Annotated in this window: 109 protein-coding genes, 1 tRNA gene and 2 pseudogenes (2 of these 112 cut by a window edge); 48 read left to right on the top strand and 64 right to left on the bottom strand. The window is 65.7% G+C overall.

Annotated features, from left to right (window positions below; all coding sequences use genetic code 11):
- Positions 1–1,500, bottom strand: the 5' portion of a protein-coding gene (locus NP511_RS03215; protein ID WP_049964379.1) for a hypothetical protein. 639 nt of this gene lie to the left of the window's left edge; 1,500 of the gene's 2,139 nt are visible here — the first part of the coding sequence; its start codon is at positions 1,498–1,500; its stop codon lies beyond the left edge, outside the window.
- A gap of 163 nt (positions 1,501–1,663) precedes the next feature.
- Here NP511_RS03215 and glyA point away from each other — a divergent pair, with 163 nt between their 5' ends.
- From glyA to NP511_RS03200, 3 genes are all read left to right on the top strand, one after another.
- Positions 1,664–2,911: a serine hydroxymethyltransferase gene (gene glyA, locus NP511_RS03210; protein WP_049964378.1), complete on the top strand. Its 1,248-nt coding sequence runs from the start codon at positions 1,664–1,666 to the stop codon at positions 2,909–2,911.
- A gap of 198 nt (positions 2,912–3,109) precedes the next feature.
- The gene (locus tag NP511_RS03205) at positions 3,110–3,922 is read left to right on the top strand and encodes an alpha/beta fold hydrolase (RefSeq protein ID WP_049905564.1); all 813 of its coding nucleotides are present in this window, start codon (positions 3,110–3,112) and stop codon (positions 3,920–3,922) included.
- Between the two features lie 96 nt (positions 3,923–4,018).
- The gene (locus NP511_RS03200) at positions 4,019–4,912 is read left to right on the top strand and encodes a bifunctional methylenetetrahydrofolate dehydrogenase/methenyltetrahydrofolate cyclohydrolase (protein ID WP_049964377.1); all 894 of its coding nucleotides are present in this window, start codon (positions 4,019–4,021) and stop codon (positions 4,910–4,912) included.
- Between the two features lie 66 nt (positions 4,913–4,978).
- On the opposite strand, the gene NP511_RS03195 is transcribed toward NP511_RS03200, so the two are convergent.
- The 3 genes from NP511_RS03195 to NP511_RS03185 form a co-directional block, all read right to left on the bottom strand.
- Positions 4,979–5,344, bottom strand: coding sequence for a PqqD family protein (locus NP511_RS03195; protein WP_049964376.1), 366 nt, complete (start codon positions 5,342–5,344; stop codon positions 4,979–4,981).
- Positions 5,345–5,378: 34 nt separating this feature from the next.
- Complete coding sequence (locus NP511_RS03190; protein ID WP_049964374.1) at positions 5,379–7,361, bottom strand: OPT family oligopeptide transporter; 1,983 nt, start codon at positions 7,359–7,361, stop codon at positions 5,379–5,381.
- A 350-nt stretch (positions 7,362–7,711) separates the two neighbouring features.
- Positions 7,712–8,422, bottom strand: coding sequence for a DUF7117 family protein (locus NP511_RS03185; RefSeq protein ID WP_049964373.1), 711 nt, complete (start codon positions 8,420–8,422; stop codon positions 7,712–7,714).
- A 244-nt stretch (positions 8,423–8,666) separates the two neighbouring features.
- Between NP511_RS03185 and NP511_RS03180 the strand changes: the two genes are divergently transcribed.
- From NP511_RS03180 to NP511_RS03155, 6 genes are all read left to right on the top strand, one after another.
- The gene (locus NP511_RS03180; protein WP_049964372.1) at positions 8,667–9,320 is read left to right on the top strand and encodes a hypothetical protein; all 654 of its coding nucleotides are present in this window, start codon (positions 8,667–8,669) and stop codon (positions 9,318–9,320) included.
- A gap of 89 nt (positions 9,321–9,409) precedes the next feature.
- The gene (locus NP511_RS03175; RefSeq protein ID WP_006181694.1) at positions 9,410–9,556 is read left to right on the top strand and encodes a hypothetical protein; all 147 of its coding nucleotides are present in this window, start codon (positions 9,410–9,412) and stop codon (positions 9,554–9,556) included.
- Between the two features lie 474 nt (positions 9,557–10,030).
- A complete protein-coding gene (locus NP511_RS03170) occupies positions 10,031–10,306 on the top strand; it encodes a PadR family transcriptional regulator (protein WP_006181693.1) in 276 nt (91 codons plus the stop codon).
- 119 nt (positions 10,307–10,425) lie between these two features.
- Complete coding sequence (locus tag NP511_RS03165) at positions 10,426–11,724, top strand: MgtC/SapB family protein (RefSeq protein WP_049964371.1); 1,299 nt, start codon at positions 10,426–10,428, stop codon at positions 11,722–11,724.
- 279 nt (positions 11,725–12,003) lie between these two features.
- Positions 12,004–12,252 carry an AbrB/MazE/SpoVT family DNA-binding domain-containing protein gene (locus NP511_RS03160; RefSeq protein WP_006648871.1) on the top strand — a complete coding sequence of 83 codons (249 nt, stop codon included), beginning with the start codon at positions 12,004–12,006 and terminating at the stop codon, positions 12,250–12,252.
- The gene (locus NP511_RS03155; RefSeq protein ID WP_049964370.1) at positions 12,252–12,680 is read left to right on the top strand and encodes a type II toxin-antitoxin system VapC family toxin; all 429 of its coding nucleotides are present in this window, start codon (positions 12,252–12,254) and stop codon (positions 12,678–12,680) included. Before NP511_RS03160 ends, NP511_RS03155 begins: the two co-directional genes overlap by 1 nt.
- Before the next feature lie 28 nt (positions 12,681–12,708).
- Here the strand turns inward: NP511_RS03155 and purD are convergent, their stop codons facing one another.
- From purD to NP511_RS03135, 4 genes are all read right to left on the bottom strand, one after another.
- Positions 12,709–14,001, bottom strand: a complete 1,293-nt coding sequence (gene purD / locus NP511_RS03150; RefSeq protein ID WP_049964369.1) for a phosphoribosylamine--glycine ligase — start codon at positions 13,999–14,001, stop codon at positions 12,709–12,711.
- Positions 14,002–14,127: 126 nt separating this feature from the next.
- Complete coding sequence (locus tag NP511_RS03145; protein ID WP_233274298.1) at positions 14,128–14,895, bottom strand: hypothetical protein; 768 nt, start codon at positions 14,893–14,895, stop codon at positions 14,128–14,130.
- 136 nt (positions 14,896–15,031) lie between these two features.
- Entirely contained in the window at positions 15,032–15,643 is a 612-nt protein-coding gene (locus NP511_RS03140) for a DUF2238 domain-containing protein (protein ID WP_049964367.1), read from the bottom strand.
- Positions 15,640–16,221 (bottom strand): hypothetical protein, encoded by a 582-nt coding sequence (locus NP511_RS03135; protein WP_006648867.1) that lies wholly within the window; start codon positions 16,219–16,221, stop codon positions 15,640–15,642. The genes NP511_RS03140 and NP511_RS03135 overlap by 4 nt, the downstream gene beginning before the upstream one ends.
- 321 nt (positions 16,222–16,542) lie before the next feature.
- Between NP511_RS03135 and NP511_RS03130 the strand changes: the two genes are divergently transcribed.
- The 7 genes from NP511_RS03130 to NP511_RS03100 all read left to right on the top strand — a co-directional run bounded on the left by NP511_RS03130 (position 16,543) and on the right by NP511_RS03100 (position 26,496).
- Positions 16,543–17,043, top strand: coding sequence for a hypothetical protein (locus NP511_RS03130; protein ID WP_049964365.1), 501 nt, complete (start codon positions 16,543–16,545; stop codon positions 17,041–17,043).
- 165 nt (positions 17,044–17,208) lie between these two features.
- Positions 17,209–18,225 carry a thymidylate synthase gene (thyA, locus tag NP511_RS03125; RefSeq protein ID WP_049964364.1) on the top strand — a complete coding sequence of 339 codons (1,017 nt, stop codon included), beginning with the start codon at positions 17,209–17,211 and terminating at the stop codon, positions 18,223–18,225.
- Positions 18,222–18,782 carry a dihydrofolate reductase gene (locus NP511_RS03120; protein WP_049964362.1) on the top strand — a complete coding sequence of 187 codons (561 nt, stop codon included), beginning with the start codon at positions 18,222–18,224 and terminating at the stop codon, positions 18,780–18,782. The genes thyA and NP511_RS03120 overlap by 4 nt, the downstream gene beginning before the upstream one ends.
- Before the next feature lie 705 nt (positions 18,783–19,487).
- The gene (locus tag NP511_RS03115; protein WP_211249078.1) at positions 19,488–20,054 is read left to right on the top strand and encodes a twin-arginine translocation signal domain-containing protein; all 567 of its coding nucleotides are present in this window, start codon (positions 19,488–19,490) and stop codon (positions 20,052–20,054) included.
- Between the two features lie 453 nt (positions 20,055–20,507).
- Positions 20,508–23,270 carry an aconitate hydratase AcnA gene (gene acnA, locus NP511_RS03110; RefSeq protein WP_049964359.1) on the top strand — a complete coding sequence of 921 codons (2,763 nt, stop codon included), beginning with the start codon at positions 20,508–20,510 and terminating at the stop codon, positions 23,268–23,270.
- Positions 23,271–23,457: 187 nt separating this feature from the next.
- Complete coding sequence (locus NP511_RS03105; RefSeq protein ID WP_049964358.1) at positions 23,458–24,084, top strand: CHRD domain-containing protein; 627 nt, start codon at positions 23,458–23,460, stop codon at positions 24,082–24,084.
- Positions 24,085–24,300: 216 nt separating this feature from the next.
- On the top strand, positions 24,301–26,496 hold the full coding sequence (locus tag NP511_RS03100) for a thioredoxin domain-containing protein (RefSeq protein WP_049964357.1): 2,196 nt from the start codon (positions 24,301–24,303) through the stop codon (positions 26,494–26,496).
- Between the two features lie 31 nt (positions 26,497–26,527).
- On the opposite strand, the gene NP511_RS03095 is transcribed toward NP511_RS03100, so the two are convergent.
- The 3 genes from NP511_RS03095 to NP511_RS03085 form a co-directional block, all read right to left on the bottom strand.
- The gene (locus NP511_RS03095; protein WP_049964356.1) at positions 26,528–27,862 is read right to left on the bottom strand and encodes a metallophosphoesterase; all 1,335 of its coding nucleotides are present in this window, start codon (positions 27,860–27,862) and stop codon (positions 26,528–26,530) included.
- A gap of 128 nt (positions 27,863–27,990) precedes the next feature.
- Positions 27,991–28,365 carry a TlpA family protein disulfide reductase gene (locus NP511_RS03090; protein WP_049964355.1) on the bottom strand — a complete coding sequence of 125 codons (375 nt, stop codon included), beginning with the start codon at positions 28,363–28,365 and terminating at the stop codon, positions 27,991–27,993.
- A 418-nt stretch (positions 28,366–28,783) separates the two neighbouring features.
- Positions 28,784–30,304, bottom strand: a complete 1,521-nt coding sequence (locus tag NP511_RS03085; protein WP_049964354.1) for an aldehyde dehydrogenase family protein — start codon at positions 30,302–30,304, stop codon at positions 28,784–28,786.
- 567 nt (positions 30,305–30,871) lie between these two features.
- On the opposite strand from NP511_RS03085, the gene NP511_RS03080 reads away from it, so the two are divergent.
- From NP511_RS03080 to NP511_RS03065, 4 genes are all read left to right on the top strand, one after another.
- Positions 30,872–32,596: a Na+/H+ antiporter NhaC family protein gene (locus NP511_RS03080; protein ID WP_049964353.1), complete on the top strand. Its 1,725-nt coding sequence runs from the start codon at positions 30,872–30,874 to the stop codon at positions 32,594–32,596.
- 146 nt (positions 32,597–32,742) lie between these two features.
- The gene (locus NP511_RS03075; protein ID WP_049964352.1) at positions 32,743–34,128 is read left to right on the top strand and encodes an aspartate aminotransferase family protein; all 1,386 of its coding nucleotides are present in this window, start codon (positions 32,743–32,745) and stop codon (positions 34,126–34,128) included.
- 89 nt (positions 34,129–34,217) lie between these two features.
- The gene (locus NP511_RS03070) at positions 34,218–35,198 is read left to right on the top strand and encodes a PLP-dependent cysteine synthase family protein (RefSeq protein ID WP_006648853.1); all 981 of its coding nucleotides are present in this window, start codon (positions 34,218–34,220) and stop codon (positions 35,196–35,198) included.
- A gap of 131 nt (positions 35,199–35,329) precedes the next feature.
- The gene (locus NP511_RS03065) at positions 35,330–36,112 is read left to right on the top strand and encodes a hypothetical protein (protein WP_233274297.1); all 783 of its coding nucleotides are present in this window, start codon (positions 35,330–35,332) and stop codon (positions 36,110–36,112) included.
- Positions 36,113–36,136: 24 nt separating this feature from the next.
- Here NP511_RS03065 and NP511_RS03060 read toward each other — a convergent pair whose 3' ends face one another.
- The 6 genes from NP511_RS03060 to cyaB all read right to left on the bottom strand — a co-directional run bounded on the left by NP511_RS03060 (position 36,137) and on the right by cyaB (position 42,366).
- Complete coding sequence (locus tag NP511_RS03060) at positions 36,137–36,727, bottom strand: DUF5804 family protein (protein WP_049964350.1); 591 nt, start codon at positions 36,725–36,727, stop codon at positions 36,137–36,139.
- 181 nt (positions 36,728–36,908) lie between these two features.
- Entirely contained in the window at positions 36,909–38,087 is a 1,179-nt protein-coding gene (locus NP511_RS03055) for a tRNA sulfurtransferase (RefSeq protein ID WP_049964349.1), read from the bottom strand.
- Between the two features lie 83 nt (positions 38,088–38,170).
- Positions 38,171–39,424, bottom strand: a complete 1,254-nt coding sequence (locus NP511_RS03050) for an MFS transporter (RefSeq protein WP_049905557.1) — start codon at positions 39,422–39,424, stop codon at positions 38,171–38,173.
- A gap of 127 nt (positions 39,425–39,551) precedes the next feature.
- Positions 39,552–40,421, bottom strand: a complete 870-nt coding sequence (locus tag NP511_RS03045) for a hypothetical protein (protein WP_049964348.1) — start codon at positions 40,419–40,421, stop codon at positions 39,552–39,554.
- 94 nt (positions 40,422–40,515) lie between these two features.
- Complete coding sequence (locus tag NP511_RS03040) at positions 40,516–41,721, bottom strand: methionine adenosyltransferase (RefSeq protein WP_049964347.1); 1,206 nt, start codon at positions 41,719–41,721, stop codon at positions 40,516–40,518.
- A gap of 102 nt (positions 41,722–41,823) precedes the next feature.
- Entirely contained in the window at positions 41,824–42,366 is a 543-nt protein-coding gene (gene cyaB / locus NP511_RS03035) for a class IV adenylate cyclase (RefSeq protein WP_006648846.1), read from the bottom strand.
- An 88-nt stretch (positions 42,367–42,454) separates the two neighbouring features.
- Here cyaB and NP511_RS03030 point away from each other — a divergent pair, with 88 nt between their 5' ends.
- Positions 42,455–43,411 carry an FKBP-type peptidyl-prolyl cis-trans isomerase gene (locus tag NP511_RS03030; RefSeq protein ID WP_049964346.1) on the top strand — a complete coding sequence of 319 codons (957 nt, stop codon included), beginning with the start codon at positions 42,455–42,457 and terminating at the stop codon, positions 43,409–43,411.
- A 181-nt stretch (positions 43,412–43,592) separates the two neighbouring features.
- Here NP511_RS03030 and NP511_RS03025 read toward each other — a convergent pair whose 3' ends face one another.
- The 3 genes and pseudogenes from NP511_RS03025 to NP511_RS03020 all read right to left on the bottom strand — a co-directional run bounded on the left by NP511_RS03025 (position 43,593) and on the right by NP511_RS03020 (position 45,053).
- Positions 43,593–44,219, bottom strand: coding sequence for an RAD55 family ATPase (locus NP511_RS03025; protein WP_049964345.1), 627 nt, complete (start codon positions 44,217–44,219; stop codon positions 43,593–43,595).
- 202 nt (positions 44,220–44,421) lie between these two features.
- A pseudogene (locus tag NP511_RS22935) lies at positions 44,422–44,496 on the bottom strand (IS6 family transposase); the annotation flags it as partial.
- Positions 44,497–44,702: 206 nt separating this feature from the next.
- The gene (locus NP511_RS03020) at positions 44,703–45,053 is read right to left on the bottom strand and encodes a hypothetical protein (protein WP_233274296.1); all 351 of its coding nucleotides are present in this window, start codon (positions 45,051–45,053) and stop codon (positions 44,703–44,705) included.
- Positions 45,054–45,297: 244 nt separating this feature from the next.
- Between NP511_RS03020 and NP511_RS03015 the strand changes: the two genes are divergently transcribed.
- Positions 45,298–45,492, top strand: coding sequence for a hypothetical protein (locus NP511_RS03015; protein ID WP_049964343.1), 195 nt, complete (start codon positions 45,298–45,300; stop codon positions 45,490–45,492).
- 372 nt (positions 45,493–45,864) lie between these two features.
- Here the strand turns inward: NP511_RS03015 and NP511_RS03010 are convergent, their stop codons facing one another.
- The gene (locus NP511_RS03010) at positions 45,865–47,049 is read right to left on the bottom strand and encodes a hypothetical protein (RefSeq protein ID WP_144240363.1); all 1,185 of its coding nucleotides are present in this window, start codon (positions 47,047–47,049) and stop codon (positions 45,865–45,867) included.
- Between the two features lie 412 nt (positions 47,050–47,461).
- On the opposite strand from NP511_RS03010, the gene pyrB reads away from it, so the two are divergent.
- The 4 genes from pyrB to NP511_RS02990 all read left to right on the top strand — a co-directional run bounded on the left by pyrB (position 47,462) and on the right by NP511_RS02990 (position 51,545).
- Positions 47,462–48,406, top strand: coding sequence for an aspartate carbamoyltransferase (gene pyrB, locus NP511_RS03005; protein WP_049964341.1), 945 nt, complete (start codon positions 47,462–47,464; stop codon positions 48,404–48,406).
- Positions 48,399–48,887, top strand: coding sequence for an aspartate carbamoyltransferase regulatory subunit (gene pyrI / locus NP511_RS03000; RefSeq protein ID WP_006648842.1), 489 nt, complete (start codon positions 48,399–48,401; stop codon positions 48,885–48,887). The genes pyrB and pyrI overlap by 8 nt, the downstream gene beginning before the upstream one ends.
- A 245-nt stretch (positions 48,888–49,132) precedes the next feature.
- Complete coding sequence (locus NP511_RS02995; protein WP_049964340.1) at positions 49,133–49,975, top strand: hypothetical protein; 843 nt, start codon at positions 49,133–49,135, stop codon at positions 49,973–49,975.
- Between the two features lie 292 nt (positions 49,976–50,267).
- Positions 50,268–51,545: a hypothetical protein gene (locus NP511_RS02990; RefSeq protein WP_233274295.1), complete on the top strand. Its 1,278-nt coding sequence runs from the start codon at positions 50,268–50,270 to the stop codon at positions 51,543–51,545.
- Positions 51,546–51,720: 175 nt separating this feature from the next.
- Here NP511_RS02990 and NP511_RS02985 read toward each other — a convergent pair whose 3' ends face one another.
- The 18 genes from NP511_RS02985 to NP511_RS02900 all read right to left on the bottom strand — a co-directional run bounded on the left by NP511_RS02985 (position 51,721) and on the right by NP511_RS02900 (position 72,513).
- Positions 51,721–52,263, bottom strand: coding sequence for a hypothetical protein (locus NP511_RS02985; protein WP_049964338.1), 543 nt, complete (start codon positions 52,261–52,263; stop codon positions 51,721–51,723).
- A 101-nt stretch (positions 52,264–52,364) separates the two neighbouring features.
- Positions 52,365–53,126, bottom strand: coding sequence for an enoyl-CoA hydratase/isomerase family protein (locus NP511_RS02980; protein WP_049964337.1), 762 nt, complete (start codon positions 53,124–53,126; stop codon positions 52,365–52,367).
- A 174-nt stretch (positions 53,127–53,300) separates the two neighbouring features.
- Positions 53,301–53,969, bottom strand: coding sequence for a helix-turn-helix domain-containing protein (locus NP511_RS02975; protein ID WP_049964336.1), 669 nt, complete (start codon positions 53,967–53,969; stop codon positions 53,301–53,303).
- Positions 53,970–54,102: 133 nt separating this feature from the next.
- On the bottom strand, positions 54,103–55,005 hold the full coding sequence (locus NP511_RS02970; protein WP_211249083.1) for an ABC transporter permease: 903 nt from the start codon (positions 55,003–55,005) through the stop codon (positions 54,103–54,105).
- A 26-nt stretch (positions 55,006–55,031) separates the two neighbouring features.
- Complete coding sequence (locus tag NP511_RS02965; protein ID WP_049964334.1) at positions 55,032–55,982, bottom strand: extracellular solute-binding protein; 951 nt, start codon at positions 55,980–55,982, stop codon at positions 55,032–55,034.
- A gap of 163 nt (positions 55,983–56,145) precedes the next feature.
- Positions 56,146–56,697, bottom strand: a complete 552-nt coding sequence (mobB, locus tag NP511_RS02960) for a molybdopterin-guanine dinucleotide biosynthesis protein B (RefSeq protein WP_049964333.1) — start codon at positions 56,695–56,697, stop codon at positions 56,146–56,148.
- 66 nt (positions 56,698–56,763) lie between these two features.
- Positions 56,764–58,038, bottom strand: a complete 1,275-nt coding sequence (locus NP511_RS02955; protein WP_049964332.1) for a P-loop NTPase — start codon at positions 58,036–58,038, stop codon at positions 56,764–56,766.
- A gap of 1 nt (position 58,039) precedes the next feature.
- A complete protein-coding gene (locus tag NP511_RS02950) occupies positions 58,040–58,690 on the bottom strand; it encodes a hypothetical protein (RefSeq protein WP_049964331.1) in 651 nt (216 codons plus the stop codon).
- Complete coding sequence (locus NP511_RS02945) at positions 58,687–59,571, bottom strand: HEAT repeat domain-containing protein (RefSeq protein ID WP_049964330.1); 885 nt, start codon at positions 59,569–59,571, stop codon at positions 58,687–58,689. Before NP511_RS02945 ends, NP511_RS02950 begins: the two co-directional genes overlap by 4 nt.
- Positions 59,568–60,599: an ethylbenzene dehydrogenase-related protein gene (locus NP511_RS02940; RefSeq protein ID WP_049964329.1), complete on the bottom strand. Its 1,032-nt coding sequence runs from the start codon at positions 60,597–60,599 to the stop codon at positions 59,568–59,570. Before NP511_RS02940 ends, NP511_RS02945 begins: the two co-directional genes overlap by 4 nt.
- A complete protein-coding gene (locus tag NP511_RS02935) occupies positions 60,596–61,297 on the bottom strand; it encodes a TorD/DmsD family molecular chaperone (RefSeq protein WP_049964328.1) in 702 nt (233 codons plus the stop codon). Before NP511_RS02935 ends, NP511_RS02940 begins: the two co-directional genes overlap by 4 nt.
- Before the next feature lie 4 nt (positions 61,298–61,301).
- Complete coding sequence (locus tag NP511_RS02930) at positions 61,302–62,483, bottom strand: 4Fe-4S dicluster domain-containing protein (protein ID WP_006648828.1); 1,182 nt, start codon at positions 62,481–62,483, stop codon at positions 61,302–61,304.
- Positions 62,483–65,644 (bottom strand): molybdopterin-containing oxidoreductase family protein, encoded by a 3,162-nt coding sequence (locus tag NP511_RS02925; protein ID WP_049964327.1) that lies wholly within the window; start codon positions 65,642–65,644, stop codon positions 62,483–62,485. The genes NP511_RS02930 and NP511_RS02925 overlap by 1 nt, the downstream gene beginning before the upstream one ends.
- Positions 65,645–65,873: 229 nt before the next feature.
- Complete coding sequence (hemA, locus tag NP511_RS02920) at positions 65,874–67,169, bottom strand: glutamyl-tRNA reductase (protein WP_049964326.1); 1,296 nt, start codon at positions 67,167–67,169, stop codon at positions 65,874–65,876.
- A 4-nt stretch (positions 67,170–67,173) separates the two neighbouring features.
- Positions 67,174–68,394, bottom strand: a complete 1,221-nt coding sequence (locus tag NP511_RS02915; protein WP_006181646.1) for a radical SAM/SPASM domain-containing protein — start codon at positions 68,392–68,394, stop codon at positions 67,174–67,176.
- Positions 68,391–69,521: a YncE family protein gene (locus NP511_RS02910; RefSeq protein WP_049964325.1), complete on the bottom strand. Its 1,131-nt coding sequence runs from the start codon at positions 69,519–69,521 to the stop codon at positions 68,391–68,393. Before NP511_RS02910 ends, NP511_RS02915 begins: the two co-directional genes overlap by 4 nt.
- The gene (locus NP511_RS02905) at positions 69,518–70,660 is read right to left on the bottom strand and encodes a beta-propeller fold lactonase family protein (RefSeq protein WP_049964324.1); all 1,143 of its coding nucleotides are present in this window, start codon (positions 70,658–70,660) and stop codon (positions 69,518–69,520) included. The genes NP511_RS02910 and NP511_RS02905 overlap by 4 nt, the downstream gene beginning before the upstream one ends.
- Before the next feature lie 26 nt (positions 70,661–70,686).
- Positions 70,687–72,513 carry a cytochrome D1 domain-containing protein gene (locus NP511_RS02900; RefSeq protein ID WP_049964323.1) on the bottom strand — a complete coding sequence of 609 codons (1,827 nt, stop codon included), beginning with the start codon at positions 72,511–72,513 and terminating at the stop codon, positions 70,687–70,689.
- Positions 72,514–72,764: 251 nt separating this feature from the next.
- Here NP511_RS02900 and NP511_RS02895 point away from each other — a divergent pair, with 251 nt between their 5' ends.
- Positions 72,765–73,190 (top strand): hypothetical protein, encoded by a 426-nt coding sequence (locus NP511_RS02895; RefSeq protein WP_211249077.1) that lies wholly within the window; start codon positions 72,765–72,767, stop codon positions 73,188–73,190.
- A 12-nt stretch (positions 73,191–73,202) separates the two neighbouring features.
- Here NP511_RS02895 and NP511_RS02890 read toward each other — a convergent pair whose 3' ends face one another.
- Entirely contained in the window at positions 73,203–73,868 is a 666-nt protein-coding gene (locus NP511_RS02890; protein WP_049964322.1) for an MBL fold metallo-hydrolase, read from the bottom strand.
- Between the two features lie 102 nt (positions 73,869–73,970).
- Between NP511_RS02890 and NP511_RS02885 the strand changes: the two genes are divergently transcribed.
- Positions 73,971–74,459, top strand: a complete 489-nt coding sequence (locus tag NP511_RS02885) for a DUF411 domain-containing protein (protein ID WP_049964321.1) — start codon at positions 73,971–73,973, stop codon at positions 74,457–74,459.
- Positions 74,460–74,626: 167 nt separating this feature from the next.
- Here the strand turns inward: NP511_RS02885 and NP511_RS02880 are convergent.
- Positions 74,627–74,700: transfer RNA gene (locus NP511_RS02880), tRNA-Lys, on the bottom strand.
- Positions 74,701–74,858: 158 nt separating this feature from the next.
- On the opposite strand from NP511_RS02880, the gene NP511_RS02875 reads away from it, so the two are divergent.
- Positions 74,859–76,313, top strand: coding sequence for a DHH family phosphoesterase (locus NP511_RS02875; RefSeq protein ID WP_006648818.1), 1,455 nt, complete (start codon positions 74,859–74,861; stop codon positions 76,311–76,313).
- A 21-nt stretch (positions 76,314–76,334) separates the two neighbouring features.
- Here NP511_RS02875 and NP511_RS02870 read toward each other — a convergent pair whose 3' ends face one another.
- From NP511_RS02870 to NP511_RS02855, 4 genes are all read right to left on the bottom strand, one after another.
- Positions 76,335–76,628, bottom strand: a complete 294-nt coding sequence (locus NP511_RS02870; protein WP_006181638.1) for a PRC-barrel domain-containing protein — start codon at positions 76,626–76,628, stop codon at positions 76,335–76,337.
- 499 nt (positions 76,629–77,127) lie between these two features.
- Complete coding sequence (locus NP511_RS02865) at positions 77,128–78,273, bottom strand: phosphotransacetylase family protein (RefSeq protein ID WP_049964319.1); 1,146 nt, start codon at positions 78,271–78,273, stop codon at positions 77,128–77,130.
- Positions 78,270–80,381, bottom strand: coding sequence for an acetate--CoA ligase family protein (locus tag NP511_RS02860; RefSeq protein WP_049964318.1), 2,112 nt, complete (start codon positions 80,379–80,381; stop codon positions 78,270–78,272). The genes NP511_RS02865 and NP511_RS02860 overlap by 4 nt, the downstream gene beginning before the upstream one ends.
- Before the next feature lie 26 nt (positions 80,382–80,407).
- Complete coding sequence (locus tag NP511_RS02855; protein ID WP_233274294.1) at positions 80,408–80,758, bottom strand: hypothetical protein; 351 nt, start codon at positions 80,756–80,758, stop codon at positions 80,408–80,410.
- 188 nt (positions 80,759–80,946) lie between these two features.
- On the opposite strand from NP511_RS02855, the gene NP511_RS02850 reads away from it, so the two are divergent.
- On the top strand, positions 80,947–81,393 hold the full coding sequence (locus NP511_RS02850) for a hypothetical protein (RefSeq protein ID WP_049964317.1): 447 nt from the start codon (positions 80,947–80,949) through the stop codon (positions 81,391–81,393).
- A gap of 6 nt (positions 81,394–81,399) precedes the next feature.
- On the opposite strand, the gene NP511_RS02845 is transcribed toward NP511_RS02850, so the two are convergent.
- From NP511_RS02845 to NP511_RS02820, 6 genes are all read right to left on the bottom strand, one after another.
- Positions 81,400–82,419: a metal ABC transporter permease gene (locus NP511_RS02845; protein ID WP_049964316.1), complete on the bottom strand. Its 1,020-nt coding sequence runs from the start codon at positions 82,417–82,419 to the stop codon at positions 81,400–81,402.
- Positions 82,420–82,421: 2 nt separating this feature from the next.
- On the bottom strand, positions 82,422–83,159 hold the full coding sequence (locus tag NP511_RS02840) for a metal ABC transporter ATP-binding protein (RefSeq protein WP_049964315.1): 738 nt from the start codon (positions 83,157–83,159) through the stop codon (positions 82,422–82,424).
- Complete coding sequence (locus tag NP511_RS02835) at positions 83,156–84,184, bottom strand: metal ABC transporter substrate-binding protein (protein ID WP_049964314.1); 1,029 nt, start codon at positions 84,182–84,184, stop codon at positions 83,156–83,158. Before NP511_RS02835 ends, NP511_RS02840 begins: the two co-directional genes overlap by 4 nt.
- Positions 84,185–84,437: 253 nt before the next feature.
- Positions 84,438–84,860: a DUF7988 family protein gene (locus tag NP511_RS02830; protein ID WP_049964313.1), complete on the bottom strand. Its 423-nt coding sequence runs from the start codon at positions 84,858–84,860 to the stop codon at positions 84,438–84,440.
- Positions 84,861–85,168: 308 nt separating this feature from the next.
- Positions 85,169–86,332 (bottom strand): YhjD/YihY/BrkB family envelope integrity protein, encoded by a 1,164-nt coding sequence (locus tag NP511_RS02825; RefSeq protein WP_049964312.1) that lies wholly within the window; start codon positions 86,330–86,332, stop codon positions 85,169–85,171.
- Between the two features lie 60 nt (positions 86,333–86,392).
- Entirely contained in the window at positions 86,393–87,352 is a 960-nt protein-coding gene (locus NP511_RS02820) for a carbohydrate kinase family protein (protein WP_049964311.1), read from the bottom strand.
- Positions 87,353–87,470: 118 nt separating this feature from the next.
- Between NP511_RS02820 and NP511_RS02815 the strand changes: the two genes are divergently transcribed.
- Positions 87,471–88,631 (top strand): hypothetical protein, encoded by a 1,161-nt coding sequence (locus NP511_RS02815; RefSeq protein WP_049964310.1) that lies wholly within the window; start codon positions 87,471–87,473, stop codon positions 88,629–88,631.
- A 50-nt stretch (positions 88,632–88,681) separates the two neighbouring features.
- Here NP511_RS02815 and NP511_RS02810 read toward each other — a convergent pair whose 3' ends face one another.
- Positions 88,682–90,151, bottom strand: a complete 1,470-nt coding sequence (locus NP511_RS02810) for an aldehyde dehydrogenase family protein (protein ID WP_006648805.1) — start codon at positions 90,149–90,151, stop codon at positions 88,682–88,684.
- Between the two features lie 204 nt (positions 90,152–90,355).
- On the opposite strand from NP511_RS02810, the gene dpsA reads away from it, so the two are divergent.
- The gene (gene dpsA, locus NP511_RS02805; protein WP_006181623.1) at positions 90,356–90,901 is read left to right on the top strand and encodes a DNA starvation/stationary phase protection protein DpsA; all 546 of its coding nucleotides are present in this window, start codon (positions 90,356–90,358) and stop codon (positions 90,899–90,901) included.
- Positions 90,902–91,016: 115 nt separating this feature from the next.
- Here dpsA and NP511_RS02800 read toward each other — a convergent pair whose 3' ends face one another.
- Entirely contained in the window at positions 91,017–91,184 is a 168-nt protein-coding gene (locus NP511_RS02800) for a hypothetical protein (protein WP_006181622.1), read from the bottom strand.
- Positions 91,185–91,381: 197 nt separating this feature from the next.
- Between NP511_RS02800 and NP511_RS02795 the strand changes: the two genes are divergently transcribed.
- The 4 genes and pseudogenes from NP511_RS02795 (at position 91,382) to NP511_RS02785 (ending at position 92,878) form a co-directional block, all read left to right on the top strand.
- Positions 91,382–91,705, top strand: a complete 324-nt coding sequence (locus NP511_RS02795) for a hypothetical protein (RefSeq protein WP_049964309.1) — start codon at positions 91,382–91,384, stop codon at positions 91,703–91,705.
- A 59-nt stretch (positions 91,706–91,764) separates the two neighbouring features.
- Positions 91,765–92,280: a macro domain-containing protein gene (locus NP511_RS02790; RefSeq protein WP_049964308.1), complete on the top strand. Its 516-nt coding sequence runs from the start codon at positions 91,765–91,767 to the stop codon at positions 92,278–92,280.
- Positions 92,281–92,456: 176 nt separating this feature from the next.
- Positions 92,457–92,585: pseudogene (locus NP511_RS22880) on the top strand (universal stress protein); the annotation flags it as partial.
- A gap of 68 nt (positions 92,586–92,653) precedes the next feature.
- Positions 92,654–92,878, top strand: a complete 225-nt coding sequence (locus NP511_RS02785) for a universal stress protein (protein ID WP_233274293.1) — start codon at positions 92,654–92,656, stop codon at positions 92,876–92,878.
- Between the two features lie 98 nt (positions 92,879–92,976).
- Here NP511_RS02785 and purM read toward each other — a convergent pair whose 3' ends face one another.
- From purM to NP511_RS02770, 3 genes are all read right to left on the bottom strand, one after another.
- On the bottom strand, positions 92,977–93,969 hold the full coding sequence (purM, locus tag NP511_RS02780; RefSeq protein ID WP_049964307.1) for a phosphoribosylformylglycinamidine cyclo-ligase: 993 nt from the start codon (positions 93,967–93,969) through the stop codon (positions 92,977–92,979).
- 62 nt (positions 93,970–94,031) lie between these two features.
- The gene (locus NP511_RS02775) at positions 94,032–94,661 is read right to left on the bottom strand and encodes a zinc metalloprotease (RefSeq protein WP_006648800.1); all 630 of its coding nucleotides are present in this window, start codon (positions 94,659–94,661) and stop codon (positions 94,032–94,034) included.
- Positions 94,658–96,430, bottom strand: coding sequence for a TraB/GumN family protein (locus NP511_RS02770; protein WP_049964306.1), 1,773 nt, complete (start codon positions 96,428–96,430; stop codon positions 94,658–94,660). The genes NP511_RS02775 and NP511_RS02770 overlap by 4 nt, the downstream gene beginning before the upstream one ends.
- Positions 96,431–96,587: 157 nt before the next feature.
- Between NP511_RS02770 and NP511_RS02765 the strand changes: the two genes are divergently transcribed.
- Positions 96,588–97,037 (top strand): acyl-CoA thioesterase, encoded by a 450-nt coding sequence (locus NP511_RS02765; RefSeq protein WP_006648798.1) that lies wholly within the window; start codon positions 96,588–96,590, stop codon positions 97,035–97,037.
- Between the two features lie 133 nt (positions 97,038–97,170).
- On the opposite strand, the gene NP511_RS02760 is transcribed toward NP511_RS02765, so the two are convergent.
- The 3 genes from NP511_RS02760 to NP511_RS02750 all read right to left on the bottom strand — a co-directional run bounded on the left by NP511_RS02760 (position 97,171) and on the right by NP511_RS02750 (position 98,759).
- The gene (locus tag NP511_RS02760; protein WP_049905552.1) at positions 97,171–97,398 is read right to left on the bottom strand and encodes a hypothetical protein; all 228 of its coding nucleotides are present in this window, start codon (positions 97,396–97,398) and stop codon (positions 97,171–97,173) included.
- 126 nt (positions 97,399–97,524) lie between these two features.
- Positions 97,525–98,310, bottom strand: a complete 786-nt coding sequence (locus tag NP511_RS02755) for an HAD-IIA family hydrolase (RefSeq protein WP_049964305.1) — start codon at positions 98,308–98,310, stop codon at positions 97,525–97,527.
- A gap of 44 nt (positions 98,311–98,354) precedes the next feature.
- Entirely contained in the window at positions 98,355–98,759 is a 405-nt protein-coding gene (locus NP511_RS02750; protein ID WP_049964304.1) for an SHOCT domain-containing protein, read from the bottom strand.
- Positions 98,760–99,056: 297 nt separating this feature from the next.
- On the opposite strand from NP511_RS02750, the gene NP511_RS02745 reads away from it, so the two are divergent.
- Both NP511_RS02745 and NP511_RS02740 read left to right on the top strand, forming a co-directional pair.
- Complete coding sequence (locus NP511_RS02745) at positions 99,057–99,506, top strand: DUF7992 family protein (protein WP_006648792.1); 450 nt, start codon at positions 99,057–99,059, stop codon at positions 99,504–99,506.
- Positions 99,507–99,599: 93 nt separating this feature from the next.
- The gene (locus tag NP511_RS02740; RefSeq protein WP_049964303.1) at positions 99,600–100,067 is read left to right on the top strand and encodes a DUF7992 family protein; all 468 of its coding nucleotides are present in this window, start codon (positions 99,600–99,602) and stop codon (positions 100,065–100,067) included.
- Positions 100,068–100,142: 75 nt separating this feature from the next.
- Here the strand turns inward: NP511_RS02740 and NP511_RS02735 are convergent, their stop codons facing one another.
- Positions 100,143–100,280, bottom strand: coding sequence for a rubrerythrin-like domain-containing protein (locus NP511_RS02735; RefSeq protein ID WP_136396849.1), 138 nt, complete (start codon positions 100,278–100,280; stop codon positions 100,143–100,145).
- Between the two features lie 386 nt (positions 100,281–100,666).
- Positions 100,667–100,849, bottom strand: a complete 183-nt coding sequence (locus tag NP511_RS02730; RefSeq protein WP_006181606.1) for a DUF7501 family protein — start codon at positions 100,847–100,849, stop codon at positions 100,667–100,669.
- A 202-nt stretch (positions 100,850–101,051) separates the two neighbouring features.
- On the opposite strand from NP511_RS02730, the gene NP511_RS02725 reads away from it, so the two are divergent.
- Positions 101,052–101,180 carry a rubrerythrin-like domain-containing protein gene (locus tag NP511_RS02725; protein ID WP_006181605.1) on the top strand — a complete coding sequence of 43 codons (129 nt, stop codon included), beginning with the start codon at positions 101,052–101,054 and terminating at the stop codon, positions 101,178–101,180.
- 63 nt (positions 101,181–101,243) lie between these two features.
- On the opposite strand, the gene NP511_RS02720 is transcribed toward NP511_RS02725, so the two are convergent.
- Positions 101,244–104,462: a disk-shape morphogenesis protein volactin gene (locus NP511_RS02720; protein ID WP_049964302.1), complete on the bottom strand. Its 3,219-nt coding sequence runs from the start codon at positions 104,460–104,462 to the stop codon at positions 101,244–101,246.
- Between the two features lie 323 nt (positions 104,463–104,785).
- Between NP511_RS02720 and NP511_RS02715 the strand changes: the two genes are divergently transcribed.
- From NP511_RS02715 to NP511_RS02700, 4 genes are all read left to right on the top strand, one after another.
- Entirely contained in the window at positions 104,786–106,297 is a 1,512-nt protein-coding gene (locus tag NP511_RS02715; protein WP_049964301.1) for a phosphoenolpyruvate carboxykinase (ATP), read from the top strand.
- 216 nt (positions 106,298–106,513) lie between these two features.
- Positions 106,514–106,702, top strand: a complete 189-nt coding sequence (locus NP511_RS02710; RefSeq protein WP_049964300.1) for an HEWD family protein — start codon at positions 106,514–106,516, stop codon at positions 106,700–106,702.
- Positions 106,703–106,760: 58 nt separating this feature from the next.
- Positions 106,761–107,063 (top strand): divalent-cation tolerance protein CutA, encoded by a 303-nt coding sequence (cutA, locus tag NP511_RS02705; protein WP_049964299.1) that lies wholly within the window; start codon positions 106,761–106,763, stop codon positions 107,061–107,063.
- A gap of 92 nt (positions 107,064–107,155) precedes the next feature.
- Positions 107,156–107,644 (top strand): 50S ribosomal protein L11, encoded by a 489-nt coding sequence (locus NP511_RS02700; RefSeq protein WP_006181600.1) that lies wholly within the window; start codon positions 107,156–107,158, stop codon positions 107,642–107,644.
- Positions 107,645–107,808: 164 nt separating this feature from the next.
- On the opposite strand, the gene NP511_RS02695 is transcribed toward NP511_RS02700, so the two are convergent.
- Entirely contained in the window at positions 107,809–108,414 is a 606-nt protein-coding gene (locus NP511_RS02695) for a hypothetical protein (RefSeq protein ID WP_371827945.1), read from the bottom strand.
- Between the two features lie 276 nt (positions 108,415–108,690).
- Here NP511_RS02695 and NP511_RS02690 point away from each other — a divergent pair, with 276 nt between their 5' ends.
- The 4 genes from NP511_RS02690 to NP511_RS02675 all read left to right on the top strand — a co-directional run bounded on the left by NP511_RS02690 (position 108,691) and on the right by NP511_RS02675 (position 113,308).
- Positions 108,691–109,323 carry a 50S ribosomal protein L1 gene (locus NP511_RS02690; RefSeq protein ID WP_006181598.1) on the top strand — a complete coding sequence of 211 codons (633 nt, stop codon included), beginning with the start codon at positions 108,691–108,693 and terminating at the stop codon, positions 109,321–109,323.
- On the top strand, positions 109,324–110,373 hold the full coding sequence (locus NP511_RS02685) for a 50S ribosomal protein L10 (protein WP_006648785.1): 1,050 nt from the start codon (positions 109,324–109,326) through the stop codon (positions 110,371–110,373).
- An 18-nt stretch (positions 110,374–110,391) separates the two neighbouring features.
- Positions 110,392–110,742: a 50S ribosomal protein P1 gene (rpl12p, locus tag NP511_RS02680; RefSeq protein ID WP_049964298.1), complete on the top strand. Its 351-nt coding sequence runs from the start codon at positions 110,392–110,394 to the stop codon at positions 110,740–110,742.
- A gap of 1,327 nt (positions 110,743–112,069) precedes the next feature.
- On the top strand, positions 112,070–113,308 hold the full coding sequence (locus NP511_RS02675) for a tripartite tricarboxylate transporter permease (protein ID WP_049964297.1): 1,239 nt from the start codon (positions 112,070–112,072) through the stop codon (positions 113,306–113,308).
- An 11-nt stretch (positions 113,309–113,319) separates the two neighbouring features.
- Here the strand turns inward: NP511_RS02675 and NP511_RS02670 are convergent, their stop codons facing one another.
- Positions 113,320–113,388 carry the end of a BtpA/SgcQ family protein gene (locus NP511_RS02670; protein WP_049964296.1) on the bottom strand. It continues 783 nt past the right edge of the window, so the window shows 69 of its 852 coding nt (coding positions 784–852); the start codon falls outside the window, past its right edge — the gene reads right to left on this strand; the stop codon is at positions 113,320–113,322.

Raw genomic sequence — 113,388 nt, 5'->3', positions numbered from 1 at the left:
GACACGGGCGAGTTCGGCCGTCCCGAGCGACTCCGCGACGGTGACGTCCATCGACAACTCCTCGGAGCGTCGGCGGTAGATCGCCGCGACGTTGTCGTGTTCGCCGGCCATCTCCGGGTCGTTGAGGACGACACAGATCGAGGTCGCGTCGCTGGCCCGCTCGAGGAATTCGAGGCGGTTGTGGTAGGCCTCGGTGGCGGACTTGAAGACGTCGATCGGGACGCCGTCGGCGAGCCAGCCGTGCGTGCGACCGCTACGGAGGTCGGGTTTGACGATATCGACCGATGCCACTTGCCCGCCGCTGGCCCTGCCGTCGGCCGTCGGGACCGGGCGTGCCGACACGGGATCGTCGCCCCGGTAGAAGTCCTCGAGCGAGCGCTCGACGAGTTCCTGGCCCTCGAGTTCGGAGGTTCGTGGCGTATAGACCATGCTCAGCCGGTCGAGCAAGAACGGCAGGGTCTCGACGCTATCGTACTCGGGTGCGACGTACGTCGAGAGATGCCAGTCGGGGAGGCGATGCTTGATCGCCGCGTAGGGTACGTCGAGATACGCGGCGAGACGCTCCCGCGGATCGGCGTCGTACAGGCGCTCGGCGTCGAGTTCGAGGGCCTCGAGCAGGCTGCGTTCCGCGAGGGCCGTCCCGTAGGGACCGACGTTGCGAACGAGGCAATCGAGGAAGAAGGTCTTTCGGAGCAGCCGCTCGACATCGCCCTCGAGGTCGGGCATCGTGGCGAGTTCGACGTCGATCCCCCGGTCGGGAATGCGGAGCCGCGGTCGGTTGGGGGCTGCGCCGGTGTGGGTTCCGAGGACTTCGTCGGTCGTCCGAACGGTCGCCTGCAAGTAGTACGCCAGCGGTGCCGTGACGAACAGCGACTCGTAGTCGGGCGGGACGACGAGTTCGATCCCGTGATCAGGGGTTGCGACCCGGAGACAGTCGGGAATCTTGAGTTCGGTCCCGCGTTCGATCAACGAGGGGTGACCGCGGAGCGTCGGATAGCTCCGATCCGGGCCGTCGGTCTTGTGCGAGCCGGCCATGTGGGTGATGGCCTCCGCGATCGCCGGCGGGGAGTCGGGGACGGTGATCGTTCCGGCGGGGAACTCGTGTCGGCACCGGACTCCGAGGATGACCCGAGTTCGCTCGGGGAAGGAGACGACGATCTCCTCGTAATCGTCGGTCTTCGCGATCGTCGCGGCCCCCGAGAACCGCAGATAGGACTTGATCTCCGTATCGATATCGACGACGTACTCGTCGGGGGACAACGGGAGGGGCTCGCCGCTGGGGTCGAGTTCGTGACCGTCCTCGACGCCAACCGAGAACGCGTAGACGACCGCGTGCGGGAACCGGAGTTCGTCAGTCGTCACGACGATGGTGTCGTCGACCGGGCGCGGGATGTCTTCCCCGGAGCCGTCGACGACGAGTTCGTCACCGGTGACCGTCAGCTCGGCGTTGTCCGCGTCGGTGACGTGGAGGGTGTCGCCGTCTACCGCCCACTCTATCATTCAGTTGGCTGAATGTCACTCCGACAAGTTAGTTGTATCGGGGCGTGATATCGTCACAAACCCGGCCGGTCGAAGGGCAGGGGCCGGTCGCCGGCAGCCGGTATTGCGGCGCGTATTACCGAGGAAAGGTACACTTATGCGGCCGCCAGTCCCCACTTCGAACATGGACCACGACAAGGTACGGGACGTCGATCCCGCCGTCGCCGACGCACTCGAGGGCGAGGTCGATCGCCAGCGCGAGACGCTCCAGATGATCGCCAGCGAGAACCATGCCAGTGAGGCCGTCATCGACGCGCAGGGCAGCGCCCTGACCAACAAGTACGCCGAGGGCTACCCCGGCGAGCGCTACTACGGCGGCTGTGAGTACGCCGACGAAGTCGAGGAACTCGCGATCGAACGCGCGACGGAGCTGTTCGGTGCCGACCACGTCAACGTACAGCCCCACGCGGGCACGCAGGCAAACCAGGCGGTGTACTTCGCGATGCTCGAGCCCGGCGACAAGATCCTGTCGCTGGATCTCAACCACGGCGGCCACCTCAGTCACGGTCACCCGGCGAATTTCACGGGGCAGCTCTACGAGGTCGAACAGTACGAAGTCGACCCGGAGACGGGCTACATCGACTACGACGACCTCGCGGACCACGCCGCCGAGTTCGACCCCGACATCATCGTCTCGGGCTACTCCGCCTACCCGCGCGAGATCGACTTCGAACGCATCCAGGCGGCCGCCGACGACGTCGGCGCCTACCACCTCGCGGACATCGCCCACATCACCGGACTCGTCGCCGCGGGCGTCCACCCCTCGCCGGTCGGCATCGCCGACTTCGTCACCGGGTCGACCCACAAGACGATCCGCGCCGGTCGCGGCGGGATCGTCATGTGCGACGAGGAGTACGCCGACGACATCGACGCGGCCGTCTTCCCCGGCGGACAGGGCGGCCCGCTGATGCACAACGTCGCCGGCAAGGCCGTCGGCTTCAGGGAGGCGCTCCAGCCCGAATTCACCGAATACGCCGAGCAGACGGTCGCGAACGCGAAGGCGCTCGGTGAGAGCCTCTCCGAGAACGGCTTCTCGCTGGTCTCGGAGGGAACCGACAATCACCTCATCCTCGTCGACCTGCGCGAGAGCCATCCCGACACGTCCGGCGGCGACGCCGAGGAGGCCCTGGAGGAGGCCGGCATCGTCCTCAACGGGAACACCGTCCCCGGCGAGACGCGCTCGCCGTTTAACCCCAGTGGGATCCGCGCCGGCACGCCGGCGCTGACGACCCGTGGCTTCGACGAGGACGACTGCCGGAAAGTCGGTGATCTGATCGCCCGTGTCGTCGACGCTCCCGAAGACGAAGCCGTCATCGAGGACGTCCGCGCCGAGGTCGCCGACCTCTGCGACGCCAACCCGCTCTACGAGTAGTCGACGACCGCGTCCCCGCGGCCGGTCCGACTGCGAACGCCACTCGCCGGTTTTTCTGCGCGTTCTTCCTACAGGCTCGAGGCTGTCGAGATCCGCGACCGCGTTGTACTCGCCCTCGCGTCGCCGGCCGCCGTCCGTTTCGAGCGGGATCGCGTCGGACCGAATACCTTTTGTCACTTACTAATGTGGGTTGGTAGCATGAGTGATGAAACGGCGACGGCGATGTACCGCGCCAGAACCGACGCGCTCACGACCGATGTCGGCGAGGGACAGCCCGTCGTCTTCGCCCATGGGACGTTGATGGACCGGACGATGTTCGCGCCCCAGCTCGAGGCGCTGCGAGACGAGTACCGGGCGGTCGCCTACGACCTCCGGGCCCGGACCGACCGGTACGCGCCGGGGTACGACCTGTGGGATCTCGCGGACGACTGCGACGCACTGCTCGACGGGATCGGCGAGGACAGCGCCGTCATCGCCGGCATGTCGATGGGCGGGTTCATGGGGCTGCGCTTTGCCCTCGAGTATCCCGAGCGGGTCGACGGACTGATCCTGATCGATTCGATGGCGACGCCCCATCCCGAGGACGAGCGGGCGGAGTACGAGGCCCTCGTCGAACCCTATGAGGACACCCTCGAGCCGATGCCCCGCGAGATCGCGGAGGGCTCGACCGCCGAACTGTTCGGCGAGACGACCCACGAGGAAACCCCCGAACTCGTCGAGGCGTGGGTGGATCGCTGGGCCACCTATCCCGGCCGAGCGGTCCACTACGAACTCAACTCGTGGCTCGGCCGCGAGGACGTGACCGACCGGCTCTCGGAGATCGACGTGCCGGTCCTGATCGTCCACGGCGAGGAAGACCCCTCGATCGCACCCGCACAGGCCGAACCGATGCTCGAGGAACTGCCCGACGCCGAGATGGAACTGATCCCGGAGGCTGGCCACACCTCGAACCTCGAGGGGCCCGACGAGACGAACGAGGCGATCCGGTCGTTCCTCGACGAGCGGTTCTGAGGGAGCATTCACGAACGTGCATATTCGGGAGGGTTCTAGGCTCGTTCTGGGCACGGATCCGGGGATTAATGAGTCTCGCGGCCGCCCACTCGAGTAATGACCGAGATCATCGACGGCAACGCCGTCGCGAGCGAGATCCGAGACGAGCTGACCGAGTCGATCGAGCGGCTCGCCGACGCGGGCGCGCGGCCGGGGCTGGCGACCGTCCTCATGGGCGACGACCCCGCGAGCCAGACCTACGTGAACATGAAACAGCGCGACTGCGAGGAGGTCGGCATCGAGAGCCACCACGTCGACGTCGACGGCGACGCCCCGCCCGAGGAACTGTTCGACACCATCGCCGACCTCAACGGGAACGACGACGTCCACGGCTACATCGTCCAGGCCCCCGTGCCGGACCACGTCGACTACCGCAACGTGATCCGCCGGGTCGATCCCGCGAAGGACGTCGACGGCTTCCACCCCGAGAACGTCGGCCGACTCGTCGCCGGCGACGCCCGGTTCCGTCCCTGCACGCCCCACGGGGTACAGAAACTGCTCGAGTCGGCCGGCGTCGACACCGAGGGCACGGACGTGACGATCGTCGGCCGCTCGGACATCGTCGGGAAGCCGCTGGCGAACCTGCTGATCCAGAAGGCCGAGGACGGCAACGCGACGGTGACGGTCTGTCACTCCCGCACGGACGACCTCGCCGAAAAGACCCGCAGCGCCGATATCGTCGTCGCGGCCGCCGGCGTCCCCGAACTCGTCGACGGGTCGATGCTCTCTGAGGGCACGGTCGTCATCGACGTCGGCGTCAACCGGGTCGACGCTGACAACGACAAGGGATACGAACTCGTCGGCGACGTCGAGTTCGAGAGCGCCAAGGCAAAAGCCAGCGCGATTACCCCTGTCCCCGGCGGCGTCGGGCCGATGACCCGCGCTATGCTGCTGTACAACACTGTCAAAGCCGCCGGCCTGCAGGAAGACGTCGACGTCGACCTTCCCTGAACGGGTCCGGGTCGACTCGCTGACAGTCTTTTTCCCGGTCGACGATCCCGTCGAGTCCGGGGTGACTCACTCCCCGGGCGCTCCGCTCGCTTCGAACCGGACGAGGCCCCGTTCCTCGAGTTGCATGAGGAAGTGCGCGAGCGTCTCGTCGACAGGAGCGACACGGTCGGCGTCGTGGGACGACGCGACGCGCTCGGCGATCTCCGTAACGGTGTGGTCGCCGTCGCAGTGTCGCCACACGGTCGTCCCGACGGGATCTAGCTCGAGTTCCCGCTCCCGATCGGTCCCGAGGAGATCGAACAGGAACCGATCGAGCCGGTTGTGTGGCCGCTTCATCCAGTGGATCGTGACCCGTGGCTCGCCATCGACGGTCGTTACCTCCCAGTCGTCGGCGTCGCGTCTCGGAACCGCGGTCGGGCCGTGTTCGGTCATGTGGCGGCGTTCTCGGTCGTCGTGTCGGGCTCGATCACTGGTCGGACGCCTCGGTGTCGGGTGCGTTCCAGAGGACGCTCGCGGTGAAGAGCCCGACGAGCGCGACGAGCGCGACGACGCCGAGGATCGACTGCGTCCCGGCCTCGAGGCCGAGCGGGAACGGCGCGCCGTCGGCGTTTCCGGTCCCGGTAATATAGAGCGCGCCGATGACGATCCCCATGATCGCCTCGCCGGTGATCAGCCCGGCCGCGACGATCCGACCTCTCGAGGTCGCGTGTTCGGCGAGCGTGCCGTCCTCGTCGTCGCGTCGCGCGACGTAGCGGTCGATTCCGGCCCGGAGCAGGCCGCCGAGGAAGATCGGCGTCGCGAGCGTGATCGGGAGGTAGATCCCGACTGCAAAGGGCAGGACGGGGACGTCCATCAGGATCAGGACGATCGCGAAGACGGCACCGATGAGGATCATCCCCCACTGGGCGGTGCCCGTGAGGACGCCCTCGGAGATCAACGCCATCATCCCGGCCTGCGGTGCGGGAATGGGCTCGTTCCCGATCCCGTAGGCCTGATCGAAGAAGGACAGGACCCACCCGGCGAACAGCGCCGAGACGGCGATACCGATCACCTGTGCGAGCTGTTGGTTCCGGGGCGTCGCCCCGAGGAGGTAGCCCGTCTTGAGATCCTGTGATGTGTCGCCCGCGACCGCCGCGGCGATGGCCACGACCGACGCGGTCACCAGCACGACGACGGGGTCGGTGACACCGGTCGAGCGCAGCGCCAGCGCCGCGATCAGGACCGTCGCGATGGCCATCCCCGAGACGGGGTTCGAAGAACTCCCGACGACCCCGACGAGATAGGCCGAGACGGCGACGAAGAGGAACGCGGCGATCACCGCGATGAACCCACCCAACAGGCCGACCTGTACCTGCGGGACCGCGACCAACGCGAGCGTGATCAGAATGGCCCCGACGACGACGACTTTCATCGAGAGATCGCGCTGCGTGCGTTTCCGTTCCTCGGTGGCAGCCACCCCGGAATCGCGTATCTCCGTCACGGCGGTACCGAGCGCGTCGGCGATCGTCCCCCGCATGGAGACGACCGCGTAGAACCCGCCGACGATCATCGCTCCCGCACCGACGTAGCGGATGTACGCTTCCCAGACCTCGTTCGCCTGCGTCATCAGTGCCGCGTCGGCGGCCGACTCCGGGACGAACCCGCCCGTGATCAACAGCGGAATCAGCATCATCCAGGAGATCAGTCCGCCGCCGAAGACGTAGCCGGCGATCCGGGGTCCGACGATGTAGCCGACACCGATCAGCGCGGGCGTGAAGTCCCCGCCGATCGCGAACCCGTCGGTTTCGCCCGCCGAGAACGCCGTCTGGATCGTCGTCTGGAAAGCGGCCATCCCGTTGGCCAGCCACATGTAGACGAAACTCACGAGGAACCCGACGGAGATGAGCTTCACGCCCTCGTCGCCGCGCGAGCCGGCCTCGAGGACGTCGGCACACGCGGTCCCCTCCGGATAGGGGAGTTCCTCGTGTTTGTCGACGATGAGATACCGACGCATCGGGATCATAAAGAGGACCCCGAGCAGGCCGCCGAGTATCGCCACGACCGCGGTGTTGACGATGTTGATCGGCTGATCGAGGAACGTGACGCCGGCGATCGTGAAGATGACGCCGGCCGCCAGCGCCTCGCCCGCGGAGGTCATCGTCTGGACGATGTTGTTCTCGAGGATCGTCCCGCCGATGCCGATCCGACGGAGCCCGTAGAACACGCCCATACTGATGACTGCCGCCGGGATGGAGGCGCTGATCGTCATCCCCGAGCGCATCCCGAGGTACATGTTCGCGGTCAGCATCACCACGTTGAGCGCGAGCCCGATCAGGACTGCCTTGATCGTGAGTTCAGCGACACTCCGTCCGGCGGGGACGTACGGCGACGGTCCGTCGCCCGTCGTCTGCTCGCTGCCGATACGACTGCCGTTCGACTCCGTCTGCTCTTCTGGTGATCCGTGTGACATAGTCGATTGCAGCGAACGGCCGCGTCCGTTCGTTCCGTGCCGCTCGAGCGCCGACTCAGGTGCCGACAGTCGGCTCGTCCAGCGGGGAGGGATCGACAGCTCGAGCGCGTTCCGATCCGATCTCGGAGGGTCGGTTCCTGACCGGCCGCCGGTTCGGATCGGCGGTCGACACCGGGAGAGCGAGTTCGGGCGGGGCCGTCGCTGCGTTCGTCTGGCAATAATTGGGGGGACCTATAAGAATGAAAAGATTCGGACCGACGGTTGTTGCCGGCCGCCATTCGATTCGGTCTTCGACGCGGTCGCCGGCGGTGCCCGAATGCGGTCGGCGACCCGATCGGGTTCGGCCCACGTCACTCGAGGGCGTCCAGTCGCTCCTGGGCCTGTGAGAAGGCGAACTCGTCGCCGCGGAGCCCGTTTGCCAGGTCGCGCGTCGCCTCGACGAGGCGTTCGGCGGTTCGGGGCTCGACGTCGCCATCGAGCATCCGGATCCGCTTGACGTGTTCGCCAAGCGTCTCGAGGGCCTGCCGTTCGCCGGCGGTCAGGTCGCGGTCCTCGGCCCAGGTGCGAACGTCGCGTCGGTACTCCCGGACGGCGTCGGCGTAGGCGAGCCCACGGGCCGCCCGCAGCGTCGATGGAACGTCCTCCACGGGCGGCCGCTCGCCCTGATCGGCATCGCGCAGCAGGGCGAGGAAGTACAGTTCCTCGCGGTCCTCGAGGCGGATCTCCCGGCCGACGATGTCGGCGACGTGGAGTAACTCGGCCGCGGCGAGGTAGGTGTCGTCGAGGTCCCGGAGGGTACCGGCGTTGACGAACCCGCGGCGGCGGACGTACTCGCGACAGCGTTCGCCGGCCCGCTCCGCGAGGTCGTCGGTGTCGGCCTCGTCGATGGCGTTTCGAACCGGCGTCAGGTCGAACGACACGCGCAAGTCGGTGTGTTCGGTCCGCTCGTCGACGCCGACGCTCCGGAGGCTCCCGCAGGCCGGACAGCCGACGCTGCCCGTCTCGTAGTACGACCAGCGGGTCCCACACTCCTTGCACTCGCGCTCGCCCCGGATCTTCATACGCCGTGGTAGGGTCGGGACCGCAAAAGGCCCACCGGACCCGACTCGCGTACAGTCCCGCACCACCGAATCGGTTCAGTGCTGTCGGGCGGGCAGTGGCGCTGGCGTCAGTTTCGTCTCACAACGGACTGTTGGGTTCCGAAACCGATGACCGTCATCGTTCCCTGGGTGGCGTTCAAGAGGCAATTAACGGCTAGCAGGTGCAGGCCACATCCGGATCGGGGAGACCGTCCAACGAACGGATATGTCCCATCAGCGACTGACCCGGCGGACGTTCGTGACCGCAAGCGGAACCGCAGGCGTCGCCGCGCTGGCCGGCTGTGCGAACAGCGGCCCCGGCGACGACAACGAGACGAACGATACCGACGACGGGACGGGCACCGACGGGAACGGCGACGACACGTATACGCTAACGGTCACGGTCGAGGGCGACGACGGCCCGGTCGAAGGCGCGACCGTCACGCTCGAGCAGGCCGGTATGGGCGACATGGACGACGAGGCCGGTGGAACGGAGAACGAGTCGGACAACGGGACGGACGATGCGATGGGCAACGAGTCGGACAACGAAACCGACGCCGGTGGCATGGAAAACGAGTCCAATAACGAGACCGAGGACGGCGGAACGGGCAACGAGACGACCACGGACGGCGAGGGCACGGCGTTCCCGATGGAGGACGAGACCGACGGTGACGGCGATGTCGAGTTCGAGGACCTCGAGGACGGCGAGTACACCGTCTCCGCCGAGAACGAGGGCGACGAAACCGAGGACGACGTCGAGATCGACGGCGACGACGCGGACGTCACGCTCGCGTTCGGCGACGCCGACACCGAGGACGACGGAACCGGAAACGAGACCGAAAGCGGCGACGAGAACGCCACCGAAAGCGACGACGCCTAAGCGAACCGCGCCCTCCGCTCGAGCGATCGACGCCAGTGTGAGTCGAGTACGTGCCGGCTTTTTTCCCCTCTCGGTCGGTAGTGACTGGTATGCGAGACGAAGAAGAAATCCGCGAGCAGTACGAGTTCCTCACAGAACACCTCGAGAGCGACGAGATGCGCCACGACGGCGTCGAGGAGATGTTCACTTACTACAAGCGCGCGATCGGCTGGGTCCTCGAGGAAGAACACATCTGATCGCGGCCGGGCGTGGCTTCTCGGTCGACGCCGCCGAGCCGTGTCGTTACATTTAAGTAGACACAACGGAATCTTCCACGTGACGCTTCGCTTGGAGGGCCGAAGCGTCAGCGGGGACCAATTCAGGGCGGCAAGCGATCGCGTGACATTTTTCCGTCACGCGATCTGCTTTCCTGTTTCGAGACGATTGTTCTAGTCCTGACGCATCGATTCGGACACTACTGGCCAGTCTCTCGTTTGTCGAAAAACGACTGCTCGGGCACCGTTCTCGCCAATATAATTGTACGGAAACATAATAGCTGTACTGTAAACATGACCCACTCGTTATGTGTGGTCTGCCGGACGATGCGTCACCGGAGTTATGGATCCCGGTCACTCGAAACGACTCCGTTCACTGGTAATACGACTCTTTCGCTCGAAACGACCCGATAGCCTTATTAAAATTCGACAGTAAATGCGATTGGTACTTCCCCAATGTACGACCTGACAGGATTTCAGCGTGACCTGCTCTACGTCATCGCTGGCGAGGAGGAGCCACACGGACTAGCCATCAAAGAGGAACTCGAGCAGTACTACGAAAAGGAGATCCATCACGGCCGCCTCTACCCGAACCTCGATACCCTCGTCGACAAGGGGCTCGTCGAGAAGGGCCGGCGCGACCGCCGAACGAACTTCTATACGCTCACACGTCGCGGCCGCCGGGAACTCGAGGCACGCCGTGACTGGGAGTCCCAGTACGTCGACCTGTAGCGCGTTCTCGATCCGGTTCGGCGTCGCACCGTCCAGTCGGTCACCGCGCATCGAACCGCCACCGAGCCGCCGTCGACGCCGGCGGGCCGCTTATATGCAACCACGGTGAACGGTCGGGAGTGAACGAGGTCCCGTTGCAACTCGCCAACGCACCCCTCGAGGAGACCGTCGTCCGGCTCGCGCTGGCCGGCGCGCTGGGGATGTTCCTCGGGCTCGAGCGGGAGTGGTCACAGAAGGCCGCCGGCATTCGGACGTTCTCCCTGATCAGTCTGCTCGGGGCGGTCTTTACCGTGCTGGTCCGCGAGGGCGACGTCGGCGAGAGCCTGCTCCTGCTGGGCGGTCTGTTGGTGATCGTCCAGGGGGTCTTGCTGGCCGTCCAGGGCCTCATGGAAGGCGAGCCGGCCGAAACCGGCCTCTCGCTGACGACCTCGGTATCGATGCTCGTCGCCTACGGCGTCGGCGTGTTAGTCGCGGCCGGGTTCATCCTCGAGGGGGTCACTGTCGCGGTCCTCTCGTCGCTGTTGCTGGTGTTAAAGCGGGAACTCCACGAGTTCGCGTGGGGGCTCTCCCGCGAGGAGATGCGCTCGACGACCGAATTTGCCATCCTCGCGTTCGTCATCTATCCGCTCCTCCCGGCGACCTACGAGCCCGAAGTCGCCGGCATCACCATCCCGCTCGAGCCCCAGGTCATCTGGCTGATGGTCGTCGCCGTCGCGGGGATCGGCATCGCCAACTACGCGATCGTCTCGACCTACGGCGGCCGCGGGATCGCGATCACCGGCTTTTTCGGCGGGCTGGCTTCCTCGACGGCCGTCGTCGGGACGATGCTCGACCACGTCGACCAGCGCCCCGAGGCGGCCTCCTACGCCGTCGCTGCGATCCTGCTGGCCAACGCCGCGATGGCCGCCCGCAACCTCGCGATCGCGGTCGGCTTTACCGCCGGCGGCGAGGCCGGGATCCTCCTCGAGGCGATCGTTCCGCTCGGGGCCGTCATCGTCCTCGCGTTCGCCGTCGCGGCCGCGACCGCCGACTGGAGAGAGTCCGGACCGATGGAACTCGAGAGCCCCTTCTCGCTGAAAAACGCCCTCGGGTTCGGTGCGGTCTTTCTCGTCGTCCTCGTCTTCGGATCGCTGGCCGAGACGTGGTTCGGGACGCTGGGCTTCTACGCGACGGCCGTCGCCAGCGGCTTCGTCTCGAGCGCCGGCGCAACCACCTCGGCGGTCGTCCTCTACCGGGGCGGCCAGCTCGGGCCCGCCGAGGCGACGATCGCCATCCTGCTCGCGACCGTCTCGAGCATCGTCGTCAAGGCCCTGTTGGCCGCGACATCGACGAACGACGGCTTTCGCAACCGGGTCGCGGCCTACAGCACCGTCTTGCTCGTCGGCGGTGCGCTCGCGTCCGTACTGCTCGTCGTCTGAACTGAGACCGAGCATCGGCGGATCGACGTGAGACGGTCCTCGAGACGGCGTTCCGACGCGGGCTGTTGAGCTGGGCTGGGCTACGAGACGCTGCGACTGCTGCCGTCGCTGGACGTGACAAGCGGGAGATCGAGCTGGGGATGGAGCTGTTGCTCGAGGCGATCGATGAGGCCGCGTCCTGAAGCCCGGGTCGGAATCGGTCACGTTTCTGGAAGCCACACTCGATCACCTGAAAATTAGGAGGCAAATTATTTCCTAACCGACCGCGTAGAATCGGGTATGTCACACCGGGTCGAGGACGAAACGACCATAAACGACAGCTATTCCGTCACGGTTCCGGCAGCGGTCCGACGCGAACTCGATATCGAAGCCGGGGACAAAATCCGCTGGCGCGTCACCGAAGACGGAACCCTCTCCGTCGAAGTTGTAACGCAACGGTACGGTGCGTTTTCCGAACTCGACCCCGTTGATATCGGTGAGGAAACCGATGCGGCCGACGATCACGACCTCATCCCCGGAGACTCCTAATGGCTCGAGTCGTCGTCGATGCGAACGTTCTCATCGCCGCTCGGTTATCGCAGGACCAAAACCACGACCGTGCGGTTGCCATCTCGAGAGCGGTCGATCACGGAACTCTCCCGACTGCATACGTGTTGAGCGACGTCCTCGAGGAGGTCATCAACTACCTCCAACGAAAGGGGACACATGACGTCGCTGTACGGACGCTCGACGCGATCATCGAAAGCAGTGGGTTCGAAATCGTCCATACGCCGAAACGCGATATCGACGCCGGACGATCGCTGTTCCGAAAGTACGAATCGCTCTCGCTGACGGATGCAGTCATCGCGGCGTCGATGGGCCGCCGCGAACTCGAGTTCCTCTACTCGTTCGACGACGGGTTCGATGCGGTCGACGGGATCACTCGTATCACGACGGCAACGAATCCGTTCGAGTAGTCTCTCTCCGTCCAGACGGGGCCGATCGCTACTCGCCGCGGAGTTCGTTCACGTGATCGATTCGCTTCTGGACGAGGTCCGCCTTGCCGATGTCGTGGCGGATCCGCAGTCCCTCCTCGCCGGCGACGGCGAGCGCGTCCTCGGCGATCTCCTCGGCCGCGGCGATCGAGTCCGCGACGCCGACCAGAGCGAACGACCGGGAGGTCGTCGTGTAGATCCCGTCGTCGCGCTCGTCCACGCTGGCGTAGTACAGCAGGGCGTCGCCGGCGCTCTCTTCATCGACCTGTACTTTCGCGCCGGCTTCGGGATCGGTCGGATAGCCGTCGGGGACGGCGTACTTACAGACCGTCGCCTGCTCGGCAAAGTCGAGTTCGGGCGGGGCCTCGCCGTCCCGCGCCGCGGTGAGGACCTCGAGGAAATCCGTCTCGAGGACGGGCAGGGTGTTCATCGCCTCGGGGTCGCCGAAGCGGGCGTTGAACTCGACGACGCGGGGGCCGGTCTCGGTCAGCATGAACTGGCCGTAGAGGATCCCGCGGTAGTCCTCGAGGGCGTCGACGGTAGCCGCGATGATCTCGACGGCGTCGGTGTAGTCGTCCTCGGTCATGAAGGGCAGTTCCGGCGTCGCGTCGGCGTAGCTGCCCATGCCGCCGGTGTTCGGCCCGTCGTCGCCCTCGTAGGCGCGTTTGTGGTCCTGCACCGCGGGCGCGGTCCGGAACTCGCCGTTGGCGACGAACGCCTGGATCGTGAACTCCTCGCCGATCAGCCGCTCCTCTAAGACGATCCGGTCGTAGTCGGCGTCGCGGATGTACTCCTTGCCCTCCTCGGCGGTGACCTGATCGCCGATGACCTTGACGCCCTTGCCGCCGGTGAGGCCGGCGGGCTTGATCGCCAGATCGCCGTCGTACTCGTCGATGTAGTCACACGCCGCGTCCATGTCGTCGAAGGTCTCGAAGTCGGGACAGCCCGGAATGTCGTTTTCCGCCATGAACCGCCGCTGGAAGGCCTTGTCCGTCTCGATACGGGCATCGGCCTCTTTCGGGCCGAACGGGTAGACCCCCGCTGCCTCGAGTGCGTCCGCGACGCCGGCCTCGAGGGGCGCTTCCGGACCGATGACGGCGATGGTTGCGTCGACCGCCTCGGCGTAGTCGACGACGGCCTCGGGATCGGTCGTCTCGAGCGTTTCGAACCCGACGGCGATCCGGGCGATGCCGGGGTTCTTGTTGCCGGCACAGGCGTACAGGTCGGCCTCGCTGTCCTCGAGCGCGCGGGCGATGGCGTGTTCGCGGCCGCCGCCCCCGATCAGCAGCACGTTCTCTCGCATGGTCGATAGCGGAACGCACGAACCTGTAAGCGTTGCTCTTTCCAGAAGTGGAACTATCCACGGTCGTGGACAGAATTTCGTCGCGAGAGCGGTCAGCCGCCGTCACCGACTCCCCGACTCGAAACGCTATCGTAGCGAATCGTCGTCGATGGTGACCGTTTCCTCGTCGATGGGGTCGAATTCGGCAGCCACGAGGTTCCCCACCGGATCGAAGATTTCGGCTTCGTTGCGCATCACGTAGAGGTTGCCCTCCTCGGTCGATGCCCCCTCTTGGGGGAAAAAGAGGAAGCGCCGATTCGTGCCGAAGTACTCCGCGTGGACGGAGTTGTAATCGGTAAAGAGGCCGCTCTGTGCGATGTCGTTGGGCACCCAGCCTTGCGGTCCCGAGACGATCTCGAACGGCGCGCCCGGGAAGAAGTTATCCGGCCGGACGGCGGCCTCGCCGCCGCCGTCGTCGAAGATCTCGAAGGTCTCCTCGGTCTCGAGTTCCAGCGGCAACTCCTCCTCGGTGAGCGGCCGGTACTCGACCCGAACGAGATCCTCGGCCGCCAACTCGTCTTCGATCGGCGACGAGAACCGATCGTCAAAGACGTACTGTTCGCCCTCCTCGATCGCCGTTCCCTCGGGGACGAAGAGGTACTCTTCTTCGTTCGTGTTGAAATGCTGGATGACGCGTACGCTGTAGTTCTGCAGGACCGACGGTGGGTCTGCGATCGGTGCGTCCTCGAGCGGCGGCGAGACCACTCTGAACAGTACTCCCGAGACGTACGCCGACCCCGTCGCGATCGCCTCACGGAACCGGCCGTCGCCGCCGTCGCTTCCCGACTCTTGGGCCCCCGCGTTCCCGACTGCGCCGAGGCTCAGTACGCTCGCTGTAATCGATCCCACCTTCATGAACCGTCGTCGAGACGTTCGATCATACATGGACTTTCGGTGCCTCTCGGACGGTCGGTCGGTTTGCCTCGGCCGAGGATAGTTTCCGTGCCGGCCTTTGCAGCCTCCACCGCAAGTACTCGCCCAGTTCGACCGCCTACCGACCGTCAGAGGGGAGCCGTCGTCGGAAAAAGCCGACGAGCCCGCTGACGTATCCCGTCCCCCAGATCGCCACGAGTACCGCGCCGACGGCGTTGAACACGAAGTCCGTCACGATGTCGTCGATCCCGTAGACGGTGACCAGCCCGCCGAACGCGAATTCGAGGACCTCCCAGACGACGCCAGCCGCGAGGACGAAGACGACGATGAACACCGATCGGAACGCCGGCGGGACATCGATCTCGTCGGAGTGCAACTCGAGCGCCCGGAATGCCGCGTAGCCGACGCCCGCGACGATCGTCGCCGAGACCGCGTGGGTGATCTCGTCGTACCACTGGAACTCGACGTACAGCCAGAGGGAGCCGGCGGTGTGGAGGACGACGGCGACGGCGATCCAGCAGACGAGTCCGGGATCCATCGAGTAGCCGTACTCCCGGCGCAACAGCGCCGGCAGGAGCGTGACTGCGAGCGCGAGCGCTGCCGTCGTCGCGACCGTGAACTCCCCCGTAACGAGGCCGTACCCGACCAGAACGAGCAAGACGAGCTGCAGGGCCCGCGTGATCGCTCGCTCCTGGGCGTCCGAGAGCCCCAGCACGTCGCCGAGCGTCATGGCGACCCCGTTCCGTTTCGGGAGACGCCGCCCGCGGGCTCGAACCGGGCGAAGTACACCTGGAGGAGCGCGCCGAGGACGAGGCCGAGGCCCGTCACGACGACGAAGTCCCACTGGAGTTCGGTCTGGGATCGCAGGTACGCCGTCCCAAGCCACTGGTCCGCGTAGAACTGGACGACGGTCCACAGCGCCTGCAACGCCAGGGTCGTCATCACCGCGAAGACGATGGCGAACCGGCGGCTCAACTCGACCGAGGTGAACGCCTCGAGTTCAGCGACGACGAGCAACGCGAGCGTCGCGATGGCGAGATACGCCACGGGTTCGAACGACGCGCCGGCCGCGCGGGCGACCGCGGCGAACGCCGCGATCGCCATCAGCGGCCAGGGGACCGTCGCGGTCCAGTCGCGGGTCGCGACCGCCGGAATCGACGCCACGGCCACGACGAGCAGCTCGAACCCGCCCCACAGGGGCACGTCGCGCAGGACGCCCTCGAGCCCGTCGACGGCGACGACGGCCGTCAGTAGCCAGCAGACGATATCGCCCCGCCGCTCGTCGTGGCCGAACCGCTCGCGGGTCACGATCGGAGTGGTCACCGCGCTCGCACTAAAATCCGAACCACGATTGCAGCGCGTTAGAACGCTCTAGAACCACTTAATCGGCATTAAAGAACGTCAGTCCGAACAGAACGTTCGGATCGGCGGCGGATCTCGGACCGCCGGTGAATCGACCGGGGACGAACGGTTTCCCAAGGGGGTGCGCCCATCACATGGATCCCGAGCCGATCGATACGGAAGCGTCCGTCTCGGGAACGACTGTGCAGCCCGTTCAGCGGAGGTGGGCACAGTCGTGATTTCAGCTATACGAACAATTATACTTCTTCTTCTCGAGTCCACAAATAGATGCGGACAACAGCGGTAATCGTCACGGTATACGTCGTCGCCGTCGTATTCGTCGGACTCGTCCTCGGGGCGAGTATGGTATTAGACAGTGACGCGTCGGCGGCCGATCCCGTCCACGTTGAACGGGTTCCGGTCGCGCCGGAACGGCCGGCGGATTTGAACGCGACGAGTGCCGCTGACTACGGGATCGAGTACGAAGAGACCCGTCTCTACAACGACGTCATCGCGAGCCACAACCACACGCTGGACGTTGACGAGAGCGTGCGCACCCAGTGTACTGCGACTTCAGTCGCCGAGACGGGGGCGGACCGGTTTTCCGTCCGCCTCGAATGCAGGGGTGGACTCGAGGTGACGGACGCCCCCGCCGAGTCGGAGGCGTTCATGTATCCCGTCACGTATCGCATAACCGAGACCGAGACGAATCAGACCGGTATTCGGGACTATCCGTTCGGTGAACGCGATACGCTCGAGACCGTTCGTTCGCGAACGCTGGGGCACTGAAATCACGCCCGCACCGTCCCGTCCGCGAAACGGTCGCCCGTGACCGACTCGAGCCACGCGAAGCGGCCGACGACGACGACGACCGACCCCTCGTCGATCCTGTTCCCAGCGCGATGGGTTCCGGATCGTGCGTTATTATAGTCGTCCGGTCGCACAGTACGAGCAATGCGACAGTACCTCGATCTCGTCGACACGGTCCTCTCGGAGGGTACCCACAAGCCCAACCGGACCGGCGTCGACACGATCTCGTCGTTCAGCGAACACTACGAGGTCGACCTGCAGGAGGGGTATCCCCTGCTCACGACCAAGGAGATGGACGGCTACCGCTGGAACTCGATGCTGCATGAAGTCTGCTGGTATCTCTCCGGCGAGGAACACATCCGCGACCTCCGCGAGGAGACCAAGATCTGGGACGCCTGGGCCGACGACGAAGGCCGTCTCGATACCGCCTACGGTCGCTTCTGGCGGCGGTTCCCGGTCCCCGAGGACGACGCCCGCCTCGAGGGCGAGTCCTGGCCCGACGAGACCCAGCAGTGGGTCACCGAAGAAGCGGACGGCCGGCGGACCTTCGACCAGTTGCAGTACGTGATCGACACGCTCTCCGATTCGCCGAACTCCCGGCGACTGGTGGTCAACGCCTGGCACCCCGCCAACGCGGCCGTCTCGACGCTGCCGCCCTGTCACTACTCCTTTGTCTTCAACGTCCAGGGCGACCGCCTGAACTGTCACCTGACCCAGCGGTCGGGCGACACCGCCCTCGGCATTCCGTTCAATATCGCGGCCTACGCGCTCCTGACCAAAGTCATCGCCCAGCAGACCGGCTTCGAACCCGGCACCTTCGCCCACACCGTCGTCGACACGCACGTCTACTGCGGCCGCGGCGACCGGGGCGACTGGTACGCCGACAACCTCGAGGCCCTCCAGTCGCGGCTGGCCGGCGTCGACGATCGAGCGGACTACCTGGAGGTCAAGGACTGGCTCGAGTCCGAAGCCCCTGCCGAGGCCGAGGGTGACGAACGCCTCGATCACGTCCCCGGCCTGCTCGAGCAACTCTCGCGGGAGCCGCTGGAACGGCCGACGCTCGCAGTCGCCGACGTCTCGATCGACGAGCTGTCCTACGAGGACGTCGAGCTTCGGGAGTACGAGTCCCACGACGGCATCGAGTTCTCGGTGGCCGAATGAGCGAGGACCGAGACGCAGCCGAGGCGGCAGCCGCCCTCGAGCCCGCCCGCGAACTCGTCGGCATCGTCGCCGTCGCCGACAACGGCGTCATCGGCAGGGACGGCGATATGCCGTGGCACGTTCCCGAGGACCTCCAGCACTTCAAGGAGGCCACGATGGACCACCCTGTTATCATGGGCCGGGTAACGTACGAGGGCATCCTCGAGACGCTCGGCGAACCGCTGCCCGGCCGGACGACGGTCGTCCTGACGAGCCGGGACCTCGAGACGCCCGAGGGAGCCGTGGTCGCCCACGATCTCGAGTCGGCCCTCGAGCGGGCGGAGACGGCCGCGTGCGAGCGCCACGACGACGCCGACCGGATCTTCGTCGCGGGCGGCGCGACCGTCTACGAGGCGTTCCTGCCCGCGCTCGACCGACTGATCGTGACCGAGATCCACGACGACCCCGAGGGCGACACCTCCTTTCCGGAGTGGGACCGGTCCGAGTGGGACGTCGTCTCCCGAGACGATCGGGACGGGTTCTCCTTCCTGGAGTACGCGCGTCGGGAAGGGAAGTAGCGCCGTCGGAACCGTCACATAGCTGTTTCTGACCCGCGTCTATCGCCGTAATCCGGGTTTGGTCGATGGCAGCGGCGTATGAGGGGGGCGTGGCGGGACCGCGTTCACGACGCGTGACAATACACGAGCGGAATCCCGGACACCGCCTCTCGCGGGCCAGTTCGCACCTCTGGCCCTGTCACCGGCCTCTGCACTCGAGCCCACAGTAGTCACGTTCGACGGCTACGACCGTGAACAGTCCGAGCGGTCGTGATCGGGGACCCAGTACGGACAGTCACGAAGCGCGAGGAGTAGCGGCTGCTGACTTCCTGCCGAACAGTCCACGGAAAGCGTTTGTTTCGCTATATGGTCAGTTTCAGGTCGCCACTCGCTATCGCAAAACCACGAGAGGGCGGCGCTATCGCCGTCGACTCTTGGAACGAACGACGGTGACCGGCACCCAGTGAGGAGCCATCCACAACCTCACACGTGACGGGGTTTAACGAAACCGAACGACGCCATCGGAATTCCGTTGCGATGAATAAACAATCATTTCTGAGAGGTTCCCCGCCGCGTCCCGTAACCCGGCGAAATAGGCCACTAAATACCGTATTAGCGGGTCTGTTCGTAGAAAATTCGAAATAGAGTGTGAAACGATGGTTCCGACTTATGCGAAAATCGGGCCAAGGAACGTCTACCCCGAACAGGGGACTCAGAGTGAGAGACATGACAGAAGAAACTGACAGCGGACTATTCGGCGACTCGCGGCGATCGTTCATGAAAAAGAGTGCGCTCACGGCGGGCGCAGTAGCGCTCGGGACTGCGGGCGCGGGGACTGCGACCGCTCAAGACGATGGCGGGAGCGGAAGCGTGGTCGTGTTCGGCGACGACTACGAGCCCGGCGTCGACTTCACCGTCGCGTCGGCGCTGAACGACGGCACGAAAGACGAACTGTTCCAGGAGATCGGTGCCGAAGACGAGTTCGACACGCCCGACGACTGGGACGTCTACCTCATCAACTACGACGTCGGCGGATCCGCGCCGTCGCTGGGCTTCCTGATGACCGAAGACGTCGACCTCAGTGCCGGCGATAGCGAGACGATGGGTGCGGACGGCCAGTTCCGCAACGCCGAACTGGACATGGTCGAGGCCACGCCAGGTGAAACCGGCGGTGGCGGCGACGGCGGCGACGGCGGTGACGGTGGCGACGGCGGCGAACCCGCGGCGGACGAAGAAGACGGCGGGATGGGCGGCGGCAACGAGACCGACGGCGGTAACGGCGGCGGCAACTAAACCGCCCGTTTTTCGATTCACTCCCTTTTGTTCACAGTCGGTAACGGTTCCGGCCGTCGCCCTCGACGCGGAGTTCCGTAGACGAGAGCCCAAGCCGATGCCGAGTCCACGTTCGGTCGAGCGCCCGGTCTTGGACGATAGAGCAGCCGGCGATCGCCATCGTTTCGAAGAAACGGCCCGTTTCACTCCGGCACTCGACGAGTCGGTGAGACGACTCTGCGGGAGCCGATTCGCGTACGTTCGTGTCAACGCGACGGGTGTCACACAGCCGATTCGGAGCTGTCGTGGCGGACTCCGATTCGATTCGTTCCCCGACCGATCCGTCCCGGCGACTCGCGACTCCCGTTGCCACCGTCCGGCAGTGGTCAACCGGCACGCCGACAAATAACGGGTCCAGGCCGACATACTTGCGGTTCTCGACGGATTCAAATCACGGGGGCCCCAATTCCGGTCATGGCAACCGACGATTTCTCGGACGCGATCCGGGAGTTCGAACACGACGGCGAGACGTACAAGATGGCCGATCTCACGGTCCTCGAGGAGAAAGGGCTCTGTGACCTCGAGAAACTGCCCGTGAGCATCCGGATCCTGCTCGAGTCGGTGCTGCGTAACGCCGACGGGGAGACGATCGACGACGACGCCGTCCGGGCGGCGGCCTCGTGGGAACCCGACGTCCCGGACGCCGAGGTGCCGTTTACCGTCTCGCGGGTCGTCCTGCAGGACCTGACCGGCGTGCCGGCGGTCGTCGACCTCGCGGCGCTGCGCTCCGCGGCCGATCGCAAGGGCGTCGACCCGACGGTCGTCGAACCCGAAGTCCCCTGTGACCTCGTGATCGACCACAGCGTCCAGGTCGACCACTTCGGCAGCGACGACGCATACGAGAAGAACGTCGAAATCGAGTACGAACGTAACGAGGAGCGATACCGTGCGATCAAGTGGGCCGAACAGGCGTTCGACGAGTTCAACGTCGTCCCGCCGGGAACCGGGATCGTCCACCAGGTCAACCTGGAACACCTCGGCCGCGTCGTCCACGAGCGCGAAGTCGACGGCGAGCAGTGGCTCGTGCCCGACACGCTCGTCGGCACCGACAGCCACACCCCGATGATCGGCGGTATCGGCTCCGTCGGCTGGGGTGTCGGCGGTATCGAGGCCGAGGCCGCGCTGCTCGGCCAGCCGATCAACATGAGCCTGCCGGAGGTCGTCGGCGTCCGTCTGTCGGGCGACCTCCCCGACGGCGCGACCGCGACGGACCTCGTGTTGCACATTACCGAGCGGCTCCGTGAGGTCGGCGTCGTCGACAAGTTCGTCGAATTCTACGGTCCCGGCGTCTCGGAACTCTCCGTGGCGGACCGGGCGACCATCTCGAACATGGCGCCCGAACAGGGGTCGACCATCAGCATGTTCCCCGTCGACGAAAAGACCCTCGAGTACCTCGAACTCACTGGCCGCGACGAGGACCACATCGAACTCGTCCGCGAGTACCTCGAGGCACAGGGGCTGTTCGGCGAACAGGAACCGGAGTACACGGAGACCGTCGACTTCGACCTCGGCGACGTCGAACCCAGCCTCGCGGGCCACAAGAAGCCCCACGACCGAATCCCGATGGGCGACCTCGACGACCACTTCCCGGCCCTGCTCGAGGAGGAGGGCGTCATCGGTCCCGGCGGTGAGCCGGCGATCGGCGACGGCAGCGGCGCGAGCGCGGCGGACGCGACCGACGCTGGACCGGGACTCCCGCTCGACGAGAAAGTACCCGTCGAACTCGAGGACGGCACCGAGATCGAGATCGGTCACGGTGACGTCCTCGTCAGCGCGATCACGTCCTGTACGAACACGTCGAACCCGTCCGTGATGGTCGGTGCCGGCTTGCTGGCCCGTAACGCGGCCGAACGGGGACTCGAGGTGCCCGACTACGTCAAGACGAGCCTCGCGCCCGGGAGCCGCGTCGTCACGGAGTACCTCGAGCGCGCGGAGCTGCTCGACGATCTGGAGGAGTTGGGCTATCACGTCGTCGGCTACGGCTGTACGACCTGTATCGGGAACTCCGGGCCGCTCCCGGAGCCGATCGAGAACGCCATCGACGAACACGACCTCTGGACGACGAGCGTCCTCTCCGGCAATCGGAACTTCGAGGCCCGTATCCACCCGAAAATCAAGGCTAACTATCTCGCCAGCCCGCCGCTGGTCGTCGCCTACGGCCTCGCGGGACGGATGGATATCGACCTCGAGAACGAGCCGATCGGCACCGGCGACGACGGCGAACCGGTCTACCTCGAGGACATCTGGCCCGACACCGAGGAGATCCGCGACACGATCCACGACAGCGTCTCCCCGGAGATGTTCGAGGAGAAGTACGCCAGCGTCTACGAGGGCGACGAGCGCTGGGAGGCACTCGACGCACCGACCGGCGCGGTCTACGACTGGGACCCCGAATCGACGTACATCCGCGAGCCGCCGTTCTTCCAGGACTTCCCGCTCGAGAAACCCGGCGTCGACAACGTCGAGGACGCCCGCGCACTGCTGACGCTCGGTGACACCGTCACGACCGACCACATCAGCCCCGCCGGACCGTTCGGCGAGGACCTGCCAGCCGGCCAGTGGCTCAAAGAGCGCGGCGTCGAACCCTACGAGTTCAACACCTACGGCTCGCGCCGTGGGAACCACGAGGTCATGATGCGCGGTACCTTCGCGAACGTCCGCATCAAAAACGAACTGCTGGACGGCAAGGAGGGTGGCTACACCGTCCACCACCCGACCGGCGAAGAGACCACCGTCTTCGAAGCCTCCGAGCGCTACCGCGAGGAAGACACGCCGCTGATCGTCATGGCCGGCGAGGAACTCGGGACCGGCTCGAGCCGTGACTGGGCCGCGAAAGGGACCGACCTGCTCGGTATCCGCGCGACCATCGGCAAGAGCTACGAGCGGATCTACCGTGACAACCTCATCGGCATGGGCGTCTTGCCCCTGCAGTTCCAGGACGGCGAGGGCTGGGAGGAACTCGGCCTCGAGGGCGACGAGTACTTCGAAATCGAGGGCTTGGAGGACGGCCTCGAGCCCAACGCCGAGTTGACCGTGACCGCCGAAGCCAACGACGGCACCGTCACCGAATTCGAGGTCACCGCACAGGTCGACACGCCGATGGCTGTCGAATACGTCGAGAACGGTGGCGTTCTCCACCTCGTACTCCGACGACTGCTGCAGGAAAAGACGCAGTAGCGACCTCGAGACCGACGGATTCGGTCTTCAGTTTGCCGTTCGGTCACCGCAGTGGCCCGTCTGGCCGCAGACGGCGATAAACGGGCGATTGCAGCGCGGAGACCGTCGGATTACTGTCGGACGTATCGCGTCGGTGTGTGAGTACTATGGTGTCCCACGTCGTTCGTTGCCGGGAGGTGCCAACGCGATGCACGAACCCGATTCCACTCGACGGACAGCGCTGAAAGGACTCGCCCTTCTCGGTGCCGGTACGACCGGTATCGGCGTCGCAGCAGCCGAGGACCACCGTAACGGCGACGGGAACCACGGTGACGACGCCGGAGACGGCCAGCGGTCTTCCCCCTCCGGCCTCTTCGTCGCCACTCTCGAGCCCCGAGAGGGGGTCGAGACGGACGCACGAGGAACGGCGTTGGTCCAGGAACGTCAGGACGGGCTGAAGTTCGTTCTCCAGGTCTCGAACCTCGAGAACGCGTTTATGGGCCACGTTCACGAGGACGAGACCCTCGGCCCGATCGCCGTCTGGCTGTACGATTTCCTGACGCAGGACGAGCGCCTCGAGGAGGGCCGTTTCTCCGGGATCTTGGACGCCGGGACGATCACCGACGATGCCGTCGCGGAGGGACGCGTGTCGGAGGCCGAATCGGAGACCGTCGACGATCTGCTCGGCAAGCTCGAGGCCGGCGAGGCGTACGTAAACGTTCATACGGAAGCACATCCCAGCGGCGAAATCGCCGGGGCCCTCGTCCCGTTCGATCCGTCGGACATGATGTGTCGCGGTGATTTCGACGACGGTTCCGAATCGGACGATCCCTGATGTGAATCCGACACGTCCAGCGCGGGGCCGCGAACGGAGGCAGCGGCACCGTTTCGGAGCCGGTCGATATCGGGCGCCGAACTGGCGATGTTTGCGCGAGCGAGTCGTGATCGGTAGGTAAATCGTTTCAGTGGCTCCGATAGCGATGCCGTCCGCCAGTCGCCGACGAGCGGCGGGCACGCCGGCCTTTTACAGCGGCCGGCCGTAGGGCGAGCCATGACCGACCCGACACGGCGCAACCGGCTCGACGAGGAGGAAAGCCCCTACCTGCGCCAGCACGCGGACAACCCCGTCAACTGGCAACCGTGGGACGAACAGGCCCTCGCGGCCGCTAAAGAGCGCGACGTGCCTATCTTCCTCTCGATCGGCTACTCGGCGTGTCACTGGTGTCACGTCATGGAGGAAGAGAGCTTCGCCGACGAGGCCGTCGCCGAGGTACTCAACGAGAACTTCGTCCCGATCAAGGTCGACCGCGAGGAGCGTCCCGATGTCGACAGCATCTACATGACCGTCTGCCAGCTCGTCCGCGGACAGGGCGGCTGGCCGCTCTCGGCGTGGCTCACGCCCGAGGGCAAACCCTTCTTCATCGGGACCTACTTCCCGCGGGAGGGCAAGCGGGGCCAGCCCGGGTTTCTGGACCTCTGCCAGCGGATCAGCGACTCCTGGGGAAGCGAGGAGGATCGCGAGGAGATGCAACACCGCGCCCAGCAGTGGACCGACGCCGCGACAGACCGCCTCGAGGAGACGCCGGATTCCGCGGGGATCGACGCCGGCGGCGCCGCGGAGCCACCCTCGAGCGACGTTCTCGAGACGGCCGCCGACGCCGTCCTCCGGAGCGCGGATCGCCAGCACGGTGGGTTCGGGACCGGGCAGAAGTTCCCCCAGCCCTCGCGGCTGCGCGTCCTCGCGCGGACGTACGACCGCACCGGCCGCGAGGAGTACCGCGAGGTACTCGAGGAGACGCTGGACGCGATGGCCGCCGGTGGACTCGCCGACCACGTCGGCGGCGGCTTTCATCGTTACTGTGTCGACCGGGACTGGACGGTCCCCCACTTCGAGAAGATGCTCTACGACAACGCGGAGATCCCACGGGCCTTCCTCGCGGGCTACCAGCTCACCGGCGAGGACCGCTACGCCGAGACCGTCGCGGACACGCTGGCGTTCGTCGATCGGGAGCTGACCCACGACGAGGGCGGCTTCTTCAGCACCCTCGACGCCCAGAGCGAAGATCCCGAGACCGGCGAGCGTGAGGAGGGCGCGTTCTACGTCTGGACCCCCGAGGAGGTCCACGACGTCATCGCGGACGAGACCGACGCCTCGCTGTTCTGTGCCCGGTACGACATCACGGAATCGGGCAACTTCGAGGGGCAGAACCAGCCCAACCGTATCGCCCGGGTGTCTGAGCTGGCCTCGCAGTTCGACCTCGCGGAGAGCGAGGTCTTGAAGCGACTCGACTCGGCCCGGAAGCGGCTGTTCGAGGCCCGCGAGGAGCGGCCCCGGCCGGACCGCGACGAGAAAATACTGGCGGGCTGGAACGGGCTGATGATCTCGACCTACGCCGAGGCGGCGCTGGTACTCGGCGAGGACGAGTACGCCGAAACCGCCGTCGACGCCCTCGAGTTCGTTCGGGATCGGCTCTGGGACGACGAGAGTCAGCGCCTCTCGCGGCGCTACAAAGCTGGCGACGTCAAAGTCGACGGCTACCTCGAGGACTACGCCTTCCTCGCGCGGGGCGCACTCGATTGCTATCAGGCCACCGGCGACATCGACCACCTCGCCTTCGCGCTCGAGTTGGCCCGGGTCATCGAGACCGAGTTCTGGGACGCCGACCGCGGAACGCTCTATTTCACGCCCGAGAGCGGCGAGTCGCTCGTGACGCGACCGCAGGAACTGGGCGACCAGTCGACGCCCTCGTCGACCGGCGTGGCGGTCGAGACGCTGCTTGCCCTCGACGAGTTCGCAGCGAGCGAGTTCGGCGACATCGCCGCGACCGTCCTCGAGACGCACGCGAACAAACTCGAGGCAAACGCGCTCGAACACGCGACGCTGTGTCTCGCCGCCGACCGAGTGGCGGCCGGCGCGCTCGAGGTGACCGTCGCGGCCGACGAGTTGCCGACCGAGTGGCGCGAGGCGTTCGCGTCGCGGTACCTGCCCGATCGGCTGTTCGCGTTGCGGCCGCCGACCGAGGCAGGCCTCGAGACGTGGCTCGAGACGCTGGGGCTCGCGGACGCGCCCCCGATCTGGGCCGGCCGCGAGGCCCGCGACGGCGAGCCGACGCTGTACGTCTGTCGCGATCGGACGTGTTCACCGCCGACCCACGACGTGGACGAGGCGCTCGAGTGGCTGGGTGAGCATGCGGCGGTCGAAGGCTCGGGAGCGGGGACGCTCGCGGAGGACGAAAGCCCGTTTTGACCGGCCGAGCGGGAGGCGTTCGCCCGCCCGCTCAGTCGTCCGACTCGAACGTCGACTCGCGGTCCGCGTCGGTGACGACCGCTCGATCGGGGAGGGTCGGCGTCGGGGCTCGGCCCAGCGTGAGCAGGCGTTCGGTGCGGGTGATCTCCGATGCGCCCGGATCGTCCTTCTCGATCTCCTCGAATTCGACGGCCACGCCGTTGGCTTCGGCGGCGATCCGCACGGCACACAGCTGATAGGACGGGTAGAACACCGGCGGGAGTACCCCCGCGACGACGTCGCGGCGGTGGAGACGCTTCAGCCACGTGCCGGTGTTGACGAGCAACCGGCCCTCGACATCGTTCAGCAGCGGACGATGGGTGTGGCCGTAACAGAAAACCGCCGTCTCAGGACGTTCGGCGAACACCTCGCGGGCGGCGGCCGCGTACGGCTCGTCGGGGTCGACGGTGAGGTCCGCCTCGAACACGCCGAACCGGTCGACCGTCCGCTCGACATCGCGGAGGATGAAATAGAGCGGAACGCTCGCAAGCACCAAGACACCGGCGATCGCCGCGTTAGCGACGAGGAGGAAATGGACCGCCTCCCCGACGAGGCCCAGCCGGGCGAGTACCGCGTCCACCGTCTCGACGGGCATCGTCCAGACGCCGGCGACGTCCAGTCCGGCAAGCACCGCGAGCAGGACGCTGATATTGAACAGTAACAGGATCGGGATCATGGCGTAGCGCAAGAGCGGATTCATCTCGCGGTAAAAGTACTTCGAGAGGAGCCAGCGGGGGACCCGTTCGGTCGGCGTCACCGCCTGCACGTCTTTCAGCCAGTTGAACCGCCCCCGTTCGGACAGCCGGCCGGCCCTGCTCGTTACGTTGGTATTGTAGTAGTAGCCGAGCGGCCGCTCGGACGGATTCCCGAAGTCCTCGAACCGATTGTTGGGGTCGCGCTGGTGACCGTGTTCGAAGTAGATCGTCCGATCGCCGACCGACCGGGTGAGCGATTCGGCCCGGACGAGGTCGACGTTGTATTCGGCCAGTCGCTCGCCGTACTCGTCGTACGCCACGAGTTCGTTGTCGTGATTGCCCGGCAACAGCGTGATCGGCACCGAATCGCCCGTCTCGCGTAACTGTTCGAACAGTTCGGGATACCGCTCAGTCAGGATATCGAACTTCGCCGGTCCGTCGACGTCGGTGAACTCCCACAGCCCGAACGCGTCGCCGTTGATGACGAGTTCCGCGTCCTCGTCGGTCGTCGCGAGCCGTTCGAGGAAGGCGAGCAACTCGTCGAGAAAGTCGACCTCGCCCAGTTGTTCGTCGCCGCCGATGTGGAGGTCGCTGATCACATAGTAGACCGAATCGTCGCCGTCGGCTGCCATAGCGTTTCAGTCCGACGGCGGAACGGATAGTGTTGGGCCTTCCTGGCGACGAGACGCGCAGCTGGTGGCGGTGTCCAAGCGCCAGCGCAGCGGCAACCGAATGGCAAAACAGGGACGGTCGGGATCGCTTATGCCAGTTCCCGCTCGAGTTGGTCGGCCAGCCAGACTGCCGGCGGCACGTCTTCTTCCTCGACGAACCGAACGATCTCCTCACCGTCGTCGGTCTCGACGACGATCGTCGGGATGTACTCGATATCGTACGCCTCGACGCCCGGTCCCTGCTTGTCCTCATCGACGTTGACCTCCTCGATACGGTCGTCGGGGACCTCGGCTGCCTCGAGTGCCGCACCGAAATCGGGCAGCAGGGCGCGACAGTCCTTGCACCAGTCGCCGCCCCAGATCTTGTACACCAGTTCGTCGTTGTGCGCTTCGAGCGTGTCGACCGCCTCCTCGTAGGACGCCGCGTCCCACGTGGGGTTCGGCCGCATGGTCTCGAGACTCATACGCACGACTTGTCGGTCGGTGAGCTTAACGGCGGTGTTTCCGACGGGAGACTCGCTCGAGGGTCCGTTCCCACTGTTCGGCTCTATTGGAAGTACAGTTATTGGACAACTCCTGCCTCGAACGAAGGGGGATGTGTGTATTGACTGATTGCTTCGGCAGGGATCCCAGCGCGCGTATTTTCAGGTGCCGACTGTCGGCTCCCGCGTTCCGTGGCGGCCCCGCCTTGGTGACGTTGCCGGGGTCCCTGAACGAACGCCGATCGGGGGAGTACAACTCGAATCCACGCTTCGCCATCCGGCCGTTGGCTCGCTTTCTGGCCACACGAAAGCAACCGATATCCCCCGCAATCGACTCCCTGCTCGAATAGCGGTATACTGAGCCGTGAAAAGACGGAATCGTGGCTGTCGGACGCAGTCGCTATAGCTCGGGCTCGTCGAGTCGCATGTTGACCGTTTTCGTCTGCGTATAGTGATCGAGCGTTTCTTCAGCGCATTCACGGCCGATTCCAGAGCGTTTGTACCCGCCGAACGGAACACCGAGGTCATCGCCGGGGTATTTGTTAACTGCGATCAGACCAGCTTCGATATCCGAAGCAGCCTGATGGGCGAGGGATGCGTTTTCGGTGATCACGTATCCCGCGAGACCGTACTCGATATCGTTAGCCATCTCGATCGCTTCGTCGTAGTCGGAGAACGTGAGGAGACACTCGACTGGTCCGAAGATCTCCTCCTGTGCAATTCTCATATCGTTACTGACGTCGTCGAAGATCGTCGGCTCGATGAACCACCCGTCCTCGAGGTCCGGATCGTCTGGAGCGCTCCCCCCAGTCAGTACGGTTGCGCCTTCCTCCGTCCCGAGTTCGATATAGTCCGTGACCTTCTCGTACTGGCCCTGATGTGCCAGGGGGCCCATCATGGTCCCCTCTTCGAGGGGATCACCAACGGTGTAGTCGGCTGCGTGGTCGAGGAACGCCTCCGTGAACTCCGCCTTAATGTCCTCGTGGAGGAGGATACGCGACGCGGCGTCACACGCCTGGCCGGTGTTGTAGAAGATGCCGTCCGCGGCCGCTTCGGCAGCGGTTTCGACATCTGCATCGGGGAACACGATCATGGGACTCTTCCCACCGAGTTCGAGCGTCACCGGTGTGATGTTGGCCGCGGCTGCCTTCATAATCGTCTCCCCGGTCAGATCCTCGCCAGTGAACGCGAGCTTGCGAACGTCTTCGTGTTCCGTCAGTGGAGCGCCGGCCTCTTCGCCGTATCCGGGAACGACGTTCAAAACGCCGTCAGGAAGAATGCCCTCGGACAGTTGAGCAGCGTATAGAGCAGTCAGCGGTGTGAGTTCTGCGGGTTTTATCACGACGGTGTTCCCGGTCGCTAGCGCGGGGCCGACTTTCCACGATAGAAGATAGAGGGGGAAGTTCCACGGCGTGATCTGTCCACAAACTCCGTAGGGTTCGCGTTGTGTATACACCAGGGAATCCCCGTCAACGGGGATCTGCTTTCCGCCGTGTGACCGTGCGATATCCGCATAATACGAGAGGAAAGCGATCGCACCGTCGATCTCTTCTTTTGCGAATTCGAGCGGTTTCCCCGTGTCGAGGCTCTCGAGAAGACCGAGTGTGTCACGGTGTGCCGAAAGTTCATCGGCCCACTCGTTTAGCAACGCAGACCGCTCGGAGACTCCGAGACTGCCCCATTCGCCCTCGAAAGAGGATTGTGCAGCGTCGACGGCAGTCTCGATATCCTCGCTGGTACATCGTGGGACTTCCGCGATCGTTTCGTCGATCACCGGGTCCGTCGTCCGGAAGGTCTCCCCGGTGCTTGCCGATCGCGTTTCGCCGTCAATCCAAGCGCCGAAGGTGATCTCCGCAGTTGCTTCGTCGATCGCGCGGCGATGTCGCTGCCGGATCTCTCCGTGGGATTCCTCGTTATCCATACACGGTGTGATTGCTTCCAATCTTATTAAACGTTGTTCATAATTCTCCTATTAGGTTGACTCTGGGTCGATAATGTGGGTGAAATAGAAACCGATGGCAGCGGTACTGTGTCGGAAATCTCCCGCCTATGTGGTGGGGCATGAGGAACGTCGGGCGCTGTCCGTTCGAGAAGTGAGTGGACCACCGCGAGAAACACGGTTTCCCCGTCGTCGGGTTTCTCGTCGGCCGATCCGGTTCACGGACTGCTTGCCCTCGAGTCGATCCGGACGACCCAACGATATCGACCGAAACGCGTCGAACAGGGTTCCCCACCGTCAAATTCGGATCGGACGGTTCCGGGGTAGACGAGCGGACGAGGACTCGAGAGGACGATCGAACGGTTGGTGTCGTACTACGATCACCGTCGGCCCCATCGGCGCTTGACGGACGAAGCAAGTCGTGGAGGGACGGTCCCCGACCGCCCCGTTGTTGTATACTGTTCAAATAGAATCAGATTTGTAGAATATAGACCACATATTGTGCGCTAGTAGTAAACTATATAGTGTGAAACTCTCATATGTTGGACCATGTCAGCCACGACATACGGTGCATGGTCTCTGTTGCCACTGATACTCGCGATCGGTGTCGCCATCAAAACTCGGAAAGCGATCATCGGGCTGTTTTTAGGTGTCTGGTCCGGAGGCGCGATTTATCGCTACTTCGACGGGGTCGATCTCGCCGCAAGTCTCTTTAGCGGGGTCGGACTCCCGTCCTACGAACCGCTCAATATTGTCGTTGGTATCATTATCGCTGGATTCTGGGGTTCGATCGACGCGCTTCAGTGGATCTCGGAGTCAGTCGGTGAAAGCGTGTTCAACATGCAGATCATCCTCTTAGTTCTGTTCTTAGGTTCCGCTATTGCGATGATCTGGAAGTTGGGTGGGACACTCGCCGCCGCAGAGAAGGTCACTGAGTACGTCGATAGCAAACGAAAAGCCGGTCTGGCAGCGTGGCTAATGGGAATCGGGTTATTTTTCGACGATTACGCCAACGCGGCGATCGTTGGGACGACGATGAAAGACATATCGGACGAGCTTAATATGTCTCGCGAAAAGCTGTCCTATATTGTCGACTCTACGGCCGCGCCGGTTTCGACTCTTGCATTATCTTCGTGGGTCGCCTTCCAGATGTCAATGATCAACACCGGCTACGAAGCAACGGATATTCCGGCCAGTGAAGTCCCGTCTTCTTTCTTAATATTTATCAAATCCATCCCGTTCAACATGTATTCTATCTTGGCGATCGTCATGGTTGGGATTATCGTGGTCACCCAGCGCGACTTCGGTGCGATGCTGTCCGCGGAACATCGTGCCCGTGAAACCGGGAAGGTCAACGGGGAAAAGGCGCAGCCGATGCAGGACATAAAAGGAGAACTGGGAGAGCCCATCGAGGGAGCGCCGAGAATGCTCCGGACGTTTTTCGTTCCCGTCCTCGTTCTTCTGGGTGTCGTCACGGTCGGTGCAATCATAACGGGATACGAACCCGGACGAACACTGCGAGAGATACTGATCAACGCGAACTACATTTTCACCATCGTCGTTGGTTCGTTCGCTATGGTCGGGTCGACGTGGTACTACGCATACTTCTACGACTATATGTCAGTCGGGGAGAGCGTGGACACCTCCGTGAAAGGATTTAAAATTATGCTGACGCCGCTGACGATCCTCGTGCTGGCGTGGACTATTGGCTCTGTCGTCGAACAGCTGGGAACTGGCGAATACGTTGCAACGTACGCGACGATGGTATTGACGCCTGAAACGCTCCCCATCGTGGTTCTGCTGATTGGATCGTTCATGGCGTTTACGATGGGCGACTCTTGGGCCGTTATGGCGGTTCTGACTCCCATCGCAGTTCCGCTCGCCTGGGAGCTTACCGCCAGTCACACGATGGTCGCTGTCGTCGTCGGCGCAACGTTCTCAGGAGCCATCTTCGGAGATCACTCTTCGCCAGTTGCTCCAACGACAGTACTTGCAGCGACGTTCACCGGAGCGGACCTGATAGACCACGTCCGAACGCAGGTTTACTACGCGCTCACCGTCGTCGCAGTTTCCACGGTCTTACTCCTGACGTGGGGATACGGTTCCCCCATTTGGGGACGCTCGATCTGGGCAGCCGTCGCACTACTTCTCGTTGGGAGCGTCCTCCTGACCGGTATCGTTTATTTCCTCTCAGGATGGGACGCGAGGCGAAAGAACATCTCGGCTACCGTCACGAATCACGAAACGCATAGCTTGGAGGCCGGTGATGACTGACGCATCTCAGAGAGCTAGTTAGTCGGCCCTCGATCCGTCTGGCCGTAGCCGATCATCTCGTTTGAACAGAGTGCAACTAAAATCCTATTACTCGTCCAATATCCTATATAAGAAAGTTTTATTATATTTGAGTCCAGATAACGCGTATGGACCTGGACAATCCCGACCACAAAGAACTGTACCGTGAACGCACACAGGGTAACAAGGAATTTTTCGAACGTGCGAAGAAAGTGACGCCGCTCGGTGTCGAATCCAACGTGCGACATTTCGATCCGTATCCGATCTACGTGAATCGCGCGGAAGGATCGTACGTTTACGACGTCGACGGGAACGAATACCTCGACTTCTTGATGGCTCTTGGTCCCAAAATCTTGGGTCACAATCACCCTGCTGTTACCGAAGCAGTGAAAGAACAAGCAGAGAGGGCTGATCTAACCGCCACTCCACAGGTCATCAGTATCGAACTGATGGAAAAAATCGTCGAGTGGGTTCCCAGTATCGAGAAGGTCCGTTTGACAAACAGCGGTTCGGAGGCGACCATGCACGCTCTCCGCGTAGCTCGATCGTATACTGGCAACGACAAGATCGCCAAACCGGAAGGTGGCTACGGCGGTGCACACGATTATCTTCTCCAGAGCGTCCTCGCTGACGAAGACGCATTGGGAGACGAAAAACGGCCGAATACGGTGTCATACGGGTCGGGAATTCCAGACCAAATCAGCGATCTCACTGTCGCGTTCCCCTTCAACGATAAGGAAGCGACGGAGGAAATCCTCCGAGAACACGCCGATGACTTAGCCGCAGTCATCATCGAGCCGGTTATGTTTTCAGCTGGCTGTCTGAAACCGCAGGACGGCTACCACGAATTCCTACGTGACCTGACGGACGAGTTGGACATCGTCCTGATTTGGGACGAAGTCATGACCGGCTTCCGTCTCGCTCCGGGTGGCGCCCAAGAGCGGTTCGGGATCGAACCGGACATGACGACGTTCGCGAAAGCGGTCGGCGGGGGATATCAGATGGCCGGATTCGGCGGAACGGCCGAAATCATGAACGAGATTATCCCACCGGAAGAATCCAACGCACAAAAGAGTTGGCAGACGACGGCGTTCCACGGTGGAACGTACAACGGCCACCCTGTCTCGGCAGCCGCCTCGCTAAAGACTCTCGAGGTCCTCGAGGAGGAGGACGTCTACGCCGACATCGATCGAAAAGGGGAACTGCTCTTCGATGGGTTACAGGACGTCATCGACGACGTCGGAATTCCTGCCCACGTCGAGTACATCGGTTCGGCGGGTCAGGTCCTCATGATGGATGACGACCTGGACGGGTTCCGTGATCTGTTCGGCGCAAACGGCGACCAGTTCAACGACTGGTTCGTCGAGGCCGCTGCTCGCGGAGTTCTCTTCGGCATTCCGCCGCAAGGCGAGCGGTTCTTTACTGCGTATAGCCACACCGAGGACGAAATCGAACGCGCCCTCGAGGTAGCCGAAGATGCGTTCAAGGCGGTCGACCACGAGTACGACGAATAAATCGCATCTGTAGGTCCCCGCCTCTAGTAGCCGGCACGTCCTGCCTCTGTCCAGCACGGGTTTACGTCTCGAATCCATATTGTGGGTCAATGAAAGGGAGTATCCTGGACACGATCGGCTCGCCGCTGGTCCAGGTCGACTCGCCGGAGGGCGCGACGGTCGCGGCCAAGATCGAATCGTTCAATCCCGGCGGTTCGGCCAAGGACCGGCCGGCCCGCGAGATGGTACGGGCCGCCGAACGCGACGGGCTGATCGAACCCGGCGACTGGCTCGTCGAACCCACGAGCGGCAATACGGGGATCGGCCTCGCGCTCGTCGCGGCCGCCCGCGACTACGACCTGACGATCGTCATGCCGTCGGACAAATCGAAGGAACGCCAACAGGTCATGGCGGCCTACGGGGCCGACCTCGAGTTGGTCGACGGCGACATGGCGGACGCCCGCGCCCGCGCCGAGGAACTCGAGGCCGAGGGTGCGGTCCAGCTCGGCCAGTTCGAGAACCCCGCGAACCCAGAGGCCCACTACAAGACGACCGGGCCGGAGATCATCGAGCAGGTCGGCGACCGCGAGATCGACGCCTTCGTCGCCGGCGTCGGCACCGGCGGCACCATCTCGGGGATCGGCCGACGACTCCGCGAGGAGTACCCCGAGATGGAGATCGTCGCCGTCGAACCCGAACGAAACGCCGTCCTCTCGACCGGTGAATCCGGCAACGACGAGTTCCAGGGGATGGGGCCGGGTTTCGTCAGCGACAACCTCGATCTCGACCTGCTCGATCGCGTCGAGACGGTGGCGCTCGAGGACGCCGAGGCGGAGTGTCGCCGCCTCGCGCGCGAAGAGGGAATCCTCGTGGGCCAATCGAGCGGCGCGACCAGTCTCGTCTCCCAGCGGGTCGCCCGCGAGATCGCCGATCCCGCCCTCGAGTGTCCCGAAGTCCCGACGGCGTTCGACGAGGGCACGCAACCGGCCTCGCCCGAGACCGACGGCGGACAGGTCGACGACTGCCCGCTCGTCGTTACGGTCTTCTGGGACAGCGGCGAGCGCTATCTCTCGACTGGTCTCTTCGACTGACCGGCTCGAGCAGCGCGATTTCGCCCGGCTCGTCGTGTCTTCGTCGACCCGTTCCCCGAATCGGTCTGGTAAAAATGATTCTTTGACCTAGCCGAACCGCCTTTAGGTACCCCTTCGTACGGTCAGGTACAATGACACGCCCCTCCAGGCGGACGCTACTGAGTAGCACTGCAGGATTGCTCGCGCTCTCGGCCGGCTGTATCGCCGACGGGACCGACGACTCGCCCGACGACAACGATGAGAGTGACGATCCCAGCGAAGACGACCCCGGATCGGACGACGGAAGCGAGGACCTCCCCGAGGAGGTGACCGGCTACGAGACACAAAACTACCAGTTCTCCACGGATACGGAGACGTCATCTGTCGACCTCGTCCGGGACGCCGACGACGCGACCGAGTGGCTCGAGACGCGTACGCTCTCCAACGTCGACCCCCTCGCCAGCTTCGTCGACGACACCGACTTCGAGACGTCGATCCTGGTCTCGCTCGAGTCCGAGGCACCGAACCCCTGTTACGAGTTGGTCCTCGAGTCGATCGATGTCCAACCGATCGAGGACGACGAGACCGACGAGGAGTACGAGACCGACGGGGACGGCGACCCCAGCGGCAGCAGTACCGGCGGCGACGGCGAGACCGATAGCGATGGGACGGACGGAAGCGCCGACAAGGAACTCGTCCTCGAGGCAGGTGTACGGGACACGGCGGACGAGAACGAGGCCTGTACCCCGGTGATCACGACCGTCGGCCGGCTCGTTCGGGTGACCTTCGAATCGGAGCCGCTGACGGCGCTTTCCGCGACGGTCGTCGATCACGAGGGCAATACCAGCGGTGCCTCGATGCGCAGCGACAGCGCCAGCGCGTCGGAGAGTACGAGCGTCGAGTCGGACGACGGGACGGCCGAGGACGGCTCGTAACCGCTCGAGCGAACGACGGCCCCGCTACGGCGTATATTCCGTCTCGGTCAGGCGAACGACCAGCGTCTCCGCGACGTCCCGGAGGTCGTACTCCGGAAGATCACCGTCCGTTCGCCGGACGTACAGCGGCTCGACGAGCCGATAGGTTGGTTCCCCGCCGGCGCCGCTCGAGGCTGCAGCGCCTCCGTTTTCTTCACCCTCGCTCGCGGCCGCGGACTCGTCAGTCCCGCTCGAGGCCGCCGCATCGGGTTCGGTGCCCTCGTCCTCGACGGCAGGGGCGACTCGCTCGAGGCCGTAGATCTTGCAGAACTCGCCCGTCTCGTCGGCCTCGATCTCGCCGTTCCGGAGTTGCGTCGCGAGCGCTCGCGAGAGCCACTCGTCGTCGCTGATGCTCGGTTCCCGGACGAACGCCTCGTCGACGAACCGCGTGCAGTACCAGTTCAGGTCGTTCAGCAGCGAGACGGCGGCCCCGACGCTGACCGTCCGCAGGGCCAGCGAGTTCTCGAACGGCCGCTCCAAGTCGTAGGTCGCGAGCGCCTCGCGGGCCGTCTCCCGCGAGAGGAGTTCGTACTGGAGGTCGCTCCCGGCCTCGCCGATAAGACAGACGCGGGTCACTGGTTCGTGGTGTGTCCGACGGCGTAATGGGGGTTTCGGCTTCTCTGCGATGAAGACACGAGTAAATCTGCTGTCGGAGACGCCACGACTACGAAAGCGCGCCAGCCCCTTTCAGTCCCACCCGGCCGTGGGTAGGGGAGGTGTCTACGAGCGGCGGGAAAACGGGCGGTTCGAAGCCGACTCAGGGTTCGACCAGAGTCGCGTTTTTCGCCGCTTCTTCGGCCCGCTCGAGCAGGTCGTCCGGTTCGTGCTCGAGCAGGGGCTTCAGGCGGGCGTTGGTCTCGACCTGATCGGGAGTGACGCGGTTGCAGCCGGCGTCGATCGTCGAGTCGCTGAAGGTGCCGATCTCGCGGGCGCGGGCGACGATGTCCTGCTTGTCCCACGTCAGGAGCGGCCGGTGGATCGGGAGCCGGGTCGCGCGGCTGGTGACCCCGAGGTTGCGGACGGTCTGGCTGGACTTCTGGCCGGCGGCCTCCCCGGTGACGATGCCGTCGGCGTTGACGCGTGCGGCAAGCGTCTCGGCGGCCCGGTAGAAAAAGCGCCGCAGGGAAAGCATCCGACCCTGCTCCATCTGCCGGACGAGCAGGTCGACCGTGTCGCCGCCAGGGATCCGGTAGACCTGCATATCGAAGTTCGGCGCGTAGTCCGAGAGGAGCCGGACCGTCTCCATGGCGCGGGCCTCGTGGTCGATCCCGCCGTAGTCACCGAGGTCGACGTAGGCCGGGACGATCGGGCTGCCGCGGCGCATCATCTCGTAGGCCGCGACCGGCGAGTCGATGCCGCCGCTGACCAGGGCGATGACCGGCTCCTGGGAACCCAGCGGGAGCCCGCCCGGGCCATCGCGCTGCTCGAGGTAGTGGAAGGCCGCGTCCTCGCGGACCTCGACGCCGAAGGTCAGGTCGGGATCGTCGAGATCGACGTCGGGTTCGAACTCGTCCTCGACGGCCGCCCAGATGGCGTTGCCCGCCTCGCGGCCGAGGTCCTCGCTGTCGTAGGGGAGGCTCTTGTCGGCCCGGCGGGCCTCGACGGCGAACGTCCCGCCGTCGTAGTGTTCCCGGGCCGTCTCCGCGAGGGCCTCGAGGATCCGTGCTTTCTCCGTACTGGTGGTCAGGGAAGGGCTGGCGGAGACGACGCCGAAGGTGTCGGTCGCGGCGTCGGTGGCGGCCTCGACGGCGTCGCTCTCGGTGTGGATCAGCGGCCGGCTCCACCGGCGCTCGACCTCGCCGGGAATCGACCGCGCGGACAGGAGGGCCTCGAGGTTCTCCGCGAGGAGGTCCTCCATGTACCGCTTGACGGTGTTGCTTTTCGTGTTGACGTCCCCGTGACGGACGAGGACGGTGTCGGCTCCCGGGGGGTGCATGGACTGTGATAGATGATCGGAGCTATAAGGGGGTTGCGAGGTACGGCTCGGCCTCGAGCGATCCCGACGAGTCGCGGACGGTCTCAGACGATGGATTCCTCGACCGTCGGGCTCAGGCTGCCGGTGTAGGTGTAGATCCCGACAACGAGGATCGCCCCGGCCAGCAGCGGGATGGTCGCGCTGAGCGCGTACAGCACGTCGAAGCCGATCGCCTCGGCGAAGGGCAGCGAGAGCAGCGGGCCGACCGCGCCGCCGACGTCGCCGAAGACGTTGTTGGTCCCCATCGCCCGCCCCATTCGGTCCTCGGGCGTGAGATCGGCCAAGAGTGCGGTCAGCGGACCGCCGACCCCGCCCTGTCCCGCGCCGATCAGGGCGCAGGCCCCGACGACGATCGAGAGCGACGGCGCGAGCGTCAGGACGGCGAACCCGAGACAACTCGTCACGAGGAAAACGAGCAACACCGGGACACGAGCCCCGACGGCGTCGCTGATCTTTCCGCCGAGGATGGTAAAGAGCGCGCCCGACAACGCCGAGACGGCCATCAGCAGCCCGGAGGTCCCCTGCTCGCCGTACTCGAGGCCGACGCCGGCGAACTCGAGGGTGAGGACCGTCGACTCCGCGTCGAGGTACAAGACGAGCGTCGAGAAGAGGACGCCGAAGTACGCGAAGTAGAGCCCGAAGTTGACCAGGCCGACGGTCAGCGCGGGGAGGGTGGTCTCGAGGTCCCACGGCTTGATCGAGGCGTCGGGGCTGTCGACGTGGGTCTCGGGGACGATGAAGTAGGCGATGACGCTCGCCAGCCCGGCAAAGCAGGCAGCGAGGACGAAGGCCGTCGCGTTGCTGTAGACCTCGCTGACGATCCCGCCCAGTACCATGCCCGCGGGGAAGCCGAACGTGATCCCGGCACGGACGATCCCCATGCTCTCGCCCCGCGATCCGGCGTCGCTGACGTCGGCGGTGATGGTGTAGGCCGTCGCGAACACGAGGGCGCTGCCGACGCCCCAGCAGACTCGCGCGAGGACGAACCAGAACTCGGGCACCGACGACGTGATCGCGACGACGTAGCCCGCGGTCGCGGCCCCCTCGATCGCCAGCCCCGCGACGAACGGTTTCCGGGTCCCGATCCGGTCGACGAGCGCGCCGGCCGGCCCGTTCGCCACCAGCCGCGTCCAGCGGTTGGCCGAGAGGATGACGCCGACCATAAACGCCGAGATCCCGAGTACCTCGCCGAGGTTCGGCAGGATCGGGAAAACGACGCCGCCGCCGAAACCGACGAAGAAGGTACTCGCGACGACGGCGTAGACCACGCGATTCGAACCGCTTGAGGGGAGGTTCACGGATGATCGTTCTCGAGGGATGCCGATTCGTAACGTGCTATCAGTGTTACACACTGTCGTCGCCAAAGGGTCTGTCGAACCCGGCGATCACCCGACGTGGCGGCTCTCGGCCGGTAGCACCGAGCGGTCAGCCCTGCTCGCTCTCGGAGTCGGCGATCACGTACGAATACTCGAGACGTTCCCGCAGCTTCCCCAGGGCGTCGGTAGCCGCGCGCATCGTGTCTCGGTCGGGGAACGCGATTCGGGTCGGGGGAGCCACCGATTCGGGATCGAGCAGGTACCGCAGAATCCGGCGTGGCCACGTATCCGCGGCCGACGGAGCCCACCGGAGGACGAGTTCCTCGCGGTTCGGGACGGGACGAACGCGTCGGAGTCGATCTAGTTCGAACGCCGACCAGCGGTCTCGATCGGCGTCTCTCTCACGCCGGCGCAGTACGTCCCACGACAGTTCGTACCGGTCGCCGTTCGATCGCCACGTAACGAGTCCGTCGACCGGAACGACGGTCGAGCGAGGAATCGATTCGAGTGCGTCGGTGACGGCCTGCAGGAGCGCGTCACAGCCGTCCGCGTGCAGTTCTCGAATATGGGCGTGATGGGGAACCGACCGATAATACCACGTGGCGTCGGTACGGACGACGAACTCCTCGAGGGAGAACACGCGATCGACCCACACGTCGGTATCGTCCGGATCGACGGCCAGCACCGACCGGACGACGCCGGCGTCGTCGGGGAGCGTCGCCCGATACTCCGGTCCAGAACCCGTGAGAACTCGATCGGGTCCGCGGACGCGCTCCAGTCGTCCGTCGGGGTCCAATCGGGAAGCCGCCCCGTCCTCGAGACGCAGATGGACTGCGGTCCCCAAGGACGTCACGGCGTCGACGACGCGATTCTCGACGGTGATCCAGCCAGTCTCGTCGTCATCGGCGACGCCGTACGGTTGCCGCGTGATGACCCGGTGGGTTGCCGCGCGCTCGTCGAACGGCTTGCGGAGGGCCATTACCGGACGGCACGCGATCCGTGGACAAAACGTCACCCATCCGACGTGGCGCTATCGGTTTCGGGACTGGGCCGCAGTTCGGATCGAGGCCCGATCAGAACGTCGAGAGTTCGCCGTCAATCACGCTGCGCGTGATTCCGGTGACATCGGCGAGTTCGGCGTCGACGATGGCCGCGACGTCGTCCTCCACGTCCGCGACCGAGACGCCGTCGTCGGTGACGACCTGGACGTCGGCGACGTGGGGCTGATCGATCGGCCGGCCGATCTGGGAGAGCAGTCGCACGCGCAGGTCGCGGATGCCGCCGACCTCGCCGACGACCTCCTCGGCGATCGCCGTCGAGAGCAGGTTGTAGATCTTCCCGATGTGATTGACCGGGTTCTTGCCGCTGGTCGCTTCCATCGACATCGAGCGGTTCGGCGTGATGAGTCCGTTGGCGCGGTTGCCGCGACCGACGGAGCCGTCGTCGCCCTGTTCGGCGGAGGTGCCCGTCACCGTGAGATAGATCGAGCCCTCGTCGTAGTCGTCGGCCGTGTTGACGTGGACGTCGACCGCGCGGTCGGTGTGGTCGCGCGCGACGCCGTCGACGAACTCGCGAACCGATTCGACGGCCTCGACGTACTCGTCGAGGTCGGCGACGTACTCGTCGACCATCGCGGCCGCGACGGTGACGTCGATCTCGTCGCCCTCGCGTTTGCCCATGATCTTCACGTCCGGCCCGAGTTCGGGGTGTTCGTCGGCGTACTCGCCGTTCAGCCGTCGCTCGGCCTCGAGGACGATCCGCTCCGTCTCGGTCAGCGGCGCGTGGCCGACGCCGAAGCTGGTGTCGTTTGCCATCGGGACGCTGACTTCGTCCTCGCCGAAGACCTCCTGCAGGTCGCCGCTGCCCTCCCCGAGTTTGACGTCGACCACGACGTCCTCGCCGACGGTCAGCTGGGGGATGTTCTCCTCGAGGTACTCCCGTGCCGCTCGCAGGGCGATCGTCTCGGCGGGGATCGTTTGGCCCTCGTAGTGTTTGGTCGCGCGGCCGACGATCAGTAGATAGATCGGGTCGACGACCTCGCCGCCGCCGAAGGCGGGCGCGGCCTCGCCCGCGACGAGCTGGGTCTCGTCGGTGTTGAAGTGCAGTACTTCGCCGACGCGGTCCAGATACTCGCGGGCAAGCGCCCCGGCGACGCTCTCGGCGATGCCATCACAGATGGAGTCGGGGTGACCGATTCCCTTTCGTTCGACGATTTCGACCTCCTGATCCTCGACCGCCTGCCGGTCGATGGATTCGATACGGATGTTCCGCTCGCTCATTGGCGGTTCTTGACGGACCGCGTTCGTATAACTTGCGGAAACAGATACGGGCCGTAAAATGCCTGTAAGTTATGGATTCGCCGGCGTCGCTTTCGCACTCGCTCAGGACTCGAGCAACAGGCCGAGATACGACGTTCGGAGCTGCTCGTCGGGATCCAGCCCCAGCCGCTCGAGGACGTCGTAGGCCCCCTCGCGGGCGGCCTCGAGTTCGGCTTCGGACTCGAGTTCGGTCTCGACCTCGACGTAGTCGCCGACGTCGGCGACCGAATCGAGGGTGACGGTATACCCCTCGAGCGAGAACCGCTCGCGCTCTTTCCGGACCGTCGCGGCGGGCTCGAAGCCGAGGTTCGTCAGGATCGCATCGACCTTCTCGCCGTCCGCGACGGCGGTCTCGACCTCCTCGCGGGTCTTGGACTCGTCGTCGACGAGCGGCCCCTTGTAGGTAATGTGGGTCTCTGCCTCGCCGTCTTCGGGTCGCTCCGACCGGATCCGCAACGCCTCGTCGGTCTCGACGAACGCCCGATGGGGCGCGTCGTAGTAGGTATCGACCTGCACGACCGCACCCTCGGGCGTCGCCTCGAGGGCCACGAGCCGCTCACGGACGGCCGCGAGGTCGGCGGGGACCTTTGCTTCGACCTCGTACATGCTCGAGTCGACGCGGGGGGATCGTAAGTATCGGTCGCTCTCGCCCGAAAACGTCGTACTTAAATGTAGACGGCCGGACGTACAACGTATGACCGAGGAACAAGAGGCCGAGCTAGACGAGCAGGCCGATGACGTCGACGAAGAAGTAGCCGACGAAGCCGCCGACGGACTCCAGACCGGCGACTTCGTCGAACTCGAGTACACCGCCTACACCGTCGAGGACGACCAGCTGGTCGACACGACCGACCCCGAGGTCGCCGAGGAAGAGGGCGTCGACGAGCAGGGCCAGGAGTTCAAGCCCCGAACGATCGTCGTCGGCGAGGGCCACATCTTCGAGGCCGTCGAGGACGACATCGTCGGCGCCGAGCCCGGCGACTCCGGCACCGTGACCGTCCCCGCCGAGGACGCCTTCGGCGAATACGACCCCGACGACGTCCAGACGGTCAGCGCCGAGAAGATCGACGAGGACGACCGTTACCCCGGCGCGAACGTGCAGATCGAGGGCCAGCAGGGCTACATCAGCACGATCATCGGCGGCCGCGCCCGCGTCGACTTCAACCACCCGCTTGCCGGCGAGGACGTCGAGTACGAGTACACGATCGTCGAGGAAGTCGACGACCGCGAACAGCAGGCCGCCGGTCTCTTCGAGATGTACCTCGGGATGGAGCCCGAACTCTGGATCGAGACCGACGAGGTCGAGGAAGAGGTCCCCGTCGAACCCGATGACGACGACGAGGACGCAGAGCCCGAGTTCGAGACCGAAACCGTCGAGAAGGAGACGCTCTACCTCGAGGCCACGCCCCAGATGACCATGAACCAGCAGTGGATGATGGGCAAACAGCAGATCGGGCAGGACATCATCGAGAAGGTCGGCGTCGACCGCGTCATCGTCCAGGAAGTCATCGACGGCATGGGTGGCATGGGCATGGGCGGTATGATGGGCGGCATGGGCGGCATGGGCGGCGGCGACATCGAGGAAGCCCTCGAGGACGCCGACGTCGACGCCGACGAGATCGTCGACGAACTCGAAGGCGCGGAAGAGTAAGCCGACGCCGCGGACCCGGCCGCTCACCGGTCGCTGCCGACGGACAACGAGCATGTGCGGATCGACTTTTTTGCGCGCGTAACCGCCGAAGAGAGGGCGGCGTGTCGAATCGACGAGCGAAGCCGAGGTACAGTACGATGCCCGCACAGGAGGGGTAACGGAATCGGCCGGGCAGCCGGACTCACGCGATGTCGCGGCTCGTGTCGATCGCCACTTCCTCCGTCAACTCGAGCTTGATCGCGTCGGTCGGCTGGCTCCCGCCGCGGAACTTCGGGATCGTGAGGTGGTTCTCGAGTTCGGTCCCCGAGATCTCGGTCCGCAGGTCGAAGACGGCGTCGGCGGCGTGGTAGGTCCGGGACCGGTTCGGCGGCTCGTCCTCTCCTTTCAGACAGTGGAGGACGGCGATGCTGCCCGTCTCCAGCATGTGCGACTTGAGTTCGTTGAGGAATTCGATGTACTCGTCGGTGTCACAGCGCTCGAGGACGTCCATCGTGTCGATGATGAGGTTCGCCCCGTCGGGCAAGGCACCGATGAGTCGGGTCGCCTCCTCGAGGGTGTCCTCACCAGTGACGTGCCTGACCGTCGGGCTGCCGACCGAGGAGGGCGAGGTCTCGATGGCGTGACGGACGGCGTCGTCGTCGCGCTCAGTGGTGAGATACAGCGTGCCGCGGGCGGCCGTGAGTTCGTAGAGGAGGAGTTCGGACTGGCTGGCCGGCTCGGCGGTGTACGCGACGATACACCCCGGGGGGAGCCCACCGTCGAGCTTCCGGTCGAGGACGTCGATCCCAGTGTCTAACCGGCCGACCATGCGGTATATGCTCTTGCTGTACTGCCCGCATAATTCTTTGCCTTCGTCGGAATGGTATTGTTCAGATTAGCTTGTTCCAACAGTATACGTAGCTCTGCAACCATGTTTCGGATTTTTAGCCCAAAATATATGAAATAGTTCCAAATTAGATGGTATATTTCTTTATCTCTTGAAAGAGTGGTTTGACAGCGTTCAGAACGGTCTAGTTCAGCACCTCCTCGGCTGGTGTTCGGCCATTCAGCGCTTGATTTAGTCGATCGTAATTGTAGTGGTGTTCAGCGGTTGCGTGTTAGAGCCTAAACCGAAGATGTCCGATCCGTGGTGTACCGCGGGACGGACAGTAGGGACAGTCGCGCTCGAGTGTCTACCCAAGTACTGAGGCGCCGTTGACCAGCGGGTCTCTACGGGAGGCTGGCCTCCTATTCCGAGGCGGACTGCTCCCGTCCGTGACGGGTAGTCACCTGCTTGCATCCGGCGCTGTCCTCAGGCACCATCCCGCGAGTAGTACGCTACCACGAGTACCGTTGCGGTGAGCGCCGCAGCGTTCCCCAAGACGACCAAGACGAGTTCGTCAAGCGCTGTCCCGGACCGCAGCAGCGCCGCGCCGACGGCCGCGCTGGCGAAGAATGGACCCACGACTGCCGCCGAAATCAGGATTTGGTAGGTTCCGGTGGCGGTGACGATCGGTAGCCGGTGGGGGACGAGCAGGTCCATGGTGAGAAACGCGAGAAACGTTGCCCCGAACCCGCCCACGAAAAGTACGGGGAGAGCGCAGTCCGGCGCTCGCTCCGCGCCGACCTGTATGAGGACCTCGCCGTTAATGAGTGAGAGCAATGCTCCAACGTCCCACAGCCAGGACCGGTTCCACGCGGAACGAGCGTACAGCCAGCGAGCCGAAAGACGCATACTATCGTTACGGGCATCCGAACAAAAAATTGCGATGGATAATATTTATATCCGATAGCAGACGGCGATCTGTCGATCCTGCTCCAGGGCCTCCGGCTGCACGTACGGATGATTCGGGATTATACAATATACTGACGTAAAAAATATACACCTGGAAGGAAAATGAAAATCCATGTTTAGTACCCTCCGAACGATCCTCGTCGCGTTCGTCGGTATGTTTGTTGGCACTGTGGCGGCAGCGGCGATCGTCCCAGACCCGACCAGTCTGTTGGGAATGACGATCACGCTCGTCCTGGTCGCAGTGTTCAGTTATGCCGCCTACCATCTTGACGAACGTTTCGCCGGGAACTCGAGTACGAACGCCTAAGCTTCCGACTTCTTCACTCTGCCAGATGTGACTGCTCGCGTTCGTGGGATGCCCACGACTCATAGCGGGCCGGAGTTTCCTGTGACATCGATTCCATGCCAGGTTCCGAGGACGTCAACTGCTCGGTCCGACGCACCAGTTCCTGTCTCGCCGTTCGGAACCTCTCCAGTGGCGTCTGACGTTCACTCGCCTACGTGTTCGGCGATCGTCCACAGTGGTTAATCGCGATTGACCGCTCGCGTGGCGGCCGACAAAAGGAACCGCAGTGGGGTCCCGATACGGACTGGATAAACTCGCTTTTACTATAGTAGCAATTGAAACGATTTACACACTGATCGCAATGCCCTCGTGCGATCAGGTGTGCAATGACGTTCAGTTGCTACTATAGTCCGCTCCGATGACGTTGTACGACATGCCGAAGCCCTTGTCGAGGGGGTTGCTTGTATCGGTGAAGTTTATCGTGATCGCCCCAGGAAGCGACAGGTTGGCCAAGTCAACCGCCATTCGGATACCGAACGCGTATGTGTCACCCTCGATCAGTTCCGTGGTGAATTCGTAATCAGTATACGGGGCGTCGTCACCTGGCCCCGCACCGTCCCCTGGTCCCCACTGCTCGTCGATGATGTCGACGGCGTCATACCAATCCGAGCTTAGCGTCCCGAGATGGATCGAATCCTGTGTGTCCTTGTCGACGTTCCTGACGAACCCGAGGAAGTCCGTCCCGGCGGCCATCCCGAGGCTGGAAACCGTCCCTGCAGTATACCCATCAAACGTGATGTCGAAATCACCTGTCTTCATGTCATTGTCGACTAACGTGTAGACTTCTGCGTAGGCATCCGCCTCGATAGAGACGGCAGCGTCAGTCACCGTAACACCACACCGATTGTCGTCTTCGTCGACATCAGTTGCCCAGTTGATCCCCTGCACCCAACAGGGTCCAGGACAGTTCCGGTCACTGTCGCCGTCATCCGCCTCGGTGGCAGAGTAATCGTAGTGGGAAGACGTGGCGCTCAGGGTGGACTTCTTCGATAGGTCCGCAACTTGGTTTTTGCTGGGATTGGCGGAGGCAGCGAAGTCGGCGTCTCTCTCCGAGTGAGCGACGACCTTTTCCCGTTGGTTCTGCTTGAGGGATCCCACGTCGTCAGACGAGAGGATGGTCTTGAACCGCTGGTCATTAATCTTCTTGAGGAACGTGCTGCCGTCGCGGTCCATCGCTGTCGTGACCTCGGCCGTATATCCGTCCTCGAACTCCAATCGCTGGATCATCATCGACCGACCGTCGTCTCGGTTCGCCTTTGCCACCGACGCTAAGCGCTTGCTTGAGTGCGCTACGTTAGTCGGTCCAATCGCGGCATACTCAGTGTCGACGACCTCGCCATGTCGACGCACGGTCGACTGCCACGCCTTCTGGACCTCTTCGTTGATGTCATCAATCTCTAGCCGCTGTTCGCCCTCTGCCGTATCACCGGCAACCAGACCAATACCCAACTGCGCAGTTGCTCCGAGACCGATCGTTCGTAATGCGGTACGGCGTTTCAAACGAGGGGTATCAGACATCCCGCCCTAATATCAATGAATTATACACATATATTTTACTGAATTAATATATTTAAGTGAACCACTCCCATTCGGTCACTCAATTGAGGTGGGGTACTGCGATCGAATACCCTACCACTGTTCCTATACGATCGTGGATAGCTGTTCGGACGTTTCGTCAACCGGCCGTGGCAGGGTCAGGACCGGCGTCCGGTGCAACTGCTCGTCGCCGTCCGACTGCGGATGGGTGCGACGGTGTGAGACGAACACGCAACGCGTTCGATCGAACGGGTCAGCTGCGGGTCAGGCTCGACTGGCGAGCCACCCGTGTTCAGAATCGAGCGGCTACCGCCTGCGGCCGAGTCGTCGATCGCTATCGACGACAAATGGCGGGATTCAAGGTAGTCCCGAGAGCGTACGCAAACGACAACGAATGCGCCACGATCACCTCATCACGAGCAAACAACTCTCGCGGCCGGACATCGAGACGGTACTCGACCGCGCGGCCGAGATCGACGCCGACCCGTCGGCGGTCGCCGATCGCCACGCGAACACGCTGCTCGGATTGCTCTTTTTCGAGCCGAGTACGCGGACGAAGATGAGCTTCGAGACTGCGATGAAACGGATCGGCGGCGACGTCGTCGACATGGGTTCGGTCGAATCCTCGAGCGTGAAGAAAGGGGAGACGCTGGCCGACACCGTCCGTGTCATCGAGGGCTACACCGACGCCTTGGTCCTGCGCCATCCCAAGCAGGGGGCGGCGACGATGGCCAGCGAGTTCGTCGACGTGCCGCTGCTGAACGCGGGCGACGGCGCGGGTCATCACCCGACCCAGACGATGCTCGATCTCTACACCATCCGGGAAAACGCCGGCCTGGACGACCTGACGATCGGCATCATGGGCGATCTCAAATACGGCCGGACCGTCCACTCGCTGGCCCACGCGCTGACGAACTTCGAGACCCAGCAACACTTCATCAGTCCGGAGAGTCTGCAGTTGCCCCGCGAGGTCGTCTACGACCTCCACCAGCGACAGGACGGGACGGGGATCAAAGAACACGAGTCGCTCGAGGGGGTCCTGCCCTCGCTGGACGTCCTCTACGTGACCCGGATCCAACGCGAGCGGTTCCCCGACGAGAACGAGTACCAGAAGGTCGCCGGCGAGTACCAGATCGACGCCGAGACCCTCGAGGCCGCAAGCGACGACCTGACCGTGATGCATCCGCTGCCACGGGTCGACGAGATCGCCCCGGAGATCGACGACACCGACTACGCGGCCTACTTCGACCAGGCGCACAACGGCGTCCCGGTCCGAATGGCGCTGTTGGACCTGTTGTTGAGCGACGACCGGGGGATTCGAGGTGAGACCGATGAGTGACGATCACGACCACCACGACGGCAACGACGACCACGAACTGCGGGTCAGCAAGATCCGTGACGGGACCGTCATCGATCACGTCCGTGGCGGACAGGCACTAAACGTCCTCGCGATACTCGGCATCGACGGGACCAACGGCGAGGAGGTCTCGGTCGGGATGAACGTTCCCTCCAACCGGTTCGCACGCAAGGACATCGTCAAGGTCGAGGGTCGCGAACTCAGTCAGGACGAGGTCGACGTTCTCTCGCTGATCGCGCCCGACGCGACGATCAACATCGTCCGCGACTACGATGTCGTCGAGAAACACCGCGTCGAACGCCCCGACGTCGTCGAAGGTGTCCTCTCGTGTCCCAACGCCGGCTGTATTACGACCGGCGACGAGCCCGTCACCTCACGGTTTACCGTCCTCGAGGACGGCGTCCGCTGTTCGTACTGCGAGACGATCGTCCGCGAGGAAATCGCCTCGCTGATCGAGACGTAACCGCCGCCCGCTCGGCGTCGGATTTTCACGTCCGGATCACTATCCAGAATACCTAAGTATTCGCCGGGCGTATTCTCCCCTGTACATGTCACGTACCGTCAAAGTCGTACTCGCCCTGTTCGTCATCGCCGTCCTCTACAAGGTCGCCTTCGGCGGCTCCTCAGAGGTCGAAGTCGACTACGAACCGACCGAAGAATAGCGCTCGATTCCGAACGGCTTACGGGTGCGGGGCCGGACACTGAGGTATGTACGGCGTCGTCACCCGTAACGCCGAGGAAGTACGGTGGCCGGAGTTCGACCGCGGCTTCTACGAAGTCAAGGACGTGACCGGCCGGTCCGCCGAACCGATCGAAGACGGGGTGAACATGGTCTCGTGTTTCGGCGACAACGCCGCCGCCGACGCCGACCCGTCGCTGGTCCCCGTCGACGACATGGGTCGGCCGGCCGACCGCGAACGGTCCTATTTCGACTGGGCGTATATCTGTCCCTCCCGTAAGGACTACCGGCAGGGCCTGTTCGAGGTCATCGACGACTGCGTCGCCGAAAACGAGGACGTCCGCCTCGACGACATCGGCTTTCCTCGCGCGGAGTACTGCCGGTGTGGCGTCTGCGAGCAGGCATTCGCCGAAAGCGAGTACGACGACCGCATGGACTGGCGGGCGAGCGTCATCACGGATTTCGTCGCCGAAGCCGCCGACCGCATCCCCGGGACCGTCTACATGACGCTGTATCCCGATCCCTATCCCGGCCACCTCTACGAGCGCGCCGGCATCGACCTCGAGGCCGTCGCCGAACACGTCGACGAGTTCGTCGTCCCGCTGTACGACACCGCCTACGGGACGACCTACTGGCTCGAGACGATCGCGAAGGGGTTCGAGAGCGCCCTCGAGACGCCCTTTAATATCGAGTTGTACGCCGTAAACGTCGACGTCGAGAACCTGATTCACGCTCTCGAGGTCGCCGAGGAGTACGCCGAGGGAGTCTTCTTCGGCTACGACGCGAGCAAGGGCCGCGCCGCGTTGCGCCGGATGCAGGCCGACGAACGTGAGGGCGTGACCCACGGCGAACCCGGCGATCCGGACGCGTAACCGGCGACTCCGCTCGAGTCCGGCGGTTCCCGTCGCAGCTCCTACTTCTCCGCTCCAACAGACGATTACGCGTCCGTCCAGCGACGTTGTGAGTGATTACGTCTCACCGGTATCGTCTCCCGGTCGTCTGCCGGTTGTTCGCGCTCGCGTCGCCGGTCGCCCGGTTTTCGGAGTTACGAGCGATTGGGGTCGGGCTTCGGATCGGAACCGACGCCGGTCTTTATCTGCGTCTCGGTCGCGCTCTCCCGTGACCGAGGAGCGCCGACGGTAACCGCGTCCTCAGGTGCATACGATGAGAGACCACCAGAGCCAGCAATCCACGGATAGGGAGCGGATGGCGGAGTCGACGATCGAACGGAGTCAACAGACCATGGAGCGGTTGATCGACCTCCAGCGGAACATGGCGGAGATGACACTGAGTGCCCTCGAGTGGGGTGAAAGCGCCCAGCGACAGGGGATGGAGATGACCCAGTCGATGTTCGAGAGCGCGCCGGGGCCGCAGTTCACCGCCTCGATGATGGAGCGCTATCTCGAGGGAATGGAGGCGATCGTGCCGGAGATGGAAGACGCGATGGAAGCGGGAACCCGGGCGGTCACCCATCCCGGAACCCCCGGCGTCGCCGGCACGGGGTACTCGAGCGGGCAGGCGTATCAGGGCCAGCAGGGAGGCGGCGAACGCGGCGGGACGATGGAGCGACGCCAGCGGCCGACCAACCAGTCGATAGGCGAGCAGCCACAGCCGAGTCAGCAGTCGATGGGCGGACGCCAATCGACCGGCCAGCACCGGTCGATGGGAGGCAACCGACCGCCGACTGACCGGCAGCCCACCGGCGGGCAACGGTCGCCCCAACAGCCCATGAGCGGCCAGCAACGCCCGTTCCAGTCGATGGCCGGACAGCAATCGAACCAACAGCAACGCGGCCGACAGGCCTCAAGCGGTCACTCCCAGTCACAGTGGCCCCAGCAGTCCGCCCGACCCGGCGAGGCATATCCCGAGACCGGGGAATGGGTCACGCCACAGGAATACGGCGGCGAATCGACGGGGACGGCCGAGTACCAGCAGCGGCCCCTGTCGGCCGCGCCGAATCCGTCGCCGTCGGAGGGCTCTCGAGTGACCGAGGGGCGGCCACAGGGGGGCGAAACCGGGGACCCACAGGAGTCCCAGCGGGGTCGGTCGTCGACCGGGACCGACCGGGGACCGCAGGGACAGCCGCGAGAACCGCAGCGACGACCGACGGCCGACTCACAGCGGGGACACGGCCAGTCCGGCGAGTCGATGGCGGGCGGCGATCGATCACACGCCGCTCGAGCGGGCGACCGACCGACGGAGGGCGGACAGTCGGGGCCGGGACCGGGACGGACCGAGCAGGGTCGGATTCGGGATCAGTACGCACGACGGGCCGACACCGATCAGGGCGAGCGTGAGCAGGGCGGTATCGATCACGGCGAGGGGACCGAACCGGATCGGTCGTCGGAGCGACGCGGGATGGCGGACACGGACGTGCCGCCCGACCAGCCCCGGCCGCCGACCGAGCGGGCGGCTACCGACGAGCCGCCGGAAGAGGAGTGAGTTCCCCGCCGGCGTGAGAACTCGCGGCTCGTGGCTCGCGGAACGGCCGCGGGCACCCGGCAGTGGTGAGTCATACTCGAGAGCGACGCTGTCGAACGACTGAAGAGAAAACGCTCGTCGTCATTACCGTCCGATAGACGGCCGGCTTCGTGGGCGGGCGGAACGCGGACCGATATTAGCGGGTGCTGCTGGTGCGGTCGTCATCGTCGTCGTCGATCAGCCCGTCATCGTCATCGTCGTCCATGAGCGGGTCGTCCTCGTCGCGACGGACCGCCCCTTCGTCGTCGGCCCCGCTGATGTCGTCCTCGTCCCGATCGATGCCGCGGTCGCTCTCCGTCCCGGAACCACCGGTTCTCGAGTGGGGTTCGGTTTCACCTGTCCCGGTGTCCGTGTCGGCATCGCCCGTTCCGGTATCCGTCATCCCGACGTCGGGATCCGTGTCGGTGGTGCCGCCCGTCCCGGCCGAGCGACCGCTCGAGCGGTCGCCCTCGAGGTGGATCGCGTCGTCGGTAACGTGACCGACCGCGGCTTCCTGCAGCGGGTAGGTATCCTCGCCGCTGTCGGTCCAGCCGAGCGCCGCCTTGATCGAGTCCGTGATGCCGGGGTCGGGTTCGACGTGGGCCGTGCCGTGGTCGACGTCGACGACCATGCCGACCTCGTCGCCCGCGTCGTTGACGACGTCCTTGCCGACGTCGTCGTCGGTAAACTGTGGGGACATTGCGGTTCGGTTGACGGTCGATTCGGGCAAGGCGGTGGTGCTTGCGGGTGCTTGCGGTCAGTTCGAGGCACGGAACCGGTCCGCAGCCGCCTTCGGGCGGGTTAGAACTCCGGCTCCCTGTCCTCGAGAAGGGCGGCGACGCCCTCCTCGTGGGCCTCGGACGTCCGGGCCTGGGCCTGCAGTAGGTTCTCGTAGTCCAGCGCGTCGTCCCAGGAGCGCCCGAGGTTCTCGTGCATGGCCTGTTTCATCAGTCCGATCGTCTCCGTCGGGCCGGCCGCGAGCGCGTCGACGGTGTCGGCGACGCGAGCGTCCAGTTCGTCGGCGGGCACCGTCTCGTTGACCAGTTCGAGGTCGGCCGCTCGCTCGGCGTCGAAGAACTCGCCGGTGAAGGCCAGTTCCTTGGCCGCCCGCAGGCCGACGATGTGGGGCAGCATGACCGTGCCACCGGTGTCGGGGACGAGCCCGACTCTGACGAACGCACAGGAGAAGGTCGCGTCCTCGGCCGCGTAGGCGATGTCGGAGACGGCGACGAGCGAGAGCCCGGCACCGATCGCGTCGCCGTTTACCTTCGCGACGATCGGCACTCGACACTCGAGCATCGCCTCGACGGCGCGGCCGAAGCTCGCGGTGACTTCCTCGTAGGCGTCCTGTGAGGTGTCGGGCGTCTCCGCCAGCATCTCGAGGTCGCCGCCGGCACTGAACGCATCGCCCGCGCCCGTGAGGACGATCGCGTCGTACTCCGCGGGGGTCGCGTCCTCGATCGCGTCGGCCAGTTCGACGGCCGCCTCTCCGGTGATCGCGTTGAGCGCGTCCGGTCGGTCGAACGTGAGTCGCAACACGCCGTCATCGTCAGTGATTCGCATGCGTCACACATGGGCCCCCCGGATAGTAACTGTGGGCGGTTCGCGGTCGTGTAGCGTCGCTCGAGGCGCACGGATCGGTGGTCGCGCGCTCGAGGTCGCCACTCGAACGGCGATCTCGCTGGTGCTGGCGGTCACACGCATCGAGTCGGCCGGGAGGAGGCGGGCGGAGCGGCGTCAGTTCGTGGGGATCGGCGGCGCGGCGGTGTCTTCCTCGGTCACGTTGAGTTCGGCGGTGACGAGCGCGCGGTAGGCCCGGCGCAGCCGTTCGGACAGCGCCTGGTGGGAGATCCCGAGTTCCTCGGAGAGTTCCTGCATCGAGACCTCGCGGGGAATCTCGAAGTAGCCGTGATCGATGGCCGCGACCAACGTTTCGTACTGGCGAGCCGTCAGGCCACACTGGGAGTGACTCTCCTCCGCGAGGTCGAACAGGCGAACGATCGTCGGCGTCACGTCGTTGTCGTCGAGTCGGTCATAGAGCGAACTCACGCTCTCGCGGTCGACGACGCGAATGCTGAGCAGCCACGTGCCGTCCGAGGCCGAGGCGCTCAGGACGGTTCCCCCCTCCTCGAGGACGATCTCGAAGGGGTCGACCGTGTCCGGTTCGAACTCGATGTCGTAGAGCCAGCGGTCCTCGTCGCTGCTGATCTGGGAGTAGGTGCCGATCGCGTCGGCCTCGTCGAGCGCCGCGTCGATCTCGGACTGGGAGGGCCCCGCCAGCCAGAGGCCGTGCCCGCTCGAGGCGATTACCCGCTCCATCTCACACGTCAGGGAGGGGACGGCCTCGAACAGCTGACCGGTTCCGGTGCCGTCGGCCGGGATCTCGATGTCTGCGATGGATGTCATGAGTCTCGTTTCTCCGTACAGCGACGATGTCCATAACCCCACTTCCAAAGCACTTAGAACCGGTTAGAGCGAATGACACGCGATCTGATTTGTTTTCGTTCGGATTCGTCGAGAGCGCCGCCACCGCCGCCGATCAGCCCCGACGAGGGGTGCCGACCAGCAACTGAACGGCCACGACGACGACCACGGCGATCGCGAGCAAGGCGATCGCGATCGGGACGATGGCGTCGATCCCGCGAGCGATGAAGGCGACGCGGATCCGGGTCGGCATCGTCCGCGGCGTGTACGCGACCATCATCGTCGCGCCGAACTCGCCGATCGCCCGGACGAACGTCAGGACGATCCCGGCGGCGATGGCGTTGCGGGCAAGCGGCAGCGAGACCAGTCGTATCGTCCGCAGTCGGCCGTAGCCCATCGTCCGCGAGGCCTCCTCGAGCCGGGGGTCGACCCCGTCGAAGCCGGCGCGGGCGGTGACGACCAGAAACGGCGCGGCGACGAACGTCTGGGCGAGGACGACGCCGGCGGCGCTGCCGGTCAGTGGCACTCCGATCGCCGCCGCCGCGGCCCCGATCGGCGTGTAACGGCCGACGACGGTCAACAGCATGACACCGCCGACGATCGGCGGGACGACCAGCGGCAACAGGACCAGCGCCTCGACCAGTCGCTTCCCGCGGAACGAGGCCCGCGAGAGGACGTAGGCCAGCGGCACGCCGAAGGCGGTCGCGACGGCCGTCGAGACCGGTGCCGTCAGCAGCGACGTCGCGATCGCATCGCGGACCGCGGGATCGGCGAGCCCGGCGACGACGTCGACTCGCCGGCTCCGGAACAGAAAGGCCGCGAAGGGGACGACGAAGTACGCGAGCAACACCGTCCCGAGCAACGCGGGGACTGCCAGTCCGCCGGGAGTCCACGGTCGATCGACGCCGAACCAGCCGCGGCCGCCGCTCGAGTCGGGTCGGCGCTCGGAGTCGGCGTCCGACGCGCGCTCGGGCCCGCGGTCCGAGGTGTCCTCGTGACTGCGATCGGGGCCCGACACCTGTTCGGGCTCGCGGCTCGGGGGGGTCACGGCGCGATCCCCTCCGGTGGATCGCCGTGGAACCGAGGGATGGCATCATCCACCCGCAGCCCGTGATCGGTCAGCAGGCCCTCGTTTTCGAGCAGGAAGGAGACGAACGCCCGACCGGCGTCCGGATCGTCGGCATCGGCCGGGATCGTCGCGTTGTAGACGACGGGCGACCCCGTGACGGTGTGGCCGCGTTCGGTGGTGTAACTCGCCCGCGCGTACCGGTCGGCGTTCGCGCGGCTCCCGAAGTTGTAGGCGTCATCCAGCCGCCGCACGGCCGCGTCGCGCTCGACCGCCATGTTGCGGTAGGCGACGACACAGGCCCGGTCGCCGTTCTCGAGTCCGGCGAGCAGTCTGGGTTCGTCGGCGACGTGGGCGACGCGGTCGGCCATCGCCGTCCGGAACCCCTCGAGGCCGTGTTCGCGCTCGGCGAGTTCGAACAGGAGCAGCGCCCGGTAGCCAAGCGGGTCGACGTCGGGGTCGCTGATCGCGATCTCGCCCTCGTCAGCGTCGGCGAAGACGTCGTACCACGGCTCGCCGGCCGCGAGGCGCTCGCCCAGCGCGGTCTCCGGGGCGTACGCGATGACGACTTCGTTGGCCGCGAACGTCACGTCCCAGTCGGCGTGATCGGGATAGAGCCGATCCCGGAGGAGGGCGGCGTCGGCCCCGATCACGACGTCGGGATACTTCGTCCCGTCGGCGACCAGCCGTAACACGGCGTTGGTCCCGTAGTACTCGCCCGCGTAGCCGAACTCGGCGTCGGACTCGAAGGTCGGTCCGACCCCGTTCTCGAACGCGCTGGCCAGGCTGCCGGCGGCGAGGACACGGACCTCGTCGGTGGCACCGAGACAGCCCGCCGTCCCGACCAGTCCCGCCGTCAGGCCGCCGGCCGTAGCGAGTAGCTCCCGACGGCTCGTCGGGTCCGTCCCGTTGCCGTCGTGACTGCGCATGCGTTCCCTTCGAACGGCCGTACAAAGAAAACTGGTTTCCATTCCTATTCCGTGGGAAAGCAATTGAATATGGTTACGCGATGCCGGCGGGGCGGACGGCGACTACCGGACCTGCCGGCTCTGACCGCCCCATCGAGTCGGCGAGCCGACCGGCCGGCCTCAGTCAGTCCGCCGACTCGTCCGTTCGTCCGCCGCCCGCCGGTACTGTGTGCCCCTCGAGCGAGCGGATCGACTCGAGGAGGTCGTCGATCGGGTCGTCTCCGCGACCGATGACGGATCCGCCGACCGCTTCCGGGCCGCGATCGCCGACGAGGATCGTCGGGACCGATGCGTCGGCGAAGCCCTCCACGATCACGGTGTCGTAGCCCCGATCGGCGAGGCGCTCGAGGGTCCGCGAGAGCGCCCGCAGTTCGGGGTCGTCGGTCTCGAGCAGCGGTTCGTCGACGGTCGGCTCGGGCGGGTTCCGCTTCCCGCGGGCCGTGATGTCGAAGGTGAGTTCGGGCGTGACCCCGACGACGGTTTCGGCACCGGCGCTCCGGTGGCGGTGGGTGTCGGTTCCTGGGGTATCGATCTCGATGTCGTGGTGGATCGACTTGACCGTCGCGACGCGGCCGTCAGCGGCCAGTCGCGGGACCAGTCGCTCGACGAGCGAGGTCTTCCCCGCGTCGCTCGGGCCCGCCAGACAGACGACTCGCAGTCTCGAGTCCTGACTCATACGGATCCGTTCCGGATGAAGGTACAAGCCCCGTTCGGACCGCCGCCGAAGCGACGCCAGACTCGGCTACCGGGCGACGGCCATCACCCACTCGTCGGGTGCCTGCCTGCGGACCTGATACTCCGCGAAGGCGTCGCCGGGCGCGCCCTCCCGGTCGACCGCCGAGACGAGTTCGTTGGCGAGCGGCGACGGGTCGTGGTCGTTGATCAGGTAGAACGTCTCGCCCGGCTCGGTCGCGCGGAACTCCTCGGTGGCCTGCTCGTGGCGGATCCGCTTTGGCAGCCCGCGCAGGTCCAGTGCGTGGTCGGGCACCGAGAGGTCCCCGACCGCCTCGAGTCGCTCGTCGACGGCCGCGGACAGCTCGTGGGCCTCCGGCGGCACGTCGTCGCCGAACTCGCGGACCCGTTCGTCGAAGGGGAAGTCACACAGCACGGGCTGGTCGAGTGCCGCTTCGACGTCGGCCTCGGGGAAGAGGTCGTGTTCGCGGCCGCACTCGCAGCTGAACCCGCGCATGTTGACGACCGTACCCAGCAGCGGGACGCCGTTCTCCTCGAACAGCGTGGCGCTGCGGGACGTGTCGCCGACGCTCGTCGGATGTGGGGTACTCACAAGCACTGCGCCGTCGATCGGCAGCGACTGCAGCGCCGTCAGGACGATGTCGCCGGTCCCCGGCGGGAGGTCGATCACGAGCGTATCGAGGTCTCCCCACGCGGTGTCCTCGAACAGTTCGCTGACGGCCTCGTGGGCCATCGCGCCCCGCCAGGCCAGCGGCTCGTCGTTGGCGATCAGCCCGACGCTCATCGCGGTGAGGTCACCGGCCTCGATCGGCTCGGCGTCGCCGTCCGCGTTGGCCGACACCGGCCCCTCGAGGTCCAGTAGTTCCGGGACGTTCGGCCCGTAGAGATCGGCGTCGAAGATCCCGACGTCGCGGTCGGGATCGGCGGCCAGTGCCCGGGCGAGCTGGGTCGAGACCGTCGTCTTGCCGACGCCGCCCTTGGCGCTGGCGACGGCGATCACGGTGTCGACGCCGGCCGCGCCGTTGATGTCGTCGTCTGCCGCGCCAGTCGACTCACCCTCGACGGTCGCCCGCTCGACACCGGGCGTCGACAGCGCCCGCCGGCGCATTGCCTCGGTCACGTCCTCGGCCGTCGGCTCGTCGAACCCCGCGAGATCGGCGGCGATCCGGACGGCCCCGCCCTCGGCCGAGACGTCGATCACCAGCCCGGACTCGAGGACGTCGGTCCCCAGATCCGGGTCGTCGACGGCGCGCAGCCCCTCGCGGACGCGGGCCGCGAGGTCGTGGGTCGGTACCTCGTCGGGAACGATATCGTCTTTTGCCATGTTACCAGGCCTCGAACTCTTCTGCGTCGTCGTCGGGGTCGCGCTCGTTCATCAGGGTCCCGCCGTAGGGGCGGAAATCGAGGTTGTACGCGTTCGCGACGTCGTCCAACGCGTCCTCGCGCTCGGCGATCGCCGCCGTATCGAACTCGAAGGTCTCGACGGCGTCGACCAACTCGTCGTCGCTCACTCGGCCCTCCGCGTAGCCCGCCGCGATGCCGTCCCGGACGACGTCGGCGTTGCGACGCAGCCGCTTTGCGTCGTCGAACTGCTCGCGCAGGTCGTCGTCGAGGCCACCCCGATCCAGCGGGATCTCCTCGAGCAGCGCGGTGGCTTTCCGATCGAACTGATCGGCCATCTTCAGCAGCTCGATCACCTGTTTCCGCGGCTCGAGTCGGTTCCAGGCGTCGCGGGCCTCGTCGGCGACGACGGAATCGATCGCTTCCTCCCACTCGGTCGAGCGCTCGACGTCTTCGAACGCCTGCGCGACGAACGCGCCGACGTGGTCGTCGGGGATCGTCACGCCGAGTGACTCCTCGAGACCGCCGGCGGCGCTGCCGTCGGTCGTACAGCCGTCGTCATCGTGGGCCGACTCCGAGTCGGTGGTCGCGTGCGGTTCCTCGCCCGTGGGTGTGCTGTCGAGTTCGTAGGTCATCGTCGATCACGCTGTCCCTGTGTCAGGCCGTCGATCGAGCCGGCCGGCCCCCGACTCGGGCCGGGGCCCTGTTGCTCCCGTCGGGAGCCCGGCCCGCCGCCGGGCGCGGCGCCGTCCTCGAGTCCGGCATCGATCTGGTCGGGGTCGACGCCGCGGGCCGTCGCGAGCGCCCGCTTTGCCGACCGACGGACGTCGTCGCTGCGGTCGTTCAGTCCGTGGCGCTCGAGGACTGCCTCGGCGCGGTCGGTGCCGAGATCCCCGAGGCTGGTCGCGGCCTTGGCGCGGACGAACGCCTCCGGATCGCGGGCCAGGACGGCCGCGAGGATCCGGACCGCGTCTTCGATCTCGTCGGCGTACTCCCGCAGGTAGTCGGCCGCGTACTCCCGGACGCCGGAGTGGGGATCGTTCTTGATCCGTTCGATCAACAGCTCCTGGGAGGCCGCCCCGGTCTTCGAGAGGGCGATGACGGCGTTGCGCCGTACCCAGCCGCTGTCGTCCTCGAGGGCCGTCCGAAGCGGCTCTTCGTTGCCGGGTTCGGCCCGCGACTGTGCTACGACGGCCTCGGAGCGAACCCACTCGTGGTCGTCGGAAAGCGCCGCCCGGATCGCCTCGCGGGCCGGCTCGGCGTCGCCCGAACTGGCGGCCAACCCGAGGGCTTCGACGGCGAACTGTCGGACGTCCTCGGAGCTGTCGCCGGTCGCCCGCTCGGCCAGCGCTCCGATGGTCGCCGGTGCCAGCCCGCCGTCGGCGGCCGGATCGACCAGCCCGAGCGCCCCGCGTCGGCGATCGCGTTCCCGATCGGACTCGAGCCGGTTTCGAAGCGTTGCCTCGTCGTCGTCGGGTGCCCGGCCGCGGGCACTTCGGTTCGCGTAGTCGGTCATTTTCGGAGCCTCCAGTAGCTGACGAGCCACGCGGCGACCGTCGCGAGCAGCGTCACGGCGGGCCAGTTAGTCGCGGAACTGGCAAGCCAGCCGGCCGTCTCGGTCACGCTGGCCACCGCACCGCCGTCGCTCGCGTCGGTGTCGCCGTCGTCGCTCTCGTCGTCGGCCGCACTGAGCGTGCCGTCGTCGGTATCCAGCGTCAGGTACTGGTACGACAGCGACTTCTGGCCGTTCGCCTCATCCGCGCTGCCGTTCCAGACGGCGTAGGTGAGATACATCTGTTCGCTGTCCTCGAACTCGGCGTCGTACTCACCGCTGGCGTCGTGTTCGCGCTGGAACACGACCGCCCAGCCGTCGTCGGTCCGCTCGCCGTTGGCCGAGACGGGCTGGGTCTCCGCGTGGGTCAGCGAGCCGTACCCGGTCGCGTAGTAGTTTTGCCCGTATCGGGTGTAGCTCGACTGTGAGAGCGGGTTCCCCGCCGCCTGTCCCGGCTTCGTCCGGTCGTCCGGATGCGGATACGCGTACATGTCGCCGCCCGGATCGGACTCCGAGAACTGCCAGCTCGAGCGCCAGTACCAGATGTTGACCGGGTCGCCGTTCGCGCCCATGACGATCGGCGGCTCGCTCCCGCTGCGGAGCATGACCGCCGCGGCGTCGCTGTAGGCGTTGGGCTCGTTGATCTCGGTGTCCTCGGTCGGGTCCTCCCACTCCAGACGGAAGGCGACGTGCGTGTCGTTCGTGACGGCTTGGACGTCAACTTCGTCGATGCTCCCGCCGCCGTAGGGGGTCGCCATCTGCTGGGCGTCGAGCGACAGCGTCTCGGTGTCAGCATCGTCCCACGCGTCGGCGTCGGGCTCCGCGGGCACCGAGTCCACCGAGTCCATCGGCTGCGGGCCGATCGTCAGGACCGCGACGACCGCGACCTGAACGACCAGCACGAGACACAGCACGACCGCGGCCAGCTTCGTCGCGCCGCGTGCAGCGTCGTGTTCGATCGAGATCGGCCCGATCTCGGTGCGGTCGCTCACGGAGCCTCACCTCCGCTCGCCGCCTCCGCCGAGACGGTCGGCTCGGGATGTTGCCCGTTGTCGTAGGTCACCAGCTCCTCGACGAGGTCCGCCGCGGCGACGTAGGCGTCCTCGTCGGTCGCCTGCCGCAGGTCATGTGCCAGCGCCGGGACGAACTCGACGAGGTGATCGGCAAGCACCGTCGCCTCGGCCTTCGCGACCCGCTCGGCCGCGACCGGCTCGTCCGACTCGAGCGCCACCGCTCGCTGGCCGGCCAGAACCTGCGCCAACTCGAGTTCGGCGGCGACGTGGTCCTGTCGCTCGGCGAAGTCGTCGCTGGGTTCGAGGCCGAACTCCTCCAGCAGCCCGACGACGGTCGCGATCCGGCGCTGCTCGCTGCTGATCTCGTCACGGGTCGTGTAGTGGGCTTCGTAGGGGATCACCGCGTACGTGCCGTCGTCGCTCGGGAGGCCGAACAGGTTGTTGTAGGCCACCTGCAAGTCCTCGAGGCCCGTTTCCTCGAGGGCCTCGAGCAGCGTGATCGCCTCCTCGGTGACGCCGACGGTCTCGGCGGCGCGTTCGATCCCCTCGCGGGCCGCGGGATCGAGTAGTTCGCTGACTGTCTCCTCGCTCGGATAGGTAAACGCCGCGGCAGCGCCACAGTAGAGGGTGGCCCGCGCGGCGTGGTACTCGGAATCGGGTGTGTCGTTCGGTGTCATTGGTCTATGGCTGGTTAGTCCACATCTCGCCCTCGCGGACCTCCATCTCCTCCTCGAAGGGGATGTCGACGACCTTGTTCCCCTTGCGGTCCCACCCCTTCACGCGGTGTTCTTTGACGGTGTAGGTCTCGATGAGGCGGGTGGTCGCGCCGAACAGTTGGAGGATGCCGAGGGTGTGGTGGCTCGGGTTGCGGACCCGATCCTGGACGATCTTGACCGACTCTTCGAAGGTGCTGCCTGGCCACTCGTTTTGCTTGTCCTCGGTGTTGGGCGTGAACATCTGGGTGAGGAACTCCGGCGGCACGTGGTAGGGCGGCATGTAGAACACCTGCGGCCGGGTCCCGAACTGCGGGTACAGCGGGAGCGCGATCTTCTCGTCGCTCTTCGCGAGGTAGTTGACCGGGCTCCGGCCGGCCGCCGCCGACGTGTTTCCGCCTGGGTGGCCGGCGTCGGGACCGCGGTTGATGTTGCCGTGCAGGCGCGTCTTCCCGATACACGAGGAGACACAGCGGGGGACGTTGCCCTCCTCGATACGGGGGAAACAGCCGACCGGCTTCTCCGAGACGCCCGTCTCGGGGTTGTACATCGGCTTGTGGTACGGACAGGACTTCACGCACTTGCGGTAGCCCCGACACCGCTCCTGGTCGAGCAGGACGATCCCGTCCTCCTCGCGCTTGTAGATCGCCTTGCGCGGACACGCAGCCAGACAGGCGGGGTTCTTGCAGTGGTTACAGAGCCGCGGCAGGTAGAACTGCCACATGTCGTGGTACTCGTCTTCCTCGAGGTCGCTCTCGACGACGTCGCCGGTGGGGTACTCGCCGTGGACCTGGTCGTCGCCCAGGGCGGGGTACTCCCATTCTTCCTTCTGGGCGATGTAGCCCTTGGCCGCCTCGCCGTCCTCGGCGGCTTCGAAGATGGTCTCGTTCTCGCCTAAGTCGTCGAGCAGGCGCATGTCCCACCCCATCGGGTAGCCGCCGTAGGGCTCGGTCTCGACGTTCATCCACCACATGTACTCCTCGCCCTCCCCGCTCGTCCAGGTGGACTTGCAGGCAAAGGAGCAGGTGTTGCAGTTGATACACCGGTTGATGTTGATGATCATCCCCCAGTGCCAGTCGCGTTCCTCTTCGCGGTGTTCGTAGGGGTAGCTGTGCTCGCGGCCGAGTTGTGGGTTGTAGGTCTCCGGCATCAGCTGTCACCTCCCTGCAGCGATCCGCTCACGTAGTCCTGGAACAGTTCGTCTTTCCGCGCGTCGCCGGGCCACCAGTCCGCCTCCTCGTATTTCTCGACTTCCACGAGGTCGTCGCGGTTCGTTCCCGTCGGTGCCCAGACGGTCTCCTCGTAGCCGTGCTCGAGTTCAGCCCCCTTCCAGACGATGTCGTCCTCGACGTGTTCGGAGATGTTCGGATCGCCGAAGACGGACTTGTGGACGAGGTCGTCGGTCTCCTGGGCCGGGTCGAGCCAGATATTGGTCGTCACGTTGTATCCCTTGACGCCGTCGCCTTGCTCCTCGTCGTCGGGGAAGTGCTGGGGCCACCAGCCGTGCCAGATGGTCAGCTGGCCCATGTCGCCGGCCGAGCGGGGGCGCTGGCGCTCGCTGACCATCACGCGCACGACGAGGTCGCCGCGCTTGCCGGTGATCCGGACGTAATCGCCGTTCTCGACGTCGATGTCCGCGGCGTCCTCGGGGTGCATCTCGACGAACGCCTCGCCAAGCGGCGGGGTCTCCTCGGTCTCGCCCTCGCCCTGCGGGAACGAGAAGTCATCAACTAGCCGCTCGGTCCCCTCGGGATCGGCGTTCGTCGAGCCGAAGTCACGCGACGACCAGATCAGGTTCCAGTCGGTCATCCCCCACGAGGAGTGGGTCCGGTACTTCGGGTGGGGCGTGTTGTAGTAGAACTGGTACTCCTCGTCGTGATACAGCGGGTTCTCCTCGTCTTTCGCCTCGTCCCACTTCTTGTTCACCCCGTAGGGCGTCCCTTCGGGGCTCTCGATGTGGTCGAGATCGTCCCGGCCCAGCTCGAGGAAGCGGTCCTCCTCCTTGTGGAACTCCATCCGGCCGGTCTTGGTGTAGAACGGCCGGTCCTCGTTGATCTGGGAGTAGAACGGGATCCGCGGATACGTCTTCAGCTGGAGCCGCTCGGGGCCGTCCTCGATGTCCTCGACGTCGATGTCGCGGGTCGTCATCCCCGCGTCCAGCGTCTCCTGGATGTAGTCGCGGACGTCCTCGTCGTCGTCGAGGAACTTCTCGAAGTACGCCCGGTAGGAGTCGACGTTGCGCTCTTCGGGCGGGATCTTCTCGTCTAACTTCTCCGCGACCATCGCGACGGCCTCGCCGTCCTGTTTCGTGTCGTAGATCGGGTCCATGACCCCGTGGTCCATGTGGATGAAGGGGTTCTCCGGCCCGACCGTGATGTCCGGATACTCACACTCGAGCCAGGAGGGGACCGGGAGCACGATGTCCGCGTGGCGCGCGGAGTAGGTCATGTGCATGTCCGAGACGATCGAGAGCTCGTTGCTCGTGTCCGGATGTTTGACGAAGTTCTCGATGACGTGCTCCTGATGTTTGGTCTGGTTCAGGAGGTTGCAGTTCATCGTCCACAGGATCGTCGGCTTCGACATCGTGTACGACTCCGCGTTCGTCGGCATCACTGGCTCCTCGGCGTCGCCCTGTGGGACGAGGTCGAGTTCGCGGTCGAAGTCCCCGCGGATCTCGTGGGCGTCGAGCTGTTCGCCCCCGAAGAACGCGAACGCGTAGCCGGGATACATCCCGTGGGCCGCGTTGCCGTCGGGGTTGACGTACTCGGGGTAGCCGTCCAGCAGCTCGATCTTGTACTGGCCGGAGTAGTTGTAGTAGCCGGCCCCGCGCTCGCCGATGTTACCAAGCATCGACTGGATGAAGAAGATCGTCCGCTGGAGCGAGTCGTTGGAGTGGAACCAGTGGTTGATCCCCTCACCGGTGAACCACTGGGCCTTCTCGGCGTCGGCGAACTCGCGGGCGGTCTTCCGGAGCCCGTCGGCCGGGATCGTCGTGATCTCCTCGACCGTCTCCGGATCGTAGTTCTCGAGGATGTTCGACTTCTGGCGGACGAAGTCGGTGTGGACGCCGACCGACTCGCCGTTTGCCAGCTCGAGGTCGGTGTCGACCTCGAGTTGGGGAGTCGCGGGCGTCTCCTCGCCGACCTCCTCGCGGGTGACGGGGACGGGATCGCCGTTCTCGTCGAGGGCGACGAAGTCGCCCCAGTCGTTTTCCTCGTGGCGCTGCTCGCTGTCCTCGGCGGGCGGCTCGTGGTCCTCGAAGACCTCGTGGGCGCGAAGGTACTTCCCGTCGTCCTGCCGGATCAACAGCGGCAGGGTCGTGAACTTCCGCATGAACTCCTCGTCGTAGAGTTCCTCGTCGATGATGACGTGGGCCACGCCCAGGGCAAAGGCGGGGTCGCTGCCCGGGCGGACGGGGAGCCAGCGGTCGCACTTCTGGACCGTCGGCGAGTAGTCGGGGTAGACGCCGACCATCTTGCCGCCGCGCTCGCGGGTCTCCTGGAGGAAGTGGTTGTCCGCGAGCTTGTTGTGGATCAGGTTCTTCCCCTGCATGATCGTGTAGTCGGCGGCCCGCCAGGCCGACGCGTCGGCGTCGCTGGTCTGATAGCCCGTCGTGATGACGTGACCCGGCGGCAGGTCGGCGTACCAGTCGTACTCGGTCCACTCGCAGCCGCCGAAAACCGAAGCGAGCCGCCGGCCGGCCCCGTGGCGGGTGATCAGCCCGTCGGACTTGATCGCGTTGAAGATGTGGAACCGCTTCTCGTCTTCCAGACTCGCCATCTTCTCGGCGATCAGGTCGATCGCTTCGTCCCAGGAGACGCGCTCGAACTCGTCCTCGCCGCGACCCTCGGGGTTGGGGTCGTCGGGACTCCACCCCTTGCGGACCATGGGATACTTGATCCGGCTGGGCTCGAACGTCCGGCGGTGCAGCGTCAGTCCTTTCATGCAACCGCGCGGGTTCCAGTGGCGGGTGACCCCCGCCTCCTCGTAGCCGCCGGGGCCGCCCGGACCGGGGCTGCCCTCCTCCTCGTGATAGATCTGTTCGGCTCTGATCGGGACCCCGTTTTTCATGTAGAAGTTCAGGGCACACGACTGCGTACAGTTGGGGTGGCAGACGGTCCAATCGACCGAATCGTACTCGTAGATGTCGTGGTAGACCTCCTCCCAGTCACGGTTGGGATAGGCCTTGAGCGGGTTGTCGACCTGTGTGATGGTGTCGACGGATTGGGTCGCTCCCCACGCGGAGCCGAGCAGGGCACCGACCGTCCCCGTCCCGGCAGCCGCCAGGAAATCGCGACGCGAGAGACTCATCGTCGACCACCTCGTGTGGCGGAGCGTTTCGATAGCATACATGACGGCGTTGCTACTCGATTCTTTAACCCGGTCCGCCTGTTCCCACGCGTTGGGGACGCTACCGCCAGAATCCCGCTAATGAGGGGTCTTCAAGTGGGGCGAGAATGCGTGGCCCACCCTTCCGACGACCCGCCCGCGGTAACCGGCGGCCGCGAACCGACGCTGCCGCGGGCACCAGCGCCCGCAGTCACTCCGACCCCTCGCAGTCGAGGTCGAACAACCGATGGGTGGCCTCGATGACCGCGTCGTCGCCGTCGCGGGCGGCCGCCCGCAGACGCTCGGTCGGCGTGCCGAGCAGCGATCCGGTCAGTGCGCTCGCGAAGTCCTCGAGGACCGCCTCGGCGTCGGCCCCGCTCGCGAGCCGGTCACGGGCCCGCTCGAGTTCGCTCTCGCGGATCGCGGCCGCCGTCCGGTGGAGTTCGCGAAGCGTGTCCTCGGCGCGGTTCTCGCGTTCCCGATCGACGAAGGCTGCGACCGCGTCAGTGATCGCGTCCTCGACCGCCGGCACCGCCGCCCGCCGTCCCGCGACGGCGGCCGCGATCCGGCGCTGGATCGCGTCGAGGGACACGACCGGCACGGCCGATCGGCGGACGGGTTTGGCGACGTCCGGCGGGGTCGCCAGGTCCACGACCGGCGTCTCGGACGCGACCCCCTGTATTGCCTCGAGCGTTACCACCGGGTCCGGCGCGCCCGTCGCCGTTACGATCGCGTCGGCGTCGGAAAGTGCGGCTTCGAGGGCCTCGAGCGGCCAGTACCGACCATCCTCGGTCGGGAGCTGGGACGCGGCCGAGCGGTTGACGGCGTCGACGCGGCAGCCCCAGCGGTGGCCGGCGGCGCTGGCCACTTCGGTCGCCATCTCGCCGGCACCGACGACGACGAGCCGGTCCGGGACCCCGCCCGCCTCGGCGATGGCCTCGCAGGTCGCGCTCCCGTAGCCGACCGTCCCCTCGTCGATGTCGGTCTCGTCGCGGCAGCGCCGCCCCACCGAGACGGCCGCGTCCGCTGCCCGAGTCACCACGCCGCCGGTGAGGTCCACCTCGAGCGCCGCATCGAACGTCCGCCGGAGTTGGCCGAGGACGTGTGCCTCACCGACGACGGCGCTCTCGAGGCCGCAGGCGACCCGGAACAGGTGTTCGACGACTGCGAGTCCGGTCTCGGTCCGTGCGCCGTCGGGATCGCCCAGTGCCTCGCGTGCGGCCTCGAGCCCCGCGTCCCGGTCGGCGGGCGTCCGCGTGCTGAGATACGCCTCGACGCGGTTGCACGTCGAGAGGACGACCGCCTCGGTGACGCGGTCGTGGGCCGCGATCCGCCGGGCGGCGGCGACTGGGTCGTCCGGAGCGACCGCGCCCAGTTCCTCGGTCGAACTACTCCCGTGATCGAGTCGATAGCACGCGAGTCGGCGGACGCTCTTCGGCACCGCCGCGGCAGGCGACGGCTCGGGCTCGGTCCGCGCGTCCGGGGGCGCTGAATCGGGGGCGTACATGGGCCTACTCGAGCGCTGCGGTCGCGTCGACCGGTGGCGCGTGATCGGTCGGCAGTTCGTCGGTGCTGTACTCGGCCTCGGTGAGATAACACCGGGGATCCTCGGCCCAGAGGTCGTCGTGGACCGCCGCGGCGCGGGCTCGGGAGTTCCCGCCACAGACCTCCTTCCACGGACAGCGGCCGCATTTCCCCTTCAGGTGGTCGGTCGGTTCGGCCAGTTCGTCCCAGAGGTCGCTGTCGGCGAGGATCTCGTCGAGTCGGCGCTCGCGGACGTTCCCGAGCGTGTACTGCGAGAGGAACATGCTCGGGTGGACGTCGCCGCGGTGGTCGACGTTGACGACCTTGGGGCCCGCGTCGCCGTTCTTGACCACACGACCAGGGCCGTCGTCGAACAGGAGTTTTCGAGCCCGGTCCGCGTGGGCCGGCATGTCCTCCCGAATCCGGTGGTAGAGATAGACCGCGTCGGCGTAGTTGCCGGCGGTCAGAATCTGCATATCCGGGTGGGTGTCGGCGAGGGCTTTGGTGCGCTCGTAGAGGGCGTCGACGACCTCTCGCGTGCGCTCGAACGATAAGTCCGCGTCGGTGATGTCCCCGCCGCGCCCGGAGTAGATCAGGTGAAAGACGTTCACCCGGTCGATCCCCTCCTCGACGGCGAGGTCGATCACGTCGGGGACGTCGTCGACAGTCCCCTCGGTCATCGTACACCGGATGCCGGTCCCCATCCCGGCGTCGCGAGCGTTGCGGAGCCCGTTCCGGGCCCGCTCGAACGCGCCGTCGACGCCGCGGAACTCGTCGTTGGTCGCCCCGACGCCGTCAAGCGAGACGCCGACGTACTGCATCCCCGCGTCGGCGACCGCTTGTGCGCGCTCCTCGGTGAGGAAGGTCCCGTTGCTCGAGGCGATCGGCCGAATCCCCTGCTCGGACGCGTATCGGGTCAGTTCGGCGATATCGTCCCGGAAGAACGGCTCGCCGCCGCTGAACACGAGTACCGGGACGTTCACCGCGGCCAGCGAGTCGATGAACGATTTGGCCTCGGCCGTCGACAGTTCCTCGCTGTCGCGCTCGTCGCAGGCCCCGAAGTAGCAGTGCTTGCACTGTAGGTTACAGGCGGGGGTCGTGTTCCAGACGACCAGCGGAACGAGCGCGTCGCTCGCGTGGCGCTTCTCGTATCGGATCTGTTCCGGTCGGTTGTCGAGTCCTCTGATGAGTCGTGTGAGATCGATCATTGGTCCACCTCCGGGCGGAAGATGCCGCTCGGTTTCGCGCCGAGTCCGTCGATCCGGCGGCCGACGGTAACGTCCGTCGGCCGATCGTCGGCCAGCGGCCGCGTGTCGAGTACTGCGAGATCGCTCCGTTCCATGTTCCCGACGTAACACTCCTCGCCGTCGGGCCCGAAGACGACGTGGAGCGGTTCGCCACCGACTTCCACGCGGCCGGCGACGGTGAGATCGGTCAGGTCCAGCATCGTCACGAACGGTTCCTCGTAGGAGTCGACGACGGCGTAGCGACCGTCCGGCGTCGTCGCGGCGAAGCCGGTCATCGTCCCGACCTCGAGCAGCCGTTCGGTCGGCGAGTCGTCGCCGGCCGCGACCGCCTCGAGGTCGACGACGGCGACGCGGTCGTCCTCGCGGGCCGGGAACAGGCCGTACCGGTAGTCCGGCCCGTCGGCGACGGCGAACCCGTGAGGGTCCACTCCCGTCTCGGCGGTACAGCGGACCCGCTCCGTGGCCGGGTCGACGAACGAGGCTGACGACCCGCCGGCGTGGTTGGCGACCACCAGCCCCTCCGCGAGGACGTACAGGTCGTGTGGCTCCGCGCCGACCGGAATCTCGGCCTTGAGGTCGAGCCCGGGATCGGCACCGAGGACGGCGATCTCGTTTTCCGTCTTCTGGCCCACGTAGAGCCGATCGTCCGGCCCGATTCGCATCCCGGAACTCCGTGAGAGCGGCCGTGTTCCCGCGGGGTCGAGCCGGCCGTCCTCGCCGATCGCGAACGCGAGGACGCCGGGATCCGACGACGCCGGCAGGTCGACTGCGGTCCCGACGAACAGCACGTCGCCGGCCGGCCCGAGCGCGCTCCCGACGGGCATCGTTCCGAGCTGATCGATCCGCTGGACCGTTTCGAGCGCCTCGAGATCGACCACCTCGAGGTGGGCGCTGGCGATGTACAACAGGTACGCGACCGGCTCGGTCGGGTGAAACAGCGCCGTGTGCGGGTATCGGCCCTCGCCGAGGTCAGCGACGACCTCGCCAGCGGCGAGATCGACCGCGCTGAAGTGGCTGCTGGCGGCGTTTTTGACGATCGTCGGCACACCGGACGAGCGGGCGCTCGCGGTGTCGGTGTCTGGTGTCATTGGTAGCTCCCTCTATCGGTACGAAAACAGCCCGCAGGGGCCGCCCCGTCGGGCACGTCGATGGTCGCCGCGATCGGGTTGGAGTCGCCGGCTCGAACGCCGTCGACGTCGACGACGGTCACGGTGTCGGCGTCGACGCTGGGGACGTAACAGACCCGGCCGTCCGCGCTGAATCGCGGGTGACGCGGCGTCGACCCGGTCTCGACGCGCGCGATGACGTCCAGGCTCGCGGGGTCGAGGAACGCGACGCGGTCGTCGTCGTACGCGTCGACGGCGAGCAAGGAGCCGTCGGGGGTAACGTCGGGAAAGGCCGTGGGCGTTCCCAGCGAGACGCGATCCGTGGCTGTCGCATCGGTCTCGCCGCGGCGGACCGACTCGAGGTCGACGACCGTGAGGCCGTCGTCCTCCGTGTCTCCGACGACCCAGCGGTCGCTGCCCGGGACGGCGGTCCCGCCCCTCGGGTTCGGGGCCGGGACCGTCCCGAGGACCGTCGCCTCGAGCGTGTCGACGACGGTTACGCTGTCCCCGTCGGCGTTGTTCACGCCAAGCAATCCCCGGGTCGGTTCGTGGGCCAGGTCCTGTGGCCCGGCACCGACCGCGAACCGATCCAGGACATCGAACGGGGGCGTTGCGCCGATCCGGAGCAATTCGTCGTCGTCTCGCAGCGCGACCCACACGTCGTTGTCGGCGTCGACGGCGAGGCCGGCCGCCTTCCCGATCGGGAGTTCGGCGACCGGTTCGATCCGCTCGCCCGCCGTCCGAAAGACGGCCAGCCCCGGGCGGTCGTCGCCCGGGAGCCCGCCGTAGGTACTGACGAACAGGTACCGTCCCGTCCGACTCAGCACCGCTCCCACGGGCGCAGTCCCGACCGCGTCGACGCGATCCGCGACGGAGAGCGTCCAGCAATCGAGGATCTCGAGCGCGTTCGACCCCATGTAGGGGACGTACGCCCAGCGGCCGCCGGGACGGACGGCCAGCGCGTGTGGCTGGCGGCCGTCGCCGATCCGGCCGAGCGGCTCGTGGGTAGCCGCGTCGATCACCGTCAGCCCCTCCCCGCGGAGGTGCTTGACGAGTGCGAGCGGTCCCGCCGGTCGTCGGTCCGTCCGCGTTCGCGGGGTCGCGTTACTGGTATCGGACATGTGCCTGTGGGAACGGTCGATCGCAGTCAGTGCCCCTCCGCGCGGACGCCGAGGAACTTGCCGGTCGGTGCCAGCAGGCCCTCGATCTGGGTCAGCAGCTCGCCCGTGTTCGGATCGAACACGAGGATCGATTCGTTCTCGCCCTGCCAGACGCTAATGTAGACCTTCTCGCCGTCGCGGCTGAACTCGGGGTGGATCGCGGCCGCGGCACCCCACTGGCTACAGTCGATCTCCTGATCGACCTCGAGGGTCTCGGGATCGATGGTATAGACGTAGGCGTCGTCCTCGCTGTCGGTGAGGATGACGTCGGCCCAGACGTAGTCGCTGTTCTCGTGTTTCCGGATGAACAGCCCGGAGCCCCTGACGTCGATCATCTCCTCCGTTTCCCAGGTTTCGGTGTTCCAGACGCCGACGCTCGGCGCACCGGCGTGGGTGGTAAAGGCGAGGTCTTCGTCGGGATACAGTGCGCCCGGGCCGGGGTGGGGAACCCCGTCCATCGGGATCGCGGCGACGTGGCTCCGTTCTTGCGTGTCGATGATGTCCATCTGGTTGTCCGTCTGCGAGGCGATCATGAAGTAGCGACCGTCCTCCGTGAAGAAGCCGTCGTGGAGGGTACGCCCGCACTCGATGGTCGCGACGACCGGGAACTCGTCTTGCGTGTAGTCGATGAGCCACACCTCGCCGCCCTCTTTCAGCCCCGCGAGGAAGAGTCCCTCCTCGGGGACGTCGTACAGCGAGCAGACGCGGCTCCCCAGACTCTCACCGTCCGGGTTGACGGTGTGGGTCGGGATCCGCTTGATCGGCTCCATCGTCTCGGCGTCACAGATGACCAGATGGTTCGGGTTGTAGAACCCGCCGATCACGTAGTCCCCGTCCCGAGAGACGGCGATGTCCCGGGCGTCCGTCCCGGCGTCGGCGACGGCGACCCGCTCGAAATCGAACAGATCGATCTTGTACATCTCACCCTGTCTAGATTGGGTGTAGACGTACGCGCCCTCGCGCGTTTGCTCCGGCAGGTCGGGGTGGAAGTCGTGGACGTGGATCGCCTTCCCGACGTTCTCGACCCGCTCCATGAACTCGTCGTTGACCGTATCGATCATCGCGACCGAGCCGTTGTTGCGCTCGGTGACGACCATGATATCGCGCAGGTCGAGGTCGTGGCTGGGCTCCTGGGCCAGTTCGCTCTCCTCTTTGAGGATTTCGTGGCGCTCCGTCAGCGTCTCCATGTCGGTAAAGTCCACCTCGTCGACGGACTCACCCTCGGGGACGACGTACAGCTGCCCGTTCATCTGGGCGTGGCCGTCCCCGCAGTAGACCGAACACTCGAAGTCGAAGGTCCCCTCCTCGTCGGTCACGAACGTTACCGAATCGATGACTTCGTCGTCCGTACTCTCGGGCAGTTCGACCGGCCCGACGTCGTAGGGGTCCTCGAGGTAGAACGTGTGCATCGCGAAGTCCTCGTTCTCCTCGAAGGTCGACTGCGTGAACTCGATCGTGAGTTCCGTGTTCGGTGGGACCCGGATCTCCTGGGGATCGAACTCGTATTGCTTGGCGGCCAACTGGACGGTTTCGCTCCGCTCGGCCGACGGCGTCTCTCCGTCGGACTCCCCGTCGTCCGACGAGTCATCGTCATCGTCATCGTCGCCGGCACAGCCCGCCAGCGCAGCCGACGCCGCGACGACGCCGCTGGTCTTGATGAACGTCCGGCGGCCCGGACTGGGCAACCCCATTTCGAAACTGAGGTCGTCATCGAACTCCAGGGTCTCCGCGATCTCCCTCGAAGCGCTCAAGTGACGCTTGATTCGTTCCTCGTGTTCCGCAACCGACTCGGCCGGTGACTCGGATCGTGACATACTGGGCACCTCTCCGGTCGAACGTCTGGGACCCACACCTATAACCCGGCAGCAACGTTTCGAGTTCGCGAGAGGTCACGGGAAGATGTTCGTAGCGGGTTTTTTCAGTCGTGAAAGCATGTCGAACCGCCGGCGAAAACCTGCTCCTTACGCCCTCTAAACTCCATTTTGATCGGTAGCGTTCGATTTCGGTTCCCAGCCCGTAGGATTCGTCGGTACAGCCATTTATAAGGTAATAGATAGTTGAGACCATGACGTCTGACAGTTCCGAGTCGAAACCCCGCGGCGATCGAATGACCACCGACTTCTTCGAGGACGTCCTGACCGAGTACCTCGCGGACGGCCGGATCGAGTCGGGCGTCGTCAGACTCCGGCTGGACGACGGGCGAACCCGCCGGTTCGTCGTCGGCGACGACACCGAGTCGATGCACGCCTACGAGTACGTCCGACGGGAACTCGCGGAGGCACAGCGCCTGATCGAGGGCAACGACGATCGGTTCGACCAGCCCGTCGAGTTCTCGGTGCCGGTCCGCGACGAGGACCGACTCCTCACCGAACTCGAGGACGAGGGTGCCGTCACCACCTGGATCAAACCGGACGGGTTCGGCCTCCTGCTTGAGCATCTCCGGGCGATGGCCGACGAACCCGCGCCTGATCCGTCCGACGCGACCGAGTGAGACGACGGCCGATCAGAACAGTTCGACCCGGATCCCGTCGGCCTCGAGGTCGTCGGCGAAGGCCTCGGCATCGGTCTCGATCGGGTCGAACGTGTCGTAGTGTTCGGGCAGGACCAACTCGGGCTCGACGCTCCGGGCGAAGGCGGCGGCCTCGTGGCGATCCATCGTGAAGTGCCCACCGATCGGCGGGACGAACACGTCGGCCGTAACCGACTCGTGATGGGGCAGGAAGTCCGTGTCCGAGGGGAAAAACACCGTCGTCCCCTCGAGGGCAAGCACTACCCCGATCACCTCCCCATCTGCGTGGAACGGCTTCCCGTCCTCGTCGACGTGGTCGCCCGTGGGGTCGTTGTACGCCGGCACCGTCCGCACGTCGATCCCGTCGACGGTCGCCTCGCCCTCGTAGGGCAGGTCGACGACATCGAACGCGAGGTCGTCGGTGTCGATCTCCTCGTAGGCCGCGACGGTCACGTCCGGCCCCGCGACGGCCTCGATCGCGGCCGCGTCGTAGTGGTCCATGTCGTCGTGTGTGACAAAGACCACGTCGCCGTCCGCGGGTTCGCCCGCGAGGACCTCGCCCCACGGATCGACGTAGATCACGGTCCCGTCGTCAGTTTCGATGCGGACGCTCGCGTGGCCGGGTCGCTCGAACTCGAGTCCCTCGTAGGTGACGGTCATCGTGGCTCGAGAGTACGGTGCGGGTCGTCTTATAGACCGGTTCCCACCAGTCTGGAACGACCACTACGGAAACGAACCCGCGGCGCGACGGTCCGAGTACCCGTGACTCATACGTCGAGACGGACGCTGCTGACGGCCGGTGCGAGTACGATCGGGCTCACCCTCGCTGGGTGTCTCACCGACGGTGCCGGTGAACGGACGCCGGACGAACCGATTCCGGCCACTACCGCGACGATGTACAAGGGCCCGAACTGTCGCTGCTGTGATTCGTACGGAGAGCATCTCGACGCGTCCCTCGAGACCGACCTCGAGACCGTCGTCGCGGACGATCTCACGGCGGTGAAAGACGACCGCGGGATCGACGCCGACCTTCGGAGCTGTCACACGGTGGAACTGGACGGCTACCTCGTCGAGGGTCACGTCCCGGCCGCGACCGTCGCCACGCTGCTCGAGGACGAACCCGAGATCGCCGGGATCGCGTTGCCGGGAATGCCGTCGGGGTCACCGGGAATGGGCGGCGAGAAACGCGGCACGTGGCAGGTGTACGAACTCCGTTCCGGCGACGAGCCGGCCGTCTACGCGGAGTTGTGATTCCCGCTCGATCGGCGTCCACGGATTCGAATCGCTGTCGCCGGGCGCGATTATGAACTACGCCGAGACGTTCCAGTTCGCTCGCTACGCTCGCTCACGGGCTGCGACTCGTCTAGTTCAAATCGCTCTGGCCGCTTTGCTCCTCACGAAAGTGTTCGTCGCAAAAGCGGGCCGGGCGCGATTTGAACACGCGACCGTCTGATTAAGAGTCAGACGCTCTGCCGGACTGAGCTACCGGCCCTGTACCTCCGACTTTCCGTCGGTCCTTCAAATACGTTTCCCTTGGTCGGTGCCGTGGCAGTGATCCACGAGCGTACATCCCTCGAGTCGTGCAGGTCGGCTCTCAGGACGTACCACTCTTCGGGAGGGTTAAGTGCGGTGGGTCCGACCACTCGGGCAATGAGTACGGGGGTTACGATTTCGTCCATCTCCGATTACGCTATCTTGGGTTGCGGGAGCGTGGGATACGCCGTGGCGGAGGAACTCGTCGAACAGGGCAAGGACGTGCGGATCATCGACCGCGACGAGAGCCGCGTCGAGTCGCTGCGCGATCAGGACTTAGACGCCCGTCGGGCCGACATCCGCGAGCCGGAGGCCGCGGAACTGGTGGCCGATCGAGACGTGGTCCTCATTCTGGCCTCCGACGTCGAATCGAACAAACGCGCCGTCGAACACATCCGCGCGGCCGACGACAGTCAGTTCGTCGTCGCACGCGCGAGCGACCCCGTCTCCGGCGACGAACTCTCCGAACTCGGGGCCGACATCGTCATTAACCCCTCCTCGGTGATCGCCGAATCCGCCCTGCGGGCGCTGGAATCGGGCGAACTCGAGTACAACGCGGGCAAGCTGGCGGATCTCGTCGAGGAGACGGCGACGCGGCTGGCGATCGTCACGCAGGACAGCCCCGACCCGGACTCGATCGCGTCGGCGGCGGCCCTGCAGGCGATCGCCGACCACCTCGGCATCGAGTCGGACATCATCTATCTGGGTGACGTGGGCCACCAGGAGAACCGCGCGTTCGTCAACCTGCTGGGGATCGATCTGGTCCAGTGGGACGAGATCGAGGACCAATCGGTCTACGACACCGTCGCCCTGGTCGATCACGGCACCGCGGGCGAGATGGAACTGCCCGTCGACATCGTCATCGACCACAACGAGTCCGAATCCGAGTCCGAACCCGAGTTCGTCGACATTCGGCCGAACATGTCCTCGACGTCGACGATCATGACGAAGTACATCCAGGAGTTCGACATGAACGTCTCCGAGGAGGTCGCCACCGCCTTGCTCTACGGCATCCGCGCGGAGACCCTGGATTTCAAACGCGACACCACCCCTGCCGACCTGACCGCCGCGGCCTATCTCTACCCCTTCGCGAACCACGACACCCTAGAACAGGTCGAGTCGCCGTCGATGTCACCCGAAACCTTAGACGTCCTCGCGGAGGCGATCACCAACCGCGACGTTCAGGGGAGTCACCTCATCTCCAACGCCGGCATCGTCCGCGATCGCGAGGCACTGACCCAGGCCGCCAGCCACCTGCTGAACCTCGAGGGCGTGACCACGACCGCGGTCTTCGGGATCGCCGACGAGACGATCTTCCTCGCCGGTCGCTCGAAGGACATCCGCATCAACATCGGGAAGGTACTCGAGGACGCCTACGGCGAGATGGGCGAGACCGCGGGCCACTCGACGCAAGCCAGCGCGGAGATCCCGCTTGGTATCTTCACCGGGATCGAGATCTCGGAGGACACGCGGGATACCCTGCTCGAGCTGACCGAAGAAGCAGTCAAACGGACGCTGTTCGACGCGATGGGCGTCGAGGGCGGCGGGAGCGAAGGCTCGAACGGGAGCTAAGCGCCGCGAAACGGAATCCGATCAGGCCAGCAGTTCGTCTTCTTCCTCGTCCGGTTCGCGAACCCGTTCGACGACGTCGTTGATCAGGATGATATCGCCGACCGAGCGGACCCAGCGGTAGGGGACGATGATGCCCTGTCCGGTCCGAGCTTCCTCGGCGAACAGTTCGCTGTTCAGGTTCGCAAGCGCGAGGCCGGAGACGGCCTCGCCGTCGATGTTCAGTCGGAGATCCTCGACTTCGCCCACGAAGACGCCGTTGTTCGAGTAGACCTCGCGGCCGACAAGGGAGGTGATCTCTTGGGGTGTGTCGTCCATGTCTGCCCCCATGCGTGGCGGACTCTTAATTCTTGGTCAGACGTGACAGTCACCGTCCGATACTTGTGGCACGTCATGGACTACCGGCGGCGAATCCGCGTCGCGTGTCACGCCGCCCAGACTGCGACCCCGATCGCGAGAGTAAGGGCAACGAGCGTAAGGACCGCATAATAGAGTTCCGACCGGTCCGCCGAGACGGCCCGAAACCGATCCGAGAAGAGCCTACACCCGGAAAGGACTGCGAGACCAAGAAAGCCGACCGCTAACAGCACGTTGCCGTTCGAAAACAGACACAGCCAAAGGACCATGAGTAGCGACGAAACGAGGGCGAGTAGATCACTAACAGGACGCTGCGTCATACTTCGAGCGTATGTTTGAGCGACTATAATAGAACTCATTCAATATGATTAATTAATACCTCTCATCGATGCGCATCGAAACCGACGAATACGGATCGATAGATCGGCAAGGCGAGCGCCGCTGGGAATCCTCCGGTGGCTTATCCCAGGATCGAGTCGACGTCGGCGTGGTCCGACAGCAGCCGCTGCATGCGGTCGACGGTGTCGGCGGTGTGGGTCCGGCCGCTGCGGACGACGTCTTCCGCGCGCTCGACGGTGGTCAGCGTGTCCGTCCGGACCGACAGGATCGGGACGCCCTTCTCCCGGGCTTTCCCGGTGATCGCGCTCGAGGGCCGGTGACCGCCGGTGAGGATGAGACAGCGGACGCCGGGGGCCTCGAGCGCCGCGGTGTGGATCTCGGCTCGATCGCCGCCGGTGATGACGGCGGCGTCTCGCGTCCGGCGGAAGTGTCGCAGGGCGCTGTCGGCCCCCATCGCGCCGACGGTAAAGCGCTCGACGTAGCTTTCGGCCCCGTCCGCGACGAGGGTCTCGGCCCCGAGTTCGTCGGCCAGGTCCGCGACGGTCACGCCCGATAGCTCCCGCTCGCTCGGGAGGACGCCGTGGACCGGAATCCCCCGTCCCTCGAGGAACGGGACGACGTCGGTCTCGAGCCCGTCGTAGGCCGCATCGGAGACGCCGTTGAAGACGACGCCGGCGAGGCGGTCGCCGAACCGGTCGGCGGCGGCGATGACGTCGTCGACGTCCGCCGGGATCTCGTAGGGGGCGACCAGCAGGACCCGGGCGTCGAGCAGTTCCGCCACGTCGGGGTCCGCGAGGTCGACGATGCCGCCGACGTCGTAGCGGCCGCCGCCCTCGACGAACATGCGGTCGCGGTCGGCCGCAAGCGTCTCGAACGCCTCTTGGACCCGCTCGCGGAGTTCGTCGGGGTCCTCGCGGCCGCGGATCGCCTGCTCGATGAACGTCGGCGAGTAGACGACCGGCTCGAGGTCGTGGAGTTCGGCCGCCAACTCGAGCAGGTCGCGGGCGAGCAGCGGGTCTTCGTCTAAGGTCTTCCCGACGTTGCTCTGGAGGCGAGTCCCCTTGGGTTTCATGTAGCCGACGCTGTCGCCCTCGTCGGCCGCCGCGAGGCGGGCCAGCGCCAGCGTGATCGCCGTCTTGCCGGCGCTCGCCTCGAGCGAACTGACGAGCAGCGTGTCGGGGTCGCCGCGAACGGCGGTGGTCGCGTCGTCGGTGTCGGTGGTCGTCTCGCTGTCAGCGGTCGTGGGATCGGAGTCTGGATCGGTCATGGGTCTGTCGTGTCGAGGTCGTCCGGATCGACCGTGAGCCGCAGGTCGATCGCCTGTACGCCATCGGGGCCCGCCACGAGCGGGTTGATGTCGAGTTCGAGGATCGACGGGAAGTCGGTCACCAGCTGTGAAAGCCGCTGGATCGTCTCGACGACGCCGTCGATATCGGCCGGCTCGCGGCCGCGTGCGCCGCGCAACAGCGGCGCGGCCTGGATCTCGTCGACCATCTCGCGGGCCTCGGCCTCGCCGAACGGGGCGACCCGAACCGACGTGTCCTCGAGGATCTCGACGAAGATCCCGCCGAGCCCGAACAGGACGAGCGGACCGAACTGCGGGTCGCGGTTCATCCCGACGATCGTCTCGGTCGACGCCTCGAGATCGAGCATCTCCTGGATCTGGACGCCGACGATCGTCGCGTCGGGCTGGTAGTTTCGCGCCCGTGCGACCACGTCCTCGTAGGTGTCGGCGACGTCCGCGTCGCTGACGCCGACTCTGACGCCGCCGATATCGGATTTGTGGGAGATGTCGGGGCTGACGATCTTCATGACGACATCGCCCTCGATCGATTCGGCGACCTCGCGGGCGCGGTCCGGATCGTCGACGATCTCGCTCCGCGGCGTCGGGATCCCGTAGGCCTCGAGCAACTCCATCGACTCGACGCCGAGGCGGTTGTCGTCGCGGCGTTTCGTCCGGGCGAGGATCTCGTGGGCGCGCTCGCGGTCGACGTCGAACGTCGCCGGCTCGTCGGCCGTCCGCTCGCGGATATCCCGGAACCGCGCGAGCGCGTTGAGTCCAGAGACCGCCCGCGAGGGATCGAAGTAGTTCGGGATCCCCGACTCGCGCAGCGTCGCCTCGGCGTCGCGGGCCCGCTTGCCGCCCATCAGGCACGTGACGACCGGCGTATCGTGGGTCTCGAGCTTCTCGATGACCGTCTCGGCCAGGTCGTCGTAGGAGAGAACAGCGGTCGGCGCGGCGACGACGACCGCGCTACCGACGTTGGGGTCCTCGAGGGCGATCTCCAAGGCCTCGCCGAACCGTTCGACGTCGGCGTCACCGATCGCGTCGATCGGGTTGTAGACGTTGGCCTCGTCGGGCATCGCCGCGGCGAGTCGATCGATCGTCTCGTCGGCAAAGCTGGCCATCTCGAGGGTCGAGTCGCCGACGGCGTCGGTCGTGAGGACGCCGGGGCCGCCGGCGTTGGTGACGACGGCGACGCCATCGGACTCGGGTTCGGGCAGGCCGGCCAGCGCCCGCGCGGAGTCGAATAGTTCTTGGACCGAGCGAGCCCGGAGGACGCCAGCCTGCTCGAGGCCGGCCTCGTAGGCCCGCTCGCTGCCGGCGATCGCGCCGGTGTGTGAGGAGGCCGCCTGCGCGCCGGCATCGGTGCGGCCGGACTTGACGAGGACGATCGGGGTGTCGGCGGTGACCTCGCGGGCGGCCTCGAGAAAGCCCTGCCCGTCGTCGATGTCCTCTAGGTAGCCGATGATGACGTCGGTGTTCGGATCCGACCCCCACTCGCGGACGAAGTCCGTCTCGTCGAGAACGGTCTTGTTGCCCAGCGAGACGACGTCTCGAAAGCCGATCCCCTGTTCGTTGGCCCAGTCCAGCACGGCGGTGATGAACGCCCCGGACTGACTCATAAAGGAGATCGAGCCCTCCCGGGCGTCTTCGGGGCCGAAAGTGGCGTTCATCCCGTTTTCGGTGGCCATGATACCGAGGCTGTTCGGGCCGACGACGTTGAGGTCGTGTTCGGCGGCGATCTCGCGCAGTCGCCGTTCGCGTTCGGCACCCTCGCCGCCCGTCTCCGAGAAGCCGGCCGTGATGACGACGACGTTCTCGGTGCCGGCGTCGGCCACGTCCCGAATCGCCTCGATGACGATGTCGGGCGGTACTACGACCACCGCCAGATCGATCGGCGGCGCGCTCGTCGCGTCCTCGTAACACTCGAGCCCGAGAACCGTCTCGCGCGAGGGATTGATCGGAACGACCTCGCCGTCGAACCCGTCTCGCAGGTTCTCGAGGATCGCCCGGCCGACCGCGCCCTCGCGGTCGGTCGCGCCGACCACGGCGACGGTCTCGGGATCGAAGAGTGCGGATAACCGTCCCATCGATTGATGGTTGTCCGGGTAGCGTGTTAAGCATATGGCGTGTTCCCGCCATCCGGTACCGGGCGTCGGAACGCCGCGCTCGAGAGGCGACCCTCACTCGGGGCGGCCGGAACTGGTGGCTCATCGTCGTGGGGTGACCGTCCGACCGCGTAGGCGATCACACTGCCGGCGACGAGTTCGGCGAGTGGGACCGCCAGACGGAGGGTGGTGACCGCGCCGCCGGCCGCGGCGAGTAACGCGACGAGCGCGAGGGTCAGCGGCTCACCCAGTACGTCCGCAACTCGAGTCCAGTAGACGTACCCGGCTGGCCAGAGAACGTAGCCGCCGGCGAACGCGAGGACCGCGCTCGTGAGGACGCCGGTCGATCGACTGCGCATACGAACGTATCGGCGCAGGATCACGTAATTACCGGGGTCGAAGCCGACTCGAGTCCCGGTGACGGACCGTGTTCGGGCCGGTCTCCCGAGTCGGAATCGATGCCGTGTCTCGAGCGGGCGATACATCGAGACCGACCGGGTCGGTACAGTTATCAGTTCGATATGTCAAATAGACTTATGTCCCTCCGATGTCTCAGCCACGTTCCCGACCGATCGCCGCCATCACCGCATTGCTGGCCGTCCTCAGTTTCGTGACCGCGGTACTGTACGTCGAAACGATCCCGGAAAACCCGCCCGGTGACGGGTTCGCGGCGGGCCTCACCGGACTCTTCGTGCTACTGTGTGTCGCCGTCGGGATCGTCACGCTCGCGGAAGCGGGTCTGTTGTTCCTCGTCGACCGCGTCCGGGAGCCGTCGGAACGGTCGCGACAGTTGCTCACGACCGGGGCCGTCGTCGGGAGCCTCTCGGTCGTCGTGCTGATCGTCCCCATGCTGATCGCGCACGTGTTCGATGTCTTCGTTCCCGGATACGGGCTCGGGATCGGTCTCCTGCTCGTTCCGATCGGCATCCTCTGTTCCGGCGTCGGCGCGCTCGCACAGCTCGTCGACGAGGTGCGCGCGAAATCCGGTTCGTGAACGGGCTCAGTGCGTCGAGATCGCGGCCGTCGAGCGACTCGAGGCGAAGATTGCGAGCAGGTAGCAGGCGATCGCGACGACGACGATCGAGCCGCCGGTGGGCAGCCCCTGCGAGATCGAGAGGGCGAAGCCGCCGATGACCGCGACCTGTCCGACGAGGATCGACAGGGTCAGCGTCTCGCGGAAGCTGTGGGCGACCTGCGTCGCGGTCGCGACGGGAACGACCAACATTGCGGCGACGAGGATCACGCCGAGGATCTGCATCGCGCCGACGACGACGACGGCCGTCATCACGATCAGTAAGGTGTTGTACCAGGTGACGTTGAGTCGCGCGACGCGGGCGGCCTGCTCGTCGAAGGTGATGAAAAGCAGTTGTTTGTAGGTCGCGACGGTGACGAGGACGACGACGACGCTGATGACGGCCATCAGCCGCGCCCCCGAGGGGGTGACGACCGAGATGTTCCCGAAGAGATAGCCCTCGACGTTGAACCCGGTCATCCCGCGGCCGTAGCTGATGATGAGCGTGCCGACGGCGAAGCTCCCGGTCAGCATGATCGCGATCGGGACGTCACCGTAGGTGTCGGTCCGCTCGGCCAGCCACTGGACGCCCAGCGCGCCGAGGATGCCGACGACCAGTGCGACGAGCAGCAGCGAGCCGCTCCAGCCAGTCATCGAACTCACCACGAGCCCGACGGCAACGCCGGCGAACGCAGTATGTGCCAGCGTCTCGCCGATCAGGGCCATCTCGCGGTGGACGAGATAGGTCCCGACAAGCGGCGCGACGACGCCGATCAGGATCCCCGTCGCGATCGAGCGCCACATGAAGGGATGGTAGAAGACGTTCGTCCCCAGGTAGTGATCGAGCCACCAGCCCGCGATCCGGGCCTGCTCGTAGATCACGTCCACGACCGGATACGAACGGAGCGCATCGATCGCCAGTAGGCCGACCATCGCCACCGCCAGAACCGCGGTCAGACCGATCCCGATACGCTCGAGCCGTCGGCGAAGGGGAGAGCGAGTCGACATGGTCAGTGGTGGTGGTGAACGACCTGGCCGCTCGCGCCGTAGGCCTCGGTCAGAGCGTCGCTTTCGACGAACGATTCCGTGTCACCGTGGTGGTAGAGTTCGGTGTTGATACAGGCGATCCGGCTCGCCCGGTCGGTGACCACGCCGATGTCGTGTTCGATCAGGATGATCGTGATTCCGTCCTCGTTGAGCGACTCGAGCAGCTGGTAGAAGGCGTCGCGGGACTCGGCGTCGACGCCGACGGTGGGCTCGTCCAGCGCCAGCAGGTCGGCCTCGGAGGCCAGCGCCCGCGCGATGTAGGCCCGCTGGCGCTGGCCGCCCGAGAGCGCGTTGATCTGTCGGTCCGCGAGGTCGGCGATGCCGACCGTCTCGAGGGCGTCGTCGACGGCCGCGTGATCCCCGTTGGTCAGCCGGCCGTGGCCCGCGTGGGCGAACCGGCCCATGGTGACGACCTCGCGGACGGTGACCGGCATCGAGCCGCCGCCGCTGGTCGCCTGCTGGGAGACGTAGCCGATGCGCTCGCCGTCCTCGAACGACGACACCGGCTCGCCGAACAGCTCGATCGAGCCGCTGTCGGGGCTGCGCAGCCCGAGCATGAGATGGAGCAGCGTCGTCTTGCCCGAGCCGTTCGGGCCGATCAGTCCCAGGAAATCGCCGTCCGAGACCGTCAGTGAGACGTCGCGGACGGCCGGCTGCTCGCCGTAGGCGAAGGTCACGTTCTCGAGGTCGACGACGGTCACTGTGCGTCTAATACCTCTCTGAGCGCGGGGAGGTTTATTTCTTCCATTTGCTCGCGGTACCCCCAGCCCTCCTCCTCCCACGTCGAGAGGGTCCCCGAGAGGTGGCTCAACGGCATCGCGTCGGTCGCGTTGCTGTCCCGCAACAGCGTCTCGACGAGCTGGGGATACTCGTCGTCGGGCGCTTCGAAGGGGTCGTAGAGGACCGTCTCGATCCCCTCGTCGTCGATGAGCGAGATCGTCTCGGAGATCTCTCCCGACGACGGCGTCTCCTGGGGCGAGACGCCGACGGGCGTGTGCAGTTCGAACCCGTATCGATCCTGCAGATAGGTGAAGGAGTCGTGGCCGGCGAAGACGGCGGTCCGGCGATCGGCCGACTCGAAGAGGTCCTGCAGTCGCTCGTCCAGCGACTCGAGGTCGGCGACGTACGCCGCGGCGTTTTCCTCGTAGGTGTCGGCGTTGTCCGGATCGGCGTCGGCCAGCCCGGTCGCGATCGTGTCGACGATCTCCCCCGCGATGACGGGGTCGAGCCAGACGTGGGGGTCGTAGTCGGTCTCGTCGTGATCGTGGCCCTCGTGGTCGTCGCTTTCGGTCTCGTCGTGATCGTTCCCGTCGTGACCTCCGGTGTCGACCTCGTGGCCCCACCTGAGGAGTCGGTCTTCCAGTCCCTCGAGGCCGTCGATCACGGCGACGGTGTCGTAGTCGGCCTCGAGGGTCGCCGCGAGGTCCTGGGCCCACGAGAACTCGGGCGTATCGAGGTAGACGAAGGCCCCGGTGTCGGCGACGTTCCGGGTGAGGTCGCCGCTCGGTTGCCAGCCGTGGCCGGCCTCGCCCGTGCCGACCGGGTTCTCGAAGTCGATCGCGTCGCCGCTTACCCGCTCGGCCCAGTCCCAGAGGGTGAAGAAGGCCGCGTAACCGTCGTCGATCTCGGCGCTCGCCGGGTCGATATCGTCGAGACAGCCGGCGATCGCACCCGTCGCGACCGCACCGGCTCCCGCTTTCACCAGCGCGCGTCGTGTCAGCTTCATACCCGAACGTCGGTCCGTCGGGGTATAAGAGTTATTATCTCGATGGGCAAAGTTATTAACAAGTGGCGTCGGTGACGACGTCTGTTAACAAATCGTGGTGGAATAGCGGTCTGAGTTACTAGCGTCGAGTCGCGGACGGTGCGAATCGAGGGCGGTGAGCATCGCGTCGGTCAGACGGTCCGCTGTACGTCATTTCCGGTGCCACCGCAAGCCGTGTCGCGGTCGCACCGGTACATCGGTACAGCGAACCGTCTCACTCGAGCGAGACGGCGAGTTCGACCCCGTCGCGGCGGCGGTAGGCGGGCGGGTGGGCCGGCTCGGAATCGCGGACCACCTCGAAGGCGTCGAAGCGGATCACCAGTCGGCCGGGATCGATGGTCGCCCGGAGGACGGGGCCGCGGCTCGTCACGACGACGTAGGGCGGCCCCGCGACGGGACGGGCCCGCAGCTCGTGGCCGGTCGCGTCGACGGCACCGGCGAGAACGCCGGGCAGGGACTCGAGGATGCCGGTCTCCTCGAGCGCCCGGTGGAGCCCGTCGGTGACGGCGTCGGCGTCGGTGGTGCGGGCGGTATCCCAGGGCTCGGCGACCGCGTCGGCACAGGCGTCGATCCCGCTGACGATCGACGCGTGGTCGCGCTGGACGTACCGCCGGGCGGCCCGGACTGGATGGGACACGGGTTGCGGTGGGGCGGGAAGCCACTAATGCGTCTCGACTCCGGTTACGAACGCCAAGCATGACCGTTTGCGTGACGATTCGGCCGGTGACCGTCGAAAAGGAGCCCTGCTATCGTGGCAACAGGGCGTTGCCACGCCCTCCCCAACCGATTCGCTCACTCGCTACGCTCGTTCGCTCATCCCTCGCGCAGTGTCATCGGTCGACCTCGCTAGCGCTTCGGTCGACCGACAGCGCGCGCCACCGCATATGCTCGGTCAGTTCGAAACGAGACGGCGGTCTCTTCCGAACTGTAGCCCAGCCGTCGAGCCTATTCGCGCCGGTCCTCGAGGACGCCGACGTTCAGCGTCCGGACTCGCGAAAGCGCGCCCCGTAGCCGTCGTCGCCACGGTCCCCGGCTGGCCGCGAGTTCGCGCCGGAGCCGCTCGTTCTCCGCGGCGAGGTCGCGGTTTTCGGTCTCGAGGGAGTCGACCCGCGCCTCGAGGTCGTCGACGCGGTCCTCGAGCCGGTAGCGACGGCTGCGCTGGGCCTTTCGATCGTTCCGAAGTTGGTCCCGTTCCCGCCGGAGGGCGGCCAGTCGCGCCTCGAGGCGCTCGCGTTCGCGCCGGCCGTCGTCGACGAACGGCTCGCGCTCGGCGTCCTCGGGGATGCCCTCGAGCGACTCGTCCCCGCTCTCGTCGGAGTCGATCTCGATGTGGCCCGAGTGCGTCGCGTTGACGACGGCCCCGACCAGCAGGATCAGCCCGCCGAAGTACAGCCACGTCAGCAGGAGCAGGATCGCGCCGATCGGCCCCGCCGACTCGGAACTGCTCGAGAGGGCGACGTAGACCTGGAAGAGCGACTGGAGGAGCGCCCAGCCGACCGCGGCGACGACGACGCCCGGCAGCACCTGCCGGACGGAGAGGTCGGCGTCGGGAAAGCGGTAGTACATCGGCAGGAACGCGAGCGTCAGCCCGACGACGAGCAACAGCGGGTTCAACAGCCCGAGGAAGGGGATCGTCGGGAAGACGGCGAAGGCGATGGTCGTCAGGGCCGCGGCGACCAGCGCGATCCCGACCGCGCCGAAGACGACGGCCCCGTCCTGGAGCTGATCGACCAGCGAGTTCTCGTCGGTCGTCGCGTAGATCTCCGAGAAGGCGGTGTCCAGCCCCCGAAATATCTTCAGCGACCCCCACAGGAGCGCGACGATCCCGATGAGCGAGGTGCCGACGCTGCCGGTGTCGCCCTCGATCCCCTGCTCGAGCATCACCTGTCCGCTCTCGGGGAGAAAGCCCTCGGTGATCGACGACACCTGCTGGGCCAGCGCCTCGTCCCCGACGAAGGCGACGAGGAAGAACACGAGGACGAGCAACGGGATCAGCGAGATGAATGCCTGATACGCGATACCGGCGGCCATGAACGTCACGTTCTTCTCGCTGATCCCCGTCACGACCGACTTCGCGAACGGGACCGCACCGCGGACGTTGATACCCATACTCGTTGTCCGACGCAAACTCGGATACCACTCCGGCTTGCAACCACACGGCGCCGGCGCTCACTCCGCCTCGAGCAGCGCGGCGACCTCGGCGCGGGTCGGCAACGCCGTCATCCCACCGGCAGCGGTAGTCGCCCGCGCTCCGACCGCGTTCGCGAAGGCCACCGCGGCCTCGAGGTCGTCGCCGTCTCGCAGGGCGGCGATCGCCCCGGCGACGAAGGCGTCGCCCGCGCCCGTGGTGTCGACGACGTCGACCGCGAACCCGAGATGCTCGACCGTCGCCGCCGGCCACGGCGCGTCCGCGCTCGCGACGGCGACCGCGCCCTCGCTGCCGCGGGTGACGAACGCGGTGTGGACCGGCCCCTCCTCGACCGCCGCTCGAGCGAGCGCCGTCGCGGACTCGCCTTCGTATCCCAGCGCCTCGAGTTCCGACACCGTCGCGAGACAGACGTCGACGTGTGCGAGCGCGTCCCCGACCACGCTTGCGAACGCCCCCTCGTCGGGCCACAGTTCGCTCCGCAGGTTTGTATCGAAGGAGACGGTACAGTCGGCGGCCGCGGCCCGCTCGAGCAGGTCGAGCGTCGCCTCACGCGCGGAACCGCTCGAGAGGGTCACGCCGCCGGCGTGGACCCACTCGCAGTCCGAAAGCGTCGCATCGTCGACCCGCCCGGGCTCGAGGCGGGTATCCGCGGTCCCGTCCCGGTAGAAGGTGAACTCGCGGTCGCCGGTCTCGTCGTGAGTCACGAACGCGAGGGTCGTCTTCGCCCCGGAGTCCCGCTCGACGAACCGGTCGGGAATCCCGTGGTCGGCCAGCGTCCGCTCGAGATACCGGCCGAACGGATCCGCCCCGACCCGGGTCCAGAACAGCGGCAGCTCCTCGAGGCGGGCGAGCGCGACGGCGACGTTCGCGGGCGCACCGCCGGGGCGGCGCTCGAAGCCGGCGACGTCCTCGAGCGATCCCGCTCGCTCGGGGACGAAATCGATGAGCGTCTCGCCGGCGATTAGTACGTCGTGGGACATACTCGATGTACACCGTCGATCACAGTAGATGCGTCGACGGCGCGAGCCGATCCGACGGCCCGAGCGATCGAAACGCTGTGGCTATATATCGTCGTAGTTACAACGCCGTTATATTATCATGAAAGAAATTCGGAGACGAAGACTACTGTCGAGCGCGGCTGCGACCACGGGGATCGCCGTATTCGGTGCCGGCTGCCTCGATACGTTCGGCAACGGTTCCGACGGCGACGATGCGACCGAGGGGGACAACGAGGTCGACGGAACGACCGACGGGACGGCCGACCTCACGCCGCTCGAGCGGTGGGTACCCGCGACGGGAAGTGCCGAACTCCTCTTTCACTACCGCGACCTCACGACGGTCCGAGGGCTCGAAGACAGCCTGCAGCCGGACGTGATCGAGGACGTCCCGACGCTCCCCGACGGACGAAGCGGCGAGTTCGTCGAGCAATTGGCGGACGGCGAGCCGGCGGTCGACTCGGTTTGCAGATTCGGCTCGAAGGGCGTCGCCGGAAACGTCGTCGTCACCGGCTCGTTCGATCCCGACGCGGTCGATACGGCCCTCGAGTCCGCGGCCGGCGAGTTCGAGCGCTTCGAGCGCGACGATGTCGCCGTCGCCGTCTCGTCGGAGACGCTCGTCGTGAGCCCGTCCGACGGCGCGACGCTCGAGGCCCTTCTCGCGGCGGGCGTCGACGGGGCCGATCGGCGCATCGATTCGAACGTGAACTTCGCACCGATGGCCGACCACATCGGCTCGAGCACCTTCGTTTGGGGAGAACACGAACGGCAAAGTGAGGCCAAGTCGGGCGGAGCCGGCGTCGCGTATACGTGGTCGCTCGACGCTGACACGGCGAGGTATTCGCTCGTTCAGGCACACGCCGACCCCGAGAAGACCGACGAGTTCGGGCAAAGCGTCGGAGAGGACGTAACGATCGAAACGGACGGGACCGTCGGCATTGCGAGCAAAACGATCCCGATCGAATCGTACACGTTTCAGGATCTGTTTGCCGAACGCGGCCGTAGTCCACCGTCATCACCGCCGCAAGTGGGGGTTGACATCGAGCCGGATTACCGATCGAACACCGTTACCGTGACGTACGTGTCGGGGCAGAACGTCGATCGCCTCGAAGTGCGCGACGAGGACGGACGCCGCGAGGTGTTGACCGAGGTGGGTCAAGCCGCGACGCTCGAATACGAATCCGGTGCATCGGGAGAGATCACCGTCGTTGCCAGCAACAGCGAGGCGGAGGTCGTCGTCGCCACGCGCACGTACTCGTTCTAAAGGATCGGGTTAGCATCGGGCGACGAGACGCCGACGATCGTGCTGGCTATCTAGAGGACGATGCTCTTCTCGCGCATCATCGCGTGGATCGAGGCGTCCAGTCCCTCGCGGCCGATCCCCGAGTCCTTGTTGCCGCCGAAGGGCACGTCGCCCAGCCCGTGGCTCGGCGCGCCGTTGATCCGGACCGCGCCGGCGTCGATGCGCTCGGCCATCCGCATCGCGCGCTTGTAGTCGCTGGTGAAGACCGCGGCGTCGAGTGCGAGATCGGAACCGTTCGCGATCTCGAGGGCCTCGGCCTCGTCCTCGAAGGTGGTGATCGCGGCGATGGGGCCGAACTGTTCCTCGTCGACGATGCGGGCGTCGTGGGGCACGTTCGCCAGCAGCGTCGGCTCGAAGAACTGGTCGGCGAGTTCGTCCGGGACGCCCTCGGGAGCGCGACGGCTTCCCCCGCGGACGATCTCCGCGCCCTTTTCGACGGCGTCCTCGACGAGTTCCGCGACCCAGTCAGCTTGGTCCTCGCTGATGAGCGGGCCGACGGCGGTGTCCTCGTCGAAGAGGTCGCCGGCCTGCCAGGCGTCCATCTGGCCGTCGATCAGGTCGACGAGGTCGTCGTGGACCGACTCGTGGGCCAGGACACGGGAGATCGCCGAGCAGCGCTGGCCGGCGTACTTGAACGAGCCCTTGGCGCAGTCCCCCGCCACGTCGGTTAGGTCGGCGTCATCGAAGACGATTGCCGGGGCGTTGCCGCCCAGTTCCATGTGGAGGTTGACCATCCCGCTCTCGCGGGCGACGTGTTTGCCTGCGCCCGAGGAGCCGGTCATCGCGATCGCGTTGACGCGGTCGTCGCCGGCCAGCAGGTCGCCGATCTCGCTCGCCTCGCCGGGGACGAAGTTGAACGCGCCGTCGGGGATCCCGTCGACGTCGGCGATGACGTCGGCGAGGATCGCGGCCGAGACCGGCGTCTTGCTCGCGGGCTTGAGCAGGACGCTGTTACCGGCTGCGATCGCGGGCGCGACCTGCAAGGCCGTCGTCGCCAGCGGATAGTTGTAGGGGGTGATACACAGCACCGTACCGATCGGCTCGTGTTTGACGATCGCCTGCCAGCCCTCGTGGCCCGCCGTCGAGCCCTCGCGGTACTCGCCCTTACTGACGATGGTGCGTGCCTCCTCGGCCGCCCGGTCGAACCGCTCGGCCGCCTGCCCGACCTCGCCGCGGGCCGACGAGATCGGCTTGCCCGCCTCGCGGACGATCACTTCTGCGAGTTCCTCCTCGCGCTCGCGGAGCCGGTCGGCGATCGTCTCGCACCACTCGGCGCGCTCGACGACGGTCGTCTCCCGCATGCGCGGTTTGATCTCGTGGGCGGCCTCGAGTGCGGTGCGCACGTGGTCCGGCCCCGCGGCAGCTACCTGTGCGAAGGCCCCGCCGTCGGCGAGGTCCGAGACCGACAGTGCGTTCTCGGTTTCGATCCACTCACCGTCGACGTAGAGCCGCTCCCGCCGCTGTGCGATTCCGGTTGCCATACGCGTCCCTTCGCCCTCCCCACTGAAAATGTTTACTCAGGCTCGAAAAAATAGAGATTCGCTTGACGGTGTCGTTCGATGATACGTTTCGTAGCTACTGAGGGAATCGTAGTGCCCTAATCAAAAACAGATCTTTAGGTATACCAAAGAAATGTTTTCTCAAGGGAAGTCTTTAAGTGGAACGCGTCCGTACTTGGGAGTAGGATGAGTACCCAAAAGACCGTTCGCCAGTCGGCCGACACCGTCGAGGAGAACGAGCTTCGCCTCGAGCAGGAGAAGGCCGAACAGATCGTCGACGCACTGAACACGGAACTGGCTAACGCCTACGTCCTCTACCACCAGCTCAAAAAGCACCACTGGACCGTCGAAGGCGCGGAGTTCCTCCCGCTCCACGAGTTCCTCGAGGAGGCCTACGAACACGTCGAGGAGGGTGCGGACATCATCGCCGAGCGCGCGCAGGCGCTTGGCGGCGTCCCCGTCTCCGGGCCGGCGAACCAGGAGGAGCGCGCCACCGTCGAGTTCGAGGGCGAGGACGTCTACGACGTCCGCACGATGTTCGAGAACGACCTCGAGATGTACGGCGACATCATCGAGTCGATGCGCGATAGCATCGAACTCGCGGAGAACCTCGGCGACCACGCCACCGCCGAGATCCTCCGGGAGATCCTCGTCGACCTCGAGGAGGACGGCCACCACTTCGAACACTACCTCGAAGACGATACGCTGGTCCTCGAGGAAGCGACACACTGACGACGGCTCCGACGTGGCGGCGGCTATCGGACCGGGAACCGCGTTTTTTCCAACGACGAAGAACGGAGAGCAGTCAGTAGTCGATACCGATCGTCGGTCCCGAGCGTCGACGACTTCACCGCTCGAGGTCGACGGTCAGATCGGTCGCGATCCAGCCGTCGCTGTTGTCGCGTTCGGTAAAGACGGTCTTTCCGGGGCGGGTCTCGTGGCTCGTCACGACCGCCGCCGGTTCCTCCTGGTCCTCGTCGAGTTCGGGCTCCTCCCTGCGGGCGGGTACGTCCATCACGATGAGTTAGGTGAGCCTAAATCTAAAAAGGTTTTGGTCGGCCTAAGATCTCGGGAGCGGGGCGATCGCTTCCCGGTCTCGAACGCGATCAAGAATTCGACGCTGTGGCGGCCTATCATAGCGTTTCTGGACGACCACAGTACCGTCACGCGAATATAGTGTCCTTTTTCATGCTCGAGTGAAACGTTGTTCTCATGAGCTTACACGGGGATCGATCACAGGGGGCACGGGACCGGCGCGGTCGCGAACTGATCGCTCACCTGTTCGATGTTGATACCGGCCGCATCGAGTCGTTGAGTTGGTCGCTCGGCAACCGCGTCACCGTCGAGGCCGACGCTGAGCGGCTCTTCGCGCTCGAACACCGCCGGTCCTCACGAACGGTAACGGCGTTCTCGGTCACGGACTACACCTGCGTCGTCCGACTGCGCTCACCGGTCGGCCGCGAGAAGTTCTACGGGATCGCGGACGCCGACCTCCCGACCGAGCCGGCGGGCCCGGAGTGGGGCCGGACCGACTGAGGCGAGCCCACCTCACACCCACGGTCAGTTTCATTGCGCTCGATCCGGAACGCCCGAATATGGAGTACGAGGTCGTTCAGGGTGACATCGCCGCACAGTCAGCCGACGCCGTGGTCAACGCCGCTGGGACGACCCTCCGGATGGGATCGGGCGTCGCCGGCGCGCTCCGGCGCGGGGCGGGCGAGGAGATCAACGAGGCGGCCATGGCGAAGGGGCCGGTCGACCTCGGTGCCGTCGCGGTCACCGACGCCTACGACCTCGATGCCGACTACGTTATCCACGCCGCCGCGATGCCCCACGGCGGGGACGGACGGGCGACCGCCGAGAGCATTCGAGACGCGACGTACAACAGCCTCGAGACGGCCGACGAACTGGGCTGTCGCTCGCTCGTGATCCCGGCGCTTGGCTGTGGCGTTGCCGGCTTCGACCTCGCAGACGGGGCCGCGATCATCGGTGCGGCACTCGAGCGCTACGACCCCGACTCGCTCGCGGACGTCCGGTTCATCGCCTACAGCGACGCGGAGTACGAGACGGTTCGTGCGGCGACGGCCACGGGGAGCGACGCGGACCGGTGACAGGAACACTCGGCCGACGGGGATTCCGACCGCGCCGGGGAGTCCCGCTCGGTCGGACTGCCACGCAGTGAACGACGGCTGTCGGGGGTAGGAACGTCGAGGATGGTTTCGACGTACTGAGAACGGCTGCTAGTTTTACCACTGCTGCTATCGAACCATCAGATGAGTGATAGCTGATGTACGATACGATCCTCATTCCGACCGACGGAAGCGAACAGGCGAACCGCGGGGTCGAGCAGGGGTTAAGCCTCGCCGAGAACTACGGCGCAGACGTCGTGCTGCTCTACGTCGTCGACGAACGCCGGCACGGACGGCCGCCGGCACTGGGTAGTACCGAGATCGAACACGTGAAGTCGAGGACGAGGCCATCGAAATGCTCGAGGAGATCGCGGACCGGGCCCGCGGTCGGGGACTCGACGTCGACCGCGAGTGCCACCGGGGGCTCCCCTGGGAGGAGATCACGTCACTCGCGAAACAGCGTGACACCGATCTGATCGTGATGGGGCGACGCGGGGCGACTGACGACCGACGAACGCCGCTCGGAAGCGTCGCCGACCGGGTGATGCGACACACCGACATCCCCGTTCAGGCGGTCTGACCGTCACGGCCGTCCGTCGGTCCCCTGATTTCGTGTCGTCCGCGCCGCGTCTTCCCGCCCATCCGGAGACACCGCCGCGCTTTTCGAACGGTCCGAGTTCAGGACAGCGAGCAGCCGCGGATCTCGACGCTGTCGCCGTCCGTAACGCGGCCGATGATCCGTCCGTCGGTCTCGGCGACGAGGTCGGCGGCCCGGTCTTCAGGAACCGCGACGACGAAGCCGGTGCCCATGTTGAACGTACGGTGCATCTCCTCGTCGGAGACGTTGCCCTCCTCCTGAACGAACTCGAAGATCGGCTGGGCCGGCAGCGGATCGTCGACGACGTACTCGTACTCGCCCATCCGCAGCAGGTTCGTCCAGCCGCCGCCGGTGACGTGGGCCGCCGCCCGGACACCGCACTCGCGCATCGGCTCGAGCAGATCGGTGTAGATCCGGGTCGGCCGCAGTAGTTCCTCGCCGATCGTCGTCTCGGGGTCCAGCGGGAACGCGTCGGTGTACTCGTGGTCGCGGGTGACGGCTTCGCGGGCCAGCGTCAACCCGTTCGAGTGGATGCCGTTCGAGGGAAACCCGACGAGCGCGTCGCCGGCCGCGGCCTCCCCGGCGAAGATCTCGTCTTTGGCCGCGAGGCCGGCACAGGTGCCCGCCAGATCGAACCCCTTGACGACCTCCGGCATGACTGCCGTTTCACCGCCGAGCATCGTGAGATCCGCCTGCTCGAGCCCCACCGCGAGCCCCTCGCCGATCCCGTTGGTCAGGTCCTCGTCGGGTTCGTCGATCGCCAGGTAGTCGACGAACGCGACGGGCTCGACGCCCGCGGCCACGAGGTCGTTGACGTTCATCGCGATGCAGTCGATCCCGATCGTCGAGAAGTCCTCGACGGCTTCGGCGACTAACAGCTTGGTCCCGACGCCGTCGGTCGCCAGCGCCAGATACCGGTCACCGATGTCGATCATCCCGGCGTACTCGGTCCGCAGGCCGCTCCCGAAGGCCTCGAGCAGGGCCGCGGTCGCGTCCTCGCTGGCTGCGATGTCGACGCCCGTCTCGGCGTAGGTGAGCCGCTCCTCGCTCCCGTCGTCGGCTGAGTCGGTCATGTCTCAACGACCTCTCGGGGCGAGCAAAAGGTCACCGGTCCGCTCGAGCGAGCCGTCCGCGATCAGAACAGTCCGACGTAGAAGATGATGATCGCCGCCAACAACACGCTGGGAACGAACACCAGCGCAAAGACGCCTTTGTGCCACTTGAGAACGGATTTGCCGTCGAGTGGACCGAAGGGGATCATGTTGAACGCGGCGAGCACGATGTTGATCCCGACGCCCATCTGGCCGATCGTCCCGAGGTAGGTCGGGAAGACCATCAGCGGGAGAAAGAGTAGCGCAAGCAGGAGGTTCGTCACCGGTCCCGCAAGCGAGATCAGTCCGTTCTCCCGCTGGGTGATCCGGCCCCGGTGGTAGACGGCCCCGGGCGCGGCGAAGAGGAAGCCGACGAGCGCGCCCATAAGCGCCAGAAACAGCATCTGATAGTCGGCCCGGAACTCGGCGACCTGCCCGAACTCGACCGCGACGACCTTGTGGGCGATCTCGTGAAGCAGGAAGGCGACGCCGACCGTGACGAGGCTCAACACGACCATCGTGAGGAAGAGGCCGACCGCCTCGCCCCGGTGGACGGGCGCGAAGATCAGGGCGAAGGCGACGCTGAGGGTGACCCACGCGATCGCGAGATCGCGCTGTTCCCGATCGCTGAACGTGAGTTCGGGCTCGGAACTGGCCCGCGTTCGGTGGCTCATAGCAGCCCCCGGAGCAGCTCGAGACTGTTCTTCGCCCCCTCGAACAGTTCGCCCATCAGCGCGTCGACGCCGCCGATCTCGGGTCCGGCCAGCCACGGCAACACGACGAAGGGGAACAGGAAGGTCGCGATCATGCTCCCGACGTTCGTCAGCGCGACGATCATGATCAGCCGAAAGAGCGGCACGTCGAACATCGCCGACATGGCCTCGTCGATCGGCCGCTCGGTGTCGTCGACGATCTCGTTTAGCGTCTGGATGTCGCGGACGTTGACCGGCCGGTGTCTGAGTTCGACGTAGCCCGCGAACCAGCCCGGCGCGAGCAGCGGGTTGATGCTCGTCAGCCACGCGACCGCGCCGCCGACGCCCGCGCTGGTCCAGCGTGCGCCGGCCAGCCGCGCCAGCGTAAAGGCGAAGATCCCGTTAAAGAGGAACCAGGCGGCGAACACCTTCAGCAGGAAGACGTTCCTGACGCCGGCCATGATGAGCAGGAAGAAGAACGCGAGGAAGCCGACCATGACGAGATAGCCGAGGACCTTCAGCGGGGAGAACCGGCGACTCGAGGCAGTCCCCGAGATCGACTCCCGCGAGGGGATCTCCGCCGGGTTCGCGAGGTGGCGTTCGATGCCGGCTCTGTGGCCGGCCCCGACGACCGCGAGGACGTCGTACCCCTGCTCGCGAAGGTCATTGAGATGCGATGCGATGTAGGCGTCGCGCTCGTCGATCAGGGCGTTCGCGCCGCTGGGGCTGAACTGCCGGAACTCCTCCATCATGGCGGCGACCACGTCGCCGTCGGTCATCTCCTCGATATCGATCTCGTCGATCTCCTCGACGTCGGCACCGGCCGCGTCGAGGAAGAGGCCGACGACCGCCCCGATCGTGACGCCGACGCCGAGCCCCGCCAGCATTCCGGCACTCCCGCGGACCGCATAGATGCCGGCGCTCTCGACACTTGCCGCCGAGAAGGGGCCGACGAAAGTGTCGGTCGCGACCAGCCCGAGACAGGCGACGACGCCGAGGACGATCCCCCCGAGAACTCGTATCGAGAACCCCGAGAGGAGACCGCCGGTGTACTCTTCGGCCGACTCGAGCGGCGGGAGGACGAGCAGGCCGGCGACGGCACCGACCAGCGCGCCGATGGCGGCGCCGCCGGCGTACTGCAGCGTCGCGGCGTCGGTGATCCCGAGCAGCAAGACGTCACCGACCCCGAGCAGCGGGGCGATAAACGCGGCGACCAGAAAGCCGACGAGCAGGCCGCCGATCGCGCCGAACGTCAGCCCGAGCGTCCGGGGATCGGTGATGCCGAGCGCGAGGCCGCCGACCATCTTTAGCTTCTCCGTGAACGTGAGCCGACTCCAGAACCGCTGGATCGTCACCTGAATGTCGCGATCGACCAGGGCGACGCCGCTGCCGTGTTCCTCGGCGGCCTCGATCGCGGCACGCATGTCCGCTCCGGGCTCGATGTCGAACTGGTCGCCCAGCCGCGACTGGACGTACGACAGCATCCAGTAGGCCAGAAACTGGAAGACGGTGTTGCCCGAGAGCAGGTCTTCGGCCTCGACGTCGTCGGGCGTGCCGCCCTGCATCTGGTTGTACCGGCCCTCGTCGAGTTCGACCGCGACCACGTCCGGTCGCTCGCGCTCGATGGTGTCCCGTACCTCGTCGACGCTCGCCTGCGAGACGTGTGCCGTCCCGAGAACCTGGACGGAGCCACGCTCGCGGTCGGGTGGCTCGGGCGGCTCCGGCACGTCGGCCTCGCCTGCATCGCTCATTACTCGCCCCAACTCGGCGGCGACTTTTACCAGTATCGGACCACGAACCCCTGTAAAATATCTACGATGAGCGCTCCGGAACCGGCGACACGTCGCTCGAGTCGTCCGCGGTCCGCCGAGAGTAAGACTGATTGTCGCCGTGGGAAAACGTCCGCCGATGACGGACCTCATGGAGACGGTAATCGAGAACCGGGAGATGGTCCAGCCGAACCACGCCAATATGTTGGACGTCGCTCACGGGGGCAATGTGATGAAGTGGATGGACGAAGTCGGCGCGATGTCGGCGATGCGGTTTGCCGGCGAGATGTGTGTCACCGCCCGCGTCAACCAGATGAACTTCGAGCGACCGATCCCGGTCGGCGATACCGCCTACATCACCGCCTACGTCTACGACGCCGGGACCTCGAGCGTGAAGGTCCGGCTGATCGCCGAGCGCGAGAACCTCCAGACCCGCAAGCGCGAACGGACTACCGAGTCGTACTTCGTCTACGTCGCGATCGACGACGACAACACGCCGACGACCGTCCCCGAGCTGACCGTCAGTACCGAGGAAGGCGAACAGCTCCGACAGGAAGCGCTGGCGGACGATCTGGGCCGGGCGGACTGAGCCGGGCGCGGAACCAGTTCCGGTCTCGGTTCTCCACACTCTCGTCTATCACGCGGTGACAACGCCGTTCGCTATCCAGTGCGAACGAAAAACGGGTCCGTGGGTCCCCGAAACGAGGACCGTCCCGGTCGCGTTACTCCTCGCTGCCGTCGGTCGACCGCGGGTCGAGTTCGCCGAGGTCCTCGAGGGTTCCCTCGAGCGTGCCGCGGGTGTCGGCGACGGTCGCGCCGACGAGCCCGCCGATCGCACCGCCCGTACTCGCGGCGTTGCGGCTGAACAGTCCGCCGATCGCTGCACCGACGGCTGCACCGATGGCCGCGTATCGAGCGCGCAACAACACTGCTGTGATTCGTTCTCTCATGTGTCGTACATGGATACAGTCACGGATAAATATACCTCCCGAGGCGTCGCAGACGGCCCGCCGGAAGTCGCTCCCGCGCAACCGCGACCACCCTGCGGTTGGACCGGCAAATTGGGACAGATCGTCTCAGAGAAGCGTGTCGACGGCGGCCAGCGACTCGAGGACGTGATCGGGTTCGGCGTCGGCCCCGACGTCGGCGAGGTCCGCCCGATCGGTGACGCCAGTGAGGACGAGTGCAGTTTCCATCCCCGCTCGATTCCCCAGCGCGATGTCGGTATCGAGCCGGTCGCCGACGACCAGCGTGTTCCGGGGGTCGGCCGCGAGCCGGTCCATCGCGGCCGTGGCCGCGACCGACGAGGGCTTCCCGAGGATCGCGTCGGGCTCGCGGCCGGCGACGGCCTCCATCGCGGCGATCATCGCGCCCGAACCCGGAATCTCGCCGTCGTCGATCGGAACCGTCGCGTCCGGGTCGGTGCCGTAGAACGGCACGTCTCCCTCGAGCGCCCGCAGGGCCGACCAGAGGGTGCCGTAGGAGAAGGTCTCGTCGAACGACCCCAGTACGACCTCGGCCTCGTCGGGCTCGGTCGTCAGCGCGACGGCCGCGTCCGCGAGGATCGACTCGAGCCGGTCGCTGCCGACGAGATAGACGCGCTCGCCGGGGTGGGTGGCGGCGAGGTACTCGGCAGACACCGTCGCGGAGGTGAGGACGGTCTCGGGATCGACATCGATTCCGTGGGGCGCAAGCGTTTCGCGGTAGTGATCGCTTCCCCGCGTCGGGTTGTTCGAGAAGAGCAGTCGCGAACAGCCCGCGGCCTCGAGCGCGCGTAAGCCGTCGGTCGCGCCGGGGAGCAACTCCTCGCCCCGGACGATCGTCCCGTCGACGTCGAGGATCGCCGCCTCGTAGTCGGTCATCGGCCGTCCCTAGGACCGGCCGGCGATTGAGTGTTGGGATGGCCTCAGCGCTCGCGCTCGAGTGAGAGGTCCGCCGTCTCGACGTCGGCATCGGCAGCCCGTTCGTCGGCCGCGAGCAGTCGGTCCAGCTTCGCCTCGAACTCGGCGTCTGAGAGTTCGCCGGCGGCGTATCGCTCCTGTAAGGTCGTCACGGGGTCGGTTTCAGCGGCGGCCGCATCGGACTCGGCGGCCGAAGCGGACGATTCGGAAACGGCGGGCTCGTCGCCCCCGCCCTCGGCGAGATACCACAGGAGCAGTCCCCCGAGGACGATCACGGCAGTAGCTAGAATAGCGTAGATCGGTCCAGCCAACAGCAGTAAAGCGATGATGAGGACGTCGGCCAGGACGAACTTCATGGCGAACAGTTCGACGAGGGAATACTCCCGGCCGCCGGCGTTTCCGCTGGCCATACGCGCTAGTTGTGTAGCGGCTGAAATAACTGTACGGGACCGCGATCGCCGGCCGACCGCGACCGGCAGACAGCCCGCGATCAGTCCGCCCGGACCTGATCGAAGAATCCGTCGCTAGTGTCGTATCCCTCGCCGTTCTCGACGTAGTGGAAAACGGTCGAGTACCCGTTGTCGTCCCAGGCGCTCGAGGCGGCCTAGCGACTAAACTGCTCGGCCGGGAGTCGGTCGACTGCTCGGAACGCTCTGGGGTAGTCGACGGCGGGGAATCCTTATCCGGATACTCGACGTAGGCCCAGTATGTCACTCGATGTCGAGGTTCCCGATCCCCCGTCGCTTCACGGCTCCCAGCACCTCGGCGACTACGACGCCGTCGAAGAACCCGACGAGCGAACCGGGGACAACGTCCGCCGCGAGGCGCTTGCCGACTTCCTCGAGGGAGGCGCCTGGGAGGACGCCTTCAGCCAGTGGGCGCGGGAGACGTCCCTGACCGACCGGGAGTTCCGGCTCGTCCGAGAGTACGGGCTGTTCGACGCGTTCGACTTCTACTGGAACCAGTCGGCGGAAGACGTCGGCTACCGAGTGCCGTCGGTGCCGACGGACGCGGTCGCTGCTCACGACGATCTCGACGACGTGGACATCGAGACCATCGAGGAGGAACTGGAGTCGCTGGGGTGGATCGTCAGCGAGGTACTGGAGACCGACTACATCCACCGCGACGGCGAGGAGTTCGGCTATACTTGGGAGTAGCGACCGACCGCGTGGCCGCGGGCTCGGTCGCTTCCCGGTTCGAAACCGACCGCGGTGGGAATTCTTATCCGGGAACCCGACCTACGGCCGGATATGACACTCGAGGTCGAGCCCCCCGAGCCGCCGGAACTGGAGTTCGTCGACCCCAACGAGTACGAGGACGCGACCATCAGCGCCGGCGGCGAGGAGATCGACTACCGCCGCGAGGAGCTACAGGCCTTCCTCGAGGAGGGAGCCTGGACGGAGGCGTTCGACGAGTGGCGCGCCGACACCGATCTCGAGGACCGGGAGTACGGGATCGCGCGGGACCTCGATCTCTTCGCTGGCTTTGACTTCTTCTGGGACGACTTCGCCGACCGCGTCGGGTATCACGCGCCCGGCATTCCCGAGGACTGGCAGGCCCGGGAGTACCACCCGGACCTCGACACCTGGGGGACCGTCTCCTCGATCAACGCCGAACTCACCGAGTTCGGCCAGATCGTCTCGGTCACGCTCAAAGAGGAGTACGTCGACTGGGAGGCCGAGTACGAACCGCCCGAGGACCTACCGGACTTCGACTGAGTCCGGACGGCGCCGACCGACGCTGCGACCGCGACTCGAGCAGGTCCGGACGGGAGATGACTGCCCGCAACGGCGTTACTCGCGAGCCACGGCGATGTTCCGTGTACGGCCATTGCACTTCGGACAGCGACCGAGCGAGTCCGCGACCTCGCGGTGGCCGCAGTTCCGGCATTCGTAGTACGATCCGTCGTCCGCGTGTGGCGCTGGGTGCATGCTGGCCCGTGATTGACTACCACGGAAGAACGGTACGAGAAGACAGTATGAGTCGATAGAGACAATACTAGTGCGCAGAATGCGGTTTAGGACTGCACAGTCGTCCATCTATTGGGGCGTCCGTCGTTACCTCGAGCGCGAATCGCTCGACGCTTGAGTACCCGGAGACACCGTCGTCGTCAGCCGAGCGGTCGACGGTGAGAGTCGCCGATCGTTTCGTGTTGCGCGACCGTTGGTCTGGTCCCTATCGGTCGTCGTCGGTGACAGCAGACGGTGGCGAAACGGGTTCCGTGACGCTCAGTCGGGTCGGGAGTCGGTGGATCGGAAAACGCAGTTACTCGCGGCCGTCGACGGGGTCGATACTCGAGTCGGTCGTCGCCGGGTCGCTATCCGGCCCATTCGCCGGCGAGGTCGCCGGCGATGTTCTGTCGCCACTGTTCGAACCCCTCCTCGCAGTCGGTCTTCTCGTCGATATGGTCGACGAAGCCGGCACCGGGCGACGCGAGTTCGTCTCCGCAGAACGGGCACGTGACAGGGTCGGACCAGTCCGTCGTCGTGTTCACAGCCATGTACCGATATCTATCAGGAACTATCATATAAGTCTCGCCCGTTAGGATCTATTACAATTCGTATGCCATATAATGCCATTGGTTGGGAAGTTGGTAGTTCGAAGCGATACCGGTCCCGTACCCCGATTCGTCGTTCAACTGGTTGGTTCCCGACGTGTTTACAACGCCAAGAGTTAACCCGACTCGTGAAGTATGGCAACACATGGCATTCGAGGAGCAACGCGAGTACGAGTGCGTCGACTGCGGGCGGCGGGAAACGGTCGGCGACGCGCTCGTCAGCACCTGTCCGTACTGCGGGGGCGAGATGCGCAACGTCGAGTTGATTCAGTAGGACGTTCGAACGCCCCGTCTCCCGGCAGTTCCGTCAGCCTGTGGAATCGGTAGCGGACGGTAGTCAACGGTCGAGTGCCACTGCGACGCCGACCAGCAGGAGTCCGAGGACGATGGCGCCGGCCCCGACGGCAGTCCCACCGGTGAGGGCGGCGACGCCGCCCGCGACGACGCCCGCGCCGCCACCGCCCGCAGCCACCGCGGGCGAAAGGGCCGTACCGTCGGTCGTCTCCTCGCGAACGGCCTCGAGGTCCGTCCGGAGCGCCTCGAGATCGTCGGTGCGGTCCGCCCGCTCGTCGACGTCGTCGAGTCGCGCGTCGATGGCTTCGACCCGATCCTCGAGATCCGAGAGCCCCGTCGAAACCGTCTCGAACCGTTCGTTCATCGCGTCGGTCTCGTTTTCGACCGACTGTACGTCGGTTCCGAGCGTCGCCGTCTCGTCTTCGAGCGCCCGAACGTCGCTCTCGAGCGGTTCCAGTTCGCCCTCGAGCGTTCGGACGTCGGTTCCGATCGTTGCCACCTCGTCCTCGAGCGTCGCCGAAACGTCCGCGAGTCGGTCGTCGTGGTCGGCCAGCCGCTGGTCGGCGTCGTCGGACTCGGCCTCGAGCGCCGCCACCGTCTCGGTCAACGATGCGGTTTCGGACTCGAGGTCGGCCCGGAGGGCGGCGACGTCGTCCGCGAGCGAGGTCTCGACATCGTCGACACGGTCGTCGAACGACGCCCGTACGTCGTCGATCTCGTCCTCGAGCGTTGTCCGAACGTCGGCTACGTCCGCCAGTTCGTCCTCGAGGCCGTCTAACCGACCCTCGACGGCTGCGAGATCGGCGTCGATCGACTCCACGTCGTCGGCCACCGTCTCGATCCCATCGGCGGTTTCGGTCACTGACTCCCGTACCGCCGCGAGCGTCTCCGCCGTGACTGCCTCGTCGTCGAGCCGGTCGACCGTTGTCTCGAGTTCCGAGAGATCCGTAGCGATCTCGTCGGTCGTAGTTTCGAGTCGACCCTCGAGGGTCGACTCCACCCGATCGATCCGCCCCTCTAGCTCCGACGCCGCCGCCTCCACCCGCTCCGTGAGGGCATCGTCGAGCGACTCGAGGTCGGCCGTCAGCGCTGCGAGATCCTCGTCGAGGGCCGTGAGATCCGACTCGAAGGCCGACAGATCGTCGGCGATTCCCTCGACCGTCTCGGTGTCAGCGGCCCGGTCCTCGAGATCGGCCAGCGAGTCCGAGACGGCCGATACCGTTCCGTCGATCTCCTCGAACGCCGACTCGAGGGCCGTCAGATCGTGCGCGATCTCGGCGACTCGCTCGTCGGTCGCGGCCGCTTCCTCGAGGGTCGCGAGCGTGTCCGAGAGCGCCTCGAGATCGTCGTCGAGCGTCTCGGCCCGCTCGTCAAGCCGCTCGCGAACGGTGTCGAGATCGGCCTCGACGGCTGCGATCTCCTCGTCGATCGTGGCCTCGACCTCGTCGACCCGCGCGTCGGTCCGCTCGGACTGTTCCTCGAGCCGTCCCGACACGCCGTCGATCCGGGTACGCAACTCCTCGAGTCGTCCCGCGACCCCCTCGAGTCTGGTTTCGGCGCGGTCGGTCGCCGTTTCGAGGGCGTCGAGATCCGCCGCCAACTCCGAGGTCGTCTCCTCGAGGGCCGCGAGATCCGTCTCGGTCGCTGCGGTTTCCTCGAGGGATTCGAGGTCGTCCCGAAGGTCGTCGAGGCCGTTCTCGGCCGTTTCGGTCCGTTCGGTTACCGCGTCGAGATCGCTTCCGAGGTCGTCCAGCCGCTCCTCGAGGGCAGCCCGCTCGTCGGCCGCGGTCGCGTCCAGTTCCGCCAGTTCGTCGTCGACGCCCTCGATCTCCCCCTCGAGGGCCGCGAGCGCGTCCGACAGCGCCGCGAGATCGTCGTCGAGCCGGGAGACGTCGTCCGAGACGGCCGCGACGGTCGACTCGTCGGCGTGGGTCTCGCTCTCGTCCGCGAGGTCGGTCAGTTCGTCGGCGAACGACTCGAGGCGCTCGTCGAGTTCGTCGACCGCCTCGGCCGGCGCAGTCCGTTCCTCGACGTACTCGAGGTCCTCGATCAGCCCCTCGACGTCCGCCCGGACCGACTCGATCTCCGCGTCGCGATCGGCGAGTCGGTCGAACAACTGATCGATGGCGTCGTCGCTGGGATCGGTGTGTGACGGCTCGTCGAACGCGAGTTCGGTCGGATCGCCGGTCGTCGACGCCTCGCCGCCCCCCGATTCGTCGGCAGCGGCGCTCGGGTCGGTGACGGTGTCTCCCTCGTCGCCGCCGGCCGTCGGGTCCTCCCACGTGATCGTCTCGTCGGCGTCGACGTCGTCTTTCGCCGCCGCGAGGGCCCCTCTAGCGGCACTTTCCGCGGGTGCGGGGGCGAGCCGGACGCCGCGAACCGAAAACGGGAGCGCGGCGGCGTCGAACCGCCCGCCGAACAGGTACTCGACGCCCTCGACCGCACCCGCCCCCGCGATGGCGATCGGGACGGACAGCCCCTCCTGGACGTCGCTCTCGTCGGCCTCCTCGCGGATCGCCTCGGTCAATGCGGCGATCAGCCCGTCGAACGCCTCGGCGAGCGCGCTCTCGATCTCGCTGGCCGCCGCGTCCGGATCGAGCGTGAACTCCGCGAGGACGCCGGCGACCTGTGCCGGTTCGTGGCCCGTTTCGGCGGCCGCCCGCTCGACGAGCCACTCCCGGCCCTTCGGGAGCGAACAGGTCATTGCCGGGACGCCGTAGTACGCGAGCGTGGCGTTCGTGGTCCGGGCTCCGATGTTGATCCCGAGCCCGGTGTAGTTGTCGCCGGCCAATTGATCGTAGATCACCGCAAACCCCGTGCTGATCGGCGTCACCTCGAGGCCACGATCGGCCAACACGGTCTCGACCGCCTCGCGATGCGCATCGGCCGAGGCCGTCGCGTCGATCAGCGGCCCGGGTGTCGTATAACAGAGTTGCCCGTCGGACTCCCCCTCGAGGAGGTCGCTGACGACGGTATCCAGCGCGGGTGTCGCGTACGCCGTCGTCTCCGCCGCGAGGACGCCCCCGTCGAACACTGACCAGGGCGTGTCGTCGACTTCGTCGGCGACTGCCCGCGCGTCGTCGCCGACCGCGTACGTCGTTCCCTCCGCCCGGATCGTCCGTTCCTCGGAGATCCCTGCCGCCTCGAGGGCGGCGTCGTCGACTGGAACGACGACCGGCGGGACCGCGTCGATCCCCTCCCCTCCGTCCGCGTCTGTAGCGGCCCGTACCGTCCCCGGGCCGATGTCGAGACCGTATGCCATGCCCCCGGCAACTTCGACCGCCCTATTGGAAGTTTGCCCCCCAATACCAGATGTGAAAATCGGCGCTGCCGGCGCCCGCTGACCGCCACCACTGGCCACTCCCGATGTCGACGGAATGCGACTCGATTAGAATTATTTCTGACTCGAGTACTCATTAGTTCCTACCAGAAATAGTACTCTTTCGGCCCTAGTAATGAGATCGTTACACACGGCCGTCTCCGGGCTAGGAACCGCCATACGTTACTCGGTCACTGGGTAGGTCCTGACACACGACGACGAAAATCCTTCACGCTTATGCATCAGGAAGATGGTGACTTAGGTGTATGTCTGAAACCGGGACGGAGTCCCGTCCGCTGGTCCGACAGCTTCCGGATCCAACCACAGCGTCGAACGTCCGGTATAACCCGTCGCTCGAGGAACTACGGGAACTCGCCGACCACGAGGAGACGACCACCGAGTTCGGGTCGCCATCCTACGTCAGTGAGTTCCGCTCGCGGAGCGCCGATCGGACGAAAAACGCCGTCGACGACGAGTTCGACGAGCGCGATCACGAACTGATCGACGACGCCGTCGATCGTACCGACGAGACCGAGTTCGTCTGCGTCGACCGACTGATGGGCCGCCATCCCGAGGCGTCGTTTTGCTGTCGGCTCTTCGTCCCCGTTGAACACGCTCGCATCGCCTACGCGTGGGCGAACCTGTTCGAGCCCGCCGACGGCCGGGACCCGGACCTCTATACGGTCCAGCTCCCCGACTACGACGAGACCGCCATCCGCGTGCTTCCCGACACCGGCTTCACCGCGGTGTTGGGCAGCGACTACACCGGCGAAGCCAAGAAGTCGTTCCTCCGGCTGTTCATGTACCGGATCAAACAGCAGGGCGGTCTGGGGCTCCACGCGGGGAGCAAACGGGTCCGCGTCCGCGACGCGGACGGCGACCTCCGGACCGTCGGGCAGGTCTTCATGGGGCTGTCCGCGACCGGTAAGTCGACGCTTACCTCCCACGGCTGTTGGCTCGAGGACCCCGAGGACGCCTCGATGCTGCAGGACGACGTCTGTGGCCTCCTCTCGGACGGCTCCGTCGCCGGCAGCGAAGGCCAGGGACTGTTCATCAAGACGATCGGCCTCGGCGAGGACGAACAGCCCGAACTCTACGCGGCCGCGACCGACGAGTCGGCGATCTTGGAGAACGTCGCGGTCGACGACGATGGTTCCGTCGATTTCGACGAGGACCGCCATACCTCGAACTCCCGCGCGATCATCCAGCGCGACCAACTCGAGAGCGCCGACGAGGAGATCGACCTCGGGAGCATGGATCAGGCCTTCTTCATCACCCGGAACCCCCTGATGCCGCCGGTCGCCAAACTCGACGAGGAACAGGCCGCGGTCGCGTTCATGCTCGGCGAGTCGATCGAGACCAGCGCGGGCGACCCCTCCCGCGCCGGCGAGTCGATCCGCGTCGTCGGCACCAACCCCTTCATCGTCGGGCCGGCGGGCGAGGAGGGGAACATCTTCCACGAACTGATCGACATCCTCGACGTCGACTGCTACGTCATCAACACGGGGTATCTCGGCGACAAATCCAAGGACATCGGCGTCACCGAGTCAGTGACGATCCTCACCGAGGCCGCTCGCGGCACCATCGAGTGGACGGACGACGAGCGGATGGGCCTGACCGTCCCCGAGTCGATCCCGGAACTCGACATCGAGGACTACTACGTCCCCGACCACGTCGACGATTACGAGGACGCACTCGCCGAGTTGCGCGCCGAGCGCCGCGAGTACCTAGAGCAGTTCGACGAACTCCGCGACGAGATCAAAGACGCCGTCTACTGATCGCCAGTTCCGGTCTCGGACCGGCCACAACCAACTGTCCCCGGACTTCAGACTGATACGGTCTCCCGTCCGTCATTGCCGGCGGGACCGCGACCGTCCTGCGGTTCCACCGGGAAATCGGCACGGAAAACCGTCTGACGCCCGATTTTCGAGCGGCGAGGCAGCACTTGCCGCGCACGGATACCGTTATATGTGTCGAGTTCCCACGGACCAATAATGAGTACACAGGTACGGAAACCGACCGCGAGAGTCTGCGAAGAATGCAGTCGAGTCGAACGATGGGACGAGAACCTCGAGGCCTGGCAACTCGCGCTCGAGGACGACGAGAAGCAAGTCGGTAACCCACACTGCATCCACGAGTGGGACATCAACGGTACGTTCAATCCGGTCAACGACGACGGGTAGCCCGGGCAACGTGTCCCGTGACGGGACGTTTTTGCCCACCTCGAGCGTAGCGTCGGATATGCCGACCGTCTACGTCACAGCGCCGCCCGAGGCGGCTGCGGAAATCACCGAGACGCTCGTCGAGGAACGGCTTGCGGCCTGCGTCAATCGCCTCGAGACGACCTCGACGTACCGCTGGAAGGGAGAAATCCACCGCGACGAGGAGGTCGTCCTGCTGGCGAAGACCACCGACGACGCCTACGACGACCTCGTCGACCGCGTCCTGCAACTGCATCCCAACGACGTGCCCTGTATCGAACGCTTCGACGAGAGCGACGTCCTCGAGTCATTTGCGACGTGGCGCGCCGATAGCGTCGAGTAGTGACGGGCGATCGGACCCGCACGTGAGACGGTCACAGACGATGACTGCGCGAATTAGCAACCCTTAAAACTCGCGCACGGGTTGTGACGGATATGGCTGGAACCATCGAAGTGCTCGTTCCGGGTGGCCAGGCCAATCCTGGCCCGCCGCTCGGTCCCGAGCTTGGACCGACCCCCGTCGACGTGCAGGCCGTCGTACAGGAGATCAACGACCAGACCGAAGCGTTCGACGGGACCGAAGTCCCCGTCACCGTCGACTACGACGACGACGGCTCCTTCGAGATCGACGTCGGCGTCCCGCCGACGGCCGAACTCGTCAAGGACGAGGCCGGCTTCGAGACCGGCAGCGGCGAGCCCCAGAAGGACTTCGTCGCCGACCTCTCGGTCGATCAGGTCAAACAGATCGCCGAGCAGAAACACCCCGACCTGCTGGCCTACGACCTCCGCAACGCGGCGAAGGAAGTCGTCGGTACCTGTGCCTCGATGGGCGTCACCATCGAGGGCAACGACGCTCGAGAGTTCAAAGAGCGCGTCGACGACGGCGAGTACGACGACGTACTCGTCGACGAAGCGGCAGCGTAATCACGGGCCGACCGAGTTTTGTCGTTTCTCGATGTCGCGTGCGTAGCCGCGCGCGTCGTTGCGAACCCTACAGTGCTATCTTCTGTAGCAGGCGTTCACGCGAGGCTACGAGTCGTCGGAACGGTATAGAGGACGCGAAGCGCCGGCGGGGGTGGCGGGCCGATTCAGATCTTGTTCGCGGGCGGGACGGTCCGGTCGTCGGGGCGGGCCGCGCCGACGCCGCCGACCAGCACGCGGACGCCGGCACCGATGCCGAGCGCGCCGGCGAGGGCGGCGACGGCCACCGTCGCCGGGAACACCAGGCCGGCGGCCCCGTGGATGAGCCCGCCGACCAGAATACCGGTCCAGAGACGATCGCGGCCGACGATCGCGGCCGCGTTGCGCCCGAGCGCGGTGAATCCGATCGCGATCGCGGCCGGCAGGACCGTCACCCCGAGGATGACAAGCGGGATGCCAAAGAACGTCCCGACGCTCGTGTCGACGATGAGATACCCCGTCCCCGCGAGCCCGGCGACGACGAGCAGGCTCGGCAGTCCGAGACAGATCGAGATGACCGGGCTGCGGCGGGACTTCGCGATCGCTCGCGTCCCGAAGTTCTGGAGCAGCCCCAGCACGACCATCGCGACGAGGACCGTCCCTGCGAACTGAATCCCCGCCCGCAAGAGCGGGTCGAGCGATCGATACGCCTCGAGTTCACCGCCGGCCGCCGGCATGGCGATCGAGCCGAGTACTGCCGGCCCGATACTGGTATATAAGTCTAATGGCCACATAGACGAATGGTATACGACAACGCATAATAGAACTTTCGGTGAAATGGACTGTAATGATTCCTTACGAAACTGATAGCTGCGCTGACGGAACGGACTCGCGGCCCGTTCATCGACTACGATCCGAGTACGCGTCGGAGATCGCCGCGTTCGGCCCTGACGCGAGCGCGCGGGTAGTTCGACGGGTTTAAGTCCAGCATCGCACTTGGTTCAAAAGAGACAGGCATCGCCTGTTTCACTGACCCGTAGGAGCAGTCCTGCGTACTACGGAGGTGAACGATGGCAGATTCGGATATTGAAACAGCAGTAGCCCGCGCACTCGAGGACTCGCCGGACCGGAACTTTACCGAGACGGTAGACCTCGCGATTAATCTGCGCGACTTAGACCTGAACGAACCGTCGAACCGCGTTGACGAGTCGATCGTCCTGCCGGCCGGAACCGGCCAGGAGACCCGCATCGTCGTCATCGCCGAGGGAGAGACCGCAGTCCGCGCCGAGGAGGCGGCGGACGAGGTTCTCTCGGCCGATGACGTCGCGGATCTGGACGACGACGAGGCCAAAGACATGGCCGACGAGACGGACTTCTTCATCGCCGAAGAGGCGATGATGCAAGACATCGCCCGGCACCTGGGTACCATTCTCGGTCCCCGAGGGAAGATGCCGGACCCGCTCTCGCCCGACGACGACGTCGTCGAAACCGTCAACCGGCTCAAAAACACCGTGCAGCTTCGCTCCGGCGACCGACGAACGTTCCACACCCTCGTCGGTGCCGAGGACATGGACGCCGAGGACATCGGCGACAACATCGACGTCATCCTGCGACGCCTGCACGCCGACCTCGAGAAGGGCCCCCAGAACATCGACGCCGTCTACGTGAAGACGACGATGGGGCCGTCCGTGGAGGTGGCCTAAATGAGCGCACAGGCCGAACGCAAGACCGAGAACCTTCCCCAGTGGAAGAAAGAAGAAGTCGCGGAGCTCGAGGAGATCATCGAGCGCTACGACAGCGTCGGCATCGTCGGCATCGCCGGCATCCCCTCGAAACAGCTCCAGGACATGCGCCGGGACCTGTACGGCACGGCCCAGCTGCGGGTCAGCCGCAACACGCTGCAGTCCCGCGCGCTGGAAGACGCCGGCTTCGGTGACCTCGTCGAACACGTCGAGGGCCAGGTCGGTATCGTCGGCACGAACGAGAACCCGTTCTCGCTGTACAAGGAACTCGAGGCGTCGAAGACGCCGGCACCGATCAACGAGGGCGAGGTCGCGCCGAACGACATCGTGATCCCCGAAGGGGACACCGGTGTCGATCCGGGGCCGTTCGTCGGCGAACTCCAGAGCATCGGCGCGAACGCGCGCATCGAGGACGGCTCGATTCAGGTCATGGAGGACTCGACGGTCCTCGAGGCCGGCGAGGAAGTCTCCGCGGATCTGGCGAACGTCCTCAACGAACTCGGGATCGAGCCCAAGGAAGTCGGGCTCGACCTGCGCGCCGTCGTCGCCGACGGCGTTCGCTTCGACCCCGAGGACCTCGACATCGACGTCGAGGCCTACGAGAGCGACGTGTCGACGGCCGCCGCCCGCGCACGGAACCTCGCGATCAACGCGAGCTTCCCGACCGCGAGTACGGCGCCGACGCTCATTGCCAAGGCCACGGGCGAGGCCAAGAGCCTCGGCCTGCAGGCCGCCATCGAGGACGAAGAACTCATGCCCGACCTCGTCAGCAAGGCCGACGCACAGCTGCGTGCGCTCGCGGCCCAGATCGACGACGAGGACGCCCTGCCCGAGGAACTGCAGGACGTCGACGCGGCCGCCCAGCCGGCGGCCGCCGATGAGGGCGACGCTGACGACGAATCGGCAGACGACCAGACAGAGGAGGCCGAGACCGAAGACGCCGACACCGACGACGATGACGACGAAGACGACGGTGACGGCGCGGCCGGTCTCGGCGAGATGTTCGGATAACTAACGGAGGACCCAACAATGGAATACGTATACGCTGCACTCATCCTGAACGAATCGGGCGAAGAGATCAACGAAGACAACCTGACGAACGTACTCGACGCCGCGGGCGTCGACGTCGAGGAGTCCCGCGTCAAGGCCCTCGTCGCCGCGCTTGAGGACGTCGACATCGACGACGCGGTCTCCGAGGCCGCAGCCGTCCCCGCCGGCGGGGCCGCCGCGGGCGGCGCTGCAGGTGCCGAGGAAGCCGACGACGACGGCGACGACGAAGCCGAAGAAGCCGAGGAGACCAGCGACGTGCCGGACACGACGGACGACGACGACGATGACGACGAGGCCGACGGCGAGGGTCTCGGCGAACTCTTCGGATAACGTTCCCGTCGGTTCGGTTCCGACGAGTTGCAATCCCGAATTTTCTTTCGACTCGAGATCGAGTGGCGACGCCGATCGAGGCCGAAACCGGAATCAGATTGTCTCCGAGAGTGGCGATGGTGAGTACAGTAGCGGTCAGGCTACTTACTGAGCGACGATTAATTACGGGGCCGAGACCAATACACCCGGCGACGTTGGTGGGACGATTGAGGGTTGAGTCGACGGTAAGAACGCGTTTGAGTGCGATGAAGGCCACATCTCTCTGTGACTACCACCTCGTATCCCTTCTTCAGATCTTGTATTTCTTGCTAAGATCAATTTCAGGACACGTACTGGTGCGTCCCCGAGGACATTAGCGGTCACCGTCTCTTGAAGATCCGTGATAAATAATCTATGTATCCAAGTATAATTTTATATAGAAAATACTAGTATAATACGTTTTAGACTTAGCTTTGATGACACGAGAAGAAGACGATAATGGTAGTGACGGTACCCCATCATTCAATCGACGTAACGCATTACAAACAATCAGTGGGGGAATGTTCGCCCTAACTGGACTCTCAGGAACCGGGGGTGCTAGCCAATCAGATACAGATGATGTCCCCCTTCCAGATGTAGAAGAGCTATCCGGCGATGAAAAGAAAAAATACATTTTGAAGGCATCGGCCTCTCCTGAATACAAAACGTTACTGCGAGAGTCGTCGATAGTTTCTCGCCGGTCAGTCCAACTCGATGATTCCAGAGTAGTGCGTTCGGAGTGGAAAGAGTCCTCAAAAGAAAGCGGCCCACGGCACATCGTCGAATTCCCTGTGAAATCTTCTCCAGATCGCGGTCGAAAAGGAAGAACAACAGACGATGAAGACGGAGATACAGTTGTCAACGTAGTATTCGAATCGGATGGTTCGGTCTCAGCCAAGGCGACACGCTTCAAGGATGGTGAAGACGGTGATATCACAATACAACTTGATGTAACGACCAACGAGGTTACTGCTCAGCGAGCGAGTAACCAAGGAGGCGTTAGATTAGAATCGACGACTGAAACAGTCAATCCCTCAAAGGGGGTATACCCAACCGACCCCTCGGAAGTGACGATACAGGGGCACGGTTGTGGATGCACATTGAAATGCAGTCTCTGTGTTCAGATATACAAACGTTCGTACTCGCGGCTACGTCGCAAGCGAGCAATCTCCGGCGGCTCTCGTCGTTGCGGATAGCGCGATTTCAACCGACGACGAGACCGGCTTCCCCCAGGAAATCGTCGATCACGATCCGGAACAGTGAGGCGATGCCCGAGATCATATAAACGAAGCCGCGGCCAGAGCCGGGGATGCCCGCGCCGATCGAAGCCGTGAGCGAGCCGGCAGTAACCCTCCAGTTGCTAGGTTGGGTGCTGGCGGGCTCCCTACTGGGGTGTTGTAGCGGGCTCGTGCCGGGACTGCACGCCAACAACTTCGCGTTCCTGCTGGCCGGCGTCGTGCCGTCGGTGCCAGGCCCACCGCTGTTCGTCGGCTGTGCGATGCTCGCGGCCGGCGTCGTCCACACGTTCCTGAACGCCGTCCCCGCGATGGCGCTGGGCGTCCCCGACGCCGAGATGGCCGTCACCGCCCTCCCCGGCCATCGACTGGTCCTCGCGGGACGGGGCTACGAGGCGATCCGTCTGTCGGCGCTGGGGAGCCTGCTTGCCGTCCTCGTGGCGGTCCCGCTCGCGCTTCCCGTGACCGCGGTCGTAACGGCGGCGTATCCGACGGTTCGGGCTCACCTCTCGCTCGTCCTCGCGATGGTGGCGGTGGCGCTGGTCGCCTCGGAACCCACCCGACGCGGTCGGATCGGCGGTCTCGTTTCCTTCGCGCTGGCGACCGGACTCGGCGCGGTCGCGCTGGATCTCTCGCCGGACGCCCCGCTCGAGGCCGGCGGCACCCTCGCACCGCTTTTCGCCGGGCTGTTCGGCGCGCCGGTGTTGATCGACGCCGTCCGCGGGGGTGGCGTCCCGCGCCAGGAGGGCACGGCGGTCACGACCTCGCGGCGGTTCGTCGGGACGACGGCGGTCGCCGGCGCGCTCGCGGGTGCCGTCGTCGGCTACCTGCCGGGGATCTCGGCCGCCATCGCCGCCGTCGCCGTGCTTGCGGTCGTGCCGAACGGGGCCAGCGACCGCGGCTACGTCGTCGCGACCAGTGGCGTCGACACGTCGAACACCATCTTCGCGCTTTTCGCCCTGGTCGCCATCGGCCAGCCCCGGACCGGCGTGTTGGTCGCCTTCGAGGGAACTGCTGCGCCCCTCGAGCTGCCGATCCTGCTTGCGGCCGTCGTCCTCGCGGGACTGGTCGGGTTCGTCGCCGTGATCGCGCTGGGCGACGCGTATCTCGACGCCGTCGGGCACGTGTCCTACTGGAAGATTTCGGTGGCCGTCCTCGCCGTGTTGCTCGCGCTCTCGTACCTGTTTACCGGCGTTATCGGAATCGCGATCTTCGCCGTCGCGACGGGGATCGGGATGGTTCCGGTACGCCTGCGGTGTCGCCGCGTTCACCTGATGGGAGTCCTCATCGGGCCGTTGATGCTTGGACTCTGACTTCTGACCGTTCACTCGTCCCTCGAGAGCGCCGCTCGAGCGGCTGCCACGAGTCGCTCGACCCGCGCCTCGGCGACCGG

Source organism: Natrinema thermotolerans, assembly GCF_031165565.1.
Lineage (GTDB): Archaea > Halobacteriota > Halobacteria > Halobacteriales > Natrialbaceae > Natrinema > Natrinema thermotolerans.
The sequence above is the reverse complement of the archived record's forward strand: the minus strand, read 5'-3'. Positions and strand labels throughout refer to the sequence as shown.

Bases quoted from the DNA above. Each gene is read 5' to 3' on its own strand.
- NP511_RS03095 (WP_049964356.1), bottom strand. From the start codon at position 27,862: ATGGCAGCCGACGGCGACGATTCGGTCTACTATGTGATCAGCGACCTC.
- NP511_RS02820 (WP_049964311.1), bottom strand. From the start codon at position 87,352: ATGTCCCACGACGTACTAATCGCCGGCGAGACGCTCATCGATTTCGTC.
- NP511_RS03025 (WP_049964345.1), bottom strand. From the start codon at position 44,219: ATGGTCGGCCGGTTAGACACTGGGATCGACGTCCTCGACCGGAAGCTC.
- NP511_RS03100 (WP_049964357.1), top strand. From the start codon at position 24,301: ATGACCGACCCGACACGGCGCAACCGGCTCGACGAGGAGGAAAGCCCC.
- NP511_RS02985 (WP_049964338.1), bottom strand. From the start codon at position 52,263: ATGTCCCCACAGTTTACCGACGACGACGTCGGCAAGGACGTCGTCAAC.
- NP511_RS03205 (WP_049905564.1), top strand. From the start codon at position 3,110: ATGAGTGATGAAACGGCGACGGCGATGTACCGCGCCAGAACCGACGCG.
- NP511_RS02750 (WP_049964304.1), bottom strand. From the start codon at position 98,759: ATGGCCAGCGGAAACGCCGGCGGCCGGGAGTATTCCCTCGTCGAACTG.
- NP511_RS03145 (WP_233274298.1), bottom strand. From the start codon at position 14,895: ATGAAGGTGGGATCGATTACAGCGAGCGTACTGAGCCTCGGCGCAGTC.
- NP511_RS02915 (WP_006181646.1), bottom strand. From the start codon at position 68,394: ATGATCGATCTCACACGACTCATCAGAGGACTCGACAACCGACCGGAA.
- NP511_RS03185 (WP_049964373.1), bottom strand. From the start codon at position 8,422: ATGAAGATCCGGGGCGAGCGCGAGTGCAAGGAGTGTGGGACCCGCTGG.
- cutA (WP_049964299.1), top strand. From the start codon at position 106,761: ATGCCGACCGTCTACGTCACAGCGCCGCCCGAGGCGGCTGCGGAAATC.
- purM (WP_049964307.1), bottom strand. From the start codon at position 93,969: ATGACCGACTCAGCCGACGACGGGAGCGAGGAGCGGCTCACCTACGCC.
- NP511_RS02865 (WP_049964319.1), bottom strand. From the start codon at position 78,273: ATGACCGATCCAGACTCCGATCCCACGACCGCTGACAGCGAGACGACC.
- glyA (WP_049964378.1), top strand. From the start codon at position 1,664: ATGGACCACGACAAGGTACGGGACGTCGATCCCGCCGTCGCCGACGCA.
- NP511_RS02925 (WP_049964327.1), bottom strand. From the start codon at position 65,644: ATGAGTCTCTCGCGTCGCGATTTCCTGGCGGCTGCCGGGACGGGGACG.
- NP511_RS03040 (WP_049964347.1), bottom strand. From the start codon at position 41,721: ATGAGCGAGCGGAACATCCGTATCGAATCCATCGACCGGCAGGCGGTC.
- NP511_RS02980 (WP_049964337.1), bottom strand. From the start codon at position 53,126: ATGCGAATCACTGACGATGACGGCGTGTTGCGACTCACGTTCGACCGA.
- NP511_RS02930 (WP_006648828.1), bottom strand. From the start codon at position 62,483: ATGCCGGAGACCTACAACCCACAACTCGGCCGCGAGCACAGCTACCCC.
- NP511_RS03140 (WP_049964367.1), bottom strand. From the start codon at position 15,643: ATGACGCTCGGCGACGTGCTGGGGCTCTCGGACGCCCAGGAGCGAGCG.
- pyrI (WP_006648842.1), top strand. From the start codon at position 48,399: ATGAGTGACGATCACGACCACCACGACGGCAACGACGACCACGAACTG.
- NP511_RS02835 (WP_049964314.1), bottom strand. From the start codon at position 84,184: ATGAAGCTGACACGACGCGCGCTGGTGAAAGCGGGAGCCGGTGCGGTC.
- NP511_RS03045 (WP_049964348.1), bottom strand. From the start codon at position 40,421: ATGGCCCTCCGCAAGCCGTTCGACGAGCGCGCGGCAACCCACCGGGTC.
- NP511_RS02890 (WP_049964322.1), bottom strand. From the start codon at position 73,868: ATGACCGTCACCTACGAGGGACTCGAGTTCGAGCGACCCGGCCACGCG.
- NP511_RS03180 (WP_049964372.1), top strand. From the start codon at position 8,667: ATGTCCCATCAGCGACTGACCCGGCGGACGTTCGTGACCGCAAGCGGA.
- hemA (WP_049964326.1), bottom strand. From the start codon at position 67,169: ATGTACGCCCCCGATTCAGCGCCCCCGGACGCGCGGACCGAGCCCGAG.
- NP511_RS03155 (WP_049964370.1), top strand. From the start codon at position 12,252: ATGGCTCGAGTCGTCGTCGATGCGAACGTTCTCATCGCCGCTCGGTTA.
- dpsA (WP_006181623.1), top strand. From the start codon at position 90,356: ATGAGTACCCAAAAGACCGTTCGCCAGTCGGCCGACACCGTCGAGGAG.
- NP511_RS02845 (WP_049964316.1), bottom strand. From the start codon at position 82,419: ATGTCGACTCGCTCTCCCCTTCGCCGACGGCTCGAGCGTATCGGGATC.
- NP511_RS03090 (WP_049964355.1), bottom strand. From the start codon at position 28,365: ATGAGTCTCGAGACCATGCGGCCGAACCCCACGTGGGACGCGGCGTCC.
- NP511_RS02815 (WP_049964310.1), top strand. From the start codon at position 87,471: ATGAAAGAAATTCGGAGACGAAGACTACTGTCGAGCGCGGCTGCGACC.
- NP511_RS02720 (WP_049964302.1), bottom strand. From the start codon at position 104,462: ATGGCATACGGTCTCGACATCGGCCCGGGGACGGTACGGGCCGCTACA.
- NP511_RS02730 (WP_006181606.1), bottom strand. From the start codon at position 100,849: ATGGCTGTGAACACGACGACGGACTGGTCCGACCCTGTCACGTGCCCG.
- NP511_RS02995 (WP_049964340.1), top strand. From the start codon at position 49,133: ATGTACGGCGTCGTCACCCGTAACGCCGAGGAAGTACGGTGGCCGGAG.
- NP511_RS02950 (WP_049964331.1), bottom strand. From the start codon at position 58,690: ATGACCTACGAACTCGACAGCACACCCACGGGCGAGGAACCGCACGCG.
- NP511_RS03085 (WP_049964354.1), bottom strand. From the start codon at position 30,304: ATGGATAACGAGGAATCCCACGGAGAGATCCGGCAGCGACATCGCCGC.
- NP511_RS03200 (WP_049964377.1), top strand. From the start codon at position 4,019: ATGACCGAGATCATCGACGGCAACGCCGTCGCGAGCGAGATCCGAGAC.
- NP511_RS02710 (WP_049964300.1), top strand. From the start codon at position 106,514: ATGAGTACACAGGTACGGAAACCGACCGCGAGAGTCTGCGAAGAATGC.
- NP511_RS03160 (WP_006648871.1), top strand. From the start codon at position 12,004: ATGTCACACCGGGTCGAGGACGAAACGACCATAAACGACAGCTATTCC.
- NP511_RS03120 (WP_049964362.1), top strand. From the start codon at position 18,222: ATGAGCGAGGACCGAGACGCAGCCGAGGCGGCAGCCGCCCTCGAGCCC.
- purD (WP_049964369.1), bottom strand. From the start codon at position 14,001: ATGCGAGAGAACGTGCTGCTGATCGGGGGCGGCGGCCGCGAACACGCC.
- NP511_RS02795 (WP_049964309.1), top strand. From the start codon at position 91,382: ATGAGCTTACACGGGGATCGATCACAGGGGGCACGGGACCGGCGCGGT.
- NP511_RS02975 (WP_049964336.1), bottom strand. From the start codon at position 53,969: ATGACATCCATCGCAGACATCGAGATCCCGGCCGACGGCACCGGAACC.
- NP511_RS03015 (WP_049964343.1), top strand. From the start codon at position 45,298: ATGTTTAGTACCCTCCGAACGATCCTCGTCGCGTTCGTCGGTATGTTT.
- NP511_RS02800 (WP_006181622.1), bottom strand. From the start codon at position 91,184: ATGGACGTACCCGCCCGCAGGGAGGAGCCCGAACTCGACGAGGACCAG.
- NP511_RS02765 (WP_006648798.1), top strand. From the start codon at position 96,588: ATGACGGACCTCATGGAGACGGTAATCGAGAACCGGGAGATGGTCCAG.
- NP511_RS02700 (WP_006181600.1), top strand. From the start codon at position 107,156: ATGGCTGGAACCATCGAAGTGCTCGTTCCGGGTGGCCAGGCCAATCCT.
- NP511_RS02900 (WP_049964323.1), bottom strand. From the start codon at position 72,513: ATGTCACGATCCGAGTCACCGGCCGAGTCGGTTGCGGAACACGAGGAA.
- NP511_RS02695 (WP_371827945.1), bottom strand. From the start codon at position 108,414: ATGTGGCCATTAGACTTATATACCAGTATCGGGCCGGCAGTACTCGGC.
- NP511_RS02810 (WP_006648805.1), bottom strand. From the start codon at position 90,151: ATGGCAACCGGAATCGCACAGCGGCGGGAGCGGCTCTACGTCGACGGT.
- cyaB (WP_006648846.1), bottom strand. From the start codon at position 42,366: ATGTACGAGGTCGAAGCAAAGGTCCCCGCCGACCTCGCGGCCGTCCGT.
- NP511_RS03075 (WP_049964352.1), top strand. From the start codon at position 32,743: ATGGACCTGGACAATCCCGACCACAAAGAACTGTACCGTGAACGCACA.
- NP511_RS02945 (WP_049964330.1), bottom strand. From the start codon at position 59,571: ATGACCGACTACGCGAACCGAAGTGCCCGCGGCCGGGCACCCGACGAC.
- NP511_RS02850 (WP_049964317.1), top strand. From the start codon at position 80,947: ATGTCTCAGCCACGTTCCCGACCGATCGCCGCCATCACCGCATTGCTG.
- NP511_RS02875 (WP_006648818.1), top strand. From the start codon at position 74,859: ATGAGTACGGGGGTTACGATTTCGTCCATCTCCGATTACGCTATCTTG.
- NP511_RS02935 (WP_049964328.1), bottom strand. From the start codon at position 61,297: ATGACACCGAACGACACACCCGATTCCGAGTACCACGCCGCGCGGGCC.
- acnA (WP_049964359.1), top strand. From the start codon at position 20,508: ATGGCAACCGACGATTTCTCGGACGCGATCCGGGAGTTCGAACACGAC.
- NP511_RS03055 (WP_049964349.1), bottom strand. From the start codon at position 38,087: ATGCACCCCCCGGGAGCCGACACCGTCCTCGTCCGTCACGGGGACGTC.
- NP511_RS02775 (WP_006648800.1), bottom strand. From the start codon at position 94,661: ATGAGCCACCGAACGCGGGCCAGTTCCGAGCCCGAACTCACGTTCAGC.
- NP511_RS03065 (WP_233274297.1), top strand. From the start codon at position 35,330: ATGACACGCCCCTCCAGGCGGACGCTACTGAGTAGCACTGCAGGATTG.
- NP511_RS03175 (WP_006181694.1), top strand. From the start codon at position 9,410: ATGCGAGACGAAGAAGAAATCCGCGAGCAGTACGAGTTCCTCACAGAA.
- NP511_RS02770 (WP_049964306.1), bottom strand. From the start codon at position 96,430: ATGAGCGATGCAGGCGAGGCCGACGTGCCGGAGCCGCCCGAGCCACCC.
- NP511_RS02855 (WP_233274294.1), bottom strand. From the start codon at position 80,758: ATGCGCAGTCGATCGACCGGCGTCCTCACGAGCGCGGTCCTCGCGTTC.
- NP511_RS02895 (WP_211249077.1), top strand. From the start codon at position 72,765: ATGACGTCTGACAGTTCCGAGTCGAAACCCCGCGGCGATCGAATGACC.
- NP511_RS02905 (WP_049964324.1), bottom strand. From the start codon at position 70,660: ATGTCCGATACCAGTAACGCGACCCCGCGAACGCGGACGGACCGACGA.
- NP511_RS03080 (WP_049964353.1), top strand. From the start codon at position 30,872: ATGTCAGCCACGACATACGGTGCATGGTCTCTGTTGCCACTGATACTC.
- rpl12p (WP_049964298.1), top strand. From the start codon at position 110,392: ATGGAATACGTATACGCTGCACTCATCCTGAACGAATCGGGCGAAGAG.
- NP511_RS02990 (WP_233274295.1), top strand. From the start codon at position 50,268: ATGAGAGACCACCAGAGCCAGCAATCCACGGATAGGGAGCGGATGGCG.
- NP511_RS02760 (WP_049905552.1), bottom strand. From the start codon at position 97,398: ATGAGAGAACGAATCACAGCAGTGTTGTTGCGCGCTCGATACGCGGCC.
- NP511_RS02725 (WP_006181605.1), top strand. From the start codon at position 101,052: ATGGCATTCGAGGAGCAACGCGAGTACGAGTGCGTCGACTGCGGGCGG.
- NP511_RS03195 (WP_049964376.1), bottom strand. From the start codon at position 5,344: ATGACCGAACACGGCCCGACCGCGGTTCCGAGACGCGACGCCGACGAC.
- NP511_RS03115 (WP_211249078.1), top strand. From the start codon at position 19,488: ATGACAGAAGAAACTGACAGCGGACTATTCGGCGACTCGCGGCGATCG.
- NP511_RS02790 (WP_049964308.1), top strand. From the start codon at position 91,765: ATGGAGTACGAGGTCGTTCAGGGTGACATCGCCGCACAGTCAGCCGAC.
- NP511_RS02745 (WP_006648792.1), top strand. From the start codon at position 99,057: ATGTCACTCGATGTCGAGGTTCCCGATCCCCCGTCGCTTCACGGCTCC.
- NP511_RS03170 (WP_006181693.1), top strand. From the start codon at position 10,031: ATGTACGACCTGACAGGATTTCAGCGTGACCTGCTCTACGTCATCGCT.
- pyrB (WP_049964341.1), top strand. From the start codon at position 47,462: ATGCGCCACGATCACCTCATCACGAGCAAACAACTCTCGCGGCCGGAC.
- NP511_RS03030 (WP_049964346.1), top strand. From the start codon at position 42,455: ATGACCGAGGAACAAGAGGCCGAGCTAGACGAGCAGGCCGATGACGTC.
- NP511_RS02690 (WP_006181598.1), top strand. From the start codon at position 108,691: ATGGCAGATTCGGATATTGAAACAGCAGTAGCCCGCGCACTCGAGGAC.
- NP511_RS02955 (WP_049964332.1), bottom strand. From the start codon at position 58,038: ATGGCAAAAGACGATATCGTTCCCGACGAGGTACCGACCCACGACCTC.
- NP511_RS02735 (WP_136396849.1), bottom strand. From the start codon at position 100,280: ATGCACCCAGCGCCACACGCGGACGACGGATCGTACTACGAATGCCGG.
- NP511_RS02740 (WP_049964303.1), top strand. From the start codon at position 99,600: ATGACACTCGAGGTCGAGCCCCCCGAGCCGCCGGAACTGGAGTTCGTC.
- NP511_RS02870 (WP_006181638.1), bottom strand. From the start codon at position 76,628: ATGGACGACACACCCCAAGAGATCACCTCCCTTGTCGGCCGCGAGGTC.
- NP511_RS02785 (WP_233274293.1), top strand. From the start codon at position 92,654: ATGCTCGAGGAGATCGCGGACCGGGCCCGCGGTCGGGGACTCGACGTC.
- NP511_RS02755 (WP_049964305.1), bottom strand. From the start codon at position 98,310: ATGACCGACTACGAGGCGGCGATCCTCGACGTCGACGGGACGATCGTC.
- NP511_RS02675 (WP_049964297.1), top strand. From the start codon at position 112,070: ATGCCCGCGCCGATCGAAGCCGTGAGCGAGCCGGCAGTAACCCTCCAG.
- NP511_RS02965 (WP_049964334.1), bottom strand. From the start codon at position 55,982: ATGCGCAGTCACGACGGCAACGGGACGGACCCGACGAGCCGTCGGGAG.
- thyA (WP_049964364.1), top strand. From the start codon at position 17,209: ATGCGACAGTACCTCGATCTCGTCGACACGGTCCTCTCGGAGGGTACC.
- NP511_RS03105 (WP_049964358.1), top strand. From the start codon at position 23,458: ATGCACGAACCCGATTCCACTCGACGGACAGCGCTGAAAGGACTCGCC.
- NP511_RS03190 (WP_049964374.1), bottom strand. From the start codon at position 7,361: ATGTCACACGGATCACCAGAAGAGCAGACGGAGTCGAACGGCAGTCGT.
- NP511_RS02715 (WP_049964301.1), top strand. From the start codon at position 104,786: ATGTCTGAAACCGGGACGGAGTCCCGTCCGCTGGTCCGACAGCTTCCG.
- NP511_RS03130 (WP_049964365.1), top strand. From the start codon at position 16,543: ATGCGGACAACAGCGGTAATCGTCACGGTATACGTCGTCGCCGTCGTA.
- NP511_RS03010 (WP_144240363.1), bottom strand. From the start codon at position 47,049: ATGTCTGATACCCCTCGTTTGAAACGCCGTACCGCATTACGAACGATC.
- NP511_RS03070 (WP_006648853.1), top strand. From the start codon at position 34,218: ATGAAAGGGAGTATCCTGGACACGATCGGCTCGCCGCTGGTCCAGGTC.
- NP511_RS02825 (WP_049964312.1), bottom strand. From the start codon at position 86,332: ATGGGTATCAACGTCCGCGGTGCGGTCCCGTTCGCGAAGTCGGTCGTG.
- mobB (WP_049964333.1), bottom strand. From the start codon at position 56,697: ATGAGTCAGGACTCGAGACTGCGAGTCGTCTGTCTGGCGGGCCCGAGC.
- NP511_RS02860 (WP_049964318.1), bottom strand. From the start codon at position 80,381: ATGGGACGGTTATCCGCACTCTTCGATCCCGAGACCGTCGCCGTGGTC.
- NP511_RS02685 (WP_006648785.1), top strand. From the start codon at position 109,324: ATGAGCGCACAGGCCGAACGCAAGACCGAGAACCTTCCCCAGTGGAAG.
- NP511_RS02910 (WP_049964325.1), bottom strand. From the start codon at position 69,521: ATGACACCAGACACCGACACCGCGAGCGCCCGCTCGTCCGGTGTGCCG.